82 protein-coding genes and 3 tRNA genes (1 of these 85 running past the window's edge) are annotated in these 115,343 nt (G+C 65.2%); 46 read left to right on the top strand and 39 right to left on the bottom strand.

What is annotated here, in order from left to right:
• From DYQ94_RS12430 to DYQ94_RS12470, 9 genes are all read right to left on the bottom strand, one after another.
• Window positions 1-77, bottom strand: a tRNA-Arg gene (locus DYQ94_RS12430).
• Window positions 78-117: 40 nt separating this feature from the next.
• Entirely contained in the window at window positions 118-999 is an 882-nt protein-coding gene (locus tag DYQ94_RS12435; protein WP_126965833.1) for an alpha/beta hydrolase family protein, read from the bottom strand.
• Window positions 996-1,805 carry a bifunctional hydroxymethylpyrimidine kinase/phosphomethylpyrimidine kinase gene (gene thiD / locus DYQ94_RS12440; RefSeq protein ID WP_160955168.1) on the bottom strand — a complete coding sequence of 270 codons (810 nt, stop codon included), beginning with the start codon at window positions 1,803-1,805 and terminating at the stop codon, window positions 996-998. Before thiD ends, DYQ94_RS12435 begins: the two co-directional genes overlap by 4 nt.
• Window positions 1,806-1,842: 37 nt before the next feature.
• Entirely contained in the window at window positions 1,843-2,514 is a 672-nt protein-coding gene (locus DYQ94_RS12445) for a YoaK family protein (protein WP_046342370.1), read from the bottom strand.
• A 6-nt stretch (window positions 2,515-2,520) separates the two neighbouring features.
• Window positions 2,521-3,003 carry a hypothetical protein gene (locus tag DYQ94_RS12450; protein ID WP_126965835.1) on the bottom strand — a complete coding sequence of 161 codons (483 nt, stop codon included), beginning with the start codon at window positions 3,001-3,003 and terminating at the stop codon, window positions 2,521-2,523.
• Window positions 3,003-4,400, bottom strand: a complete 1,398-nt coding sequence (locus DYQ94_RS12455; protein ID WP_016904785.1) for a PhoH family protein — start codon at window positions 4,398-4,400, stop codon at window positions 3,003-3,005. Before DYQ94_RS12455 ends, DYQ94_RS12450 begins: the two co-directional genes overlap by 1 nt.
• 82 nt (window positions 4,401-4,482) lie before the next feature.
• On the bottom strand, window positions 4,483-4,965 hold the full coding sequence (locus DYQ94_RS12460) for a peroxiredoxin (protein ID WP_102581140.1): 483 nt from the start codon (window positions 4,963-4,965) through the stop codon (window positions 4,483-4,485).
• A 37-nt stretch (window positions 4,966-5,002) separates the two neighbouring features.
• Window positions 5,003-5,353: a ribonuclease E inhibitor RraB gene (locus DYQ94_RS12465; RefSeq protein ID WP_039515997.1), complete on the bottom strand. Its 351-nt coding sequence runs from the start codon at window positions 5,351-5,353 to the stop codon at window positions 5,003-5,005.
• Window positions 5,354-5,366: 13 nt separating this feature from the next.
• On the bottom strand, window positions 5,367-5,993 hold the full coding sequence (locus tag DYQ94_RS12470; protein WP_002813792.1) for a glycine cleavage system transcriptional repressor: 627 nt from the start codon (window positions 5,991-5,993) through the stop codon (window positions 5,367-5,369).
• A gap of 92 nt (window positions 5,994-6,085) precedes the next feature.
• Between DYQ94_RS12470 and dapA the strand changes: the two genes are divergently transcribed.
• Together dapA and DYQ94_RS12480 are read left to right on the top strand one after the other, a co-directional pair.
• The gene (gene dapA / locus DYQ94_RS12475; protein WP_126965836.1) at window positions 6,086-6,994 is read left to right on the top strand and encodes a 4-hydroxy-tetrahydrodipicolinate synthase; all 909 of its coding nucleotides are present in this window, start codon (window positions 6,086-6,088) and stop codon (window positions 6,992-6,994) included.
• Between the two features lie 16 nt (window positions 6,995-7,010).
• On the top strand, window positions 7,011-7,529 hold the full coding sequence (locus DYQ94_RS12480) for a hypothetical protein (protein ID WP_024939787.1): 519 nt from the start codon (window positions 7,011-7,013) through the stop codon (window positions 7,527-7,529).
• A 118-nt stretch (window positions 7,530-7,647) separates the two neighbouring features.
• Here DYQ94_RS12480 and fdxA read toward each other — a convergent pair whose 3' ends face one another.
• The 5 genes from fdxA to DYQ94_RS12505 form a co-directional block, all read right to left on the bottom strand.
• Window positions 7,648-7,971: a ferredoxin FdxA gene (gene fdxA / locus DYQ94_RS12485; RefSeq protein ID WP_006453280.1), complete on the bottom strand. Its 324-nt coding sequence runs from the start codon at window positions 7,969-7,971 to the stop codon at window positions 7,648-7,650.
• A 117-nt stretch (window positions 7,972-8,088) separates the two neighbouring features.
• Window positions 8,089-8,967 carry a 2-dehydro-3-deoxygalactonokinase gene (locus DYQ94_RS12490; protein WP_104570437.1) on the bottom strand — a complete coding sequence of 293 codons (879 nt, stop codon included), beginning with the start codon at window positions 8,965-8,967 and terminating at the stop codon, window positions 8,089-8,091.
• On the bottom strand, window positions 8,964-9,875 hold the full coding sequence (locus DYQ94_RS12495; protein WP_104600621.1) for an SMP-30/gluconolactonase/LRE family protein: 912 nt from the start codon (window positions 9,873-9,875) through the stop codon (window positions 8,964-8,966). Before DYQ94_RS12495 ends, DYQ94_RS12490 begins: the two co-directional genes overlap by 4 nt.
• Entirely contained in the window at window positions 9,869-11,017 is a 1,149-nt protein-coding gene (gene dgoD, locus DYQ94_RS12500) for a galactonate dehydratase (RefSeq protein ID WP_102252485.1), read from the bottom strand. The genes DYQ94_RS12495 and dgoD overlap by 7 nt, the downstream gene beginning before the upstream one ends.
• Window positions 11,014-11,646: a 2-dehydro-3-deoxy-6-phosphogalactonate aldolase gene (locus DYQ94_RS12505; protein WP_039520823.1), complete on the bottom strand. Its 633-nt coding sequence runs from the start codon at window positions 11,644-11,646 to the stop codon at window positions 11,014-11,016. The genes dgoD and DYQ94_RS12505 overlap by 4 nt, the downstream gene beginning before the upstream one ends.
• 373 nt (window positions 11,647-12,019) lie before the next feature.
• Here DYQ94_RS12505 and DYQ94_RS12510 point away from each other — a divergent pair, with 373 nt between their 5' ends.
• From DYQ94_RS12510 to DYQ94_RS12565, 12 genes are all read left to right on the top strand, one after another.
• A complete protein-coding gene (locus DYQ94_RS12510) occupies window positions 12,020-12,991 on the top strand; it encodes a LysR family transcriptional regulator (protein ID WP_024939782.1) in 972 nt (323 codons plus the stop codon).
• Window positions 12,992-13,249: 258 nt separating this feature from the next.
• A complete protein-coding gene (locus DYQ94_RS12515; RefSeq protein WP_126965837.1) occupies window positions 13,250-16,180 on the top strand; it encodes a TonB-dependent receptor in 2,931 nt (976 codons plus the stop codon).
• A gap of 338 nt (window positions 16,181-16,518) precedes the next feature.
• Window positions 16,519-19,242: a TonB-dependent receptor gene (locus tag DYQ94_RS12520; protein ID WP_046342376.1), complete on the top strand. Its 2,724-nt coding sequence runs from the start codon at window positions 16,519-16,521 to the stop codon at window positions 19,240-19,242.
• A 110-nt stretch (window positions 19,243-19,352) separates the two neighbouring features.
• Window positions 19,353-21,614, top strand: a complete 2,262-nt coding sequence (locus tag DYQ94_RS12525) for a beta propeller repeat protein (protein WP_126965839.1) — start codon at window positions 19,353-19,355, stop codon at window positions 21,612-21,614.
• Window positions 21,615-21,720: 106 nt separating this feature from the next.
• Entirely contained in the window at window positions 21,721-23,637 is a 1,917-nt protein-coding gene (locus tag DYQ94_RS12530; RefSeq protein WP_184429152.1) for a sialate O-acetylesterase, read from the top strand.
• Window positions 23,638-23,720: 83 nt separating this feature from the next.
• On the top strand, window positions 23,721-25,391 hold the full coding sequence (gene galD, locus DYQ94_RS12535; protein WP_126965846.1) for a GH35 family beta-galactosidase GalD: 1,671 nt from the start codon (window positions 23,721-23,723) through the stop codon (window positions 25,389-25,391).
• 122 nt (window positions 25,392-25,513) lie between these two features.
• Complete coding sequence (locus DYQ94_RS12540) at window positions 25,514-28,417, top strand: TIM-barrel domain-containing protein (RefSeq protein ID WP_039520831.1); 2,904 nt, start codon at window positions 25,514-25,516, stop codon at window positions 28,415-28,417.
• 91 nt (window positions 28,418-28,508) lie between these two features.
• Window positions 28,509-30,890 (top strand): glycoside hydrolase family 95 protein, encoded by a 2,382-nt coding sequence (locus tag DYQ94_RS12545; RefSeq protein WP_160955165.1) that lies wholly within the window; start codon window positions 28,509-28,511, stop codon window positions 30,888-30,890.
• Window positions 30,887-32,380 carry a xylulokinase gene (gene xylB / locus DYQ94_RS12550; RefSeq protein ID WP_016903224.1) on the top strand — a complete coding sequence of 498 codons (1,494 nt, stop codon included), beginning with the start codon at window positions 30,887-30,889 and terminating at the stop codon, window positions 32,378-32,380. The genes DYQ94_RS12545 and xylB overlap by 4 nt, the downstream gene beginning before the upstream one ends.
• A gap of 47 nt (window positions 32,381-32,427) precedes the next feature.
• Window positions 32,428-33,765, top strand: coding sequence for a xylose isomerase (xylA, locus tag DYQ94_RS12555; RefSeq protein WP_104568532.1), 1,338 nt, complete (start codon window positions 32,428-32,430; stop codon window positions 33,763-33,765).
• 87 nt (window positions 33,766-33,852) lie between these two features.
• Complete coding sequence (locus tag DYQ94_RS12560) at window positions 33,853-35,280, top strand: sugar porter family MFS transporter (RefSeq protein WP_016904374.1); 1,428 nt, start codon at window positions 33,853-33,855, stop codon at window positions 35,278-35,280.
• 376 nt (window positions 35,281-35,656) lie between these two features.
• Window positions 35,657-37,195 carry an MASE1 domain-containing protein gene (locus tag DYQ94_RS12565; protein ID WP_102257073.1) on the top strand — a complete coding sequence of 513 codons (1,539 nt, stop codon included), beginning with the start codon at window positions 35,657-35,659 and terminating at the stop codon, window positions 37,193-37,195.
• Here DYQ94_RS12565 and DYQ94_RS12570 read toward each other — a convergent pair.
• Complete coding sequence (locus tag DYQ94_RS12570) at window positions 37,149-37,640, bottom strand: hypothetical protein (RefSeq protein ID WP_102581221.1); 492 nt, start codon at window positions 37,638-37,640, stop codon at window positions 37,149-37,151. The two genes, DYQ94_RS12565 and DYQ94_RS12570, sit on opposite strands and share 47 nt — an antisense overlap.
• 188 nt (window positions 37,641-37,828) lie before the next feature.
• Entirely contained in the window at window positions 37,829-38,053 is a 225-nt protein-coding gene (locus DYQ94_RS12575) for a hypothetical protein (protein ID WP_046342384.1), read from the bottom strand.
• A gap of 219 nt (window positions 38,054-38,272) precedes the next feature.
• Between DYQ94_RS12575 and DYQ94_RS12580 the strand changes: the two genes are divergently transcribed.
• Window positions 38,273-39,433 carry an N-acetylmuramoyl-L-alanine amidase gene (locus DYQ94_RS12580; protein ID WP_126966410.1) on the top strand — a complete coding sequence of 387 codons (1,161 nt, stop codon included), beginning with the start codon at window positions 38,273-38,275 and terminating at the stop codon, window positions 39,431-39,433.
• Window positions 39,434-39,468: 35 nt separating this feature from the next.
• A complete protein-coding gene (folE2, locus tag DYQ94_RS12585; protein ID WP_126966409.1) occupies window positions 39,469-40,398 on the top strand; it encodes a GTP cyclohydrolase FolE2 in 930 nt (309 codons plus the stop codon).
• A 438-nt stretch (window positions 40,399-40,836) separates the two neighbouring features.
• Here the strand turns inward: folE2 and DYQ94_RS12590 are convergent.
• Window positions 40,837-40,911: transfer RNA gene (locus DYQ94_RS12590), tRNA-Glu, on the bottom strand.
• Between the two features lie 47 nt (window positions 40,912-40,958).
• On the opposite strand from DYQ94_RS12590, the gene pcnB reads away from it, so the two are divergent.
• The 8 genes from pcnB to DYQ94_RS12630 all read left to right on the top strand — a co-directional run bounded on the left by pcnB (window position 40,959) and on the right by DYQ94_RS12630 (window position 47,702).
• The gene (gene pcnB, locus DYQ94_RS12595) at window positions 40,959-42,326 is read left to right on the top strand and encodes a polynucleotide adenylyltransferase PcnB (protein ID WP_024939771.1); all 1,368 of its coding nucleotides are present in this window, start codon (window positions 40,959-40,961) and stop codon (window positions 42,324-42,326) included.
• 3 nt (window positions 42,327-42,329) lie between these two features.
• Window positions 42,330-42,815 (top strand): 2-amino-4-hydroxy-6-hydroxymethyldihydropteridine diphosphokinase, encoded by a 486-nt coding sequence (gene folK / locus DYQ94_RS12600; protein WP_046342387.1) that lies wholly within the window; start codon window positions 42,330-42,332, stop codon window positions 42,813-42,815.
• Between the two features lie 35 nt (window positions 42,816-42,850).
• Window positions 42,851-43,666, top strand: coding sequence for a 3-methyl-2-oxobutanoate hydroxymethyltransferase (gene panB, locus DYQ94_RS12605; protein WP_053054586.1), 816 nt, complete (start codon window positions 42,851-42,853; stop codon window positions 43,664-43,666).
• The gene (gene panC, locus DYQ94_RS12610; RefSeq protein WP_053054587.1) at window positions 43,663-44,505 is read left to right on the top strand and encodes a pantoate--beta-alanine ligase; all 843 of its coding nucleotides are present in this window, start codon (window positions 43,663-43,665) and stop codon (window positions 44,503-44,505) included. Before panB ends, panC begins: the two co-directional genes overlap by 4 nt.
• A gap of 176 nt (window positions 44,506-44,681) precedes the next feature.
• Window positions 44,682-45,062, top strand: coding sequence for an aspartate 1-decarboxylase (gene panD, locus DYQ94_RS12615; protein ID WP_039527638.1), 381 nt, complete (start codon window positions 44,682-44,684; stop codon window positions 45,060-45,062).
• Window positions 45,059-46,573 (top strand): glucose-6-phosphate isomerase, encoded by a 1,515-nt coding sequence (gene pgi, locus DYQ94_RS12620; RefSeq protein ID WP_054593045.1) that lies wholly within the window; start codon window positions 45,059-45,061, stop codon window positions 46,571-46,573. Before panD ends, pgi begins: the two co-directional genes overlap by 4 nt.
• A 157-nt stretch (window positions 46,574-46,730) precedes the next feature.
• A complete protein-coding gene (locus tag DYQ94_RS12625) occupies window positions 46,731-47,075 on the top strand; it encodes a type II toxin-antitoxin system prevent-host-death family antitoxin (protein ID WP_126966407.1) in 345 nt (114 codons plus the stop codon).
• A 3-nt stretch (window positions 47,076-47,078) separates the two neighbouring features.
• Window positions 47,079-47,702 (top strand): ATPase, encoded by a 624-nt coding sequence (locus DYQ94_RS12630; RefSeq protein WP_126966406.1) that lies wholly within the window; start codon window positions 47,079-47,081, stop codon window positions 47,700-47,702.
• 602 nt (window positions 47,703-48,304) lie between these two features.
• Here DYQ94_RS12630 and DYQ94_RS12635 read toward each other — a convergent pair.
• Window positions 48,305-50,260, bottom strand: a complete 1,956-nt coding sequence (locus DYQ94_RS12635; protein ID WP_126966405.1) for a PhoX family protein — start codon at window positions 50,258-50,260, stop codon at window positions 48,305-48,307.
• Window positions 50,261-50,695: 435 nt separating this feature from the next.
• Here DYQ94_RS12635 and DYQ94_RS12640 point away from each other — a divergent pair, with 435 nt between their 5' ends.
• Window positions 50,696-53,308: a glycoside hydrolase family 3 protein gene (locus DYQ94_RS12640; RefSeq protein ID WP_104623391.1), complete on the top strand. Its 2,613-nt coding sequence runs from the start codon at window positions 50,696-50,698 to the stop codon at window positions 53,306-53,308.
• Window positions 53,309-53,565: 257 nt separating this feature from the next.
• Window positions 53,566-55,128 (top strand): sodium/sugar symporter, encoded by a 1,563-nt coding sequence (locus DYQ94_RS12645; RefSeq protein ID WP_126966404.1) that lies wholly within the window; start codon window positions 53,566-53,568, stop codon window positions 55,126-55,128.
• A 93-nt stretch (window positions 55,129-55,221) separates the two neighbouring features.
• On the opposite strand, the gene DYQ94_RS12650 is transcribed toward DYQ94_RS12645, so the two are convergent.
• Window positions 55,222-57,078, bottom strand: a complete 1,857-nt coding sequence (locus DYQ94_RS12650) for a putative bifunctional diguanylate cyclase/phosphodiesterase (RefSeq protein ID WP_160954871.1) — start codon at window positions 57,076-57,078, stop codon at window positions 55,222-55,224.
• A gap of 481 nt (window positions 57,079-57,559) precedes the next feature.
• Between DYQ94_RS12650 and DYQ94_RS12655 the strand changes: the two genes are divergently transcribed.
• Window positions 57,560-58,516: a cellulase family glycosylhydrolase gene (locus DYQ94_RS12655; protein ID WP_126966421.1), complete on the top strand. Its 957-nt coding sequence runs from the start codon at window positions 57,560-57,562 to the stop codon at window positions 58,514-58,516.
• Window positions 58,517-59,342: 826 nt separating this feature from the next.
• Here DYQ94_RS12655 and DYQ94_RS12660 read toward each other — a convergent pair.
• Together DYQ94_RS12660 and DYQ94_RS12665 are read right to left on the bottom strand one after the other, a co-directional pair.
• A complete protein-coding gene (locus DYQ94_RS12660; protein WP_016903100.1) occupies window positions 59,343-59,921 on the bottom strand; it encodes a response regulator transcription factor in 579 nt (192 codons plus the stop codon).
• Window positions 59,918-61,144, bottom strand: coding sequence for an ATP-binding protein (locus DYQ94_RS12665; protein ID WP_016903101.1), 1,227 nt, complete (start codon window positions 61,142-61,144; stop codon window positions 59,918-59,920). The genes DYQ94_RS12660 and DYQ94_RS12665 overlap by 4 nt, the downstream gene beginning before the upstream one ends.
• Before the next feature lie 120 nt (window positions 61,145-61,264).
• On the opposite strand from DYQ94_RS12665, the gene ispG reads away from it, so the two are divergent.
• Window positions 61,265-62,530 carry a flavodoxin-dependent (E)-4-hydroxy-3-methylbut-2-enyl-diphosphate synthase gene (gene ispG, locus DYQ94_RS12670; protein WP_016903102.1) on the top strand — a complete coding sequence of 422 codons (1,266 nt, stop codon included), beginning with the start codon at window positions 61,265-61,267 and terminating at the stop codon, window positions 62,528-62,530.
• Window positions 62,511-63,209 (top strand): phosphatase PAP2 family protein, encoded by a 699-nt coding sequence (locus DYQ94_RS12675; RefSeq protein WP_104568526.1) that lies wholly within the window; start codon window positions 62,511-62,513, stop codon window positions 63,207-63,209. The genes ispG and DYQ94_RS12675 overlap by 20 nt, the downstream gene beginning before the upstream one ends.
• A gap of 78 nt (window positions 63,210-63,287) precedes the next feature.
• Here DYQ94_RS12675 and DYQ94_RS12680 read toward each other — a convergent pair whose 3' ends face one another.
• From DYQ94_RS12680 to amaB, 8 genes are all read right to left on the bottom strand, one after another.
• Window positions 63,288-64,586, bottom strand: a complete 1,299-nt coding sequence (locus tag DYQ94_RS12680) for an MFS transporter (protein WP_104568525.1) — start codon at window positions 64,584-64,586, stop codon at window positions 63,288-63,290.
• Between the two features lie 165 nt (window positions 64,587-64,751).
• Window positions 64,752-65,456 (bottom strand): aspartate/glutamate racemase family protein, encoded by a 705-nt coding sequence (locus DYQ94_RS12685; protein WP_126966401.1) that lies wholly within the window; start codon window positions 65,454-65,456, stop codon window positions 64,752-64,754.
• A 141-nt stretch (window positions 65,457-65,597) separates the two neighbouring features.
• Window positions 65,598-66,506, bottom strand: a complete 909-nt coding sequence (locus DYQ94_RS12690) for a DMT family transporter (protein ID WP_126966400.1) — start codon at window positions 66,504-66,506, stop codon at window positions 65,598-65,600.
• Complete coding sequence (gene murB, locus DYQ94_RS12695; protein ID WP_126966399.1) at window positions 66,500-67,552, bottom strand: UDP-N-acetylmuramate dehydrogenase; 1,053 nt, start codon at window positions 67,550-67,552, stop codon at window positions 66,500-66,502. The genes DYQ94_RS12690 and murB overlap by 7 nt, the downstream gene beginning before the upstream one ends.
• A complete protein-coding gene (locus DYQ94_RS12700; protein WP_039521311.1) occupies window positions 67,549-68,604 on the bottom strand; it encodes a quinone-dependent dihydroorotate dehydrogenase in 1,056 nt (351 codons plus the stop codon). Before DYQ94_RS12700 ends, murB begins: the two co-directional genes overlap by 4 nt.
• 5 nt (window positions 68,605-68,609) lie before the next feature.
• Entirely contained in the window at window positions 68,610-69,377 is a 768-nt protein-coding gene (locus DYQ94_RS12705; RefSeq protein ID WP_016903109.1) for a class I SAM-dependent methyltransferase, read from the bottom strand.
• 2 nt (window positions 69,378-69,379) lie between these two features.
• Window positions 69,380-69,664: a DUF4190 domain-containing protein gene (locus DYQ94_RS12710; protein ID WP_016903110.1), complete on the bottom strand. Its 285-nt coding sequence runs from the start codon at window positions 69,662-69,664 to the stop codon at window positions 69,380-69,382.
• Window positions 69,665-70,000: 336 nt separating this feature from the next.
• Window positions 70,001-71,533, bottom strand: a complete 1,533-nt coding sequence (gene amaB / locus DYQ94_RS12715; RefSeq protein ID WP_024940134.1) for an L-piperidine-6-carboxylate dehydrogenase — start codon at window positions 71,531-71,533, stop codon at window positions 70,001-70,003.
• Between the two features lie 132 nt (window positions 71,534-71,665).
• Here amaB and DYQ94_RS12720 point away from each other — a divergent pair.
• Window positions 71,666-71,742, top strand: a tRNA-Arg gene (locus DYQ94_RS12720).
• Window positions 71,743-71,966: 224 nt separating this feature from the next.
• Here the strand turns inward: DYQ94_RS12720 and DYQ94_RS12725 are convergent.
• From DYQ94_RS12725 to DYQ94_RS12760, 8 genes are all read right to left on the bottom strand, one after another.
• The gene (locus tag DYQ94_RS12725) at window positions 71,967-72,878 is read right to left on the bottom strand and encodes an NmrA family NAD(P)-binding protein (RefSeq protein WP_065032283.1); all 912 of its coding nucleotides are present in this window, start codon (window positions 72,876-72,878) and stop codon (window positions 71,967-71,969) included.
• 327 nt (window positions 72,879-73,205) lie between these two features.
• Entirely contained in the window at window positions 73,206-73,952 is a 747-nt protein-coding gene (locus DYQ94_RS12730; protein ID WP_126966369.1) for an NADPH-dependent F420 reductase, read from the bottom strand.
• A 121-nt stretch (window positions 73,953-74,073) separates the two neighbouring features.
• On the bottom strand, window positions 74,074-74,784 hold the full coding sequence (locus tag DYQ94_RS12735) for a nitroreductase (RefSeq protein WP_126966368.1): 711 nt from the start codon (window positions 74,782-74,784) through the stop codon (window positions 74,074-74,076).
• A 135-nt stretch (window positions 74,785-74,919) separates the two neighbouring features.
• Window positions 74,920-75,276, bottom strand: a complete 357-nt coding sequence (locus tag DYQ94_RS12740) for a MarR family winged helix-turn-helix transcriptional regulator (protein ID WP_202397492.1) — start codon at window positions 75,274-75,276, stop codon at window positions 74,920-74,922.
• Between the two features lie 592 nt (window positions 75,277-75,868).
• Window positions 75,869-76,315: a poly-beta-1,6-N-acetyl-D-glucosamine biosynthesis protein PgaD gene (pgaD, locus tag DYQ94_RS12745; protein ID WP_024937760.1), complete on the bottom strand. Its 447-nt coding sequence runs from the start codon at window positions 76,313-76,315 to the stop codon at window positions 75,869-75,871.
• Window positions 76,312-77,565: a poly-beta-1,6-N-acetyl-D-glucosamine synthase gene (pgaC, locus tag DYQ94_RS12750; RefSeq protein ID WP_160954870.1), complete on the bottom strand. Its 1,254-nt coding sequence runs from the start codon at window positions 77,563-77,565 to the stop codon at window positions 76,312-76,314. Before pgaC ends, pgaD begins: the two co-directional genes overlap by 4 nt.
• Window positions 77,566-77,568: 3 nt before the next feature.
• Window positions 77,569-79,467, bottom strand: coding sequence for a poly-beta-1,6-N-acetyl-D-glucosamine N-deacetylase PgaB (gene pgaB / locus DYQ94_RS12755; protein WP_126966365.1), 1,899 nt, complete (start codon window positions 79,465-79,467; stop codon window positions 77,569-77,571).
• Complete coding sequence (locus tag DYQ94_RS12760; protein ID WP_126966364.1) at window positions 79,449-81,407, bottom strand: tetratricopeptide repeat protein; 1,959 nt, start codon at window positions 81,405-81,407, stop codon at window positions 79,449-79,451. The genes pgaB and DYQ94_RS12760 overlap by 19 nt, the downstream gene beginning before the upstream one ends.
• A gap of 748 nt (window positions 81,408-82,155) precedes the next feature.
• Between DYQ94_RS12760 and DYQ94_RS12765 the strand changes: the two genes are divergently transcribed.
• From DYQ94_RS12765 to DYQ94_RS12790, 6 genes are all read left to right on the top strand, one after another.
• The gene (locus DYQ94_RS12765; RefSeq protein WP_126966363.1) at window positions 82,156-83,856 is read left to right on the top strand and encodes a ShlB/FhaC/HecB family hemolysin secretion/activation protein; all 1,701 of its coding nucleotides are present in this window, start codon (window positions 82,156-82,158) and stop codon (window positions 83,854-83,856) included.
• Window positions 83,857-83,925: 69 nt separating this feature from the next.
• On the top strand, window positions 83,926-98,433 hold the full coding sequence (locus DYQ94_RS12770) for a hemagglutinin repeat-containing protein (protein WP_237474930.1): 14,508 nt from the start codon (window positions 83,926-83,928) through the stop codon (window positions 98,431-98,433).
• Entirely contained in the window at window positions 98,430-99,038 is a 609-nt protein-coding gene (locus DYQ94_RS12775; protein ID WP_081280598.1) for a hypothetical protein, read from the top strand. Before DYQ94_RS12770 ends, DYQ94_RS12775 begins: the two co-directional genes overlap by 4 nt.
• Before the next feature lie 379 nt (window positions 99,039-99,417).
• Window positions 99,418-99,918 carry a TspO/MBR family protein gene (locus DYQ94_RS12780; RefSeq protein WP_126966362.1) on the top strand — a complete coding sequence of 167 codons (501 nt, stop codon included), beginning with the start codon at window positions 99,418-99,420 and terminating at the stop codon, window positions 99,916-99,918.
• Window positions 99,919-100,506: 588 nt separating this feature from the next.
• Entirely contained in the window at window positions 100,507-103,014 is a 2,508-nt protein-coding gene (thrA, locus tag DYQ94_RS12785) for a bifunctional aspartate kinase/homoserine dehydrogenase I (protein ID WP_126966361.1), read from the top strand.
• 29 nt (window positions 103,015-103,043) lie between these two features.
• Window positions 103,044-103,994: a homoserine kinase gene (locus DYQ94_RS12790; protein WP_126966360.1), complete on the top strand. Its 951-nt coding sequence runs from the start codon at window positions 103,044-103,046 to the stop codon at window positions 103,992-103,994.
• A 74-nt stretch (window positions 103,995-104,068) separates the two neighbouring features.
• Here the strand turns inward: DYQ94_RS12790 and DYQ94_RS12795 are convergent, their stop codons facing one another.
• Entirely contained in the window at window positions 104,069-104,383 is a 315-nt protein-coding gene (locus DYQ94_RS12795; protein WP_065032272.1) for an EthD family reductase, read from the bottom strand.
• Window positions 104,384-104,529: 146 nt separating this feature from the next.
• Here DYQ94_RS12795 and thrC point away from each other — a divergent pair, with 146 nt between their 5' ends.
• Both thrC and DYQ94_RS12805 read left to right on the top strand, forming a co-directional pair.
• Window positions 104,530-105,837, top strand: coding sequence for a threonine synthase (gene thrC, locus DYQ94_RS12800; RefSeq protein ID WP_126966359.1), 1,308 nt, complete (start codon window positions 104,530-104,532; stop codon window positions 105,835-105,837).
• Between the two features lie 101 nt (window positions 105,838-105,938).
• Window positions 105,939-106,685 (top strand): murein L,D-transpeptidase catalytic domain family protein, encoded by a 747-nt coding sequence (locus tag DYQ94_RS12805; protein ID WP_126966358.1) that lies wholly within the window; start codon window positions 105,939-105,941, stop codon window positions 106,683-106,685.
• A 250-nt stretch (window positions 106,686-106,935) separates the two neighbouring features.
• Here DYQ94_RS12805 and DYQ94_RS12810 read toward each other — a convergent pair whose 3' ends face one another.
• Entirely contained in the window at window positions 106,936-107,559 is a 624-nt protein-coding gene (locus tag DYQ94_RS12810; RefSeq protein ID WP_054592468.1) for a Crp/Fnr family transcriptional regulator, read from the bottom strand.
• Between the two features lie 245 nt (window positions 107,560-107,804).
• Between DYQ94_RS12810 and hisS the strand changes: the two genes are divergently transcribed.
• From hisS to hisA, 8 genes are all read left to right on the top strand, one after another.
• On the top strand, window positions 107,805-109,238 hold the full coding sequence (hisS, locus tag DYQ94_RS12815) for a histidine--tRNA ligase (protein WP_104595543.1): 1,434 nt from the start codon (window positions 107,805-107,807) through the stop codon (window positions 109,236-109,238).
• A gap of 223 nt (window positions 109,239-109,461) precedes the next feature.
• Window positions 109,462-109,788: a YerC/YecD family TrpR-related protein gene (locus tag DYQ94_RS12820; RefSeq protein WP_126966357.1), complete on the top strand. Its 327-nt coding sequence runs from the start codon at window positions 109,462-109,464 to the stop codon at window positions 109,786-109,788.
• 9 nt (window positions 109,789-109,797) lie between these two features.
• Entirely contained in the window at window positions 109,798-110,712 is a 915-nt protein-coding gene (gene hisG, locus DYQ94_RS12825; protein WP_024937748.1) for an ATP phosphoribosyltransferase, read from the top strand.
• Window positions 110,709-112,004 (top strand): histidinol dehydrogenase, encoded by a 1,296-nt coding sequence (hisD, locus tag DYQ94_RS12830; protein WP_126966356.1) that lies wholly within the window; start codon window positions 110,709-110,711, stop codon window positions 112,002-112,004. The genes hisG and hisD overlap by 4 nt, the downstream gene beginning before the upstream one ends.
• Window positions 112,001-113,092, top strand: coding sequence for a histidinol-phosphate transaminase (hisC, locus tag DYQ94_RS12835; RefSeq protein WP_126966355.1), 1,092 nt, complete (start codon window positions 112,001-112,003; stop codon window positions 113,090-113,092). Before hisD ends, hisC begins: the two co-directional genes overlap by 4 nt.
• Window positions 113,089-114,216, top strand: a complete 1,128-nt coding sequence (hisB, locus tag DYQ94_RS12840; RefSeq protein ID WP_024937745.1) for a bifunctional histidinol-phosphatase/imidazoleglycerol-phosphate dehydratase HisB — start codon at window positions 113,089-113,091, stop codon at window positions 114,214-114,216. Before hisC ends, hisB begins: the two co-directional genes overlap by 4 nt.
• Window positions 114,213-114,815, top strand: coding sequence for an imidazole glycerol phosphate synthase subunit HisH (gene hisH / locus DYQ94_RS12845; RefSeq protein WP_039521347.1), 603 nt, complete (start codon window positions 114,213-114,215; stop codon window positions 114,813-114,815). The genes hisB and hisH overlap by 4 nt, the downstream gene beginning before the upstream one ends.
• A protein-coding gene (hisA, locus tag DYQ94_RS12850) for a 1-(5-phosphoribosyl)-5-[(5-phosphoribosylamino)methylideneamino]imidazole-4-carboxamide isomerase (protein ID WP_126966354.1) crosses the window boundary here: on the top strand, window positions 114,812-115,343 show its 5' portion. 203 nt of this gene lie beyond the right edge of the window; 532 of the gene's 735 nt are visible here — the first part of the coding sequence; it begins with the start codon at window positions 114,812-114,814; the stop codon falls past the right edge of the window. Before hisH ends, hisA begins: the two co-directional genes overlap by 4 nt.

Raw genomic sequence — 115,343 nt, forward strand, 5'->3', positions numbered from 1 at the left:
TGGTGCGCCCGGAGAGATTCGAACTCCCGACCGCCTGGTTCGTAGCCAGGTACTCTATCCAACTGAGCTACGGGCGCGTCGTCAGGAGCGGAATTATGCGGATGCCCGGAGTCCTCGTCAATCCCCTTGTGACATTCGATTGTCGCTACCCCCATCGCCAAGACGCCGGCGCAGCGCGGCGGCCACGGCGGCGGGCGTCTTCATCCATGCGAAGTGATCGCTGCGCGCGCCCAGTTGCGCATCGTCCAAGGCGACACGTTCGGCACGTGCCTGCGGCATTTTCTGCAGCAAGGCCTGCAAGGCGCCGGGCGGGCCGAAGCGGTCGCGTGCGAAGGTCACTGCGCTGATCGGCATGTCGAGTTGGCCCAACGCCTGCTCGAGATCCCACGACGTGCCTGCCGCACGATAGCGATTGCTGCGACCGACCTGCGCCCAATCGGCGATCAGGCTGCGCGCCTCGGTGCCGCCGAAACCGAGCGTTCGCCCGTGCAGCACGCCTTGCGTGCGTGCCAGCCATGGCAGCAGCCGGAAGATCAGCGGCAGGCCGTAGCGCATCGGCACCGGAAAATTGCGCCAGTACGGCGAGCCGCTGGCGACCAGCCACAGCTGCGCAATCCGTACCGGCTGCAACGCGGCATGGCAGCAAGCCAGTTGGCCGCCCAGGCTATGACCGCCCAGCACGCACGGCAGTTGCGGGTCATGCAGGTCGAGCAGCGCGCGGCTGGCGGGGATATCGTCGGCAAGCAGCGTGCGATAGCCCCAGTCGTGCTCGCGCGAGGGGCGCAGGGTGCTGCTGCCGTTGCCGCGCCACTCGTGCAGATAGACCGCAATGCCGGCGCTCGCCAAGGCGTGCGCGAACGGCTGGTAGTGCCGGGCGGCAACGCCCAGTGCCGGCAGCCACAGCAGGCTGGCGATCGGCCGCGCCGGTGCGTGGCGCAGCACCTGCCAGGCATGTCCATCCGCTGCGGTCACGGCGAGCGTGCTGGCCTGCACGCTCATGGGCTAGGCGCGGCGCCGAAATGGTCCAGCACCAGCACCTCGCTGTGACCGGGGCTGTGGCCAAGGCGGATGGCGCGCGCGATATAGTCGATGGCCGCTTCGCAGGCGTTGAGCAGGGAAAGGCCTTGGCACAGCTGCGCGGCAATGGCCGCCGACAGGCTGCAACCGGTGCCATGCGCATCGACCTGCAGGCGCGGATGCATGAACACGTCCTGGGTGACACCGTCATCGAAGCGGTCGATCACCCGCGTGCCTTCGTGCAGGTGACCGCCTTTGAGCAGCACCGCATTGGCGCCGAGTTCGAGCAGGGCGGCGGTGGCGTGCTCGGCGCCATCGGCATCGTCGATACGGCGGCCGGTCAGCAGCTCGGCTTCGGGCGTATTCGGTGTGATCAGCGTGGCCAGCGGCAGTAGACGCGCGCGCAGGGCCTCCAGCGCGGCGTCTTCGAGCAGGCGGGCGCCACTGGTGGACACCATCACCGGGTCGAGCACCACGAACGGTGGGCGATGGGTTTCGAGCAGATCGGCCACGCAATGGATGACCTCGGCGTTGGCGAGCATGCCGAGTTTGACTGCCTGAATTTCGAAGTCCTCAAAGCAGGCATCGACCTGCGCCCGCAGAAACGCGACCGGGGGGATATGCACGGCAGTGACGGCGCGGGTGTTCTGCGCGGTCAATGCGGCGATCGCCGACAAGCCGTGCACGCGGTGCGCGGCAAAGGTCTTGAGGTCGGCCTGGATGCCGGCACCACCGCCGGAATCGGAGCCGGCGATGGTCAGGGCGGACAGCGTGCTGGACGTGGTCATGGGTGGATTCTGCACTGCTGTCTGGCGGATGTGCGGATCAGCGCGTGCGCCAGCGACGCCACTGCAGGTAGCCAACGTAGCCGGCACCGGTCACTCCGGTCAGGCCCGCCGGCAGGTAGAGCGCGTCGTAGTGCCAGCGCTGGAATAGCCAGGTGCCGAGCATGCTGCCGCCGAGAAAGCCGCCGATGATCAGCCCGCTCAGCGTGAGCCGGCGCACCTGCAGCGGGCGCCCGCGCAGCAGATGCCCCAGGCCGATGCCCAGGTCGGTGAACATGCCGCTCAGATGGGTGGTGCGGACCGCGGCGCCGCTGAGGGTGGTGGCCATGGCGTTCTGCAGGCCGCAGGCGCCTGCGGCGACCAACGCGCCGCCGACATGGTGCAGCTTGAACAGTGGGATTGCGGCCAGCAGCAGCAACGCTTCGAGCAGCAGTGCCGCACCGTAGCGCTGTCCCAGCCGCAAGACATCGTCCTGGATGATCAGGCCGCTGAGCATGGCGCCTGCGCAGAACGCGATCAGGATGCCCCAGAGAAAGCCGATCTCCGGTGCGCTGTTCTGCACCAGGGCCACGCCGAGCAGGCTGGTGGTGCCGGTGAGGTGGCTGACCACCTGATGCTCGGAGCCCAGGTAGCCGACCACGTTGACCATGCCGGCCACGCCCGATAACGCTACCGCGCCGATCCAGACCCAGCGCGGCAGCAGCAGGCCCATCGCGGGTCAGGGCGTACCGTTGACGGCGATCTGCGAGAACGCGCCGGTTTGCGGATCGTACAACGCACCCCAGAAGGCGCTACCGCCATCGCACACCCGGATCGCTTCCTTGGCCGGTTTCACCGGCGGATCGTTCGGGAGTTTGAAGGCGTTGATGTAGATCAGCTGCTGGCCCTGGACCACCACGCCCACGTACTGGCGATCGAAATCGCGCGGCTCGGGGATGGTCGGCGTCAATGAGTCCTGCCGGGATTCGAGCTGTTCGATCTGCTGCTGGCTCGGTGTCCAGTAGCCGGTGATCTGGCCCGGATGCCGCGCCGGGCTGTCGCGCGAGCAGGTGTCCAGCACCTGCTCGGCGATGCCCTGGCGGGTTATGACCCAGGACTGCCCGTTCTTGAGGTTGGTCGGCACGCTCGCTGGCGGCGGCGTGGTCGCGCAGCCGGCCAGTGCCATCACGGCGAGTGCCGCCGCGCCGCGCAGCCTGTGCATCACAGCACCTCCGAAGCGAAGTCGGCCAGGCGCGAACGCTCGCCGCGCCGCAGTGTGATATGCGCGCTGTGCGGCCAGGCCTTGAAGCGATCCACCGCATAGGTCAGGCCGGAGGTGGTTTCGGTGAGGTAGGGCGTGTCGATCTGTTCGACGTTGCCCAGGCACACGATCTTGGTGCCGGGGCCGGCACGGGTGATCAGCGTCTTCATCTGCTTGGGCGTGAGGTTCTGCGCCTCGTCCAGGATCAGGTAGCGCGACAGGAAGGTGCGCCCGCGCATGAAGTTCATCGAGCGGATCTTGATGCGGCTGGCGAGCAGGTCGTTGGTGGCCGCACGCCCCCAGGCGCCGCCGTCCTGGTTGTGGGTGAGCACTTCCAGGTTGTCGGTCAGTGCGCCCATCCACGGCGTCATCTTTTCTTCCTCGGTGCCGGGCAGGAAGCCGATGTCTTCGCCGACGCTGACGGTGGCGCGGGTCATGATGATTTCGCGGTAACGCTGCTGATCCATCGTCTGCGCCAGGCCGGCGGCCAGGGCGAGCAGGGTCTTGCCGGTACCGGCGGTGCCGAGCAGGGTGACGAAGTCGATTTCCGGGTCCATCAAGGCATTGAGCGCGAAGTTCTGCTCGCGGTTGCGCGCCACGATGCCCCAGACCGCATGTTGGCCGCTGCGGAAATCGTCGACCAGGCACAGCGTGGCCTTGCCGCCGCCGACCTTGGCCACGCGCAGCTCCACTTCGTCCTCGCCCGGCAGGTACAGGTACTGGTTCGGATACCAGTCTTCGTCCTCGGCCAGCACGATCTCGTAATGGGTGCGGCCACGCTCGTTCCAGCTGCGCAGGTCCTGATTGTGCTTTTCCCAGAAGTTGTCCGGCAGCTCGATGGCGCCGGTGAACAGCAGGCTGAAATCGTCCAGCGCGCGATCGTTCTGGTAGTCCTCCGCGTTCAGGCCGCTGATATAGGCCTTGATGCGCAGGTTGATGTCCTTGGACACCAGAATGACCGGCACGTCCGGATGCTCTTCGCACAGCGCCAGCACCGAGGCCAGGATCTTGTTGTCCGGGATCATCGCGCCGAAGGTGCGGCCCGGGTCGATCGGATGGATCTGGAAATACAGCCGGCCGATCGCCGCCTGGCCCTTGAGCTGGATACCCTGCGGATGGCTGAGCAGGATGCCGGCCTGGATCTGCTCGGCATTCGTGTTCTCCAGCAGTTCGTCCAGGAAGCGGCTGACCTGGCGCGCATTGCGGCTGACTTCGGACGTGCCCTTCTTGGCGTTGTCGAGTTCCTCGATCACCTGCATCGGCAGGAACACATCGTGTTCCTCGAATTTGAACAGCGCGGTGGGATCGTGCATCAGCACGTTGGTGTCCAGCACGTAGATGCGCTTGCCTCGGGTCATTGGGTCTTCCAAGTGATGGAGCAGGGGCGAGCCATCACGCCTGCAGGGCAGGGTGATGGAGGACACGGGAAACCAGGGGGCGTCACTGTCTGGCGTGCGCCTTCAACGCGGCCAGCACGGCATCGGCGTGGCCGGGGACCTTGACCTTGCGCCAGGCCTGCACCACCACCCCTTCGGGCGACAGCAGGAAGGTGCTGCGCTCGATGCCGAGCACCTGCTTGCCGTACATGTTCTTTTCCTTGATCACGTCGAAGGCGCGGCACAGGGCCTCGTCGCCATCGCTGACCAGCGGGAAGGTAAATCCCTGCTTGGCGCAGAAATTGTCGTGCGACTTCACCGAGTCGCGCGAAACGCCCAGCACGACCGCGCCGGCCTGGGTGAACTGCGGCAGCAGCGCGTTGAAATCCAGGCCTTCGGTGGTGCAGCCGGGCGTGCTGTCCTTCGGGTAGAAGTACAGCACCACCCATTTGCCGGCGTAGCCGCGCAGCGTGGTGTTGGTGCCGCCGGACAGCGACAGTGGCAGGTCGAAGCTTGCAGCAGGTAGTTCGAATACAGCGTCGGTCATCGTTGCTCAGCCCTAAGTGGAGGGGCGTACGGCGCGGTCAAGCCGGGCCGACGTCCATCCCATCATAAGCAGCCACATGGAAACGTTTGGCAAGCGCATCGAACTGCGCATTGCGCTGATTCAGCGACTCGATGGTGTGCTGTTCCAGCTTGTCCACGTGCAGGAAGTACGACTCTTCGTCGTCGCCATCGTCTTCGTCGCGTTCGCCCAGGAAGATGTCGATGACCCGATAGCCGTCCCGGGTCAGTTGCTCGGCGAGGTGTTGCAGCGGTTGCTGCGCCGGGTCGGCGAAGAAATATTCCCAGCGCAACGGCCCGTCGAGATTCCAGTCGGTCTCGGAGCGGATGTGCTCGAACATCTGTTTTAGGGCGGAAAGGGCAATGGCCATCGGAACGTCTGCCTCAGAACTTCATCGGGTCCATGATCGCGTCGAGATTGAGGTGATCACAGAATTCCAGGAAATCATCGCGCAACGCGGCGATGTGCATGTTGGCCGGCACGCCGATGGTCACCTGCGCCGAGAACATCTCCGCGCCGGTCTGCATGGCGCGGTAGCGCGTGCTCTGCAGGTTCTCGATGGTGATGCCCTGGCGGTCGAAAAAATCGGCCAGCTGGAACAGGATGCCCGGCTTGTCGGCGGCGATGACTTCGACGATGTAGGGCAGCAGGTTGGACTGGGTCTGCTTGGGGCCGGTGCGGTACCACACCAGCTTCAGGCCTTCCTCGCGCTCGAGCCGGGTCAGCATCGCTTCGAGCTTGGCGACCGAATCCCAGGAGCCGGTGGCCAGGGCGGTGACCGAGACATCGCGCCCCACCGTGGCCAGGCGGGCGTCCACGAGATTGCAGCCGCTGTCGGCGATGCGGCGGGTGACGGGCAACAGGGGGGACTCCGGATGCGTCGTATAGGCGTTGATCAGGAGGTGGTTTTCGGTCGGCGAAGGCCGGGGAGTCGAGTCGGTCAAAGGGGCTTCCGGCATTGCATCAGGCTGAATGGCCGCCCGGGCAGGCGCCCTGGCGGTGACCAGCATACTTGCCCGTGGTTTCGCGCCGCAAGTAACATGCAGGCGGCCACAACCCGCGTGCGCGCGGGCCTTTCCTGTCACGTAAGAGCAGCAGAATCTTGTCCCTTTCCGGCATCATCACCGCGCTGGCGACCCCTTTCGGTCCGGACGGCGCACTCGAACTGGATGCCTGGCGGCGGTTGCTGGAACAGCAACTGCACGGCGGCGTGCAGGGAATCGTCGTCGCCGGTTCCACCGGCGAGGCCGCGGCATTGAGCGACGAGGAGTACGACACCTTGTTGCGTGCCGCCGTCGCGCAGGTGGCCGGCCGTGTGCCGGTGCTGGCCGGTACCGGCCTGTCGGGCACCGCCAAGACCATCGCGCAGACGCGCCGCGCTGCGGCGCTGGGTGCGCAGTACGCGCTGGTGGTGACGCCGCCGTACGTGCGTCCGACCCAGGCCGGGCTGCAGGCACATTTCCAGGCGGTTGCCGACAACGGCGGGCTGCCGGTGGTGCTGTACAACGTGCCCGGCCGCACCGGATGCGATCTGTTGCCGGAGACGGTTGCCGCACTGGTCGGCCATCCGAATATCGTCGGTATCAAGGAAGCGCGCAGCGAGCCGGAGCGCGTCGCCGCGCTGGTGGCGCTGCGCAGCGAGTCCTTCGTCGTGCTCAGCGGTGACGATGGCAGCGCCGCGCAGGCGATGCTGTCCGGTGCCGACGGGCTGATTTCGGTGGCGTCCAACGCGTTGCCGTCGGCGTACCGGCGGCTGTGCGATCTGGCCCGCGATGGTCAGCGCGAGGCGGCCACCACGTGGGACGCACGCCTGAGCGAGTACCACAGTTTCTGCGGGATCGAATCCAATCCCATCCCGGTCAAGGCGCTGCTGCAGCGCGCCGGGATCGGGCACGGCCTGCGCCTGCCGTTACTGCCCCTTTCTGCGGCGCACCAGCCTGCCGCCGACCGCCTTGCCGCCGACGCTGTTGCGTTGGAAGCGCTTTCCAGCCGCGAAATGCTCGCGGCCTGACCCAGGAGATTTATCGATGCGTCATTCCGTTTCCCCCGTCCGCGTGCTCTCGCTCGCGTTGCTGGCGACCGCCACCGTCGCCGCCACGAGCGGTTGCAGCTGGTTCCACAAGGGCGCACGCGGTGACTACGCGCTGGCCCCGGAAGCCCGTCCGCTGGAAGTGCCGCCGGATCTGAACCTGCCCGACACCTCCGGTGCGATGAAGGTGCCGACGCTGGCATCGAGCGCGCAGCAGAACACTTCGGCGCCACCGTCCGCCAGCGCCAACAGCGGTTTCACCGTGCCGGGCGAGCGCGACGAGGTGTTCGCCAAGGTTGGCGCGGCGCTGGCCGACATTCCCGGCCTGACCATCGCCAGCAAGGCGCAGATGCTCGGTTCCTACGACGTCAGCTACGAAGGCTCCAGCTTCCTGGTGCGCGTGGTGAAGGTCGAAGCCGGCAGCTATGTGTCGGCGGTGGATCCGCGCGGCATGCCGGCCACTGCGGCAGCGCCGGTGGCGGTCATCACGGCGTTGAAGGGCAAGCTGGGCGGCTGAGGCCGCTGCAGCAACTGCAGACAGCAGAACGGGCGCTTCGGGCGCCCGTTTTGCGTTCTGGTGCGTGGTATCGCTTTATCGCTGCGTTGTCGCCGGCTGGATGCTGCCAGGCGCCGTTTCAGCGTTGCAGCAGTGGCAGCTTGTTCGGCTTGCCGTCCCACTCGGCGGCATCGGGCAGCGGTTCCTGGCGCACGGTCAGCACCGGCCAGGCCTTGGCCAGCTCGGCGTTGAGCGCGACGAAGCCTTCCTGGCCTGCCGGGACGTCGTCTTCCGGGTAGATCGCATTGGCCGGGCATTCCGGCTCGCACAGCGTGCAGTCGATGCACTCATCCGGGTCGATGACCAGGAAATTCGGGCCGACATGGAAGCAATCCACCGGACAGACCTCGACACAGTCGGTGTATTTGCACTTGATGCAGTTTTCGGTGACAACAAAAGGCATGGCGGAATCCGGCGTTTAGCCTGTCAATTCTAAAGCAGTCCGGTGGCCGGTGTGGGGTTGGCCGGGATTTGTCGGCCTCCAGCCCTGGCCGCTCGGCGCGGTTCTGACCGTCTCCGGTCAGGCCAGCCCGCGCTGCCTGGCCAGTGCGAACAATCCCGTGGCAGCCAGATCTTCCCGATGCAGCTGCGTCCGCACGCCCAACTGCGCCAGCGCCAGCGCGTAGCGCTGCGCCAGGCCGGGGCTGCCGACCAGGTGCACGGTGGCGTGAGTGCCGCGCTGCTCGCGCAGTTCGTGGCCGATCAGCAGGCCCGAGAGGTAGGACGGCAGCGCGGTGGCGGTGAGGCGGTCGAACAGGCCCAGCGTGCGGGCGCCGAACAGGTGGTGGCTGAGGCCACCGGGCGCGGCGCTGCGGTCGACGCCTTGCGCGAAGGCATCGGTGTCCAGGTCCGCAGGGTCGTCCTGCATCAACTTGCCCAGGATGCTGTGCTGGCGCAGCACCGCATACAGCTCGCCGGTCATGACGGTGGCGAAACCGGTCAGCTGGCCGTGCGCGATCTGCGCCCATTTGCTGTGGGTGCCGGGCAGGCAGGCGACGTGTTCGCCATCGCCGAGTGCGGCGATCAGGCCAACCAGCTGGGTTTCCTCGCCACGCATGACATCGGGCACGCCGTGCTGCTCGCCGGTACTTACGCCGGGGACGAACCACAGCGTGCGTCCGGGCAGCAGGTCGGCGTAGCTGCGCATCGCCTGCGCCAGGGCGGCGGTATCGGCCGGGCAGGGCAGATAGGCCTGCTCGACCCAACCATTGCGGCTGCCGATCATGCCCGACAGCAGCAGCGGGCCGTCCCAGCCGTCGATCAGCGTGCTCAGCACCTCGGCGAAGCGGCCCTGGCAGGCCAGGATGCCGTCGCTGCCGCGGCGTTGCTCCAGCACCGTGCCGTCGGCAGCGAGCAGGTAGCCGCGCAGGCTGCTGGTGCCCCAGTCGATGGCGATCATGCGCTGGCCACCCGGCTCTCGGGCAGGCCCTTGATCGGCACGTCGCAGACGTACAGACCGCCGGCTTCCGGCGTGCGCGCCAGTTCTTCGGCGCTGTGGTCCAGGCGCGAGCTGATCACGTGCAGGCGGTCCAGCGCGGCGCCGCCGAGGGCGCTGCAGGTGGGGTGCTTGACCGGCAACTGCACGATGCGCTCGATGCTGCCGTCGGGGCGGTAACGCACCACGCGCCAGGCGCGCCATTGCGCATTCCACAGATGGCCTTCGCTGTCGATGATGGAGCCGTCCGGCTCGGCATCGTCGCGATCCAGCGTGGTGAACACGCGCACGTTGCTGGTCTGCGCAGTGTCGGCGTCGTAATCGCAGCACAGGATCTGCGGGCGCAGCGAGTCGCAGTAATACAGCGTGCGGCCGTCGGGGCTGAAGCAGATCGAGTTGGGGATCGACACGCCCGGCAGCGGCAATGCACGCAGGCCGTGGCGCAGCGAAAACTGGTACATCGCGCCGCGTGCGGCCTTGTGGTCGTGCTCGTCCATGGTGCCGAACACGAGGTTGCCGTTGCGGTCGGCGCGGCCGTCGTTGCTGCGCGTGTGCGGGTTGTCGGCTTCGATATCGGCCAGGTGCTCGAGCGGCAGCGTGTCGGCGTCGGCGTTGTCCGGGTCGGCGATGCAGACCGACTTGGCCAGCGCGATCAGCAGACGGCCGTCGTCCATCAGGCCGAGGCAACCGGGGCGGTCCGGCAGCGTCCAGTACTGCGTGCGTGCGCTGTGCGGATGATGCCGCCACAGCCGCTTCTCGCTGATGTCCACCCAGTACAGCGCTTCACGTTGCTCGCACCACAGCACGCCTTCGCCATGCGTGCAGCGGCTGTCGACCGCCAGCACGGCGGTGTGTTCGGGCGTGCTCACCATTCGGCGATGCTGCCATCGCTGTGACGCCAGACCGGGTTGCGCCAGTCCGGCGGATTTTCGTTTGCGCGCTTGAGCATGTCTTCGTCGATCTCCACACCGAGCCCGGGTTTGGGCAGCGCGGCGATACTGCCATCGACACACTGAAAATCGTCTTTATTGATGACGTAATCGAGCAGGTCGGCGCCTTCGTTGTAGTGGATGCCGATGCTCTGTTCCTGCAGCACCGCGTTGTGCGAAACGAAGTCCACGTGCAGGCAGGCGGCCAGCGCGATCGGCCCGAGCGGGCAGTGCGGGGCGAAGCCGACATCGTAGGCTTCGGCCATCGCGGCGATCTTGACGCACTCGGTGATGCCGCCGGCATGCGACAGGTCCGGCTGCACCATGCCGATACCGCCGGCGCACAGCACGTTCTTGAATTCGAAGCGCGAGAACATGCGCTCGCCGGCCGCCAGCGGAATCGAGGTGCTCGCGGCCAAGCGCGGGTAGTACTCGGCCTGCTCGGCCAGCACCGGTTCCTCGACGAACAGCGGCTTGAACGGCTCCAGCTCGCGCAGCAGCGCCTTGGCCATCGGCGCGCCGACGCGGCCGTGGAAGTCGATGCCGAAGTCGATGCTGTTGCCGAAGGTCTCGCGGATCTCGGCGACCTTGACCACCGCCGCATCGACCGCGCGCGCGCTGTCGATCAGCTTCATCTCCTCGGTGCCGTTGAACTTGAAGGTGTCAAAGCCCAATGCACGGTAGTCGGTGATCTGCTGGATGATTGCGCCCGGGCGGTCGCCGCCGACCCAGCGATAGGTCTTCATGCGGTCGCGCACCAGCCCGCCCAGCAGCTCGTACACCGGCACGCCCAGGGCCTTGCCCTTGATGTCCCACAAGGCCTGGTCGATACCGGCGATGGCGCTCATCAGGATGGCGCCGCCACGGTAGAAACCGGCGCGGTACATGGTCTGCCACAGATCGTTGATGCGCGCCGGATCCTTGCCGACGACGTAGCCGGCCAGTTCGTGCACGGCGGCTTCCACCGAGCGCGCGCGGCCTTCGATGACCGGCTCTCCCCAGCCGGTGATGCCCTCGTCGGTTTCGACCTTGAGGAACAGCCAGCGCGGTGCGGCGTGGTAGGTGGTGAGGCGGGTGATCTTCATCCTTGCAGTTCCTGGTAGGCCTGCACGAAGGCGCGTGCATGCGTCTGGGTCGTTTCGAGCGATTGCGCGGGTTTGTACAGTTCGCCACCGATGCCGGCGCCGGCGGCGCCCTGGGCAAGGAAGCCGGCCAGGGTCTGCGGGCTGACGCCGCCGACCACGTAGACCGGAATGTGCTTGGGCAGCACCGAGCGCAGCGCGCGCACATGCGCGGCGCCATAGGTGGCTGCGGGGAACAGCTTCAGGATCGTGGCGCCGGCATCGATGGCGTCGAACGCCTCGCTGGCGGTGGCGAAACCGGCCACCACGGTGAGCCCGCGCGACACCGCATGGCGGATCAGCGACGGGCGCGTATTCGGGGTGACGATGAAGCGCGCACCGATCTCGGCCAGGGTGTCGACATCGTCGTTGCGCAGCACGGTGCCGGCGCCGATCCAGGCGCGCTCGCCGTAGGTCTGCTGGGCCAGGGCGATGCTCTCGGCCCAGCGCGGCGAATTGAGCGGGATCTCGATCGCGTCGAAGCCGGCGTCGATCAGTGCACCGACATGGTCGAGCGTTTCTTCCGGCGTGATGCCACGCAGGATGGCGATCAGCGGCAGGGCGAACAGGCTGGCGGTGGTGTCTGAGGTCATCGTGTTACTCGCGATAGAGCGGAAAGCGGCCGTCGGCGTCCGGATGGGCGCCAGCGTCGGGGGAAGTTGCAGCGCTGCCTAGCAGCGCGCGGAGGGCGGCAGGCAGCCGCGACGAGTTGGCTGCGGCACTTGCGTGCGCACTCCAACGGCCTGCAATTGGCCGGCAAGTTGCCGTCATCGTCGTCCACCTCCGCAATCATGGCGTGCGTGTTGCCATCTCGTGGAAGATGGGTCACGTCTGTTCTGGCCGCGCCCGGGAGGTAGGGGCTCCTGCTGCGGCGTTCGATAGCCTCGCGCGGGGAGATATGTGCTGCAAATGAAATTTTCGGCATATTCTATTCCTCCTACGAATACAGCTGCGTGGCGATACCCCATGGCAAATTCCGGCACTCCCTGGTTCAACGCTGCCCGCCTCAAGACGCGCCAGCTCCTGCTGCTGCTGCATCTGCACGAACAACGCTCGGTGCTGCGCGCGGCCGAGGCCGCCAGCATGACCCAACCGGCCGCCTCCAAGCTGCTGGCGGAAATGGAAGACATGCTGGGGGTGAAACTGTTCGAGCGGCATGCCCGCGGGGTGGAGCCCACCTGGTACGGCCATGTGCTGATCCGGCGTGCGCGTGCGGCGATGTCGGAGATCGGCCGGGCGCAGGAGGAGATCGCCGCGCTGCGCGCCGGGAGGATGGGCCAGGCCTCGATCGGTACGGTGGTCAATCCGGGCACCAACCTGGTGCCGCAGGCGATCGCCGAGGTCAAGCGCGAGTTCCCCGACATCCTGGTGCGGGTGGAAATGGATTACAGCCGCCCGCTGGTGGCCAAGTTGCTGGATGGCCAGCTGGACATCGTGATCGGCCGCATCCTGGGGCCCGAAGGCGTGGGCGAGCTGGAGTTCGAGCCGCTGGCCGACGAGCCGCATTCGGTGATCGCGCGTGCCGGCCACCCGCTGGCCAGTCGGACCGGCCTGCAGCATGCGGATCTGGTGCGGCATGGCTGGATCCTGCCGCCGGCCGACAGCGTGCTGCGCGCGCGGCTGGATTCGATGTTCATGGAGCACGGCGTGCAGACGCCGACCAATGCGATCGAGACCTCGTCGCTGCCGGTGACCTCCACGCTGTTGCGTGGCACCGACATGCTGACCGCCTTGCCGGTGGAGTCGGTGGCGCCGCTGATCCAGGCCAAGCTGCTGACCGTGCTGCCGATCGAGCTGGGCGTCCGCATGGAGTCGTTCGGCATCATCCGGCGGCGCGATTACATCCTGCCGCCCGGGGCCGAGCGCATTCTGCAGGCGCTGCGCACCACCGCGCGGCGTTTGTACCCCGGTCTGCGCGGGCCGGAATCCACTGGTTAAGCGGGCTCTTCCATTTGTATTCCGGCACGGAATACCAGGCTGTGAATTTTTCATTGGCTGGCGCTAGACCACGCGCCTATATCTGTGAGCCAGATCGCACGCTGAAGCGCACGTGAAGTCGGGCAGGTGATCGGCGGGCAAACCGTCAGATAGAGGGAGGGGCAGGCGTCCGTGCCGGCTCCGCCGTGATCACGCGGGCCGCGTCGCGGCGCCGCGACAACCAGTCTTCAGTCGTCTTGCGTCCTGGGAGGGATTCAGATGTACAAGTTTTCAAGCCATGCCTCGGCAGGGACGGGCGTGCACGCACGTCGTACCCCGCGTTTGTGTCATTCGGCCATGGCCGTCAGCATCGGGTTGCTGCTCGCCGCCCCCGTCTATGCGCAACAGGCGCAGTCGTCGCAGGCCGCCTCCAGCGCCAATGGCGGCACCAGCGCGGTGGATCTGGACACGGTGGAAGTGCGCGGCGTGCGCGCCAGCCTGATCAAGTCGCAGGTGATCAAGCGCGATGCCAGCCAGATCGTGGATTCGGTCAGTGCCGAAGACATCGGCGCCTTGCCCGACCGCAGCGTCACCGAAACCCTGCAGCGCGTCAGCGGCGTGACCATCGATCACTTCGCCGCACGCAGCGATCCGGACCATTTCTCCGCCGAAGGCAGCGGCGTGATGATCCGCGGCCTGACCCAGGTGCGCGGCGAACTCAATGGGCGCGACATCTTCAGCGCCGCCAGCGGCCGCGGGCTGAGCTTCGAAGACGTGCCGGCCGAGTTGATGGCCGGTGTGGACGTCTACAAGAACCCCTCGGCGGAAATCATCGAAGGCGGGCTGGGCGGCACGGTCAATCTGCGTACGCGCATGCCGTTCGACAATCCGGGCCGGATCGTCGGCGGTAATGTCGATTACAACTACGGCGACATGAGCAAGAAGTACAAGCCGTCGGCCTCGTTCCTGTTCAGCGACCGCTGGAACACCGGCATCGGCGAAATGGGCTTCATGATCGATGTCGCGCATTCGGAGCTGGCCACGCGCTCGGACGGCATCCAGGTGGAGCCGTACGTGCGGCGGACCGATGAGGCCGTGCTGGCCGGAAGCGGGCGCAGCGAAGTGTTCGTGCCGGGCGGGGTGAACTGGCGTCAGCTGGATTTCGAGCGCAAGCGCGACGGGATCGCGGCGGCGTTCCAGTGGAAGCCCAGCGACGCCACCGAGATCTATGCGCAGTTCCTGCGCTCGCGCTACGAGATGAACTGGCAGGAGCGCGCCGCGTTCTTCAACGACAGCAACAACAGCATCACGCCGGCACCGGGCACCACCTTCGACTACGACGATCGCGGCGCCTTCCTGCGCGGCTCGCCGGTATCCAGCTCGTGGCGCGGGGTGCTCACCGGCGATGGTGTGCGCTTCAATACCGATAACCGCTATTCCGAACAGCGCACCACCACCACCGACATGTCGGTGGGCTTCAGCCATTTCTTCAACGACAACCTGCAGATCAAGGGCGATATGCAGTTGGTGGAGTCGGAGAACGAGCAGCTGGATTTCACCGTGTTCAGTGCGACCTATCTGCCGGGCCTGTCGTACGACGTGTCGGGCAAATATCCCAGCGTGCAGATCGCCAATCCGGGCTTTACCCAGGACCCGTCCAACTACTTCTGGGCGGCGGCGATGGATCACCTGGGCAAGAACCGCGGGCGGCAGCTGTCCACGCGTGTGGATCTGGAATACACCTTCGATGACAGCAGCTGGTTGCGCTTTGCGCGCTTCGGCATGCGCGCCACCGACCGCAACCAGATCAACAAGAATTCCGGCTACAACTGGGGCGTGATCTCCGACAACTGGGCCGCCATTCCGGGCACCAGCAACGGCCTGGCGAATATGTCCGAGTTCATGACCGACCAGTCGTCGTTGTTCACCTTCTCCGACTTCTTCCGCGGCGGGGTGAACGTGCCGACCACGCTGGTGGTGCCCAACAGCAGCCTGGTCAACAACTACCGCTCCGCCTCGCAGATGATCCAGCAGATCGTGGCGCTGCGCGGCTACGGCTGGGCGCCGGACACCTATCAGCCGCAGGACACCAACCGCCAGCACGAACGCACCCAGGCCGCCTACGCGGCGCTGTACTTCGGCAATGACGAGGCCTGGGGCGTGCCGGTGGACGGCAACATCGGCATCCGCGTGGTGCAGACCAAGACCCAGGCCGAAGGCTTTGGCCAGTTCCAGAACCTGGCCGGTCTCAATGTCTCACCGGAACTGCAGGCGCGCTATACCGGGCAGTACTTCGAGAACAACTCCCAGGGCAGCTATACCAACGTGCTGCCCAGCCTGAACCTGCGGCTGCGCTTCACCGACAGCCTGCAGTGGCGCTTTGCCGCCTCCAAGGCGATGGCGCGCCCGGACTACACCCAGCTGCAGCCGTATGTGTTGCTCAACGTGGAAACCAACGACGCCGGCCAGGCGACCGATTTTGTCGGCACCGCCGGCAACCCGAACCTCAAGCCGATGGTGGCCAACCAGTTCGACACCGCGCTGGAGTGGTATTTCGACACCAGCGACATGCTGTACGCCACGCTGTTCTACAAGAAGGTCAAGGATTACTTCTCCACCCAGACCCGCAGCGAGATCTACGACAACCGCCCCTGGCTGGTGACACGCCCGTACAACATGGACGAGGGCACCATCCGCGGCGCGGAGCTGGGCTATACCCAGTTCTTCGATCAGCTGCCGGGCTGGCTGAGCGGGTTCGGCGTCAATGCCAACTTCACCTTCGTCGACAGCCAGGGCGGCGCCAACACCGCCACCGACCCGTACACCAATACCACCGTCACCGGTGTGGAGCTACCGCTGGAAGGCCTGTCGCGGCGCAGCTACAACCTGGCTGGTATCTACGAGAAGGGCCCGTTGTCGTTGCGTCTGGCCTACAACTGGCGCTCGCGCTACCTGCTGACCACCAGCGATGCGTCCACCCGTCTGCCGACCTGGGCCGACGACTACGGCCAGCTCGACGGCTCGTTCTTCTACCGCTTCAACGAGCACCTGCAACTGGGCGTGCAGGCCAACAACCTGACCAACACGGTGACCAAGGTGCTGATGGGGCCGACCTCGTACGAAGGCGGCGAGGTGGATCCGCGTCTGTATACGCGCTCCTCGTTCGTCAACGACCGGCGCTATTCGCTGGTGCTGCGCATGAACTGGTAAGCGCGGGCCATCACGGAACTGCCGTGCGCGGGCTCGCAGACTTGAGCCCGCTTTGGCCGCTCCGGCCGTCCGGATCCGCAATGCCATACCCGGCGGGTTTGTTGGCGTTGCTATAGTTTTTACGAATAGCTTTCCAGGAATATTTCATTGGTGTGGCACGACAGCGCCGCCCTATGCTCCGGCCGCAGCCGCTAGGTAAGCCTTGTCAGGATTACCACGCATCGCACCGCCCGGCCTTCCGGTCGTGGGCGGATGCGGGCCAGCACCAACGACGGGCAGGGCGTTCGCGCACCGGCCCGCTAAAAATTAGAAGTACATGCGTCCTGGGAGGGAGCACCATGTCAGTGCAACATCGCCACATTCCGGCAGGCCGGACTGTGGGTCAGCGTTCGATCCGTGATTTCCGCCGCTCCGTGATGGCCCTCAGTGTGGCCACGCTGTTGAGCACGCAGGCCTACGCGCAGGACGCGACCACCACAGCCACCCCGGCTCAGGACGCCACCACCCAGCAGCTCGACACCGTGCAGGTCACCGGCACGCGCAGCAGCGTCACCAAGGCGCAGCTGGTCAAGCAGAATGCCGAGCAGATCGTCGATTCCATCGTTGCCGAAGACATCGGCAAGCTGCCCGACAACAACGTCGCCGAGGCGCTGCAGCGCATCTCCGGTATCCAGATCTCGCGCAACTACGGCGAAGGCAGCTCGATCGCCATCCGCGGCCTGACCCAGGTGCGCACCGAACTCAATGGCCGTGACATCTTCACCGCCAACGATGGCCGTGGCCTGAGCTTCGAGGACGTGTCGGCCGAACTGCTCGGCGGCGTCAACGTGTACAAGAATCCCTCGGCCGACATGATCGAAGGTGGCCTGGGCGGCACCGTCGACCTGCGCACGCGCCTGCCGTTCGACTACGACGGCCGCAAGATCGCCGGCAGCGTCCAGTACAACTATTACGACCTGGCCGACGACGGCAAGCCGGCGTTCTCGGGCCTGTTCAGCGATCGCTGGCAGACCGGCATCGGCGAGATCGGCCTGCTGGTGAATTACTCGCAGCAGAAGAGCCCGTTCCGCCAGGACACCATCTCGATCGAGCCGTGGTACACGCAGACCGATCTGCCGGGCTATGAAGGCCAGGGCGTGTCGGTGCCGCACGGCGCCGGCATCAACACCACCATCGGTGAGCGCGAGCGCAAGACCGGTGCGTTCGCAATGCAGTGGCGTCCGAACGATTCGGTCGAGGTCTACACGCAGGTGCTGCGTTCGGATTACGACTTCAGCTGGCACGACTATTCGTTCTTCGCCCTGACCGGCGCCAACCCGATGCAGGGCTTGCCGGGCATCCAGGTCAACGACCGCAACGAGTTCGTCAATGGCTCGTTCCAGAACGTGCCGACCGAATCCAACACCAGTCTGACCGAGCGGCATTCGGTGACCACCGATTACTCGCTGGGCGCCAAGTGGACGGTCAACGAGAAGCTGACCCTGAGCACCGACTTCCAGTACGTCGATGCCACCACCAAGGGCACGCGCTACATCGTCGCCACCGGGCAGGACACCAGCCCGCAGTTCAACGTCGACTTCCGTGGCGATCTGCCGCGCCTGTCGGTGACCGATGCCAGCGGCGCGGAAGGCTATCTGGCCGATGCCAACAACTACGACGGCTGGCGCTGGCACCTGGACAACAAGGACGACAACAAGGGCACCGAGTTCGCCTGGCGCGCCGACATGGACCTGGCCTTCGACAGCGACTTCGTGCGCAGCTTCAAGGCCGGTGTGCGTTACACCGACCGCGATGCCGAGACCAAGGGCAATATCTACCGTTTCATGTGCATCAACGATTGCTCGGGCACGCCGTTCTCGCAGTACCCGACCATCGGTCTGGTGACCAACCCGATCACCGACTTTTTCCGCGGTGAGAGCAGCACCTTCGGCCGCACGCTGACGGCTGCCGACTCGGCAGTGGCCAACTACGAGCAGACCCTGGCTACCTTCGGCGCCAGCCCGCTGGAATTTGCGCCCAACAACATCAATACGCAGAACGAGAAGACCTACGCGGCCTATGGCGTGCTGCGCTTCGGCGTGGACAGCGACTCGATTCCGTTCGACGGCAACATCGGCGTGCGCGTGGTGCGCACCGAGGTGGGCTCGCAGGGCGTGCGCACCGGAACCGACAGCGAAGGCGGCGGACTGATCCCGGTGGATGCGCAGCAGACCTATACCGACGTGCTGCCCAGCTTGAACCTGCGCTGGATGCTGAGCGATCAGCTGCAGTGGCGTTTTGCGGCCTCGCGCGGCATCTCCCGTCCCACCTTCGACCGGCTCAACCCGAACCTGAGCCTGAGCACCGGCACCTCCAATGGTGCCTCGACCTTCACCGGTACCGCGGGTAACCCGAGTCTGGAAGCGGTCAAGGCCGACCAGTTCGACACCGCGCTGGAGTGGTACTTCGGCCAGGGCTCGATGATGTACGGCACCTTGTTCTACAAGAAGGTCGAAGGCTTCATCGCCAATGCCGTCTTCAACGAGGTCTACGACGGCCAGGTCTGGCAGATCACCCGTCCGGTCAACGGCGATGCCGGCAAGATCCGCGGTGCGGAACTGGGCTATACGCAGTTCTTCGACTTCCTGCCGGGCTGGCTGAGCGGCTTCGGCCTGCAGACCAACTACACCTATGTCGACAGCGAGGCGCCGAGCCCCACCGCCACCGACACCAACGGCCAGGCGCTGACCGTGCCGCTGGAAGGCCTGTCCAAGAACAGCTACAACGCGATCCTCAGCTACGAAACCTCGCGCTTCCAGGGCCGTGTGGCCTACAACTGGCGCAGCGACTGGCTGGTGACCACCGCGGGCAACGGCACCGGCAACCTGCCTGTCTACAACAAGGGCTTCGGCCAGCTGGATGCCTCGCTGCGTTTCAATATCAATGATGTGTGGTCGATTTCGCTCGATGGCGTGAATCTGCTCGATACCCGCCGCGAAAGCTATCTGGGCACCGAGTCGCGCTACCGTGACTTCGTGATCAACGATCGTCGGTATGGCCTGACATTGCGGGCCAGCCTGTAGAACGCGCCGTAGGAAGTGCGTCTCCGGTCCGGCGAGCTGTGCAGGCAGCCCGTCGGGCCGGTGTTTTTCCTATCGACGGCAGGCCGTCGATCGCAAGAGGAGCCGGAGGAATGATCGCTGTGATCGATCCGCCTACTGTGCGCCGCGTTACCGCAGCGATGTGGCTGGTCCGTGTATGGCTGGCACTGCTGGTGCTGTTGTCGCTTTCGATCCTGCCGCTGCAGGCCGCCGACCCGGCGGTGCAGGGGCCTTACCAATGGCGCAGCGTCGCCATCGGCGGTGGCGGATTCGTCACCGGTGTGCTGTTTCATCCCGCCGAGCGCGACCTTGCGTATGCACGTACCGATGTCGGTGGTGCGTACCGCTGGGATGCGCGCGCGCAGCAGTGGGTGGCTTTGACCGACTGGCTGGGTGCCGACGACTGGAACCTGATGGGGATCGATGCGTTCGCGGTCGATCCTGCCGACCCGCAGGCGCTGTATCTGGCTGCGGGCACCTATATGCACGAGCGCGCCGGCAATGCTGCGGTGCTGCGTTCGTTTGATCGCGGCCGCAGTTTCGAGCGTGCCGAGTTGCCGTTCAAACTCGGCGGCAATCAATTGGGCCGTGCCAATGGCGAACGGCTGGCGGTGGACCCGCACGATGGCCGTGTGCTGTTGCTGGGCTCACGCGATGCAGGCCTGTGGCGCAGCGACGATCGCGGCGCGCACTGGGCGCGGGTGGATGCATTTCCCGCCGAGGCAATGGCGGGCGCGACGGCGCGCAATCATGTCGGACGCGAGCAGGCGGTGGGCATCGCCTTTGTCGTCTTCGATGCCGCCAGCGGCCGTGCCGGCCGTCCGACCCCGCGCATCTATGTCGGCGTGTCCACCGCGCAGACCAGTCTGTATGTCTCCGACGACGCCGGTCGCAGCTGGTCGGCGGTGGCCGGGCAGCCCAAGGGCCTGCGTCCCAGTCATATGGCCGGCGGCAGCGATGGGCAGTGGTATCTGAGCTACGGCGACCAGCCCGGGCCGGACCTGATGGCCGGCGGCGCGCTGTGGAAATACACCCCGGCGCAGGGGCGCTGGAGCGAGATCAGCCCGATCGCGCAGCCGGCCAGCGGCGATGGTTTCGGCTGGGGCGCGGTGGCGGTGGATCCGCAACAGCCGCAGGTGCTGCTGGCCAGCACCTTCCGCCGTCGTAGCCCGCGCGATGAGCTGTTCCGCAGCGTCGACGGCGGGCGCAGCTGGACTCCGTTGCTGGCGGGCGCGCAGTTCGATCACAGCGCAGCGCCGTGGACCGCGCAGGCCACGCCGCACTGGATGGGCGCGCTGGCGATCGATCCGTTCGACAGCAACCACGCGCTGTTCGTCACCGGCTACGGCATCTGGGCTTCGCGCAACCTGCAGGATTTCGCCAGGCAGCAGCGGCCGTTGCAGTGGTGGTTCCAGGATCGTGGGCTGGAAGAGACCGTGCCGCTGGATCTGCTCAGCCCGATGCAGGGCGCGCACCTGCTCAGTGCGCTGGGCGATATCGACGGCTTCCGGCATGACGATCTGGAGCGTGCGCAGCTGCAGTACGCCGGCCCGCGCCTGACCAATGGCGAGAGCATCGATGCCGCCGGGCAGGCCGCACAATGGGTGGTGCGCAGCGGCACCGTGCGCGATCGCCGCAACAACGAGATCCGTGCGCTGTATTCGCGCGATGGCGGTACGCAGTGGACGGCGTTCGCCAGCGAGCCGCCAGCCGGGCAGGGCGCCGGCAACATCGCCATCGCCGCCGATGCATCCCATGTGGTGTGGGCGCCCGAGAAAGGCGGCAACTGGCGCACCGCCGATTTCGGCAAGCACTGGCAGCGGGTGCAGGGGCTGCCCGAGACCGCGGTGGCGGTGGCCGATCGCGTCGATGCGCGGCGCTGGTATGCAGTGGATACCGCCAGCGGGCGCTTGTACGAGAGCCGCGATGGTGCAGTGAACTTTCGCGACACCGGTGCCCAGGCCGGCAATCCGGCGCGCGACGAACGGGCGCGCCCGCAGCTGCGCCCGGATCCGTGGCGGGCAGGGGTGGTGTATCTGGCCAGCCCCGCGCTGGGCGTGATGCGCTGGCAGGACGGGCGTTTGCAGACCTTGTCCAGGCCGGACGAGGCGCGTTCGCTGGGCATTGGCAAGGCACTGCGCGATGGCGCACCGCCGGCGCTGTATCTGGCCGGCCGCGTGGATGGAGTGGACGGCGTGTTCCGCTCCGACGATGAAGGCGCGCACTGGTTGCGCATCAACGACGACGCGCACCGGTTCGGCAAGCCCTACAGCGTCACCGGCGATCCGCGCCTCCCCGGGCGCGTGTACTTCGCCACCGGTGGGCGTGGCATCTTCTACGGCGATCCACGATGAGCGCTGCGTCCCTGCGCGCGTCATCGCGCTGTCTTACCGTGTACGGCGGCATGCGCCGTCGCATCGCTGCGCGCCGAGTGGCCGCGCCGACCCTGGAGATCACTGCATGACCGCTTCCCTCATCCGTCGTGGCTGCCTATTGGGCCTGGTCCTGGCCAGCCCTGCTGCGTTGGCGCAACCGAGCCTGCCGTTGTTGTTTGCCGATGGCGCGGTGCTGCAGCGCGACCAGGCGATGCCGGTGTGGGGCTGGGCCACGCCCCATGCCGCCATCACGGTCGGCTTCGACGGCAAGCGGGCCACCGCCAAGGCCGATGCCAAGGGTCAGTGGAAGGTCAGCCTGCCCGCACACAAGGCCGGCGGCCCCTATGTGCTGAGCGTGCAGGGCGACGGCGGCGAGTTGCAGGTGCGCGATGTGCTGGTCGGCGATGTGTGGCTGGCCAGCGGTCAATCGAACATGGAGTGGCCGCTGGCGCAGGCCAGCGATGGCCCGCAGGCGGTGGCGGCGGCCAACGACCCGCAGTTGCGGCACTTCAAGGTGCCCAAGTCGTGGTCGCTGCAGCCGGAAGCGCGCCTGACCGGCGGCGACTGGAAGCCCGCCACACCGGACAACGCCGGCGAGTTCACCGCAGTCGGTTATTTCTTCGCCAAGGAGCTGCGCGCCAGCACCGGCGTACCGATCGGCATCGTCAACAGCACCTGGGGCGGCAGCGCGATCGAGGCGTGGATGGATGCGACCTCGCTGGGCCTGGATGCCGGGCAGAACCAGGGCGCGATCGAGGCGATCAAGCAGCGCGATGCCGCTGCGCAGGCGGCCACCGGCAAGCGCATCGCGCGCTGGCCCAAGGTGGATGGCGAGATGCCGCAGTGGCGCGAAGCGACATTCGACGACAGCGACTGGGACAGCATTCCGACCACCCAGCAGTGGGAATCCAGCGGCTATGACGGCATGGACGGAATCGCCTGGTATCGCACCACGGTCACCCTGAGCGCTGCCGAAGCCAAGGCCGGCATCAGGTTGGGCGTGGGACAGATCGACGACTCGGACATCACCTACGTCAATGGCCAGCAGGTCGGCACGACCGAAAAGCAGTGGAACCTGCCGCGCGTCTACACCGTGCCGGCCTCGGTCTTGCATGCAGGGGTCAACCACATCGCGGTGCGGGTGGAAGATCTCAGCGGCGGTGGCGGCATGCATGGCCCGGACGAGCAGCGCTTCGTGCAGACCAGCGCCGGTGCCAAACGCGCGTTGGGCGGCTGGAAGTTCCGCCCCGCCGACGTGCGCGTGTCGCTGGTCGACAACAAGAATCAGCTGCCCACGCTGCTGTACAACCAGATGATCCATCCGCTGCAGCCGTTTCCGGTCAAGGGCGTGATCTGGTACCAGGGCGAAACCAATGCCAGCGACACCGGCGCCCTGAAGTACCGTGAACAGTTCGCCGCGATGATCCAGCAATGGCGCGCCGAACGCGGCGCGAAAACGCTGCCGTTCCTGTGGGTGCAGCTGGCCAACTTCAAGGCCGGCGGCGACAAGGGCGAGCTGAGTCCGTGGGCACTGTTGCGCGAGTCGCAGTCCAAGACGCTGGCGCTGCCGGCGACCGGGCAGGCGGTGATCATCGATATCGGCAACCCCACCGATATCCATCCCACCAACAAGCGCGATGTCGGCCATCGCCTTGCGCTTGCTGCACGTCATGTGGCGTACGGCCAAACGCTGGTGTACAGCGCGCCGGTGTTCAAGCAGGCGCGCTTTGTCGATGGTCAGGCAATGCTGAGTTTCGATCTGCAAGGCAGTGCGTTGCAGGTGCGTAATGGTGGCGAAGTGCAGGGTTTCCGCGTCGCCGGTGCCGACAAACACTTCCATCCGGCCACCGCGCGCATCGAGGGCGATCGCGTGATCGTGCGCAGCGACGCGGTGGCTGCACCGGTCGCGGTGCGCTACGGCTGGAGCGAAAACCCGGACGACGCCAACCTGGTCAATCGCGAACAGCTTCCCGTTTCCCCCTTCCGCACCGATACCTGGTGACACGGAGTCCTATGTCCATGCATTCCCCCGTTGCACGTCTAATCACTTCTTCCCCTGCACGCCGTTGCCTGCGTCCGCTGCTGCTGTCCGCGCTAACGCTGGCCCTGGCAGCGTGCCAATCCGGCGAGCAGGAAGAGAAAGCCAAACCGGCCGCAGTGGCACCGACTGCCGGTAGCGCAGCGACCGCGCCTGCCACGGCAGCGGCGCCGGCTGCGCAGACACCGATGCCGCAGTTCGTCAGCAAGGACGGCAAACACGCATTGATGGTCGATGGTGCGCCGTTCCTGATCCTGGGCGCGCAGGTCAACAACTCCAGCAACTATCCCGGCGTGATGGACAAGGTGTGGCCGGCGATGCAGGTGCTGGGCCCCAATACCGTGCAGGTGCCGATCGCCTGGGAGCAGGTCGAGCCGGAAGAAGGCAAGTTCGATTTCTCCTTCGTCGATACGCTGCTCACGCAGGCACGCGAGCACAAGGTGCGGCTGGTGCTGCTGTGGTTTGCGACCTGGAAGAACAACGGCCCGGCGTATGCGCCGCATTGGGTCAAGACCGACAACCAGCGCTTCCCGCGCGTGGTGACGCGCGAGGGCAAGGCGATCGGCTCGTTGTCGCCGCATGCGCAGGCCACCCTGGATGCCGACCGCAAGGCCTTCGTCGCCTTCATGCAGCACCTCAAGCAGGTCGATCCGCAGCACACCGTGATCATGATCCAGCCCGAGAACGAGCCGGGCACCTACGGCAGCGTGCGCGACTTCTCGCCGATGGCGCAGCAGCTGTTCGACGGCCCGGTGCCGGAAGAGCTGCTCAAGCGCTTGAACAAGCAGCCGGGCAGCTGGGCACAGGTGTTCGGTGCCGATGCGGACGAGATCTTCCATGCCTGGTCGATCGGTCGCTACATCGACCAGGTGGCCGAAGCCGGCAAGGCCGAATACCCGCTGCCGATGTACGTCAACGCCGCACTGCGTGGCCCGTTCAATCCCGGCCAGCCCGGCCAGTACGCCAGCGGCGGCCCCACCGACAACGTGCTGGATGTGTGGAAGGCCGCCGGCCCGCATATCGACCTGCTGGCGCCGGACATCTACATGCCCGAGTACCGTACCTACACCACGGTACTGGAGCGCTACGCCCGCCCGGACAATGCGCTGTTCGTCGCCGAAACCGGCAACCGCCCGGAATACGCGCGCTATCTGTTCCCCGCGCTGGGCCACGACGGCATCGGCTGGTCGGCGTTCGGCATGGACTACACGCGTTATTCCAACTATCCGCTGGGCGCCAAGCACGTCAACGCGGAAACCCTGGCCCCGTTCGCGCTGGGGTTCGAGCTGGTCAAGCGCGGCATGCGCCCGTTCGCCAAGGCCGCGTCCGAAGGCAAGCTGCACGGCACTGCCGAAGAACCCGGCCAGGCGGTGCAGGAGCTGCAGCTCAACGAGCGTTGGGGCGCCACCATCACCTACGGCGTGCCGCAGTTCTGGTTCAAGGGCGAGCCGCCGGGCAACCCCGAGCCGATCGGCGCGGCCTTGATTGCCGAGCTCGGCCCTGACGAATTCCTGGTCACCGGCTACCACGTGCGCGTGACCCTGCATCCGGCCAGCGAGGCGACCGCCAACATGCTCTACGACCGCGTCGAGGAAGGCGTGTACGACGGCAGCGACTGGAAGTTCGAGCGCAACTGGAACGGCGACCAGACCGATTACGGCGTCAACTTTTCCAGCGCACCGCAGCTGCTGAAGATCAAGCTGGCCACTTACAAGTAAACCTGCACGGCCACTTGCTGCGCAGCCAGATCGCTGCGCAGCACGCCGGCTTCCAGGTCGAACGCAATGAACCCATGCGTTGCCGCCCCCGCGGCAGCGTTTCGTAATCCAAGGGAGTGAACATGCAAACCATCAACCGTTCCGCCGGCCATGCGCCTGCCACCCGACGTACACCGCTTGCGCAGTGCCTGGCGTTGTCGCTGGCCTTGCTGGCCAATGCCGCGCACGCGCAGGAAGTGCGCAAGGCCGCCGATGGCGTCACCGTGGTGCCGAGCGCCAAGGGCGCCGCACCGGTGCGTCTGCAGGTGGTCGATGCCGGCATCATCCGCGTCAGTGCCGACCCGGACGGCGACTTCGCGCGCAGCCCCAGCCTGATGCGCGTACCGGTGCAGGGCGATGGCAACTTCCAGCTGGCCGAGCAGGGCGACAGCGTGCAGCTGAAGACCGGCAAGGTCACCGCCACCGTGTCCACCGTCGATGGCCATGTCAGCTTCGCCGATGCCAATGGCAAGCCGGTGTTGTCGGAGGTTGCCGGCGGGCGCAGTTTTGCGCCGCTGAAAGTGGAGGGCAAGCAGTACCTGAGCGTGCGTCAGCGCTTCCAGTCGCCCGACGACGAAGCCCTGTACGGCTTCGGCCAGCACCAGCAGGGCTGGATGAACCAGAAGGGCCGCAACATCGAGTTGCAGCAGAACAATATCGACATGGCGGTGCCGTACCTGGTGTCCAGCCGCAACTACGGCCTGCTGTGGGACAACAACTCGATCAGCCGCCTGGGCGACCCGCGCGGCCTGCAGCCGCTGCCCAAGACGCTGAAGTTGTATGACGCCAAGGGCAAGGCCGGTGCGCTGACCGCACGTTATGCGATCAACGGCAAGCAGATCGTCGAACGCCGCGAGAGCGAGGTGAACTACCAGTACCTCAGCGACCTGACCAAGTATCCGAAGAAGGCGATCACCAAGGACAAGGACAGCCGCATGCAGGTCACCTGGGAGGGCGAGATCGAAGCGCTCACCGGTGGCGAGCACACCTTCTCGCTCTATTCGAGCGAGTACGCCAAGCTGTACGTGGACGGCAAGCTGGTCGTCGATCGCTGGCGCCAGAACTGGAACCCGTGGAATCACGAGTTCAAGCTGGATCTGGAGCCGGGCACGCGCCACACCGTCAAGGTCGAGTGGGACCTGATCGACCCCAGCTACATCGCGCTGCTGCACCGCGACCCGCTGCCGGCCGCCGAAGCGAAGGACCTGTCGCTGTGGTCCGAAGCCGGCCAGATGATCGACTACTACTTCGTCTCGGCCGATTCCTACGATCAGGCCGTGGCCGGCTACCGCGAGCTCACCGGCAAGTCGGTGATGCTGCCCAAGTGGGCCTACGGCTTCTGGCAGAGCCGCGAGCGTTACAAGAGCCAGGACGAGTTGGTCGGCGCGGTGGCCGAATACCGCAAGCGCAAGTTGTCGCTGGACAACATCGTGCTCGACTGGTCGTACTGGCCCGAGAATGCCTGGGGCTCGCACGATTTCGACCCGCAGCATTTCCCCGATCCGGACGGCATGGTCAAGGCGGTGCACGACATGCATGCGCAGATCATGATTTCGATCTGGCCCAAGTTCTATCCCACCACCGCCAACTACAAGGAACTGGACGCGGCCGGTTTCATGTTCAAGCGCAACGTGGAAGTGGGTGAGCTGGACTGGATCGGCAAGGGCTACAAGAACTCGTTCTACGATCCGTATTCGGAAAAGGCGCAGGCGATCTACTGGCGCCAGGTCAACGAAAAGCTCAACAGCAAGGGCTTCGATGCGTGGTGGATGGACGCCGACGAACCGGACGTGCATTCCAACCTGGACATCGGCGAGCGCAAGGCGCGCACCACGCCCAACGCGCTGGGCTCGTCCACCGAATACTTCAACTCCTACCCGTTGCCGCACACCCATGGCGTGTACGTGGGCGACCGTGCGGCCGACGACAAGCGCGTGTTCATCCTCTCGCGCAAGGGCTACGCCGGCACCCAGCGCAATGCGGTGGCGGTGTGGAGCGGCGACATCGTCTCGCGCTGGGACGACATGCGCGACCAGATCTCCGGTGGCGTCAACATGGCGCTGTCGGGCCTGCCCAACTGGACCTTCGACATCGGCGGCTTTGCGGTGGAGAAGCGCTACGAGAACCAGGACCCGGCACACCTGCCGGAATGGCGCGAACTCAACACGCGCTGGTTCCAGTTCGGCGCATTCGTGCCGATCTTCCGCTCGCACGGCCAGTTCCCGTACCGCGAGATCTGGAACATCGCCCCGGAAGGCACGCCGTTCTACGACAGCATGGCGTACTACAACCGCCTGCGTTACGCGCTGCTGCCGTACATCTACAGCCTGGCCGGCGACACCTATCAGCGCGATGGCGTGATCATGCGCGGCATGATGATGGACTTCCCGAACGACCCCAAGGTCCGCGACATCAACGACCAGTACCTGTTCGGCCCGGCCTTCCTGGTCGCACCGGTGACCCGCTTCGGCGCCACCTCGCGTCAGGTCTATCTGCCGGCCGGCAGCAGCTGGCTGGATTTCGCCACCGGCAAGCGCTACGAAGGCGGCCAGAGCATCGAAGCGGCCGCGCCGATCGAGCGCATGCCGTTGTTCGTGCGCGCCGGTTCCATCGTGCCGACCGGCCCGGTGCAGGAATACGTGGATCAGAAGCCGGATGCGCCGCTCACCGTGGTGGTCTATACCGGTGCCGATGGTCAGTTCTCGCTGTATGAGGACGACGGCAAGGGCTACGGCTACGAGAAGGGCGAGTTCAGCCGCATTCCGCTGAGCTGGAACCAGGCCAAGGGCGAGCTGAGCATCGGCAAGCGCGAAGGCAGCTGGACCGGCATGCAGGCCAAGCGCACCGTCAACGTGCGCTTCGTCGACGGCCCGCGCGAGGACGCCGGTGCGCTGGAGCCCAGGACCGATGCCAGCATCCAGTACGACGGCAATCCGGTCAGCGTGTTGCAGCGCAAGATTGCGTCCGGCAAAGCGCGTCGTCGATGATCGCAACTCGTTGTCAGTCAGTGAGTGCGCAGATGCCGGATCGCCGCAAGGCTCGGGCGTGCAGGTCCGGTCATGCAGCACGGTGGTGCACGTGCTGACCCGCAGGGAAGTCTGCAAGGCAACCGGTGCCGCACTCGCGGCGCTGGGCGCTGCGCCGGCTGCGTCCGCCATTGCTGCGCCGGCCAAGGCTGCCGGCGAGCAATCGCTGCCTGCCGTTGCTGCGGGCGATGCTTTGCAGCTGTGGTACCGCGAACCGGCCAACGAATGGGTGCAGGCGCTGCCGGTCGGCAACGGCCGGCTGGGCGCGATGGTGTGGGGCGGCATTGCCCACGAGCGCCTGCAACTCAACGAGGACACGCTGTACGCAGGTGGCCCGTACGATGCCACCAGCCCCGAAGCACTTGCAGCCTTGCCACAGGTGCGCGCGCTCGTGTTTGCCGGGCGCTATGCCGAAGCCGAAACCCTGGCCGACGCCAAGATGCTCTCGCGTCCGCTCAAGCAGATGCCGTATCAACCGCTGGGCGATCTGTTGCTGGATTTCGATCGTGCCGACGGCATCAGCGAGTATCGCCGCCAGCTCGATCTGGATACCGGCGTAGCCACCACCACGTTCCGCTCCGGCGGTGCTGTGCACAAGCGCGAAGTGTTCGTGTCGGCGCAGTCGCAATGCATCGTGGTGCGTCTGTCCTGCGATCGGCCACGCGCGATTTCCCTGCGCGTGGGCATCGACAGCCCGCAGACCGGCGCGGTCACGGTGGAGCAGGGCGGGCTGCTGTTCAGCGGCCGCAACGGCAGCTTCGCCGGCATCGACGGCAAGCTGCGTTTTGCCTTGCGCGTGCTGCCGCAGGTCAAGGGCGGCACGCTCAGCGGGCTGCGTGACCGCCTGCGCATCGACGCCGCCGATGAAGTGGTGCTGCTGCTCACCGCCGCCACCAGCTACCAACGCTTTGATGCAGTCGATGGCGATCCGCTGGCATTGACCGCAGCAAGCATGCAGAAGGCCGGCAAGCTGGACTATGCCGCATTGCTGCGTGCGCATCTGGCCGATCACCAGCGGCTGTTCCGGCGCGTGGCAATCGATCTCGGCACCAGCGAGGCGGCAGCACTGCCCACCGACGAGCGCGTGCAGCGTTTTGCGCAGGGCAACGACCCGGCGCTGGCCGCGTTGTATCACCAGTTCGGCCGTTACCTGCTGATCTGCAGCTCGCGGCCCGGCACCCAGCCGGCCAATCTGCAGGGCATCTGGAACGACCTGATGCAGCCGCCGTGGGAAAGCAAGTACACCATCAACATCAACACCGAGATGAACTACTGGCCCAGCGAGGCCAACGCGCTGCACGAGTGCGTCGAACCGCTGGAATCCATGTTGTTCGATCTGGCCAAGACCGGCGCGCACACCGCACGTGCGATGTACGACGCACCGGGTTGGGTGGTGCACAACAACACCGATCTGTGGCGCCAGGCCGGGCCGATCGATGGCGCCAAGTGGAGCCTGTGGCCGATGGGTGGCGTCTGGCTGTTGCAGCAGCTATGGGATCGCTGGGATTACGGCCGCGACCGTGCCTATCTGGGCAGGATCTACCCCTTGTTCAAGGGCGCGGCGGAGTTCTTCGTCGCCACGCTGGTGCGCGATCCGCAGACTGGCGCGATGGTGACCAACCCGTCGATGTCGCCGGAAAACCAGCATCCGTTCAACGCCGCGCTGTGTGCCGGCCCCACCATGGATGCGCAGCTGCTGCGCGATCTGTTCGCCCAATGCATCGCGATGAGCAAGCTGCTCAAGGCCGACGACGCCTTCGCGCAACAACTGAGCACGCTGCGCGAGCAATTGCCGCCCAACCGCATCGGCAAGGCGGGACAATTGCAGGAGTGGCAACAGGACTGGGACATGCAGGCGCCGGAGATCCATCACCGCCACGTCTCGCATCTGTACGCCTTGCATCCTTCGAGCCAGATCAATCTGCGCGATACGCCCGAGCTTGCCGCCGCGGCCAAGCGCACGCTGGAAACGCGCGGCGACAACGCCACCGGCTGGGGCATCGGCTGGCGGCTGAATCTGTGGGCACGGCTGGCCGATGGCGAGCATGCCTACCGCATCCTGCAACTGCTGATCTCGCCCGAACGCACCTACCCGAATCTGTTCGACGCGCATCCGCCGTTCCAGATCGACGGCAACTTCGGCGGCACCGCCGGCATCACCGAAATGCTGCTGCAAAGCTGGGGCGGCAGCGTGTTCCTGCTGCCTGCCTTGCCCAAGGCATGGCCGCGCGGCAGTGTGCGTGGCTTGCGCGTGCGCGGCGGTGCCAGCGTGGACCTGCACTGGGAGGGCGGCCGCCTGCAGCAGGCACGCGTGCACAGCGAGCGGGGCGGGCGCTATCAACTGTCTTACGCAGGGCAGACCCTGGACCTGGAACTGGGTGCCGGCCGCACCCGGCAGGTGGGCCTCAACAACAACCGATTGGTGACGCAATGAGCTTGTACGTAGGACTGGATGTGGGCACGCAGAGCGTCAAACTGGTGGCCTACGATCCGCAGGAGCGCGCCGTGGTCGCCACGATCGCCGCGCCGATGGAACTGATCAGCCGCGACGACGGCACCCGCGAGCAACAGGCGCAGTGGTGGATCGACGGCATCGTGCATTGCTTCGCGCAGCTCGATGGCGAGCAGCGTGCGCAGGTGCGTGGCATCTCGGTCTCCGGTCAGCAGCACGGTTTCGTGCCGGTGGCCGCCGATGGCAGCGTCACCGCACCGGTGAAGCTATGGTGCGATACCAGCACCGCACTGGAATGCGAGGAAATCATGGATGCGGTGGGCGGCGCCGCAGGCAGCGTGGCCACCGCCGGCAACCCGATCATGGCCGGCTACACCGCCTCCAAGCTGCCGTGGACGCGCAAGCATCGCCCCGAGGCGTACGCGGCGATGACCACGGTGATGCTGCCGCACGACTACGTGAACTTCTGGCTCACCGGCGAGCGCTTTGCCGAAGTCGGCGATGCCTCCGGCACCGGCTGGCTGGACGTGCGCACGCGGCAGTGGTCCGAGCGCATGCTCGGCGCGGTGGATGCGCAGCGCGACCTGCGCGAGGCACTGCCGCCGCTGGTGGAGACCGGCGCGGTCTATGCCTTGTCCGACGCAGCCGCCGATGCCTTGAATCTGCCGGCCGGCGTGCGTGTCACCACCGGCGGCGGCGACAACATGATGGCCGCCATCGGCACCGGCAACGTGGTGCCGGGACGCCTGACCATGAGCCTGGGTACCTCGGGCACCTTGTTCGCCTACGCCGATCACCCGGTGGTGGACGACGAGGCACGCTGGGCCGCGTTCTGCTCGTCCAGCGGCGGCTGGCTGCCGCTGATCTGCACCATGAACTGCACCGTCGCCACCGAGGCGGTGATGCGCATGTTCTCGATCACCCGCGAGCAGACCGACGCCTTGATCGCGAGTACCACGCCGGGCGCCGATGGGCTGGTGCTGCTGCCGTTCTTCAACGGCGAGCGCACCCCGGACTTGCCGGCCGCCCGCGGCTGCCTGTTCGGCATGGACCTGCACAACACCACCCCGGCGCATTTCTATCGCGCCGCGATGGAAGGGGCGACCTATAGCCTGCGCAACGGCTTCGATGCCTTCGTTGCGGCGGGTCTGCAGTTCGACACCATCCTGCTCACCGGCGGCGGCAGCAAGAGCGCGCAATGGCGGCAGATGGTGGCCGATATCTTCAACCTGCAGGTCGTGGTGCCGACCCAGCCCGAAGGCGCTGCCTTCGGTGCCGCGCTGCAGGCCTTGTGGGCCTGCGATCGCGATGACGGCGGTACGCACGCGTTGTCGGATGTGGTGCTGGAGCATCTGCAAGTCGACGACAGCCTGTCGGCGCGCCCGGATCCGCAGCGCGTGGCCCAGTATCAGCAGCACTACCAGCACTTCCTCAAGCACCTGCATGTGGTCAGCCCGCTCTACGCCGGCTGATCGACACGCTTTCTACAACTCCCCCAGCAGCAAGGACATTCCACCCCATGAGCAACACCGTCTACATCGGCGCCAAGGAATATTTCCCCGGTATCGGCAAGATCGGCTTCGAAGGCCGCGACTCGGACAACCCGCTGGCGTTCAAGGTCTACGACGCCAACAAGCAGGTCGGCGACAAGACCATGGCCGAGCATCTGCGCTTTGCCGTGGCCTACTGGCACAGCTTCTGCGGCAACGGCGCCGATCCGTTCGGCCCGGGCACGCGCGCGTACCCGTGGGATATCGGCAACACCGCGTTGAATCGCGCCGAAGCCAAGGCCGATGCCGCGTTCGAGTTCTTCACCAAGCTCGGCGTGCCGTACTACTGCTTCCACGACGTGGATCTGTCGCCCGATGCCGACGACATCGGCGAGTACCAGAGCAACCTCAAGCACATGGTCGGCATTGCCAAGCAGCGCCAGGCCGATACCGGCATCAAGCTGTTGTGGGGCACCGCCAACCTGTTCTCGCACCCGCGTTACATGAATGGTGCGTCGACCAACCCGGACTTCAATGTCGTCGCGCGTGCGGCGGTGCAGGTCAAGGCCGCGATCGATGCCACCGTCGAGCTGGGCGGCGAGAACTACGTGTTCTGGGGCGGCCGCGAAGGCTATGCCTGCCTGCACAACACCCAGATGAAGCGCGAGCAGGACAACATGGCGCGCTTCTTGACCCTGGCACGCGACTACGGCCGCGCGATCGGCTTCACCGGCAACTTCCTGATCGAGCCCAAGCCGATGGAGCCGATGAAGCACCAGTACGACTTCGACAGCGCCACGGTGATCGGCTTCCTGCGCCAGCACGGCCTGGACCAGGACTTCAAGCTCAACATCGAAGCCAACCACGCCACGCTTTCGGGCCACAGCTTCGAGCACGACCTGCAGGTGGCATCCGATGCCGGCCTGCTCGGCAGTATCGATGCCAACCGCGGCAACCCGCAGAACGGCTGGGATACCGACCAGTTCCCGACCGACCTGTACGACACCGTCGGCGCGATGCTGGTGGTGCTGCGCCAGGGCGGGCTAGCACCGGGCGGGCTGAACTTCGATGCCAAGGTGCGCCGCGAGTCGTCGGACCCGCAGGATCTGTTCCTGGCGCATATCGGCGGCATGGACGCGTTCGCACGCGGGCTGGAAGTGGCCAATGCGCTGCTGACCTCCTCGCCGCTGGAGCAGTGGCGCGCCGAGCGCTACGCCAGCTTCGACAGCGGCGCGGGCGCGGACTTTGCCAACGGCAGCAGCACGCTGGTGGATCTGGCCAAGTACGCCGCCGGCAACGAACCCAAGCAGCTCAGCGGCCGTCAGGAAGCCTACGAGAACCTGATCAACCAGTATCTGACCCGTTGATGTCCCGTGGCCGGCGGCGCGTTGCGCGTCGCCGGCCGATGTCGGCCGCCCCCGTGGCCGCTCCCTTGCATGCTTCCAGGTGAATCCATGTCCAGTGTCTCCGTAAACGGCGCCCCCGATGCCGGTGAGAACACCCGTTTTATCGTCTTGATCAGTTGCGTAGCCACGATCGGCGGTTTTTTGTTCGGTTTCGATAGCGGTGTGATCAACGGCACTGTCGACGGCCTGAAGCAGACCTTCAATTCCAGCGCCGCCGAGACCGGGTTCGAAGTCGCCTCGATGCTGCTGGGCTGCGCCATCGGCGCCTTCTTTGCCGGCCGTCTGGCCGACCGCTGGGGCCGCCGCGCGGTCCTGATCATTTCGGCGGCACTGTTCCTGCTCTCGGCCATTGGCGCCGGTGCCTCGCACAGTTCCGGCTTCTTCATCTTCGCTCGCGTGATGGGCGGCTTTGCGGTGGGCGCCGCCAGCGTCATCTCGCCGGCCTACATCGCCGAGGTCGCCTCCGCGCGCTATCGCGGCCGGCTCGCCACGATGCAGCAGATCGCCATCATCAGCGGGCTGTTTTGCGCATTCCTGAGCAACTACCTGCTGGCCAACGCCGCCGGTGCCTCCACCGAGCCGCTATGGGCCGGGCAGGCCGCCTGGCGCTGGATGTTCTGGATGCAGGCGGTTCCCTCGCTGCTGTTCCTGTTGCTGTTGTTGGTCATCCCGGAAAGCCCGCGCTACCTGGTGGTCAAGGGCCGCCGCGAGCAGGCGCTGGTGGTGTTGAAGCGGCTATACGGCAACGCCGCCGCGCAGACCAAGCTGGCCGAGATCTCGGCCTCGATGTCGGCCGACCAGCACAAGCCCAAGTTCTCCGACCTCATCAACAAGGCCACCGGCAAGATCCGCCCGATCGTCTGGATCGGCGTGGGCCTGGCGGTGTTCCAGCAACTGGTCGGCATCAACGTGGTGTTCTATTACGGCGCGGTGCTGTGGCAGGCGGTGGGCTTCTCCGAGCAGGACGCACTGCTGATCAACGTGCTCTCCGGCGGCCTGAGTATCGGCGCCTGCCTGGTCACGGTGATGCTGGTCGACAAGATCGGCCGCAAGCCGTTGCTGTGGATCGGCTCGGCCGGCATGGCGGTCTCGCTGGCCCTGGTGACCTATGCCTTCGCCACCGCCTCGCTGGACCCCAACGGCAAGCTCGCCATGTCCGATGCCATGGGCATGCTCGCGTTGGTGGCCGCCAACGTCTACGTGGTGTTCTTCAATGCCTCGTGGGGCCCGGTGATGTGGGTGATGCTGGGCGAGATGTTCCCGAACCAGATCCGCGGCTCGGGCCTGGCCATTGCCGGCGCCGCGCAGTGGACCTCCAACTTCGCCATCACCGTCAGCTTCCCGATCTTGCTCGGCAGCATCGGCCTGGCCGGCGCCTACGGCATCTACACCGTCGCCGCCTTCATCTCGGTGTTCTTCGTGCTCAAGTATGTCTACGAGACCAAGGGCAAGGAGCTGGAGCAGATGGAGGGCTGATCTGCCCCGTTATGCTGATATCGGCATGGAAGACGAACAAGGCCGCGCACTGCGCGGCCTTGTTCGTTGACGGTCTCGCCGGGATCTTGCCGATGTCTCGCATGCCTGCGGGCGCCTCAATCGCGCTGGCTGTCATCGTTGGGCTGGATTGGGTGCGTGCGTCGTCTCGTGACTGCCGGCAGCTCTGACCTGTGCTGTGTCAGGCGGCCTGATTCCCGCGTGGCCCAACGCACCAGCAAAGTGCAATGCGCGTCTTCAATGGCGATAACCGCCTGCAAGGGCACCGGCTCTTTTTGCAAATTGTGCGCCACCGCTATACTCCACCAGGCAGTTTCCCTCCAGACTAGGGCGAATCGTGGAACCAAGGAGTGGTGGTATGGCGGTAGCTAAAGAACTTGTCAGGGGCATGCTGATCAGCGTGTGCTACTGCCTGGTGTTTCTGATGCTTTGGCGCTTGTCGATCGAACAATGGTATCTGCCGGTTGGTTTGCGCGTAGTCGCCTTGCTCTTTCGGCCTTATCGCGAGTGGCCTTTTCTGTTGGCAGGTGACGCTGCGGCGATGTTGTTCTTGCGTATTCCGCTAGGCGAGTTACAGGGCTTCAATCCGTTATGGTCATATCTGAGTCCCTTCATTCATGCGCCTTTGATTGCTGGGGCGATTGGCCTGCTTCGATATCAAGTTCCTCATATTGTTAAAAGCCAGCAATGGTTTATTCCTGCTGCTCTTGCGATAGCTCTCTGGAACGCTATATGCAGTCTGTTAATAAACGCGACCCTCGGTGGACCGCAGGCTGACCCTGCACTAGACCTGATAGTGCTCTATTGGTCAGGTAGCTATTTGGGCATGCTGGTCTTGCTTCTTCCTGCGATGTTATGGGCGAACTGGAATGACGGTCCTGTACGCCCGAGTCTCCAGCGAGATCTCGGAATCGCGGTGGCTGTTATCCTCGGTCTGTTCTTCTTATTAGGGGTCTCGCAGGAACCACTGACTCGAAGCATCTTGATGGTTGCGATGCTCGTGCCAATGGTCGTGTTGACTTTCAGGCAGGGGTGGAGAGGCAGTGCTCTAGGGTCACTATTGGCAAGCTTCGCAATTGAGTTCTCGCTTCCTCGGGTGTATCAGATCGGGTTTTTTGATCAACAAGTTTTTAGTATCCAGTTGCTCTATGCGGTCACGACGACGGCTCTTTTTGTTTTCAATGCTCGTCTGCGCAAGCCTGCCCGCGATAAGGTTTCGAGCCAGCCAAGAGATGATGCCTTCACACTAGCCCGAGCAAGCTATTCCAGTGCTGAGCGCATGTTGCGCAATCGGGTGCTCGAATACTCTGACATCAATGTTCAGATCAACAAGATGCGCAAAGATGTGGTGGCTGATTTGAGGGGCAGAGGGCAGCATTCTGCAGCAATGGAGATGACGCGGGTTGGTGTCCTTGAGTCGCAATTGCTTCAGCAGTATGTCGCCGCGCTGTATCCGTTGGAAATCGAGACGCATGGGCTGTATCAGGCTCTGCGTTCGTCAGCACTCGAACGCTTCTGCCAATCTCAGTTTCAATGCGTGTTTCGCGGTGACTGCAGGAAGCTGTCATTGGAGCTCCAATTGAGTGCTTATCGCAGTACGCTCAATTGTGTGGAGATCTTGCCGCCGGCTAGTCGGCACTTCATTCAGGCTCGTGCTTGGACAGGGAGAGGAGCTAAGGGCGTGTTGGTGCGCGTGATTGCGGATTCGTCGTCAGCTGAGGCGGCCAAGAGCGACTCGATCGATGTGGAGGCTGAACTGAAGGCGCGCTTGAAAGCGCATGGCGGCATGTTTCGCCGCCGCCATGCGTTGGTTCTCACCTTTCTGGTTGCCGAGCCAGTCTCCGTTGCAGTCAGGGGGAGACTATCCAGTGTTCCCCAGTTGCTTCCCGCCAGTTGAATACCGTGAAGTTCTTTGTTTTGTAGACAAGTCGTGCTTGATCACGCTGAGTTGAATCAAACATTGGCGGATTGTTTGAACTCGTGCCTGCCGAAATCCTGTTCGCCGCCGGCAGCACGACGCGTTCTACATCCTTGCCCATTGGCAAGGTCCAGAGTGCGTTGTCCACTCGTGCTACCACTGCGTGGACCACTCCAGTTACATCGTTGATCTGGAGATATGTCACTCCATCGCGATGGAGTTCATAAATGGCAAGCGACGGATCCATCGTTAGGTTGGCTGCCTTGGGATTGCTGTCGCCAAGTCCTGTCATTGCATGTACGCCGACGCCACCATTGGCACAGCATTGAGCCATTGCCATGCCTGACGACAGCATTCCAGCAACGACGCAAAAAGCCATAAGCCAATTTTTTGCGTTCTTCATGATTTTGCCTTCCCCCTGCATGGGGCAACTCCGCCTGCGATTCAGGCGCTTATACGTTACGTGTTGAATGGCAGATTTTGTTGATTGTTTGTCGCAGAAAATCGCTGCGGCATACCGTTGCCGATCAGCGAGGAACAGTCAACCGCATCCGCTGTTACCTGGACCTATCCGGTCAGGCGTGATGTGCAGTGCTGGAGCGCGCGCGCTATTTAGCGGCTCGGCTCGAGTTCGCCACCGGCACGTTCAAACCATCCAATCACTCGCCGGTGATGAGATTCGCCCCAACGACGCAAGAACTGCTGGGTGTGGTGGTCGCTCAGATCGCGCAGGCTTGCGATTCGTTGGGTGATGAAAGGGGCGGTCAGTGGCTGGGCGCAGTCGACTTCGATGCAGTGGCGCCAGGCGGTATAGCTGTCGGGGATGACGGGCGACATCGTTGTGCTCTTCGGTAAAAGTGAACGTGAGGGCAGTGGCGGGGCACGGCGGGCTTGATTTTGCGCAATAAGTGTTACTTTATAACACTTCATCCATCGTTCGTCCGGTCACGCCGTGTCGCGTTCCTTGCCGCAGAGTGTCGTTTGCCTGGTCACCATGCCGAACCGTCCGTGCTCGAAGTGGCGCGGTGGCCACGTCGATCCTCCGGGGTTGGCTCGATGAGGCGGCGGCAGGTGTTGCACGCCGTCGGTGCCGCCTTGGTGCTGTCGCCGCACCTGGTCCACGCGCAGCCGCAGCCGCTGCTGCGCAGTTGCAATCTGCAGCGTCAGGGCGCGGGACTGCGACTTCGGCTCGCATTGAGTACGCAGGTCGCCTACCGCAGCTTCAGCCTGTCCAATCCAGCGCGCTTGGTCATCGACCTGCCGGGCGTTTCGACGCAACCACCGCAGATCGATCCATTGCCTGACGATCTCGCGGTCGTCGCCATCCGTAGCGGCTCGCACGGCGATGGGCTGCGCGTGGTGCTCGATCTGGCGCAGCCGCTGACAGCCACGGCGCGCTGGGAGGATGGTGCACTGGTGGTCGATCTTGCTGCTGTGTCCGGCACTGCGTCGTTGTCCGCGGCCGATCCGACCGAGCCAGCCGTTGCGGCGGCTGCGCCCACGCGCTCCCGCCTGCATCCCTACGTGGTCGCCATCGACGCCGGTCACGGCGGCAAGGATCCCGGCGCGGTCAGTGCCGATGCGCGCTACGAGAAGCATGTGGCCATGGCGGTCGCGGGGCGGCTGCACCAGCGCCTGGCGGCCGATCCGCGTTACCGGCCGACCATGATCCGCAGCGATGATCGCTTCGTGGCGTTGCACGAGCGGGTGTTGATCGCCCATCGCCGCAATGCCGATCTGTTCGTGTCCATCCATGCCGATGCTGCGCCCAGCAGCCAGGCGCGCGGCGCGTCGGTGTTTGCCTTGTCGCAGAACGGCGCCAGCTCTGCATTGGCGCGCTGGATCGCCGACAGCGAAAACGCCGCCGACGACATGGGCGACAGTACGCGCCGTCTGCGGGTGCCAAGCAACCCGGTGTTGTCGCAGGTGCTGGCCGACCTGTCGCTGAGCGGCACCATCGCCAGCAGCGTGGCGTTCGGCAAGGTGATGCTCGGGCGGCTGCAGCAGGTGACGCGGCTGCATCAGGACCAGGTCGGGCAGGCCGGCTTTGCCGTGTTGAAGTCGCCGGATATTCCGTCGCTGCTGGTGGAAACCGGCTTCATGAGCAATCGCGACGATTGCCGGCGGCTGTGCGGCGATACGCATCAGGACGAACTGGCGCACATGCTGCATGCCGGTATCGACGATTACTTCCAGATGTTTCCCGGTCGCGCCTGAGGCGCGATTGCCCTCATCCCTTCTACGAGCTTTCGATGTCCGCCACGCTGCCCGATGTTGCCGTTACCGAACCTTCCCCACTGAGCGCGCCGCTGCGCTGGGTCGGCATGCAGGACATCGCCGTGCCGCTGCGGCTGGCCGATGCCGGGCCCAGTGGCAGCGTAGCCGCGCGTGCCAGCGTGCAGGTGGATCTGCCGCGCCCGGAACTCAAGGGCATCCACATGTCGCGCTTGTACCGCCTGCTGGATCGGCATCTGGAGCAGCCGGTGTCGCCGGCGATGGTGTCGCAGCTGCTGCAGGCGCTGATCGACAGTCATGCCGATTGCGGCAGCCGTGCGGCGCGGCTGGGGCTGAACTTCGAGTTGATGCTGCGGATGCCGGCGCTGCGCAGCGAAGGACTGAGCGGTTGGCGCGCCTATCCGGTGCGCATCGATGCGCAATCCAGGGCAGGCCGCACCGAGATCCAGTTGCAGGTCGATGTGCTGTACGCCTCCACCTGTCCCTGTTCGGCGGCCTTGTCGCGCCAGTTGCTGAGCGATGCGTTTTTGCAGCAGCACCAAGGGCGCGATGCGTTACCGATCGCAGAGGTTGCGCAATGGCTGCAACACAACGGTTCGTACGCCACGCCGCATAGCCAGCGCAGCGTGGCGCAGGTGCGCGTGGAGCTGAGCGCATGCGCGCAGCGCTTGGACATCCGCGAGCTGGTCGGCCTGTGCGAACAGGCACTGGCGACGCCGGTGCAGGCGGCGGTACGGCGCATCGACGAGCAGGCGTTTGCCCGCTTGAATGGCGCCAACCTGATGTATGTCGAAGATGCCGCGCGGCGGTTGCGCAAGGTGCTGGCCGAGCGCCACGCCGTCTTCCATGTGGCAGTGCGCCACCTGGAAAGTCTGCATGCACATGACGCCACCGCCGAAACCGACAGTAATACCGATGCCGATGCGTTTCATTCCTTCGCCGAGTGAGGAATTGCCATGCAGTGCAAACATCCACGTCGATCTGCCGTTGCTGCGCGCAAGTGCGAGGTCGATCGCACGCTGCGGCGATGCGGACGCGCGGTCGCGCAGGCCTATGTGTTGATCGGGCCGTACATGATTTTTTTAGTGGGGTGATCGGCAAGATCCACGCCCATGCGCCCACGCCAGGGTGCACCACGTGCAGTTGCAGGACTGAAGTGCGCGATCGACGGCAAGGTCAAACCCGCTGCGCCCGGCGCCGTAACCAGCCTCAGCCAGTCGGCGCATCTCAGCACCTTGGATCGATGGCGTTGCCATGGGAGCTGCGCTTCTCTGACCCTGGGCGGGATCGAGGCGCATCCACCCGACCAGCGGCAACCACCCATGCCCAATAACGCAAAAACCCCGCAATGCGGGGTCTTGGCGTGTTCTGCAGTCAGACGACGGTGGTGCTCCCTAGGGGACTCGAACCCCTGTTTTAGCCTTGAGAGGGCCACGTCCTAACCATTAGACGAAGGGAGCGTTTGGTGCGTCTTGTGCAGCGCGCTAGTATAGTGCGCTAAAACCCGTTGGGCAATCCTGCAACACAAGACGGAAGCGCCATCATCGAACCCTCAGTTACATCTCCGTTCACGCTGCGCGTCATCCCACGCGATCAGCACACCATCTCGCGCAAGGACATCAGCCCCAACGCGCTGCGCGTGCTGTACCGCCTGCGCGAATCGGGCTTTGGTGCCTACCTGGTCGGCGGCGCCGTCCGCGACCTGCTGGTCGGCGGCCATCCCAAGGATTTCGACGTGGCCACCAGCGCCACGCCGGAAGAAGTCAAAGCGCTATTCCGCAACTGTCGCCTGATCGGCCGCCGCTTTCGCCTGGCGCATGTGGTGTTCGGCCGCGAGATCATCGAAGTGGCCACGTTCCGCGCCAACATCGACGATGGCAGCGGCGACCGCGAACTGGATAACGGCCGGCTGGTGCGCGACAACGTCTACGGCACCATCGAAGACGATGCGATCCGTCGCGACTTCACCTGCAACGCGCTGTACTACGCGATCGAGGATTTCTCGGTGCGCGACTACTGCGGCGGCTTCGAGGACGTGCAGGCGCGCCTGATGAAGCTGATTGGCGACCCGGAACTGCGCTACCAGGAAGATCCGGTGCGCATGCTGCGCGCGGTGCGTCTGGCGGCCAAGCTGAACTTCGATATCGAAGCCGGCACCGCAGAACCCATCCCGCGCCTGGCCGGTCTGTTGTCCGAGGCCGCGCCGGCGCGCTTGTTCGAAGAGATCCTCAAGCTGTTCCTGTCCGGACACGGTGTGGCCAGTTTTGAGGGGCTGGAGCGTTACGGCCTGCTCGGTGCGCTGTTCCCGGAGAGTGCGGCCGCATTGCGCTCCAACCGCAGTGGCGCATTGCGCGCCATGGTGCTGGAAGGCCTGCGCAATACCGACGCGCGCGTGGCCAATGACGAGCCGGTGTCGCCGGCGTTCCTGTTCGCCCTGCTGCTCTGGCCGGCGTTCTGCCGCACCCTGATGGGCCTGCAGGCACAGGGCGTGCAGCCGGAAGACGCGCAGCGTCGCGCCGCCGACCGGGTCACCCTGCATCAGCTCGAGCGCGTGGCGCTGCCGCGCCGTTTCTCGCTGCCGATGCAGGAAATCTGGCTGCTGCAGACGCGCTTCTCCTCGCGTCAGCGCAAGCGCGTGTTCCGCACCTTGTCGCACCCGCGTTTCCGCGCCGCGTTCGATTTCCTGGTGTTGCGCCAGTTCGCCTCGGCCGATCACGCCGCCGATGTGGAGTTCTGGCGTGAGGCGCAGAAGTCCTCCGGCCAGGAACTGGTCGATGCGATCGAAACTGCGCAGGCCGATCACGAAGGCGAGGAAGGTGCACCGCGCAAGCGCCGCCGCCGCCGCCGTCGCACCGGCGCGCCTGCAGGCGAGTAGGGCGTGCACACCGCCTTCGTCGGCCTGGGCGCCAACCTGGGCCCGGCCGAGGCCAGCGTGCGCGCGGCCATCGCCGCACTGGGTGAGCTGCCGCAATCCACCCTGATTGCCGCCTCGCGCCTGTATCGCACGCCGGCCTGGGGCCGCGAAGACCAGCCCGATTTCATCAATGCGGTGGCGCAGCTGCGTACTGCGCTGGCGCCATTGCAACTGCTGGAGGCCTTGCTCGGCATCGAGCAGGCCTTCGGCCGGCAGCGTATCGACGGCGAGCGCTGGGGCCCGCGCACGCTGGACCTGGATCTGCTGCTGTACGCCGATCAGGTGATCGACCTGCCACGCCTGCAGGTCCCGCACCCGCATCTGCAGGTGCGCGCCTTTGCGCTGCTGCCGCTGTCCGAGCTCGCTCCGGAGGCGATCATTCCGGGCCATGGAACAGTGCGACACGCCCTGCAGGCCATCGATGTCTGCGGGCTGGAGCCGATTGGGTAGATAATGGCCGGCTTATCACCCCACGTAATGACTTCATGAGCAGCCATACCGACAGCAAGCCCTGGACCGTGCCCGCCTTGGCGCAGGCCAAGCGCGAGGGTCGAAAACTGGTCATGTTGACCGCCTACGACGCCGGCTTTGCGCGGACCTTCGATGCCAACGGCGTGGACCTGATCCTGGTCGGCGATTCGCTGGGCATGGTGGTGCAGGGGCACGATTCCACCTTGCCGGTGACCACCGCCGACATGGTCTACCACACCGCCGCAGTGGCCAGGGTGCTGGAGCGGGCGTTGCTGGTGGCCGATCTGTCGTTCCAGGCCGATGCCACGCCCGAGCGCGCACTGGACGCTGCCACCCAACTGCTGCAGGCTGGCGCGGAGATGGTCAAGATCGAGGGCGCCGGGCACAAGCTCGAGGTGATCCGCTATCTGGTCGAGCGCGAGATCCCGGTCTGCTCGCATCTGGGGCTGACCCCGCAATCGGTGCTGCGTTTCGGCGGTTACACGGTGCAGGGGCGCGGCGAAGCCGGCGAGCAGTTGCGTCGCGACGCGCAGGCCGTGGTCGATGCCGGTGCCAGCCTGGTCGTGCTGGAATGCGTGCCCACGCCGATCGCCACCCAGATCAGCGCCGCGCTCAGCGTGCCCACCATCGGCATTGGCGCCGGTCCCGGCTGCGATGGCCAGGTGCTGGTGATGCACGACATGCTGGGCCTGGACAGCGGTCACCGCCGGCCCAAGTTCGTCAAGGATTTCCTCGCCGAAGGCGGCTCGGTGGCGGGCGCGGTGCGCGCTTACGCGCAGGCCGTGCGCGACGGCAGCTTCCCCGACGCAGCGCACGCGTACGCCGCATGATCCAGACCCTGACCGATCTTTCCACCCTGCGCGCACTGGTCACCGGCTGGAAGCGCGAGGGCCTGCGCGTGGCGCTGGTGCCGACCATGGGCAACCTACACGCCGGCCACTATTCGCTGGTGATGCTGGCGCGCCAGTACGCCGACCGCGTGGTGTCGAGCGTGTTCGTCAACCCGACCCAGTTCGGCCCCAACGAAGACTTCGCACGTTACCCGCGCACGCCCGAGGCCGACCTGCGCGGCCTGGAAGACGCCGGTTGCGATGCACTGTGGCTGCCCGACGTGGACACCATGTATCCGCTCGGCACCGCACTGGCCACACCGATCCACGCGCCGGGCGTCAGCGACGTGCTGGAAGGGGTGTGCCGGCCGGGGCATTTCGACGGCGTGTGCACGGTGGTGGCGCGGCTGTTCAATCAGGTGCAGCCGGACGTGGCCGCTTTCGGCAAGAAGGACTATCAGCAGCTGGCGGTGATCCGCCAGATGGTGGCCGACCTGGCGTTTCCGATCGAGATCCTGGGCGGCAGCATCGTGCGCGAGGCCGACGGCCTGGCGATGAGCTCGCGCAACCAGTATCTGACCGACGACGAGCGCCCGCGCTCGACCCAGATCCGCAAGGTGCTGCTGCAGATGCGCGACAGCTACGCGGCCGGCACGCCGCGTGCGCAGGTCGAGGACGCCGCCACCCAGGCGCTGGAACAGGCCGGTTTCCGCGTCGATTACGCGGTGGTGCGGCTGCCCGATCTGAGCGAGCCGGGCGACAGCCATGCCGGCGCGCGCGTGGCCCTGATCGCCGCCCGTCTGGGCAGCACGCGGCTGATCGACAACCTGGAATTCTGAGCGGTCTGATGCCGCTGCAAGCGCTGCATCAGACCGTCACCGGCGACACCCGCGGTCCGGCGCACAGGCGCATTTGTCCAGTGCCGGCCTGAAGCCCTCACCACCGGTTGCGCGGCAGGCCGGTGGACACCGGCGCTTTCCGCTAAAATGCCGGCTTTCCTTTGCCGTTGCCCGTCATGCACCTGTCCCTGCTGAAAGCCAAGATCCACCGCGCCACCGTCACCCATTCCGAGCTCAATTACGAAGGCTCGATCGCCATCGACGGCCTGCTGCTGGAAGCCACCGGCATCCGTGAGTTCGAACAGGTGCATATCTGGGACGTCACCAACGGTGCGCGTTTCAGCACCTATGCCATCCGCGCCGACGAAGGCAGCGGCATCATTTCGCTCAACGGCGGCGCCGCGCGTCACGTGCAGGTCGGCGACCTGATCATCGTGGCCGCCTTCGCCAGCATGAGCGAAGCCGAAGCCGAGACCTTCAAGCCCAATCTGGTATATGTGGACGGCAACAACACGATCACCCACACCAACCACAGCATCCCCACGCAGGCCGCATGACACATACCAACGGATTCGACGCGCTTCACGCCCACGCCCAGCGCCTGCGCGGCGCTGCCATCCCCGCATTGCTTGCCGCCGAGCCGCAACGGCCGACGCAATACGCCAGGCAGGTCGGTCCGTTGTATTTCAATTTCGCGCGGCAGAAGTACGACCGCGCCGCGCTGGATGCCTTGTTCGCCATCGCGCGCGAGCGTGACCTGGCCGGCGCGTTCCAGCGCCTGTTCCGCGGCGAGCAGGTCAATGTCACCGAACAGCGCGCTGCATTGCACACCGCATTGCGCGGCGACCTGACCGATGCGCCGGTGGCCTCCGAAGCGTATGCCACCGCTGCGGAAGTCCGCCAACGCATGGGCGCGCTGATCCAGCAGCTGGAAGCCACCGACGTCACCGATATCGTCAGCGTCGGCATCGGCGGTTCGGACCTGGGGCCGCGGCTGGTGGCCGATGCCTTGCGGGCACCGTCGGGTGCGCGTTTCCGCGTGCATTTCGTCTCCAACGTCGATGGCGCGGCGATGCAGCGCACGCTGGCCACGCTGGACCCGGCACGCACCGCCGGCATCCTGATTTCCAAGACCTTCGGTACCCAGGAAACGCTGCTCAACGGCAGCATCCTGCACGCCTGGCTGGGCGGCAGCGAGCGCCTGTACGCGGTAAGTGCCAATCCCGAGCGCGCTGCCAAGGCCTTCGACATCGCACCGAGCCGCGTGCTGCCGATGTGGGACTGGGTCGGTGGGCGTTATTCGCTGTGGTCGGCGGTAGGTTTCCCGATCGCCCTGGCGATCGGCTTCGAGCGTTTCGAACAATTGCTGGAAGGCGCTGCGCAGTTCGACGCGCATGTGCTCGACACGCCACTGGAAGAAAACGTCGCCGTGCTGCACGGCCTGACCGCGGTGTGGAACCGCAACCTGCTCGGCAGCGCCACGCATGCGGTGATGACCTACGACCAGCGCCTGGCCCTGCTGCCGGCCTATCTGCAGCAGCTGGTGATGGAAAGCCTGGGCAAGCGGGTCAAGCTCGACGGTTCTGCAGTGGACAGCGACACCGTGTCGGTGTGGTGGGGCGGTGCGGGCACCGATGTGCAGCACAGCTTCTTCCAGGCGCTGCATCAGGGCACCAGCGTGGTGCCGGCCGATTTCATCGGCACAGTGCACAACGACGATCCGTATGCGGAGAACCACGTCGCGCTGATGGCCAACGTGCTGGCGCAGACCGAAGCGCTGGCCAACGGCCAGGACAGCAGCGATCCGCACCGCAGCTATCCGGGCGGCCGCCCAAGCACGGTGATCCTGCTCGATGCGCTGACCCCACAGGCGCTGGGTGCGCTGATCTCGATGTACGAGCACAGCGTCTACGTGCAGTCGGTGATGTGGGGCATCAACGCGTTCGACCAGTTCGGCGTGGAGCTGGGCAAGCAGCTGGCCAGCCAGTTGCTGCCGGCGCTGAAGGGCGAGTCGGCCGACGTGGCCGACCCGGTAACGCGCGAGCTGCTGGCCAAGTTGCGCGGCTGAGCCTGTCGCGCATCGATGGTGTCAGACGACGGGGCCTGCGGGCCCCGTTTTGTTTTTGGAGTTCCTGCGTGGCGATAAATTTGGGCCAAATAGCCAAATTTCCCAAAATGGGACGTTGGGAGTAGGCTGAAGCTACCACAGCGCGCAGGACCGTCCCATGTCTCGCCTCCAGGATCTGCCCGAGCTCGAAAAATCCCCCGCCGCCGACATCAAGGTGAAGGGCTGGCCCAGCCTGATGCGCAAGGTGCGCTCGCATGGCGCAGTGGTCATCACCAACCACAATCACCCCGAGGCGGTGGTGGTGGACGCGGAGGAATACCGCCGGCTGGTCAGCCAGGCAAGTGCAGCGACGGCCGCCTCGACGCGCGCGCAGTCGCTGCAGGCATTGCAGACCAGGTTCGATGCGCATCTTGCGGCGGTGACCGATGGCGCAGGCCTGGCCCAGGTGATCGGCAAGCCGGCACGCCGGGGCAGCAAGATCGCGCTGGGGCCGTCGCTCTAAATCGTGGGGAACATTCTGGTGCTGGCCGGCGTCAACGGCGCCGGCAAGAGTTCGCTGTTGGGCAGCCTGCTGCGGGAAGACGGCGCCACCTGGTTCAACCCGGATGCGTTCACCCGGGACCTGGTGGAGCAGGGCTGGTCACCCGAAGACGCCAATGCACAAGCCTGGCAGGAAGGCGTGCGGCGACTGCGTCAGGCCATGGACGCCGGCCATGACTATGCGTTCGAAACCACCCTGGGCGCGACCACCATCCCGCGCCTGCTGTGGCAGGCCTGCGCGACGCACACGGTGGCGGTCTGGTTCTGCGGCCTGTCGAGCGTCGAGCTGCATATCGCACGTGTGGCGGCGCGCGCGGCCGCTGGCGGGCATGCCATCCCCGAGCACAAGATCCGCGAGCGTTACGATGCCTCGCGTGCCAACCTGATCGCGCTGTTGCCGCACCTGTCGGTGCTGCATGTCTACGACAACAGCGCGCCTGCCGACGCGACCGGGCAGGTCGCGCCGCTGCTGGTGCTGGAACTGGACCGCAATGGCCTGCAATACCCGCAAACGCCCGAAGAACTGGCGCAGGTGCCCAATTGGGCCAAGCCCATCGTGATGGCGGCGCTGGAGTTGCGGCAGCCCTGACCGCGCTCAGGCACTTGCGGTCTGATCTGCTTCTCGCGCCCAGGTGTGCTCCTACCGGCCTAGCGACAGCAGCGAGAACGCCACGCTGCACGTTCGGCCTCACCCGTAGGAGCGCACCGGGGCGCGACAGGCCATACCGATAAAGCTCCTCGCGCCCAGGTGCGCTCCTACCGGCCTTGCGACAGTAGCGAGACGCCATGCTGCACGTGTCGGCCTCACCCGTAGGAGCGCACCTGGGCGCGACAGGCCATACCGGTAAAGCTCCTCGCGCCCGGGTGCGCTCCTACTGGCCTTGCGACAGTAGCGAGAACGCCACGCTGCACGTGTCGGCCTCACCCGTAGGAGCGCACCGGGGCGCGACAGGCCATACCGGGAAAGCTCCTCGCGCCCAGGTGCGCTCCTACTGGCCTTGCGACAGCAGCGAGAACGCCATGCTGCACGTGTCGGCCTCACCCGTAGGAGCGCGCCGGGGCGCGACAGGCATACCGGGAAAGCTCTTCGCGCCCAGGTGCGCTCCTACTGGCCTTGCGACAGCAGCGAGAACGCCACGTGGCACGTGTCGGCTGCAGCGTCACGCAGCGCTGTAACTGCAACGGCGGCGCTTACGCCTTGCCCAGCTTCACCGCCACCGGGTCGCCGGTGAGATAGCCCACCGCTGCACCGAAACGGTTCTTGTAGTTGGCGCGGATCAGCGGATCCAGCGTGGCCTTGACGGTGTCGTGCAGGGGGCTTTCCCAGTCGCCGGGATGCTGGAAATTGCTCATCACGTAGGTCCAGCCGTGGATCTGGTCGACCGCATGCAGGCCTGTGGATTCGGCGCCGGCCGGCACCGACAGCACCCGCGTCAGCGTGCCGCTGTCCACGTTGTAGGCCCACAGGAAATTGTTCACGTGCAGGCTGCTGTCTTCGCCGATGAACAAGGTGCGCAGCGCTTCGGAGAACTTGAGGTTGTCCGGGTTGGCCAGCCGTTCCGGGTCGGCCAGGTTGCCCAGCGCGTCGGCCTTGGCCAGATCGTGGCCGGTGAGCGCGGCCGGTGCGGCCATGTCGATCGGCACCCAGTCGCTGTGGATCGGCGCGCCGTGGTTGTCGCGCTGGCCGCCACGCAGATTCAGGGCGTACACCGCACCCGCATCCGGGCCTTCCACCTTCACGTCGCCCGAGCCGTTGCGCATGCTGGTGACGATGTAGGACATCGCCATGTAGGCGATCTTGTCGCGCGCGTTGACGGTTGTGCCTTCGAGCTTGGTGAAACCCAGGCTGCCGCCGGCCAGCGCCGCGTAGCGATGGGTTTCCAGATAGGTCGCCGCCTTCTCCATGCCCGGCTTGATGCGGATCCAGTTGAAGGTGCCGTTGAACGGGATCTTGGTAAACGAGGCATCGCTCGGGTCGCTCAGATGCACGTCGAGGATGTCGGCGGCGGTCAGGCGGTCGGCCATGGCCTGGATCTCGGCGCTGGTGGCGTGGCCGAGCTTGATCCAGCGCAACGTGGCCGCGCCCGGGCCCACGCCCGAGGTCTGCTGCCACTTGCCCACGTACAAGGTGCCGGCCGACAAGTCCGCCTTGCGGTCGGCGATGAACATGAAAAGACCGCCATTGGTGGCGTCGTCGCCCATCAGCACGGTGCGCTGGTCGGGCATCACCTGCACCAGCTCGTGCGAGATGCGGCCCAGGCAGTAGTGCTTGCGCACGCTCCCGGTGCCGTCCGGGTGCACGGTGATTTCGGGCAGGTGGCCGTAGTGGTACGGATTGGCTTTTTCCGGGTCGCCGTACAGATGCGTGCTGTAGCTGCGGAACTGGGTGTTGCCGGCCAGCGCGGTGGCGTCGGGTTCGTACTCTTCGCTGGACAGGTGGGTATTCCACGGCGACAGGCTGGCGCCGCAGGTGGTCCACAGCCCGTGCACCGGCGCGGTGTCGACGTTGTGGTATTTCACCAGCGACAGCTTGCCGGTGGCCGGGTCCTGATCCAGCGTCAGCACCGCGATCGGCGCGGGCAGGTGGCGGTTAGTGTCGTTGCCGGCCTGGTCGCGGGTGGTGTATTCGAACTGCACCACCGCAAATACATGGTTGCCCTTGACCCCGGGCACCTTGGCATCGGGCAGGGTCAGCAGCGAGGAGCCGTCCGGGCAATCGGAAAAGAACGGGCGTTCGGCACCGGGTTTGGAGCGGTCGATGATCGGCCGATGCTGGATGTCGTAATAGCCACCGGCCAGCACGGTGCCACCCTTGCCGTCGGGCACCTGGTCGCCGGTGACGAAGAACGGGTGGTACGCAAGCGCATAACGCTGGGTGCTGCCGTCGCTGCGCGCCACCGTCAGCGCCGACCCCACCGTGGTGGTGGCCATCGCCGCGGGGTTGGCCAGGCTGGGTGCGGGCATGCCATGGAAGGTGGCCGACACCAGCTGGGTCGGGTTGTCCGACGGCCGCAACGGGTGTGCGGCCAGTGCCGCGCCGCCGAGGTGTTGCAGGGCGGCGGCGCTGGCGCTGCCCAGCGGCAACAGCGGGACGGACGCCAGCAACTGCATCAGGCGGCGGCGGGCGGGATCGGGGGAGGCAGACATCGAAACTCCAGGCAAAGACGGCGATCAACGATGGCCGGTGGCGCATCGGCAAGCCGGTCACGCTAGGCCCGAGGTATGACAGTTGTTTGACGGCGAGCTCACCCGTTGGCGGGCGTTCGTACACGGTGCAACAAGCGAACCCAGCAGCGCGCGTGCAGGTGACAGGAGCTGCGCAATGGTGATCGCGGACAGTGGTGCATTGCAGCAAACTGCGCCGCCGCGAAAGACCAAGCGCCACGCCGGATTCGGCGCTTTGCCGTGGTTTGACAGGTGCTGCCGGTATTCCAAGCCTATAGCCCGGGCCAATAAGTTGGCCGGCGTTTGGCATACAAGCGCGTGTTGTTGACAGGGTAGGGGATTCACGCAAGCGTACGCCGCCTAATGGCCTGCGGCGTCACGCATCGCCGTGGGGAGAACCACCTGGAGACCTGGATCTTGGACAAGCTGCTTCGTCGTACCGCCGCGCCCGTGGCGCGTCGTGCCCTCTCTCTGGCCACCGCCGCAGCGGTGCTGATGCTGGCCGCCTGCCAAGGCAAGGACACCGCTGCCGAGGCGAGCAAGACCGCACCGGCCGCCGCACCTGCCGAGGCGTCCACCACGATCCATCCCGACCAGTGGCCGTCGCCGAAGTGGCCGTTCGCCCAGGACCAGGCCCTGGAGCAGCGCATCACCGATGTGATGGCCAAGATGAGCGTCGAAGAGAAGGTCGCGCAGACCATCCAGGGCGACATCGCCAGCATGACCCCGGACGATGTGCGCAAGTACCGCATCGGCTCGGTGCTGGCCGGCGGCAATTCCGATCCAGGCGGCAAGTACGACGCCAGCCCGGCCGAGTGGTTGAAGCTGGCCGACGCCTTCTATGAAGCGTCGATGGACACCTCCAAGGGCGGCAACGCGATTCCGATCATCTTCGGCATCGATGCGGTGCACGGCCAGAGCAACATCGTCGGCGCCACGCTGTTCCCGCACAACATCGGCCTGGGCGCCACGCGCAACCCGGAGCTGATCAAGCAGATCGGCGAAGTCACCGCCGCCGAAACCCGCGTCACCGGCATGGAGTGGACATTCGCGCCGACCGTGGCGGTGCCGCAGGACGACCGCTGGGGCCGCAGCTACGAGGGCTATTCCGAGTCGCCGGATGTGGTGGCCAGCTTCGCCGGCAAGATGGTTGAAGGCGTGCAGGGCGTGCCGGGCACCCCGCAGTTCCTCGATGGCAGCCACGTGATTTCCTCGGTGAAGCATTTCGTCGGCGACGGCGGCACCACCGACGGCAAGGACCAGGGCGACACCAAGGTGTCCGAAGCCACCATGCGCGATATCCACGCGGCCGGTTACCCGCCGGCGATCGCGGCCGGTGCGCAGACGGTGATGGCCTCGTTCAACAGCTTCAATGGCGAGAAGATGCACGGCAACAAGGTCATGCTGACCGACGTGCTCAAGGGCCGCATGAACTTCGGCGGTTTCGTGGTCGGCGACTGGAATGGCCACGGCCAGGTCAAGGGCTGCACCAACGAAAACTGCCCGGCCTCGTTCATTGCCGGCGTCGACATGGCAATGGCCTCCGACAGCTGGAAAGGTATCTACGAGACCGAACTGGCGGCAGTGAAGTCGGGCCAGATCTCGGCCGAGCGGCTGGACGATGCGGTGCGCCGGATCCTGCGCGTCAAGCTGCGCCTGGGCCTGTTCGAAGCCGGCAAGCCGTCCAAGCGCCCGCTCGGCGGCAAATACGAATTGCTGGGCGCGCCGGAACACCGCGCGATCGCCCGCCAGGCGGTGCGCGAGTCGCTGGTGCTGCTCAAGAACCAGGCCGGCATCCTGCCGCTGGATCCGAAAAAGCGCGTACTGGTGCTGGGCGACGGCGCCAACGACATGGGCAAGCAATCCGGCGGCTGGACGCTGAACTGGCAGGGCACCGGCACCAAGCGCAGCGACTATCCCAATGGCAACACCATCTGGGAAGGCCTGGACAAGCAGATCAAGGCCGCCGGCGGCAAGGCCGAGCTGGCAGTCGATGGTGCGTACAAGACCAAGCCCGACGTGGCGGTGGTGGTGTTCGGTGAGAACCCGTACGCCGAGTTCCAGGGCGACATCGCCACCCTGCTTTACAAGCCGGGCGACGAGAGCGAGCTGGCGCTGATCAAGAAGCTCAAGGCCGAAGGCATCCCGGTGGTGGCGGTGTTCCTGAGCGGGCGTCCGTTGTGGATGAACCAGTACATCAACGCCGCCGATGCCTTCGTCGCCGCCTGGTTGCCGGGTTCGGAAGGCGAGGGCATTGCCGACGTGCTGCTGCGCAAGGCCGATGGCACGGTACAGAACGACTTCAAGGGCAAGCTGAGCTTCTCCTGGCCCAAGACCGCGGTGCAGTTCGCCAACAACGTCGGGCAGAAGGATTACGACCCGCAGTTCAAGTTCGGCTTCGGCCTGACCTACGCCGACAAGGGCGACCTGGCTGCGTTGCCGGAGGAATCGGGCGTGTCCGGCGAGCAGTCGGTGGGCGGGGTGTACTTCGTGCGCGGCAAGCCGGCACTGGGCATTGCGATGCAGCTGTCCAATGCCGGCCAGGCCAACATGCCGGCCACCACGCTGCCGGTGGGTCTGTCCGATGGCAGCCTGAAGATGACCGCGGTCGACCACAAGGCGCAGGAAGATGCGCGGCGCCTGGTCTGGTCCGGTGCCAAGGCCTCCAGCGTATTGCTGGTGTCCGGCAAGCCGGTCGATGTCTCGCGTGAGAGCAACGGCGATGTGCAGTTGCAGCTGACCGTGCGCCGCGACAGCGCAGTGACTGCGCCGGTGTGGCTGGGCGTGGGCTGTGGCGACAAGTGCGGCGGCCGCGTCGATGCGCAGAAGACCCTGGCCGCGCTGCCGCAAGGCCAGTGGAAGGTGGTGGGCGTGCCGTTGAAATGCTTCGCAGTGGCCGGTGCGGATGTGACCAAGCTGACCCAGGTCGCCAGCATCGAAAGCGCTGCAGCGCTGGACCTGTCGGTGTCGAAGATCGCGCTGGGCGCGCTCAACGAAGCTGAAGTCACGCTCGACTGCCCGGTCAAGTAGGCAGCACGCCCGCAGGCGCGCTTGCGGGTATGCCCAGGTAACAACCCCATACATGCGTCGCCGGCCCCGGCGATGTGTCAAAGCGGCCACCCTCAGCGGTGGTGTCATCAGCCGCCGCGGGACGCGCGCGTCGATCGGCCGGGACGGCCTGCAGCTGCGGTTCGCCGCGCTGCTGTCACGCACGCAGTGCGGGCGGCGGCAGTCTGCAGACCTGTCCGGTCCACGACGCTCAGCCCAGAGCCAGACAGGAGAGTGCAGTGGGTTTGGCGACGTTGGATATCGTGATTGTGCTGGTCTATCTGACCGGCATCTTCGTGCTCGCGCAGTGGGTCTCGCGCGAGAAGGCAGGTCACAGCAAGAGCGCCGAGGATTACTTCCTGGCCAGCAAGTCGTTGCCGTGGTGGGCGATCGGCGCCTCGCTGATCGCCGCGAACATCTCGGCCGAACAGATCATCGGCATGGCCGGTTCCGGTTATGCGATCGGCCTGGCGATCGCCTCCTACGAGTGGATGGCGGCGCTGACGCTGCTGATCGTGGGCAAGTTCTTCCTGCCGATCTTCCTGCGCAACGGCATCTACACCATGCCGCAGTTCCTGGAACAGCGGTACGGCAAGTGGATCCGCACCCTGATGGCGGTGTTCTGGCTGCTGCTGTACGTGTTCGTCAATCTCACCTCGATCCTGTGGCTGGGGTCGATCGCGGTCAGCCAGGTCACCGGCATGGACCAGACCCTGGCCCTGGCGTTGATCGGCGTATTCGCGCTGGTCTACCAGCTGTACGGCGGTCTTAAAGCGGTGGCCTTGACCGATATCGTGCAGGTCACGCTGCTGGTGCTGGGCGGCCTGCTGGTGGCCGGGCTGACCCTGGCACGGATCGGCGACGGTGCCGGCGTGCTGGCCGGCTTCAAGCACCTGTGGACTGCGCACCCCGAGCACTTCCACATGATCCTGAGCAAGGACAACCCGTTCTACAAGGACCTGCCCGGCCTGAGCGTGCTGCTGGGCGGTCTGTGGGTGATGAACATCAGTTACTGGGGTTTCAACCAGTACATCATCCAGCGCGCGCTGGCGGCCAAGAACATCGGCGAGGCGCAGAAGGGCATGGTGTTCGCCGCGTTCCTGAAGCTGCTGATGCCGTTGGTGATCGTGGTGCCGGGCATCGCCGCGGTGGTGCTGGCGCCGGACCTGGCCAAGCCCGACCAGGCCTATCCGACCATGATGCAGCTGTTGCCGACCGGCATCCTGGGCCTGGTGTTCGCGGCGCTGGTGGCGGCGATCGTGGCCTCGCTGGCTTCAAAGATCAACTCGGTGGCGACGATCTTCACCCTGGATTTCTACGCCAAGTTCCGCCCGCAGACCGAGCAGAAGCAGCTGGTGCGCGTGGGTCGCATCGTGGCCATCGTAGCGGTGGTGATCGGCATCCTGACCGCGCGGCCGCTGCTGGGCAACTTCGATCAGGGCTTCCAGTTCATCCAGGAATTCACCGGCTTCTTCACGCCTGGCGTGGTGGTGATCTTCATGCTTGGCCTGTTCTGGAAGCGCGCCAACGAGGCCGGCGCACTGACCGCGGCGATCGGCTCGGTGGTGCTGTCGTTCGCGCTCAAGTTTGCCTGGCCGGAATTGCCGTTCATGGACCGCATCGGCGTGGTGTTCGTGGCGGCGCTGGTGCTGGCAGTGCTGGTGTCGTTGATGACCGCGCCCACCCAGGCACGCGACCTGATCCGTACCGACGATGTGGCCTACGGCACCACGCTGGGCTTCAAGGTCGGTGCGATCGGGGTGGTGGTGATCCTGGTCGCGCTGTATGCGGTGTTCTGGTAATCGCCCAGCCAGTCCGCTGAAATTGGTTGTGCGCACGCGGCGCGACACTCAGGTGTCGCGCCGCGTGCGTTTTGGCTGCTGTGCTGCTTCCGCTTACACCCGCGCCGCGGCCAGGCTTGCGGCGAGCAGATTGACCGGCGCTTCCAGCTGCTCATGCCACGGCGTCTGCAGCCAGGTTTCCAGTGCGGCCGCCGGCATCGGCTTGGCGATCCAGTAGCCCTGACCTTCGTCGCAGCCCCAGGTGCGCAGCTGCGCGTAGGCCTCCGCCGACTCGATGCCTTCGGCGACCACGCGCTGGCCCAGGCTGTGGCCGAGCTGGATCATCGCCGGCACCAGGGTGCGGTCGGTGCGGTTGTCCGGCAACGAGCGGATGAAGGACTGATCGATCTTCAACGAGCTGGCCGGCAGCTGCTTGAGATAGCTGAAATTGCTGTAGCCGGTGCCGAAGTCGTCGATGGCGATATGCACGCCCAGCGCCGCGATGGCCGCCAATTGCTCGGCCAGATGCTCGGGGTGGCGGATCATCGCGCTTTCGGTGAATTCGATCTCCAGCCGGCGCGGATCCAGGTTGTGGCGCTCCAGGCCACGCCGCAGCAGGCCAACGAATCCGGGCCGGTCCAGATCGGCGGCCGACACGTTCAGTGCCAGATTGAAATCCAGGCCCTGTTGCTGCCAGCGCGCGGCCTGGGCAATGCCGTTGTCGATGACCCAGGCGGTAATGCGGTTGATCAACGCGGTTTTTTCGGCCGTCGGCACGAAGTCGGCGGGCATCACCGGGCCGATCATCGGATGCTGCCAGCGCAGCAGCGCCTCCACTCCGACGCAGCGGTGATCGTGCAGGTCCACGCGCGGCTGGTAGTGCAGGCGCAGTTGGCTGGCGCTGTCCAGCGCGGCGGGCAGGGAAGCCAGCAGGCGGAAGGTGTTGCGCTGGGCCACGTCGTGCTTGCGCTCGTACATGCTCCACGGCACGCCACGTTCGCGCGAGATGTCCACCGAGGTGGTCAGCGAGCGGATGGTGTCGGCCGCGCCATAGCTGGTCTGCAGCGAGACCGCGCCGATCGAGGCCACTGCGGTATGCGGAATGCCCTGATGTTCCAGCGTCTCGGCAAAGGCCTTGGAGACCTTGGTGCACAGCGCGGACAGACGCTGCGTTTCGGCCTGGGCCAGAAAGCCGAAGGTGGTCGGGTCCAGCCGATACAGCGCGGTGCCGGCGGGCAGATACGCTGCCAGCCGACGCTGCGCGATCGCCACATAACCGTCGGCATAATCCCAGCCTAGCGCCTTGACCATGTCACGGAAGTAATCGCTGCCGCAGATGTCGACCGCCACCGCGGTAGTGGCCGGCGCGCTATCGCGTTGCGACAGCCAGGCATCCAGGTCTTCGGCAAAGCGCGACCGATTGGGCAGCCCGGTCGGTCCGTCGCGGTAGGTGGTGCTGCGCAGGTTTTCCACCCGCAGCACCGCCAGGTCGCGCAGGCCTTCCAGTTGGGTGATCGCTTCGGCGTCCAGGCCCGGACGCGGGCTTGTCCCGATCACGCACAAGGTGCCGATGCGGTGGCCGTCGCGCAGCGTCAGCGGCGCGCCGGCGTAGAAGCGGATGAAGGGTGGCCCCAGCACCAGCGGGTTGTCGCAAAAGCGCGGATCCAGTTGCGCGTCGGGCACTACCATCACCTCGGGGGCACGGATCGCATGCGCGCAGAACGCCTGGTCGCGCGGCGTTTCCTGCGGTTCCAGGCCGATGCGGGCCTTGAACCACTGACGATGCTCATCCACCAGCGACACCAGCGCGATTTCTGCGCCAAGGTTGCGGGCGGCCATGGCGGCGATGGTCTCGAACACCGGGTCCGGCGGCGAGTCCAGCAGGCACAGGCCACGCAGGACGGACAACCGGGTCGACTCGTCGACCACGGGCGGAAGAGGGGAATTGGCAGGAGCAAGCACGGATTGCATGTGCTTCTATCGGCCTGAAGCGTAATCCCTTGATCGACGCTGCTAGGTGGCGTTCAGTTGAGGCGGCATTGCCGCGCGATGGCTGCGCCAACGCCGCTGCAGGGACAACAGCGGTGCGATGGCATCAGGCCACAGCATGACGAGGCGGCCTACGCGCCAGGTCGACGGTCGCTCTGACTCACGCGTCATGCGTGATGTAAGCAAACGTGCGGCGTCGTGGTCGGCGCTGGCGCACGACCGCTAAACATTGCCGCCCCCTCGCCGATGACTGAGGGTGCGCCTGCCTTGTCCCCCACAACAACGTAATCGTTCAGCGCACTTGTTTCGGCGCTTGTTCGATATGTGACAGGGGTTGCATCGGCTGGCACGTCAAATTGACACAGTGTTCACGCGCACTGTGAGTTCCGCCATCGCTCGTCCTCCTCCCCTCTGTCTGGAAAAATCGATCGTGAAATCACCGTTGTCTCGTTTTGCCCACCGCATGCTGCTGGTCGTTGCAGGCCTAGCAGTGTCGTCTGCCGCGCACGCGGGGCTGTCGGTGTCCGGCACACAACTGCGTGAGTCCAATGGCAACACCGTGGTCCTGCGTGGCGTCAATCTGCCGCATGCCTGGTACGCGAGCCGCACCGACGCGGCCCTGGCAGCCATCGCTGCCACCGGCGCCAATAGCGTGCGCGTGGTGCTCAGTTCCGGTTATCGCTGGAACCGCACGCCGGAGGCCGAGGTGTCGCGCATCATCGCGCGTTGCAAGAGCCTGGGCCTGATCGCGGTGCTGGAAGTGCACGACACCACCGGCTATGGCGAAGACGGCGCTGCCGCTGGCCTCGCCCACGCTACTGCGTACTGGACCAGCATCCGCAAGGCGCTGATCGGCAACGAAGACCAGGTCATCGTCAACATCGGCAACGAGCCGTTCGGCAATCAGTTGAGCGCCAGCGAATGGGTCAACGGCCATGCAACCGCAATCGCCGCATTGCGCAAGGCCGGATTGACTCACGCCCTGATGGTGGATGCGCCGAACTGGGGCCAGGACTGGAAGTTCTACATGCGCGACAACGCTACCGCGTTGCTGGCGCGCGACAGCCGCCGCAACCTGATCTTCAGCGTGCACATGTACGAAGTGTTCGGCAGCGATGCGACGGTCAACAATTATCTGCGCGCCTTCCGCGATAAAAAGCTGGCGCTGGTGATCGGCGAGTTCGGTGGGGACCATCGCGGCGCGCATGTGGACGAGGCAGCGATCATGCGCCGTGCCCGCGACTACAACGTCGGCTATCTGGGCTGGTCGTGGTCGGGCAATGACAGCAGCACGCAATCGCTGGATATCGCAATCGGCTGGAACGCCACGCGCCTCAGCAGCTGGGGGCGCAACTTGATCCTCGGCGCCGATGGCATCACCGCGACCTCGCGCAGGGCGAGCGTGTTCGGGCCACGTTGAGAGTGAAGCCCTGAAGCCAGCGTATTTGGTTTTTCGGGATGGGTGGATAGTTAGCTGCGGAGCTGCCGATCTGCGGCTTGGCTGCCGGGCTCTTGCCCGCCCACCATCGCAGGACACGCCGCAAGTACGTCCTTGTAGGCTCTTACGCGGCATCCATGCCGCGTAAGGTCCCGCGACGATGGGCGGGCAAGGACCAGTCGAGCTGGTCGGTATGCATGGTTTTCAACAAAACAGCCGGCAACCGGTGCGGTGTCCTCGCCGTGTTCTCGACGCTGTGAATTGGCTGCACGGCCCTTGCCCGCCCACCATCGCAGGACACGCCGCAAGTACGTCCTTGTAGGCTCTTACGCGGCATCCCTGCCGCGTAAGGTCCCGCGACGGTGGGCGGACAAGGACCCGTCGAGATGGTCGGTGTGCATAGTGGAAATGACACAGGACGTGCGTTGGTCGGATCACTAAGCGTTCGATCAACCTCTGACTATTTTCGCGTCGCAAGCCGAGCAGCAAACGGGCTTTCAACACGCAAGCTGCAAACGTCGCATCTGCTGCCGCAAGCCGAGCAACACGCTTTCAAGAAAGCAGCCGGCCAACTGTCTGGCGCGGTGTCCTTGCCGGTTGCGGGACCCTTGGCGGCATGGATGCCGCCAAGGAGCCTCCATGGACGGATTCACGGCGTGTCCCGCAAGCGGCGAGGGCACCGCGCTCTCGACTCACCGAGCGTTTGAGCTATGTATCGGATCTCGCCAAAAACAGCGCCATGGTTGAATGGATCAAGCCTCGGGTAGCGCCTGAAAAACGCCACGGTTCAACGTCTCGATGCCAGGCCTCAACGCCCGGGCTCGCGTAACGGCCCCGGGCTTGGCCGCTTGGTCAGCTTGCGCTGCAGCGAGCGGCGGTGCATGCCGAGCAGGCGTGCGGCGGCGGAGACATTGCCGCCGGTTTCGTGCAGCGCCTGCTGGATGTGCTCCCACTGCAGGCGGCTGAGCGGTGTCATCATTTCCCGCGCGGTTTCTTCTTCGTCCGGCTCCGGCAGCTCGTCGTCCTCTTCGCCCAGCGCCCGCATGATGGTCGGGATATTGGCCGGCTTGGGCAGGTAGTCGTCGGCGCCGAGCTTGATCGCCTCCACCGCGGTGGCGATGCTCGCATAGCCGGTGACCAGCAGGATGCGCATGTCGGCGCGGATCTCGCGCAGCGGCTGGATCAGGCTCAGGCCGGAATCGTGGCCGAGCTTGAGATCGATCAAGGCGAAATCGGGCAAGGCGCTGCGTGCGGTCGACAGGGCACTGGCCGCGTCGGTGGCGGTCAGGGTTTCCACGCCGCGGCGGGCGAGGCTGCGCTGCAGCGTACGCAGGTACAGGGTGTCGTCGTCGACCAGCAGGCCGGTACGCAGGGGAGTGCTTGTCATGCGAGTGCCTCGTGTTCGGAGAGCGGCAGACGGAAACCGACGCGGGCGCCGCTGCCTTCGGCGGGCAGCATCCACAACTCGCCCTGCAGCCGCTCGACGGTGGCGTGCGAGAGCGCCAGCCCAACGCCCATGCCGTCGTGTTTGCCGCTATTGAACAAGGTGCCCGGCAGCATGGCCTGCGAGGTGTCGAAGCCCGGACCATAGTCGCGGACTTCGCCGCTGAGATGGTCCTGCTCCACGCGCAGGGTGAGATCGATCTGCGGCCGGCCGGCACGTTCGCCGGCATCGGCCGCATTGTTGAGCAGCACCATCAGCAGATGGCTGACGCCTGGCTGCAGCAGCAGGCGCATCGGTGCGTCGTCGTTGCGGCGCAGCTCGATGGTCGGGCGCACCAGCCGCCATTGTTCCAGCACGTCCTTGACCGCCACCTCGCGGCTGAGGTGGCCGTTGTCGGCCGGTGCGGCCAGCGCCAGCACGCGCTCGTGACACTGCACCAGCAGCTCGCGCAGGGTGTCCAGATCCTCGCGCAATTCGCCCTGGTCGCATTGATCGGCGATGTCGTCGACCAGCAGGGTCATCGTCGCCAGTGGCGTGTTGAGCTCATGCGCCACCGAGGCGGCATGCGTGGCCAGCGCGACGATGCCCTCGTTACGCGCAAAGCGCTCGCGCAGCGTGGAGATCTCGCGCTCGCGTTCGCGCATCGACAAGGCCAGCCGGGTGGCGAAGGCCAGCACCACCACCGTCGACAGCAGGAAGTTGGCGGCCATGCCCCACATGTGCAGGCTAAGCGGGTCGAAGCTACCGTAGGGCAGCGGCAGGCCGAACGCCGCACTGATCACATAGCCGGCCACACAGGACGCCGCCACCGCCATCGCCCAGCCCAGCGGCAGGGCCAGCGCGGCCAGCGCGATCAGCACCAGGAACAGCGAGCCGAACGGGTTGGCGATGCCGCCGCTCCAGCCCACCATCCAGGTCAGCACGGTGACATCGACCAGGATATGGCCGAACTCGGTGGCCGGGCTGACCGCGCCACGGTGGGCCACCCGCAATTGCGCATACAGGTTGAACACCGCCAGTGCGGCCACGCCGGCCCACAAGGGTTGCTGCGGCAGGTCCAGGCCCATCAGGCCGGTGGCGACCAGGATGGTGGCGGCCTGGCCGGCGGTAGCCAGCCAGCGCAGGCTGCACAGGGTCCGCAGGAAGGAGGCGTCTGAGGAATTCATCACGGCAATGCTATGCGCTCGGGGGCGTGGCGGCCTGCGACAAACCGTCGCATCGGCCCGGAAGACGACCCGCGCAGCGCTTCAGCTGTGAGCGGACCGATGACAGGCTAAAATACCGCGATGTATGACGCCGTGACTCGCCCAACCCCTCCCGCCGACGCCACCGCCTGGCCGCGCCGCATCACCCAGGCCGTCAAGATCGGCAGCGTGACTGTGGGCGGCGGCCACCCGGTGGTCGTCCAGTCGATGACCAATACCGATACCGCCGACATCGCCGGCAGCGTCAAGCAGGTGGCCGACCTGTGGCGCGCCGGCTCGGAAATGGTGCGCCTGACCGTCAACAATGCCGAGTCGGCCGCGGCCATTCCGCGCATCGTCGACAAGCTGCGCATGATGGGGATCGAGGTGCCGTTGATCGGCGACTTCCATTACAACGGTCACCAGTTGCTCGCCGCCGAGCCGGCCTGCGCCGAAGCGCTGGCCAAGTACCGCATCAATCCGGGCAATGTCGGCTTCGGCAAGAAGAAGGATCTGCAGTTCGCGCAGCTGATCGAGTTCGCGATCAAGTACGACAAACCGGTACGCATCGGCGCCAACTGGGGCTCGCTGGACCAGTCGCTGGCTGCGCAGCTGATGGACGAGAACTCGCAGCGCGCCACGCCCTGGGATGCCGGCCGCGTGCTGCGCGAGGCCTTGATCCGTTCGGCGGTGGATTCGGCCGAGCGCGCGGTGGAACTGGGGCTGGCGCGCGAGCGCATCATTTTGTCGGCCAAGGTATCCGGTGTGCAGGAGCTGATCGCGGTGTATCGCGACATGGCGAGCCGCTGCGACTTTGCGCTGCATCTGGGCCTGACCGAGGCCGGCATCGGCAGCAAGGGCATCGTGGCCTCCGCCGCCGCGCTGAGCGTGCTGCTGCAGGAAGGCATCGGCGACACCATCCGCATCTCGCTGACGCCGGAACCGGGCCAGTCGCGCACCCAGGAAGTGATCGTCGCGCAGGAACTGCTGCAGACCACCGGCCAGCGCGCCTTCACGCCGATGGTCACAGCCTGCCCGGGCTGCGGCCGCACCACCTCCGAGTTCTTCCAGGAACTGGCCGGCGTGGTGCAGAACCATGTGCGCGCCAAGATGCCGGAGTGGAAGATCAGCAACCCCGGCGCGGAAAACATGACCCTGGCGGTGATGGGCTGCGTGGTCAACGGGCCGGGCGAATCGCGCCACGCCAACATCGGTATTTCGTTGCCGGGCACCGGCGAGGCGCCGTCGGCACCGGTGTTCATCGATGGCGAAAAAAGCGTCACCTTGCGTGGTGAAAACATCGCCTACGAGTTCATCGATCTGATCGATCAGTACGTCGAACGCACCTATGTCCGTCGCGCCGGCTGAATCGCCGGCGGGTTTCAGGGGATGGCTGCGCAGCAATGCGTGGCGCATGGCGTTGCTGTTTGCCGGCGTGCTGCTGCCGTTGGGCTTGTTCGTCGACCTGGCCGACGAAGTCCACGAGCTGGAAAATTTCTATTTCGACGAGCCCCTGCTGTGGAGCATGCGCAGCATCGCCACGCCGGGGCTGGATGCGTTTTTCGGGGTGGTGTCCAAGATCGGCTACCAGTACGGGGTGATCCCGGCCGATGTCGCCATCGTGCTGGTGTTGCTGATGTTGCGGCGCTGGCGCGAGGGAACCTTTGCCGCACTCGGCTTCGGCGGCTCGGCCTTGTTGAACATGGGCGCCAAGCAGGTGTTCCAGCGCGACCGCCCGAGCCTGTGGGAATCGATCGCCCCGGAAAGCACCTTCAGCTTTCCCAGCGGGCATGCGATGGGCTCGATGACGCTCGCTGCGGTGGTCATCGCGCTGGCCTGGAACACGCGCTGGCGCTGGCCGGTGACCACTGCCGCCAGCCTGTTCGCGGTGCTGGTCGGCGTGTCGCGGATCTACCTGGGCGTGCATTATCCCTCCGATATCCTGGGCGGCTGGTCGGCCGCGCTGGTATGGGTGGTCGGGCTGTATCTGGTGATGTTTCGCGGCGCACGGCGGCCGCATTGGCGCCGCCATCTCACCTCGGCCTGAGGGTACGGCCGCGCGACGTCGAACTTGGTCGGCGCAGGTGTGTGACCGGGACTGGCGCAGACCGGCACGGTGTTCGACTCAGTAACGACGTACGCGCTCCCGGCGCCACAACTGCAGCCCGATCACGCTGCCGATTGCGGCCAGCAGAATCATGTAATACGCCGGGCCCATCGGGTGCTGCTTGAGCAACATCACCACCACCAGCGGGGTCAGGCCACCGAATACCGCATAGCCCAGGTTATAGGCGAACGACACGCCGGACAGACGCACCACCGGCGGAAACGCTTCGACCATGACGCGCGGAACCGCTCCCAGGACGCCGAGCGCCGCGCCCAGCAGGGCGTACAGCGGGAACAGCAACTGCGGATCACCGGCCAGGCGATAGAACAGCCAGGCGCTGGCGCCCAGGAACACGCTGCCGGCAAGCAGCACGCGTCCGTTGCCGTAGCGATCGGACAAGGCGCCGGCCACGATCGAGCCGATCGCCTGCAGCAGGACCGCGAGCAGGTTGACCTGCAAGGCGACCGCTGCCGGGTAGTGGTACGCGCTCTGCAGCAGCGTCGGCGTCATCAACGACACCACCAGCACCCCGGCTGCCACCATCCAGGTCAGCCACAACGACTGCGCCACACTGCGTGGATGATCGCGCAGCACCAGCTTGAGCGGCGTTTCGCGCGCGACGGCACGCATCGCCATCAGCTCGGCGAACACCGGTGTTTCGTGCAGCCAACGCCGCAGATATACGGAAAGCAGGCCGAAGAGGCCGCCGGCCAAGAACGGCAGGCGCCAGGCATAGTCGGCGATTTCCTGCGGCGTGAAGGCGCGATTGATCGCCCCGGCGCTGAGCGAACCGAGCAACACCCCGGCGGCCAGGCCGGCGGTCAGTGTTCCGCAGGCCAGTCCCCTGCGTTGCGCAGGCACGTGCTCTGCGACGAAGACCCATGCACTGGGGACTTCGCCGCCGATGGCTGCGCCCTGCAGCAACCGCATCGTCAGCAGCAGCAGCGGGGCGGCCAGGCCGATCTGCGCGTAGGTCGGCAGCATGCCGATGGCCAGCGTCGGCAAGGCCATCAATCCGATGCTGAGCGCGAACATGCGCTTGCGACCGAGCAGGTCGCCGAAGTGCGCCATCACGATCCCGCCCAGCGGACGGATCAGGTAGCCGGCAGCAAAGATGCCGAAAGTCTGCAACTGCCGCATCCAGTCCGGTATGCCCGGCGGAAAGAACAGCTCCCCCAGCACCGTCGCGAAGAAGATGAAGATGATGAAGTCGTAGAATTCCAGCGCGCCGCCCAGCGCGGACAGGGCCAGGGTCTTGTAATCGCCGCGTGTGAGCTGGCTTGTGGGTGCAGTGCCTGTTGCGGAAGGGGTCTTCAAGGCATGACATCCTGTGGCAGGTGCTCGCGCGCATGCGCGTGCTGGAGCAGTGAGGTATGAGTCATCCGTGCTATTGCCGCGGCAATGCCCAGCTTGCACGCTTGCCCGCCACGGCCAGGCGCATGCACTTCGGGAAAGGCGCGCTGGCTGCGACTTCGGTGCCGATCAGTCGCGCACACTTGCGTGCGCCGCCGCTTCGGCATGCAGTGCGGTGGTGTCGAACAACGGCAGCTGCGCATCGCTGCTGTCCACCAGCAGCGAAATCTCGGTACAGCCCAGGATGATCGCTTGCGCACCCTCCTGGCCGAGGTCGGCCATGACCTGGCGGAAATAGCCGCGCGACTCCGGCCGGATGATGCCCTGGCAGAGTTCGTCGTAGATCACCCGATGCAGTTGCGCGCGTGCTTCGGTCGGCGGTACCAGCACCTGCAGGCCACGCGCAGCCAGGCGCTCGCGATAGAACGGCTGTTCCATGGTGAAACGCGTGCCGAGCAGCCCGACCCGGGTGACCCCCGCGGCAATCAACGCATCGGCGGTGGCATCAGCGATATGCAGCAATGGCAGCGGCGTTGCGGAGGTGATCGCATCGGCAACGCAATGCATGGTGTTGGTGCACAGCACCAGGAGGTCGGCACCGCCGGCATGCAGCGCGCGCGCCGCTGCCGCCATTGCCTGGCCTGCGCCGTCCCAGTCGCCGGCGTGTTGCAGGCGTTCGATCTCATGGAAATTGACGCTGTACAGCAACAGCCTGGCCGAATGCAGGCCGCCGCAGGCCAGGCGCACCCGCTGGTTGATGATGCGGTAGTAGGGCAGGGTGGATTCCCAGCTCATGCCGCCGATCAGGCCGATGGTTTTGCTTGGAACCGGCATGCCGACCTCACCTTGGAACAGTCAACGAATGTGCGTGCGCATCGCCCCTTCGATGGCCGGGGAGCGCGTACCAGCGCAGTGTACGTCGGCATCGTCGCCACGCCACCGCGCGGGCCGGTCAGGCCGCGCGCAGACGCTCGATCACTCGCCCGGTTTTGCGCCTTCCAGCGGTGCGTGCGTGGCGGCGCGACGCGCCAGCACGCTTTCACGATGGGCGATGTAGACATTGGCGCAGATGATGATGGCCGCACCGATCAGGGTATGGTGTTCGATCGCCTCGCCGAACAGCCACCAGCCCAGCAGCGCCACCAGCGGCAGCTGCATGAAGCTGATTGGCTGCAGTGCGGAGACTTCGCCCAGCTTGAGCGCGCGCGTCCAGAACAGCTGGCCGGCGGTGCCGAAGATGCCGGTCGCCGCCAGCCAGAGCCAGTCGATGCCCTGCGGCCAGCTCCACTGAAACAGTGCCGGAATCAGCGACATCGGCACCCAGAACACATAGGTGTAGAACACCACGGTGTCCGAGTCGTCGCTGCGCGAGAGCTGCTTGATCTGGATCGCCACCACGGCGCTGATCACCGCTGCCAGCAGCGCAATCAGCAGACCGGGCGTAAAGGTGGACGAGCCTGGCCGCAGGATCACCAACACGCCGATGAATCCGGCCGCCACCGCCAGCCAGCGGCGCAGGCGCACCTGTTCGTGCAGCCACACCACGGCCAGCACGGTGACGAACAACGGGGTGGAATACGACAGCGAGATCGCCTGCGACAACGGCAGGTGGCCGATCGCCCAGAACCCGCACAGCATCGACGCCAGGCCGATCAGGGTGCGTGCCAGGTACTGCGGCAATTGCCGCGTGCGCGGCGCCTTGCCGGCGCGCAGGATCAGCGGCAACAGGGCTAACAGCCCGAACGCATTGCGAAAGAACGCGATCTCGGTGGTGGCGATCGTGCCCGACGCCAGCCGGATGCAGATGGCCATCAGGCCGAAGGCGAAGGTACTGGTGAGCATCCACAGCGCAGCACGTCGCGATGCCTGCTGCACTGTCACCAATGCGCTCCGATGATGCGCGGCTCCGGCTCCAGGATCACCGAGTAACGCTCGCGCACCGATTCGGCGATGCGCCGCGCAAAGTCCAGCAGCTGCGCACCGCTGGCGGTGCCGTAATTGACCAGCACCAGGGCGTGATCCGGCGACACTCCGGCATCGCCTTCGCGCCGGCCCTTCCAGCCGCACTGCTCGATCAACCAGGCCGCCGACAACTTGCCCTGGCCGGGCTGTTCGCCAGGGTAGACCGGCATATCGGCAAAGGTGGCCTGCAGCGCGGCAATCTGCTCGCTGGGCAGCAAGGGATTCTTGAAGAAGCTGCCGGCATTGCCGAGCACATCCGGGTCCGGCAGTTTGCGCCGACGGATGTTGATCACCGCCTGCGCCACATCGGCGGCACCGGCCAGGTCGGCGCCCATGCTGGCCAGCTCCTCGCGGATACCGGCGTAGTCCAGCCGCAACTCGTGCAGCAGCGGCAAATTGAATTCCACCGCGACGATCAGATAACGCTCCGGCTGCTGCTTGAACACGCTGTCGCGATAGGCAAAGGCGCACTCGGCCGCGGTCAGCCGCACGAACTGCTGGGCGTACAGATCGAAGGCATCCACCACATGGATGAAGTCGCCCACCTGCGCGCCGTATGCGCCGATGTTCTGGATCGGGCAGGCGCCGACGGTGCCGGGAATCAAGGCCAGATTCTCCAGCCCCGACAGGCCTTGCTGCAGCGAATACAGCACCAGCGCGTGCCAGTTGACGCCGGCACCAGCGCGCACGATGGCGTGGTCGGCGTGGTGCGCGATGATGGCGACGTCGCGGTTTTCGAAACACAGCACGCAGCCCGGCGGGTCGCCGGCCAGCAGCACGTTGCTGCCGCTGCCCAATACCAGCAGCGGTTGCCCGGCGATCTCCGGCGCTGCCAGCGCCTGCGGCAAGGCATCGGCTGCGTGGATGCTCAGCAACCAGCGCGCCGTGGCATCGACATGAAAGGTATTGAGCGCGCGCAGGGGCGCGTGTTCGCTCAAGCGCCAGCCGGCCTGCGTTGCATCGCTCATAGCGGCGACACCGCACCGCCGCTGGGCGCTTCGCGGCGGCGACGGATCGCGTCCACGCATTCGCCGATCAGCGGCGGCCCGCGATAGACCAGGCCGCTGTAGCACTGCACCAGCGTCGCGCCGGCCGCCATCTTGGCCACCGCATCCGCACCGGAGTTGATGCCGCCCACGCCGATCAACGGGATCGACTCGGGCAGACGCGCGCGCAGGCGGCGCAGCACCAGCGTGGATTGCCCCAGCAGCGGCGCGCCCGACAGGCCGCCGGCTTCGGCAGCCAGCGGATGGTTGGCGATCAGGGTGCGCGTCACCGTGGTGTTGGTGGCGATCACGCCATCCACCGCCAGATCGGCCAGCACGCGTGCGGCCGCATCGATGTCGCGATCGTTGAGATCCGGCGCCACCTTCACCAGCATCGGCACGCGCTTGCCGTGTTGCGCGGCCAGGGCTTCCTGGGTGTCGCGCAGATCGGCGATCAGCCGGCGCAGCGCCTGTTCTTCCTGCAGTTCGCGCAAGCCGGCGGTATTGGGCGAAGAAATATTGACGGTGATGTAGTCGGCCAGCGGGTATACGCGCTCCATGCAATAGCGGTAGTCGCTGGTGGCTTCCTCGTTGGGCGTGTCCTTGTTCTTGCCGATGTTGATACCGAGCAGGCCGCCACGACGCCGCGCGCGTTGCACGTTGGCCACCAGCACATCCACGCCCAGATTGTTGAAGCCCATGCGGTTGATCACCGCCTGGTATTCCGGCAAGCGGAACATGCGCGGCTTGGGATTGCCTTCCTGCGGCCGCGGCGTCACCGTGCCGATCTCGACGAAGCCGAAACCCAGCGCGAGCAGCGCATCGATGTGCTCGCCGTTCTTGTCCAGGCCGGCACCGAGCCCGACCGGGTTGGGAAACATCAGACCGAAGGCCGGCGTCGGCAGCGGCACCGGGCGCTTGGCCAGCAGCGGCGTGGTGCCGGTGCGGTAGGCGACATCGATGGAGCGCAATGCCAGCGCGTGGGCGCGCTCGGCATCGAGGGAAAACAGCAAGGGGCGGGCAAGCGAATACATGCGGGTCAGTTCAATCCCCCGGCGAACACCCGGGTCTGGTATTGGAAGTCGATCAGCCCGTCGCGTGCATGCGCGTCGAACAGCGTGCGTAGCGCGGCGAGCATCGGGGCATGGCGTGGGTCATGCGCGAGCGGGGCATACGACGAAGACAACAGCCGGCCGCGTAAGGCATCGAAGTCCAGCCGTTGCACATTCGGAAAGCGTGCCATCGCGCGGAAGCCTTCGCCGAACCACGCCTGCATGGTGGCATCGTCCTGATAGCGTTCGGCCACGGCCGAATAGTCGGTGCCGTAGTCCAGCAGCAATTGCTCGTAGCCGCGCAGGAAGTCGGTGGTGTCCAGCTCGCGGCTGTTCCAGTAGATCACCGCCAGCCCGCCGGGCTGCAGGATGCGCGCCCACTCGGCACGCACCGCCTGCACGTCGAACCAGTGAAAGGCCTGCGCCGCAGACACCAAGCCGACGCTGGCATCGGCCAGCCCGGTGGCCTCGGCGGTGCCGTCGACCGCGCGGAACTTGGGGAACTCCGCCAGCCACTGCTGCGCGGCTGCGCGCATGGCCGGGTTGGGTTCCACCGCCGTGACCGGGTAACCGGCCTCCAGAAACAGCCGGCTGGAGATGCCGGTGCCGGCACCGATATCGGCCACCGCGGTGGCCGGCGTCAGGCCCAGCTCTTCGTGCAGCCAGCGCAGCAGCTGCGGCGGATAGCTCGGCCGGTAGCGCACATAGGCCGCGACGCGGTCGTTGAAGCGTTGGGCGGAGGAGGGCGCGGCCATGCTCAACTGTTGGCGGCCGCAAGCCAGGCCAGGCCGCCGAAGAACAGGATGAAGATCGCCACCCCTGCCACCCAGAGCGCGACCGCCAGCCAGCCAAGAATCAGCCCGCCGATGGCCAGCCCGTCGCCGTCCAGCCCCTGCGGATTGCGGCGGATTTCGCCGCGCGCCAGGTGGCCGGTGATGATGGCGCAGAGGCTGCCGAGGAACGGGATCAGCGTCCAGCCGAGAATGCCCGAGACCAGGCTGACGATGGCCATGGCACTGGTCTGTCGAACGACGACGTTCATCATGAACTCCTGAAGTGGCGGCAGCCGACGGCTGGCGTGGGCCGATTATCCCAGAGCCGCCGCCCGAATGGCGTGCCGTCTGCGGCCAGACGCGGTGCGTGGCCGGTTTTGACCGGAATGGGCGAGGCTGCATCTCTGGCCGTGCCCGACATCGGGACTAGCGGCCGATGAAGCGTTGAGCACCGAGGTCGTGCGCAACTGCGTGACTCACTGCAAATGATCCAGGCACCCGGCCGCCGCTGATTGGCCGAGCCGTGCGCAGGCACAACGTGGCGGCCATGCTCCGGTACGCGTGCGACAGCGCGCCGGCTCGATGCCCGGCGCGCTGCACCTCGATCAAAGATCGAACTTGATGCCCTGCGCCAGCGGCAGCGAGTCGGAGTAGTTGATCGTATTGGTCTGGCGACGCATATAGACCTTCCACGCATCCGAGCCGGATTCGCGGCCACCGCCGGTCTCCTTTTCGCCGCCGAACGCGCCGCCGATCTCCGCACCCGAGGTGCCGATGTTGACGTTGGCGATGCCGCAGTCGCTGCCAGCCGCCGACAGGAACTTCTCGGCCGCCTTCAGGTTCTGGGTGAAGATCGACGACGACAGGCCCTGCGGCACGCCGTTCTGCAGCTCGATCGCCTCGTCCAGCGTGCTGTACTTCATCACGTACAGGATCGGCGCGAAGGTCTCGTGCTGCACCACCGCGTCGCTGTTCTGCAGCCCGGTGACGATGGCCGGCAGCACGAAGTTGCCGGGGCGGTCGATCGCGGTGCCGCCCACTTCGACCGTGCCGCCAGCGGCCTTGGCCTTGGCGATCGAGGCCAGGAACTGCTCCACCGCGCCCTGGCTGTTGAGCGGGCCCATCAGGTTTGCCGGGTCGGTCGGGTCGCCGATCTTGCTGTCGAGCTGCTTGTACGCCTTGACCAGCGTGGCCAGCACGTTGTCGTAGATGGATGCGTGCACGATCAGGCGGCGCGTGGTGGTGCAGCGCTGTCCGGCGGTGCCCACCGCGCCGAACACGATGCCCGGGATGGCCAGCTTCAGGTCGGCGGTCTCGTCCAGGATGATGGCGTTGTTGCCGCCCAGCTCCAGCAGGCAACGGCCCAGGCGGTGCGCGACCTTTTCCGCAACCACGCGACCGATCTGGGTCGAACCGGTGAAGCTGATCAGCGGCACGCGGCCGTCTTCGACCAGCTTCTGCGACAGCGCCGTGCCGGCATCGTTGATCAGGAAGAAGATGTCCGGGAAGCCGGCGTCCTTCAATGCCGCATTGCAGATCTTCATCGTCGCGATCGCGGTCAGCGGGGTCTTGTTGGACGGCTTCCAGATGCAGATATCGCCGCAGATCGCCGCCAGGAACGCATTCCACGCCCACACTGCCACCGGGAAGTTGAACGCGCTGATGATGCCGACCAGACCCAGCGGCTGGTACTGCTCGTACATGCGGTGGCCCGGGCGCTCCGAATGCATGGTGTAGCCGTACAGCATGCGGCTCTGGCCGACCGCGAAGTCGGCGATGTCGATCATCTCCTGCACTTCGCCATCGCCCTCGGGCTTGCTCTTGCCCATTTCCAGCGCCACCAGCGAGCCCAGCGCATCCTTGTGCGCACGCAGCGCCTCGCCACACAGGCGAACGGCTTCGCCACGGCGCGGCGCAGGCGTGGTCCGCCACACCTTGAAGGCGGCCTGCGCACGCTGGACGATCAGCTCGTAGTCTTCCGGCGTGGTGGCCTGCACCTCGGCGATCACCGCGTTGGTGGTCGGATTGAGCGGCTGCAGCACCCCGGCGCCGGTGGCCTGCGACCAGGTCGCCTCGCCAAGATAGGTACCGGAATTGGACGCGGCGAGGTCGAGCGCCTTGAGCAGGTCAGCGGACATGGGATCTCCAAAGGTCGGGACGGTCGCGTGGCGGCCAAGGCCCCGCGACACGGGTAGCCGCCGATTTTAGCAGGCTCCGCCGACCACCCGCCGGCTTGGCAATCGCAACGATCGTGCGACAATGCCCACCTTGGCCCCGTAGCTCAGCTGGATAGAGCGTCCCCCTCCTAAGGGGAAGGTCGCCCGTTCGAATCGGGCCGGGGTCACCAGAAATCAGTGGTTTAGCGCGACACGCGCGTACTGCCCATTTTGCGTGACTACTGCCAAGGGTCGTATGGCGGGCCATGTCCAACTTGCACGTGTCCTGACCCTGTGCCCTCGCGATGCCACAGGGTCGGTCACCGACATCGCAGACGTTGAGAACCCAATGACCCGGTCCACGGTTCCTGGCCGGGCAGCAGGCGCTACCTGATCAAGCACTTCTAGCCCTGCTTCACGTCGAAGGGCTATCAACGAATGCCAGGAGCTGCGTTTTGTGCATTTCCGCCCAAGCACGGACGTTGATTGCTGGCCGGCCCAGCAGATAGGGGACGTCGTCCTTGACCGTACCCATGTAGCCCATGCGTCCATCGGCGAACTGTGTCAGTAGCTCGAATGAGCTACGGGCATACCAGTCCTCGACTTCCACAGTACCTTTCTTGAAGTGCGCTTCCACATCAGAGACACCGAGCATGTTGCAGTGAATCGGACGGTCGAGCACCTCGCTAAACGCGGCGGCAAGCTCTGCGCCGGTCATGGTTTCGGTACTGAGGTAGTAGTTCTTGGACCCGTGGCGTTCCGGACCCTCGCGCAGGACCTTGGCAGTTACTGCCGCCAGATCGTGAAGCGCGACATAGCCGACTCGGTTCTCACCCCAATAAACCGAGAACGTGCCTCCGACCGGCGGCGACACACTCAGCATGTTTTCGAGAAACACGTTGGGGTGCAGGTGCGTCCAGGCAATGCCGCTGGCCTCGATGTAGGCTTCGACCAGCGCGAACCAGCAATACTTCGAATCGGTAGCGTCGTCTGCCGCGAAGACTCCCTGGTTGACGATGTGCCGGACGCCGGCCTTTTTCGCCGCGTCCACCACGGTCTTGGTCTGGTGAGTCATGGCGATGGTATAGCCGGTCAGGACGTTCATGCGATCGACACCGCAGAGCGCAGTGGCAAAGGTGCGTGGATCATCGAGGTCGAATAACACGGCATCACGGCCCTCAGCGCGCAGCCGTTCCAGATCCTCCTGCTTGCGCACGCCGATGCGAACGCGCACGTCGCCTGGGTTCTTGTCGAACTCTTGTAAAATTAGGCGGCCGGTCTGGCCAGTGGTACCCATGAGGAAGATGAGAGGAGTGCTTTGGCTCATAAACGTTTTCCAGTGGTGACTTTTGGGTTGTGCAGGGCATGCGCGATCCGGCTAGGGCAATCTGGGCGTCGTGCATGTCCCAAGGCGAAAGAGCAGGGACACTTAGCGAGGCAGCAGAGTGCCGCCATCGTGGCGGCTCACCCATAGCCGGAACGCCGCAGTGGTCCGTTCGAACCATGAGCAACGCCTCATCGACCTGTTATGCCTCGCCGGCGGTGCCCACGCCCGAAGAGGGCAGGGCGCGCTTGATTGCAAAAGACGATATGTTTCGGACCCATCAGCCGGCAGTCTGCCGCTGAGGTAGCTCCTCAAGGCACGTTGCGACGCTCACATGAAGAGCGCCCGGGTAAGGCGAACGGCATACTCCGAGTCGGGGTTGGTGGTTCCGTCGCCAACCCGCTCCATGATCGCCTCGATCGCCAGGTCGCGGCGCTTAGGCAAGCGTGCACGGTCGGTAGCCTTCAAGGCCTGGGGCAGCTCCTCGCGCGTGAGGTCAGTGCAATAGCTTGGCGATCCAGGCTGCTGGCGCCATGATTCGCTGAGCGGTCCCGAATGGACGGCGTCAAGTCCGGTATCGTCCACCAGCCTCATCGCCATGTCGCGTGCACGGTCATCGTTGGCAGCGACGGGGATGGCGATTCGCCCCTCCGCGCCGGCAGGGACACCCTTCTCCGCGAAGGACGCGGAGGTGATGGCATTCCACGCCTTGGCGATAGAGCGGCCAAGCTGTGCTGCGACCCATTCGCTCTCTGTCAGCCCAGCCTCGATCTCCGCAATCTCACCATCGCGCTTGGGGTAGTAGTTGGAAGTGTCGATCACAACGGGATTGGCAGACAGGTTGGCAAACAGTGGGGCTATCTTTGGAATGGCACCGAGGGGCGTCGATAGAATCACCACGTCCACGTCCTGTACCGCTTCCAGGGACGTGACGGCACGGGCACCATGCCCAAGGATGTCGCCCTTGATGGTGTCCGGCCCTCGCGAATTGGCCACTTTGACTTCATGACCTGCGGCACTGAGTTTCTTCACGAGCGTTTTGCCGATGTGGCCGGTTCCCAATATGCCTATTTTCATTGTTTATCCTTTGAGTGGTCGATCGCTGCCAAAGGCGCGGCAAGCCGCGCGAAGCACTCCGTTCACCGCCCCGACTCAATGGAGTGGGCGCGGTGGATAATTGAATGCGCGCTGGCGTGCGTCAGGAATGGAAGGTCGTACTCGTGTCGACGGGCACGCGATCCATATAAATCCGGTTGCCAGGCGCTGCCTCATCTACGTACCCGAAAGAGATGCCGAACAGCAGCTTCAATTCGTCGGGAATGCCAAGGAATTCGCGGATTGTTCCGGCAAAGAACGCGAGCGCGGTTTGCGGGATGCCGCCGAGTCCGCGAGCTGCAAGCGACAGAAGGATGGTCTGGCCATACATGCCCATGTCACCGGCGACGCGTACATTGTCGCCAAATGAGGGCATGAACAAGAACGCGACCTGTGGGGCATTGAAAAACGAGTAGTTCATCGCTCCTACGCGGCGCCGGCCTTCCTTGTCTTCGCGCATGACGTTCATGGCTTCGTAGTAGGCCTTGCCTAGCGCGTCGTTACGTTTGCGATACTCGCCGTAGAAGTCATTCTGATCAAACGAGAAGTCGGGAGTGAATTCTCCTGCGTCGTTCTTGGCATGCAGTAACCTGGAAAGCTGCTTGAGCTTGTCGCCGCGGACAATGTGAGTATTCCAAGGCTGCGTGTTGCAATTGGACGGCGCGTGTTGCGCATCCTCCAGAACCTCCCGGATAACACGATCCGGCACCGGCTCATCCAGAAAGCCGCGTATCGAGCGACGCACGCGAGTTGCCTCGGTGAACGAGAGCATTCCTTCGGAGGTCGTTGCTGATTGTTCTCTGGCTTTGTGCATTTTTATGAATACTCCCGGATTTGTAAGGGCGTTCAGAGAATCCTCCAAGTCCGCCGCGGAACCTCAGAAAAATCTGGTGAACTACAACATAGTGCGCTAGATAAATGGGTTGAAGAGAAGGCTCTGGCGGCGTCTTTAGCCGAGTTGAGGACGACTCAGGGCCTGCAAGGTGTCGCGTAACTCGATCAAGCCCTGTTCGTCGAGCTTGCAAGCACTCTTGATCTTCTGGCTGACGCTCAAGATCTCGTCCCGGATGCCGCCGGCACGCGCTGTCAGATCAACAAGCACGCGTCTTTCATCGCGTGGGTCGCGGGCACGGGTAACAAATCCCGCCGCTTCAAGCCGCTTCACAAGGGGGGTGATGGTGCCGGTGTCCATGTCGAGACGCTCGCCAAGCATGCCTACGGACTGCGGCGAGCCATGCAGGAGCTCAAGTATCACAAGGTACTGCGGGAACGTCAGGCCCAGTGGCTCAAGGAACGGCTTATGCATCCGAGCCATTCTGTTGGCCGCTCCATACAGAGCGAAAGACAGTTGCAAACCCACGCTTTGAGACTTCGGCATCACGTTTCTGGTGAATTAGTCTTGTGCGCTAGACAATAAATCCGGCAATTCGCTATTGCAATAGCTGTGATTGACAAAGGGAACCAGCATGGCCTTTCCATACATTTTCGAGCGGCTGTCAACAGGCTTGGTCAGCGTATGTCAGCTGAGTCCCACGGATACGCTTCGTACGTGGGGAAGCCTTGTGCGCCCGAAGGCCGTTGTTCAGTGATGTGCAGTCATGGCTCAGACATTCTTGAATTGCGCCAGCATAGCCATGGTGTAGCGAGGTCGACTGTTGTCATCTGCATCTACACGCTCGGCGCTGCCCCCCGCGAGCAACAGGGACCGAATCTTCCCTCCTCCTAGCCACAGCGAGGCCATGGATCGGCACGAAGCCCTGCAGCCCCGGAAGGTCGCCCGTTCGAATCGAGCCGGGGTCAACAGAATCGACTAGACTGACGCTTGCGCTCGGCGCATTGCTGAGCGAGGTCATCGATTGCCTGAGCGATCGGTCGTATCTATCGTTCATCAACCCGACTCACCCATGCCGCACAACCCGCACCCCCACCGGCCTTGCAAACTTATCCATCGCTACCGAGGAGATGCGGCTATGGCGTAGCAGGCTGCCGAGTTGCTCGGGGACGCCCAGGCGTTGATCGACTTCCGGTTCGAGCACGGTGCGGCGGCGTTTGCGTTGATCGGCCTTGGCGAAGCGGATGCGGTTGTACTCGGCCCAGCCGACGGTGGTGATGGCGCTCATCAGGGCGATTACCGGCAGGGCGCCCAGTGCGAACGGATCCAGCGCGTTGTGCTTGAGATACAGCTCCGTGTAGGCGCTGCGCAGGCCGAAGAACCAGGCGATCAGCGTTGCCAGGGGTGCCCACAGATAGAAGTAGACCATCCAGGCGCCAGCGGTGGCGGCGCCGTAGGCGAGGCGGCGCGAGCGGCCGAGGCGTTGCGGCAGGTTGATGATGGGCGGTGTCATTGGATTCCTCGGTCGGGGCTTTTCCAGCGGGCGCGTTTGCTGCGGCGCGCGAGCAGGGCACGGGGGAAGGCGATGACGGCAGTGAGCATGCCGATCATCCAGAAGGCGACCGGATACCAGATCACCCAGAAGAACTGGCGCGCCAGGCCTTTTTCGTAGCGGCGTTCGATCACCAGGCTGGTGGCGAACTGCATCAGGCACACCACCGCCAGCACCAGGCCATGCCAACGCGGCAGGATGGTGTCGACGTACAGCGCAGGCGGCAGCGGGATGACCTTGCCGAGCAGCCACAGCACGATGATGAAGAGCATCGTGTAGGCCCAGGCCAGGCTGAGCGCATATTCCAGCAGCACGCCCCACATGCGTCGGCTGCGCCAGGACAGCACGCGGCGGCCATGGCTCAGCAACACTTCCACACCACCGCGCGCCCAGCGCAGGCGCTGCATCCACAGGCCACGGAAGGTCTCCGGCATCAGGATCCAGCACAGCGCGTTGGGTTCGTAACGGATATCCCAGTCGTCGAGCTGCAGACGCCAGGAGATGTCGATGTCTTCGGTGACCATGTTGTCGGACCAGAAGCCGACGTGATGCAGCGCCGACCGCCGGAACGCGCAGATCACGCCCGACACGGTGAACAGCCGTCCGTAGACACGCTGCGCACGCTTGATCAATCCGACGATGGCGGAGAACTCGCCCACCTGCATGCGGCCCATCAGCGTGGTGCGGTTACGCACCCGCGGGTTGCCGGTGACGCCGCCGACGCGCGGGCCGGAGATCAGGTGGCCGACCATCCAGCGGGTGGCATTCGGGTCAAGGATGGCGTCGGCATCCACGCACACCAGATAGTCCGAGCGCGATGCCAGCGTGCCGACGCGCAGCGCGTTGGCCTTGCCGTGGTTCTGCTCCAGGTGCACCACGCGCAGGCGCGGATGCTGGTGGGTGAGATCGTCGAGCGCTTGGGCGGTGTCGTCGCTGCTGCCATCGTTGATGGCGATGATCTCGAAGTCCGGATAGTTCTGCGCACTCATCGCGACGATGGTTTCGCCGACATGCTTGGCCTCGTTGTAGCAGGGCACCAGCAACGACACGAAGGGCTCGCTGGCCAACGGTGGCGGCGACGAGGGACCTGGCGTGCCGCGTTCGCGTCGCAGGTAGTAGTACGTGCCTCCGATCATCCAGAAGAACGCCATGATGATGGGATAGAAAAACGCGAAGTTGAACAGGGCGCCCAACAGGAGGCTGGTCGTCATCGGCTACCGCTCGATATATGGGAATTGCCGAGCCGACATGGCCTCGCGCGCTTCGGGAAGAGACGGGCGGCTGCCGATGAAGTCGTCGGGGTAGTACGCCAGGTGGCGCACGCCCGCAGCCAGGAGCAACTTGCTGTGTTCGAGCAGCACGCCCTCCGGCAAGGGCTTGCCGGTGCGCCAATCCACGGTCTGCAGTTCGAAAATGGTGTTCTCGAAACCATGCGGCTGCTGGCCGACCCGCTGCGCCAGCTGCTGCAGCCACTGCTGTGGGTCGTTGGCTTGCTCCATGTACGGCATCGCCATCAGCGCGGTGTAGTCGTAGGCCGAAGCAAATGCGTCCAGGCGCTGCGCGAACCAGGCCTCGCTATGCGGCTGCAGCACTGGCTGCGCGAACAGGTTGCGCACGGTCACCAGCTTGGGGCGCCAGCGTTCGGCGGCCGCTTTCAGCTCCTGGGTGAAGCCGATCAGCTGCTGCGTGCGCGTGGCAGGATCGCCATTGCCGTAGGCAGGCACTTCGTCGTCGCGCAGATAGGCATCGTCGTGGAACAGCAGGCCTTCGAAGTAGGTGTTGGCGGCCAGGTCTTCGTAGATGTCGGCGACCAGCTGATGCGTGCGCGGATTGCCCGGATCCAGGCGCGGCACATCCTTCGGGTCCTTGCCGCGAATCTGCAGCGCCGCCTGCTGCTGCGCGTCGGGGAGACGGAAGCCCAGCACTGGCAACCAGGCAAACACGCGCACCCCTGCACGGGTGCGCAGCTGCCAGGCCACACGCCCGAACAGATCCGCGCGCATCGGCAGATGCCGGTTGGGGAAGTACAGCGCATCGGCTGCGCCATCGCCATCAGGGTCGGCGAAGGCCTGCAGGAATACATGACTGGGGCCGATGTCCTTGACGCGCTGGACCAGGATGTCGAGGTTGCGTGCCAGCTGCGCCGGGTCCGGGTCGTAGACGTAATCCAGATCGATCTGGATCGCACGCAGGCCATCGCGCGACAGGTCGCGTCGCAGTTCGCCGGCCAGGTCGCGCACATCGGGGTTGTTGAACAGCAACAGGCGGCCGAGGCTGGCCAGCGATTGCCCGTCCACGCGGTCGCGGCCCTGCTGGCCGATATCGGCTTCGTGCGAACGGCCTTCCAGGTCGAAGCTGAGCGTCATGCCCAGTTGCGCGGCAATGGCGTTGCTGGCGCGGTTGTAGGCGGCATACGGCCACACCATGGCGCGCGGCGGTTTGCCCAGGTGCGCCACGATGGCGTCGCGGCTATGGCGCAGATCGGTCTGGATGCGCTGGCGATAATCCGCTTCGCTCTCATAGCCCTTGCCCGCTTCCCAACGACGGGTGACCGCTGCCGGGGTCTGATTGCCGAATGGATTGCCGGGGATACCTTTGTGCAGATCGTCGCTGTGCGAACCGATTTCGATCAGGCCGCTGTCCTGCATTTCGCGCAGTTGCGCCCAGGTGACGAAATCATCGTGGGTGAAATCGCGATGGCCGTAGGGCACCACCTGGCCGGCCGGTAATTCAACCCAGCTGGTGACGGGGGCAACCAGCGCGGGATAACCATAGGCCTGCAATAACGGAAAGACGCGCGTGTAGACGCTGCGCAAGCCGTCGTCGAAGGTCAGTAGCACCGGCCTGGAAGGCAGGGCGCGCCTGCCGGCACGTGCATCCAGAACCTGCTGCACACTCACCGGGTGGTAGGCGTGCGAACGCAGCCAGTCCAGATGCGCGGCGAAGTTGCTGGTGGACACCGCATAACGATCGGGATCGCCCTTGGCGGCGACGTCGTCGCGAATATCGTGGTAGCTGAGCACCAGCAGGCCCGCCTGCGCCGACGACGCGAACGTCATCAGCAGCAAGGCGACCAGCAACAGCGGCAGGCGGATCAAGGCGTACCTCCCCATCGGAAATCCAGGTCGAATCCAAGTTGTTGTTCGCGCTGGCCGTCGTAGACCGGGCGCGACCAGCTCACGCCGTAGCTCAGCGCACTGCCGTCGCCCAGCGACCACAGGTGCCGATACGCCGCGCTGGGCACCCACTGGCTGCCGAAGCCGGACTGATAGGTCGGCCCGACGGTGACCTCCAGCCGCTGCCGGAAGGCGTAGTCGTAGCGACGCCAGCCGATCTGATCGATGCGCACGCCAGCGGCCACCGCAGAGTTGCGGCGCGGATTGAAGTAATTGACGGCGCGGTCGTCTTCGGCGCGTCCGGCCGAAGCGGCGAACAGGCCATCGAGCAGCACGTGCGGGCTGGCCCACAGGCGCTGGCTGCCGGACAGATCCAGCTGATCGCGCCGATTGCCGTCGCTGTAGCGCAGCTGGCGTGCCTGCAGTTCCCAACGGCTTTCGTCGTTGGGTATCCAGCGCAGGGCGGCGCCGATGCTGTCGCCAGTGATGCCGAAACGGCGTGCCTGCAATGAGGCGTCCGGATCGCGTGTGCGCCAGGCCAGGCTGCCGTACCAGGCATCGGAAAACCGCCAGCCGGCATCCAGCGCCCAGGCGGTGCCATCGCGATCGAATTCGTCGAGCGCCCGTCCGCCGTAGGCGCTGACATCCAAGCGGTCGTAGCGGTAGTGCGTGCCCAGCCAGAAGCTGCGATAACGTACGCGCGTGTCCTGGAAATCGGCCCAATCGTCGCGTGCACGCAATCCCACGCGCCAGCGCTCGCCGAGCAGCGGCGATTCGGCTTCGAGCAGCGTGCTGCCGAAGTCGTTGCCGAGCGGCGAGGTGCTGTTGGTCAGGGTGTCATTGTCGCTGCGGCCGCGCGCATGGCTGAGATGTACCTGCCAGCCGCGTTGGCGTTCCAGCGAGGCGCCAAGCCGCTGCAGGCCGGCGTCATCCGGATATTCCTTGCGCAGCGGCGCAAAGGTCGCCTCGGCCAGATCCAGGCGATCCAGATCGCGCTGCGCTTCGACCACGCCACTGCGCGCCTGTTTCTGGTGCGGATCCAGCGTCAAGGCCATCGCATTGCGTTGCAGCGCGGCGCTCGGGTGCCCGCGACGGAATTCGATCGAGGCCAGTGCCGCTTGCAGCTCCGCATTGTCGGGGCCGATGGCTACGCGTTCGCGCAACAGGGCGTCTGCGTCGCGATTGTGGTTGGCCGCCGAGCGTGCGGTGGCCAGGGCGATGTCTGCGCTGAAGCGATCCCAGTTTTCGTAGCCGCTGCTGGCGCCGTTGCGGCGCGGCCACGGCGCCTGCGTGGCCGCGAGTCTTTCAAACAGCGGCATCGCCAGGTCGAAGCGCTCCTGCTCGAGCAAGGCGTAGCCCAGCAACAGCTGCGTATTGAAGTCGTCGGGATTGTGCTGCAGGGCCTGCCGGAGCACGGCTTCGGCCTCGGCCGGGCGACGCAGGCCCATCAGCGAATCGCCGACCGTCGGCAGTACATAGGCGGGAACCTCGATACCTTCCGCCTTCAACGCCTGGTAGTTGGCCACGACGTCGCGATGGCGCTGCCGCTGGTTGAGCGCGACCAGGCTGTCGACGCGCAACCGCGTGGCTTCCCAGGTCAGCGTCGGCGGTGATTCGCGTTCGATGCGGGCGACGTTGACCAGGGCCTGGTCGGTCTCGGCATAGCGGTGTGCGGTGTCGATGGGTTCGGCGCTGGCCCACCCGATCATGCGGGCGACACGATCGTTTTCGATGCGCTCACGCTCCTGCTGCGAGAACCAGTCCGGATGCCGCCACACGGCCTCTGCGGCAAGCTGGGCGCTGCCGAGGTCGCTCAGCGTGATCGCACGCATGGCATAGGCGCCACGATCCCGCGGATTCGCACGCAGTACGCGCTCATAGATGGCCAAGGCATCCGCATGGCGTTGCTGGCCGCGCAATTGCTCAGCCTGCTGCATGGGAGTGAGGGCGGTGGAGGCGTCAGTCACCCCGTTCGGCCGCACTTCACCACTGTGCGCCTGGGGCACACATGCGGCAATCAAGGCGAGGCTGAGCAGAGGAGTGAGTGCGCCCGTGCGGTCAGGACAACCGCGACGCACGTGGTTGCAAAAGCTGGGGGAAAAGGCAGTGCATTAGCGGTCCAGGCGTATGACGACTGGCGATACTGCGTATGCCTATGTAAAGCCTACGTCATCACGAATTTAACGCGATCTTCATCGGATCAGTCTGCTTTAAGTGTGACATCAGTCACTAAAAACGCGTCGAGGCAATCTTCCCGTTCCAGTCAATCGCCTTCAAGCGGCGCCACGGGGGCCCGGAAATTGACGGGGCGGGCATCACTCGAATACGCCCCATGATTTGCCACGCTGGTCGCAGTTACATATGCATTAATCGTCATTACTGTGTTGTCTACGTTAGTCACGCGTTGCCGGATGTTTTGCGCTTAAAAGGGGCGAATCAGGTAGCAGAGCCGATACGCAGGGATATTTTTGCCCGCTTTTTAAGTGATTTGAGTCACAAAATTGGAAGGGTCGGGTTTTTCTTACAGGGTGACCCCTACACGGCGCGTTGACCAGTTCTTAACGTTCCATCACAGTTGCGCCGCGTTCGTTGTGCTGAAGGTTGCGTCGCCGTCTTGGTGGCCGGGCATGGCGGTGTGAGCGACGGGGCGCCCAAGCGCGGCCCGCCGGACAGGGGGCAGGACAAATGTGGATGCGTTCGGCGCCAATGGCGCTGGCGGCTTGCCTATGGGCTGTCGCCGGGCTGGCGGCTGCACAACAAACAGCACCGACAACGCTGGATCGCCAGGAGCAATTGCGCCAGGCCGAGGAGATTCAGCGGCGTCAGGAACAGGAGCGACAAGCACCCTTCGCCGGCCCGCGCGAGGATGCCGAGCGCGTGGATGCGCGCAGCACCGTGCTGCCAAAGGAGGAACTATGTTTCCCGATCGCCCGCGTGCGCCTGTCCGGTGCAGGGAACGACGGTGCACGCTTTGCGTGGTTGTGGACCTCGCTGCGTCGTTATGAGGGCCGCTGCATCGGTCGCGCGAGTATCGACATCATCCGCCGTCGCGCCCTGGACCAGCTGGTCGCGCGCGGCCTGGTCACCACCCGCATCGGCGTGCCCGAACAGGATCTTTCGCGCGGCGAACTGCGTTTCGAACTGATGCCCGGCCGCTTGCGTGCGGTGCGCGTAGTTTCCGACACCGGCGGCGAACATTGGAAGAGCGCGCTGCCGCTACGGCACGGCGACCTGCTGGACCTGCGTGCGATCGAGCAGGCGGTGGAGCAGTTCAAGCGACTGCCATCGCAGGACGCCAAGATCGACATCGCGCCGGGCGAGGCACCGGGCGAATCGGATCTGGTCATCACCTTGCAGCATGGTCGGCGCTGGCGCGGCGTGGCCAATGCCGACGATTCTGGCGTGGAAGCTACCGGGCGCGTGCAGAGCGGGCTGGATTTTTCGCTGGACAACCCGCTGGGGCTCAACGATCTGCTCAGCGTCGGCTACAGCCATGACCTGGCCACGCGCGACGAAGAGCGCGGCACGCGCGGCAATAGTCTCAGTTACAGCCTGCCATGGGGCTGGTGGACGTTTGCGTTGTCGGCCTCGTCGTACCGCTACCACCAGCGCGTGGACGGATTTTTGCAGACCTTCCAGTCCAGCGGCGAATCCAGCAACGCGCAGCTGGATATCCAGCGCGTATTGCATCGCAACGGCACCAGTAAGACCTCTGCCGGTGTCACGGTTGGCCGGCGGCGTGCGCGCAGTTATCTGGATGGCGTGGAGATCGGCATCCAGCGTCGCGATACCAGCAGCGCGGAGTTCTACGTCACCCATCGCCGCTATCTGGGGACGATGCAGTTGGACGTGCGCATCGCGCATCGGCGTGGCACGCCGTGGTTCAACAGCCAGTGGACCGGTTACGACCCGCAGATCGGCTTCCCGACATTCCGTTATGGCGTGACCACGCTGGACGTGAGCACCGCCATGCCGTTCAAGCTGGGACCGGTGCCGATGGCGTGGGAAAGCAGCCTGCGTGCGCAAACCGCAGGCGAGCTGTTGCTTGGCTCGGAGTTCGTCACCATCGGGGGCCGCTACAGCGTGCGTGGCTTCGATGGCGAAGCGACCTTGGGCGCGGAAAAAGGCGCGTATTGGCGCAACACCTTGAGTTTTCCGATCCAGCAGATCGGGCTGACACCGTACCTGGGCCTGGATGCCGGTCGCATCGATGGCACCAGTGCCAGCGGCCTGCGCGGCCGCAGTCTGGTGGGCGGCGCGGTGGGTCTGCGCGGGGGCTGGTTCGGTGCCAGCATCGATGCGTTTGCCGGCTGGGCGATCCATCGCCCGGATGGGTTTGGAAGTGCGCAGCCGGCGTATGGCGCGCGTGTGATCTACCAGTTCTGACATGGATCGCGCCGCCAGCCGGCAGCGCGCTGTTGATTGATGACGCCGACCAGTGGCGAGAGAGAAACGATGGACACCGAAGCGATGAGCGTACGTGCTTACCTGGCCGAACAAAGCAAGCGCGCGCTTGCGTTGCTGCTGTGCTGCACGGTCACCTGGACATCGTTTCCGGCGTGGGCACAGGTGGCACCAACGCCAAATCCCGGCGGCCAGACACCCGGTCAACAGGTCGCCGCCAATGGCGTGCCGGTGGTGGACATCGTCGCGCCCAATGCGCGCGGCATCTCGCATAACCGCTACAGCAATTTCAACGTCGGCCCGAACGGGTTGATCCTCAACAACAGCGCGCAGATCTCCAAGACCGAGCTGGGCGGCTATGTCGCCGGTAACGACAATCTGCAGCGCAGCGGTGCCGCCTCGCTGATCCTCAATGAGGTCACCTCGGCCAGCAGCCGCTTGCAGGGGTACACCGAAATCGCCGGTGCCAAGGCGCAGTTGGTGATCGCCAACCCCAACGGCATTTCCTGCGATGGCTGCGGGTTTCTCAACACTTCGCGCGTGACCTTGACCACCGGCACGCCCAACCTGGGCAGCGATGGTGCGTTGAACGGCTTCAGCATCACCGGCGGTGCGCTGAGTATCGGCAGCAACGGTCTGGATGCGTCTAACGTGGATCGCCTGGACCTGCTCTCGCGTCAGCTCAGCGTGGAGGGCTCGATCTGGACCAGGGAACTGGTCGCCGCCGCAGGTGCAGGGCGGGTCAGCTACGACGGCATGCTGCTGGACGTGATGCCGGACACCGATGGCGCCGCACCGTCGATCGGCATCGACGTGGCGCAGCTGGGCGGCATGTATGCCGACCGTATTCGTCTGATTGCGACCGAAGCCGGTGTCGGCGTGGTAAGTCGCGGCACCCTGGCGGCGCAGAGTGGCGATCTGCAGATCGACAGCGCGGGCCAGGTGAGCCTGAGCGGGACCACGGTGGCGCGCGATGGAATGGGTGTGCGTGCCGCCGGTGACCTCGGCCAGCGCGGCGTGCTCGGCTCGCAGCAAGGCGATGTGCGTCTGCGCGGCGCGCGCATGACCCTGGCAGGCGATCTGGTCGCCGCCGGTACCCTGGATGCACAAGCCAGTGGCACCTTGAGCCACAGCGGCCGCAGCAGCGCCGGCGCTATCCGTCTGTTCGGTTCGGAATTGAATGCCGATGGCAGTCTGCATACGACTGGTGCGCTGGATCTGGGCGCCGATGGCGTGTTGCGCAGCAACGGTGTGGCCTATGCGGCAACCGCTGCAACCCTGCGCGCGGGGCAGATTGGCCTGACCGGCACGCTGCAGAGCGGCGGCGCGATCGGGCTGAATGCGAACGCGATTGATGCACTGGGCACCCTGGACGCGGCCACCGCCTTGCGCGTGAATAGCAGCGGCAACGTGCGCCTGGGTGGATTGGCGCAGGCCGGGCAGGGTGCTGATGTGCAAGCCGGCGGTCGGCTGGAACTGCAGGGTCAGCTGATTGCAGCAGATGCAGTGGCGCTCAATGCGGCGGGTATCGACATCGCACAGCGCGGTTCAGTGTCTGCGGGTGGCGATCTGGAGTTGCGCAGTGCAGGTGCGTTGAACAATGCCGGTAGCGGCTACGCCGGCCGCGATCTGCGTCTCCAGGCAGCGTCTGTCGCCACGACGGGCAGTCTGGCGGCCGCACGCGATGCGCAGGCGGCGGTTGCCGGTGGTCTGGTCAATAGCGGCACGTTCGTTGCAGGCAATGCGCTGACCATCGACGCGGCGCAGCTGGACAGTCGTGGCGATATCGGCAGCCAGCGTGGGGAGACGCTGCTGCGCAGCCGCGGCGGTCTGGCGCTCAGCGGCAACACCGTGGCAGGTACTGTTCTGGGCCTGGACGCCGCAGCGGACGCGCAGGTCTCGGGCATCCTCAACGCCGGTCGCGTAAATCTTAGTAGCGGCGGGGATACCGCACTCTCCGGCACCCTGCAGACCACCGCCGGTGGGTTGGTGATCGCCGCAGGCGGTGAGCTCGTCAGCGATGCCGTGGTGGGTTCGACAGGCACGATCGATTTGCAGGCGAACGGCGCGCTGCGTCAGCGTGGTCAGCTTCGCGGCGACGGCGCGGTGCAAGTGCGCGGCGCGGCGGTAGAGCACAACGGTGTCATCGATGCAGGTGGCGACCTGCGCATCACCAGTGCTGCCGAGCTCGCGTTGGACGGCACCGTGCAGAGCGCTGGCTCAGCCACATTGCAGGCGGGCGCAGCACTGCAGAACCGCGCGAAGGTGATCGCAGCTGGTGCGCTGGATGTAGAGGCAGCCTCGTTGCGCAACGCGCAAAGTGGCGCGTTTTCGTCGGATGCCGGTGCGCGCGTGCGCACGGCCGGCACATTGGACAATGCCGGCAGCCTGTATGCGGCGAGCGATCTGCAGCTGACCGCAGGCGCGTTCACGCAAAGCGGCAGCGCCAGCTCGGGCAACACGCTTTCGGCAGCTGTGAGCGGGTCATTCGACAACGCTGGCAATGTGATTGCCAGGAACGCGCTACAGATCGATGCCGGCAGCGTGCGCAGCAGCGGTCAACTCGGCAGCGAAGCGGCAAGTGTTCGTCTGGACAGCCAGGGCGATATCGCGCTGCAAGGCGTGGTTGCCGCTGCGACCACGCTGCAGGCCAGCGCCGCTGGCGATCTGCAGCAGGCAGGCTCGCTAAGAGCGCAGTCGCTGGCATTGAGTGCCGGGCGTGATCTCACCGCTGCTGGCAACCTGCAATCAGCGTCCACGCTGGATCTGCAGGCACAACGTGCTCTGACATTTGCTGCCCAGGGCCAGGCTGGCGGTGATGCTTCGATGCGCGCTGCCACACTGACAACCAGCCAGGATGCGGTGTTGCAGAGTACGGGAGCGATTGCGCTGGACAGCGCGGCCATCGACAGCCGCGGCAAGCTGGATGCAGGGAGCGATCTGCACATCCGCAGCCAGGGCGATCTGGTGCTGGCGGGTGTGGCACAAGGAGGGCGCGACGTTGTGTTGAATGCCACCGGCGCGCTCAGCAACGCAGCGCAAGTGTTTGCAGGCCGCGATCTGTCGTTGCAGGCAGCTAGCCTCGACAACACCACGAGCGGTGTGTTGGCGGGCGAGGGCAACATCGCCCTGACCACTACGGCACTGCTGAACAACGCTGGCCGCGTGCAGGCCGGTGGCGATCTGCAGGTCAGCGCAGCAAATATGGACCAAGGCGGCAGCGCGTCTGCAGGCAGGGCGTTGCGCGCCGCCATCGCAGGCACGCTGGCCAATCGTGGCAATCTGATCGCCAAGGATGCGTTGCAGGTCGATGCGGCCACGCTGCGTAGCAGTGGGCAGCTGGGTAGTGAGCGCGCCGATGTCACGTTGAACAGCCGAGACGCGCTGCAACTCGAGGGTGTGGTTGCAGCGGCCACTGCATTGCGTGCGACTGCTGGCGGCGATTTGCAGCAGGCCGGCTCGCTCAAGGCACAGTCGATCGCGTTGCAGACAGGGCGCGACCTCACTGCAAATGGCACTCTGCAATCGGCATCCACGTTGGACCTGCAGGCGCAGCGCACGCTCGCCCTGAATGGACAGGCATCGAGTACGGGTGAGGCAACCGTCACCGGTGCAACGGTTCTGACAGGCGCTGCAGCAGTGCTGCAGAGCGGTGCCGCCATCACCCTGGATGGCGGCTCCATCGATAGCCGCGGTTCGCTCGATGCGGCGACCGATTTGAACGTGCGTAGCGCCGGTGATCTTGCACTGGCTGGCGTGGTCCAGGGCGGGCGCGATGTTGCGCTGACCGCTGCGGGCGCGTTGAACAATGGCGCTCGAGTCGTCGCAGCCCGCGATCTACACCTGCAGGCCGCCAGTGCTAACAACGCCGCAACGGCGACCCTGGGTGCACTACGCGATCTGCGCGTCGATGTCGCTGGCGTGCTGGAAAACAATGGCACCCTGCATGGCGAGCGTGGCCTTGCACTGAACACCGGCACGCTGCTGCAGCGCGGCCGTGTCTACAGCGGGGATGCGGTATCGATCTCGTCGACAGGCGTATTCGAAAACGCGGGTCAGTTGGTAGCGGGCAAGGGTCTGAGCATCGCTGCCGACAGCATCGTCAGCAGCGGGCAACTCGGCTCGGTCGACGGCGCACTGACGCTGACCAGCCAGAACGCGATCGATCTGCACGGTGTGGTGGCTGCGGCGACCACGCTGCAAGCCACCGCTGGCACCGATCTGCTGCAGGCCGGCTCGCTCAACGCGCAGGCCGTGACATTGCAGGCCGGCCGCGATCTCACTGCCGGGGGAACCCTGCAGTCCGCGTCTGCGTTGGATCTGCAGGCGCAGCGTAGCCTGACGTTGAACGGTCAGGCGCAGGCGGGCAGTGACGCTAGCCTGCGCGGCAACAGCATCGCCACCGGCCGCGACGCCGTGCTGAAAAGCGTCGGCGCGATCAGCCTGGACGGTGCGGCAATCGACAGCCGTGGCACGCTTGATGCCGGCACGGACCTGCGCCTGCGCAGCACGGGAGCACTTGCGCTTGCAGGCGTGGCACAGGCCAATCGCGATGTTGTGTTGAGCGCAACCGACACCTTGAGTAATGCGAGCCAGGTGATTGCTGGCCGTGATCTGTCGGTGCAGGCAGGCAACATCAACAACGTGGCGGCCGGCGTGTTGGCCGCCGATGGCAGCGTCACGCTGACCACTGGCGCGTTGCAGAACGCCGGCAGCCTGCAGAGCGGTGGCGATCTGCGCATCACCGCCGCCAGTATGGAGCAGGGCGGTACTGCGATTGCAGGCAAGGCACTGACCGCGAAGGTCACTGGCACGCTGGACAACCGCGGCAACCTCATTGCCAAAGAGACGCTGCAGGTGGAGGCAGGCAGCTTACGCAGCAGCGGCCAGCTCGGTAGCGAAACTGCCAACGTCAGCTTGATCAGCCAAGGCGACATGACGCTACAAGGCGTTGTCGCCGCAGCGACCACACTGCAGGCGACTGCAGTTGGCGATCTGCAGCAGGCCGGCTCGCTCAAGGCGCAATCGATCGCGCTACAGGCCGGGCGCGATCTCATCGCCGCAGGCACGCTGCAGTCGGCAACGCAACTGGATCTGCAGGCGCAGCGCGCACTAACAATGAACGGACAGGCGGTGGCGACGGGCGATGCAACCCTGCGCGGCGCGCGGATCGGCACCGGTCAGGCTGCCGTGCTGCAAAGCGGTGGCGCGATCAGCCTGGATGGCGCCGCGATCGACAGCCGTGGCGCACTCGATGCAGCCGCTGATTTGAATCTACGCAGCACCGGCGACCTGGCGGTTGCTGGTGTCGCGCAAGCCGACCGTCATGTGGCGCTGAGCGCAGCTGGCGCGTTGACCAATGCGGCGCAAGTCGTCGCTGGTCAGAGCTTGAACGTCACCGCAGCCAGCGCAAGCAATGCCGCCAGCGGCGTGCTGCTAGCGCAGGGCGACGCCACCTTCACCATCGGCGGCTTGCTCGACAATGCTGGCGCCGTGCGCGCCGGCAATCAACTCGCCTTGGGTGTCGGGTCGCTGCGCCAGTCCGGCCAGGCCTATGGCTTGCAACGCCTGGGTGTCATCGCCACTGGAGCGGTGGACAATCGCGGTGACCTGATTGGCGGCAATGGCTTGCGCGTGGAAGCGGCGCAAGTCAGCAGCAGTGGCCAGCTGGGCAGCGAGCGCGGCGATGTCGCATTGATCAGCCGCGGCAACCTGGAGCTCGGCGGCAACCTCGCATCGGCAGGCAGCTTCTCGGCGCAGGCCGATGGCGCGCTGGCACAGAGTGGCACCTTGAGCGCTGGCAGCACGCTGGAGTTACGCTCCAAGGGCGATCTGGGTGTGGCCGGTCAGCTCGGCGCTCAGCAGGTCACCTTGACCAGCGACGCCGTGTTGCGTCAGCAGGGCACCGTCAGCGGTACGACGGTAGGTCTGCAGGGGGGCCGCATCGAGAACGCCGGGCAGACCACCGCTTCGGGCAACTTGAGCCTGCGTGCGGGTGAGATCAGTATCGCCGGCACGGTGGGCGCCGGTATCAGCGCAGACGGCAGCCTCGGCAGCGGACGCACGCTGAGCCTGATCGCCGATCGCCAACTCAGCGCCTCCGGCAAGCTGTTGGCTGGCGGCAACCTCACGGCGCAGGGCAGCCAGCTGCAGCTGGCGGGTGCCAGCACACGCGCAACCGGCAATGTCGCACTGACCACCGGCGGCAACCTCGATCATCGTGGCGGTGATTTGCTTGCCGGCGGCACGCTCACCGTGCAGGCCGGCGGCAACATCGACAACGGGCGTCTCAACGCTGTTGCCGGCCAGATGCAGGCCAACCAGCTGAGTATCGACGGCGCCAGCCTGAGCAATGCCGGCGGGCGGTTGGTGCAAAGCGGCAACGGACTGACCCGCGTCAGCATCGGCGGCGCGATCGACAACACCGGTGGCACGCTGGCCAGCAATGCGCAGGATCTGACCATCACTGCAGCCAGCCTGGAAAATGCACAAGGACGCATCGAGCACGCCGGTGCCGGCGTCCTGTCGGTCACCAGCCGTAGTGCGCTGGGCAACAGCAGTGGGCGCATCCTCACGCAAGGGCAACTGCACCTGGACGCGAGTGGCGCGTTGAACAACCAGGGCGGCGCGATTGCCGCAGCGGGCGATGCAGCACTCACTGTTGCTGGCCTCAATAACATCGGTGGTTCGGTCTCAGCACGTGAATTGAAGGTGCAAAGTACCGGCGCGGCCGACAACCGCAACGGCTTGCTGCAGGCCAGCGGTGGTGCGCTGACCTTGCGTGCCGACAGCCTCAGCAATGCCGGCGGCATTGTGCAGGCGGTCGCGAACGCTGGTGCGGGTGGAAGCCTGCGCGTCGAACTCAATCGTGGCCTGGACAACGGCAACGGTACGATCGGTGCCGGCACCGACGCAGTGGTTACTGCGGAAAACATCAGCAGTAGCGGCGGCAGTCTGCAAGCAGCGCGCGACCTCAGCGTCACGGCACGCGGCCAGCTAGACAATCACCAAGGCGGCAAGCTCAGTGCTGGCCGTGATCTCAACGTTGCCGTCGCCGGCGCGTTGCTCAACAGCGGCGGCCAGCTCGATGCCGGCAATACGCTGACCGCCTCCGGCGGAAGTATCGACAATAGCCAAGGCAGTATCGTCAACAACGGCGGTGGACTGACACGCATCACCACTGGCGGTGCATTGACCAACAGCGGCGGCAATCTCGGTGGACGCGGCAGCGTGGTGATCGATGCCGCCAGCATCGCCAATAACAGCGGTCAGCTGGTCGCCGGCGGCGACCTGATCGCCAACACCAATGGCTTGAACAACCAGGGCGGCAACGTCTATGCCGGCGCGAGCTTCCTGCTGCAGCGCGCAGGCGCCACGCTAGACAATCAGAACGGCACCATCAAGGCCGAGCAGGCAGTCCGCTTGAACCTGCAGAACTTGAACAACGCGGGTGGCAAGATTGGCGCCGGCAGCATGACCGGCGGCGCCGGCGATGTGGTGATCGACACCGTCGGCTTCGACGGTGGCGGCAGCATCCTGGCGCAGAACCTGCTGGACCTGACCTTGCGTAGCGACTACACCCACCGCGCCGGTGCAGACCTGATCAGTAATGGCACTTTCAACCTGCGCGTCGGTGGGAGCCTGGTCAACGAGTCCACGCTCAAGGCTGCGCGCAGCCTGGACATTACGGCCAGCAGCATCACCAACCGCGCCGGCGCCAATATCCTGTCCAACGACACCCGCCTCAACGGCGGCAACATCATCGACAACGCCGGCAGTATCTCCGGCAATGGCTCACTGTCGCTGGAGGCGAACAGCATCAACAACACCGGCAGCATCGTCGGCGGCAACGTCTCGGTGAACACCGGCACATTGGTGAATGGCGCCGACTTCGGCGGCGCGACCGACAACGCAGCCTATGGCTCGGCCTTGCTCGGTTCCACCGGCAACATGAATCTGATCGTGCGCGATCAACTGCTCAATCGCGACGCGCGCATCTTCAGCCTGGGCAATATCGCCATCGGCGGCGCGCAGGATGGCGGCGGTACCTTGGTATCGCGTACGGGTGTGGTCAATAACCTGTCGGGCAGTATCGAGGCTGATGGGAGCATCTTGATTGCGGCCAATCAGCTGAATAATCGGCGGCGGGTTTTGACTGCCGCATTGGGTACATTGACCGACCAAGAAAAGGCAGCTGCGAATGCAACGATGCCCGAGGAGCTTATTGAGTCACGCGGAATCGTCTATCCAAGGCAGTCTTACTTCATTCGTATTCCTTACGTCGGAAAAAATCCTGGTGTTTATCGTTCCTATTCGGTCGAGCAGCAAGAGCGTCTCATCGCTGCAAGTGCGGAAGGACGAATCGCGGCTGGAGGAAATATAGCGATTTCCGGAAGCGTCACCAATAACACTTCGTCGATTGCGGCGGCTGGTGCGCTGCAAATAAATCAACGTGGTGTGGGTGGATTGAGTGATGGGCTTTTCGTTGGTGGAGAGTCGATCTTCAACGAATCGCTTGCCTTGAATAGGCAAGTCGTACAGAGAGACTACGAGTATGCAGTAACAGCGGTCATTGACGACTGTGCGCTGAACCAAGGAAATCGGCGTCCTATCTGTACATATGATGCTGAATCAAAAACCATTTCTTCTTCCACGATCAATACGAGCTATATCGCCCTGGGCGCCAGCATGACCGGTGGCCAAGGCGTCAGCATCAATGGTGCCAACATCAGCAATGGTGCCGTCGGCAGCGACGGTCGTGGTATCAGCGGCGCTTCGCTGAACGGTGTCGGCGCACAAGGTGGCTTGACCGGTCGCGCCATGCAGAGCGCCGGTGGAGTGGGCGGCCAGGCAGTGATCGGCCGTGCCAATGGCGGCGCGAACAGTATTCGTGTTGCCACCGGTACGACCGGCAGTGCAGGCACCCAGGTGGGCGCCAACACGCAGGACGCAACGCTGGCCACATCGGGTGGCATCGTCAAGATGTCGGTTGCACCTGTCGCGTCCAACGACAGTGGGCTTGTACGCAGCAGCGTCGATCAGGCAGACGTGCAGGCCACCGCGGCTGGTACCGGCGTCACTGCCGTCGCGACCGACAGCCGTACCCGCGTCGATCCGGCCACCATTCCGGTGACCAACATTGTGGGTAGCGGGCAAACCTCGCTGACGCAGATCGATCTGCCCATTGGCGGGCTGTATCGCCTATCCGGCGGCACCGGTACCGATCTTACTGCAATGGGCCGTGCCGCCAACGGGCTGGGCGGCATCAATGCCTGGCGCAGCAATGGCCCGGGCCGTCGTTACCTGATCGAGACCGATCCGCGCTTCGTCAACTACGACAACTTCATCAGCAGCGACTTCCTGCTGGACAAGCTGGGTGTTGACCCGGAGTGGACCCAGACCCGCCTGGGCGATGGCTTCTACGAGCAGCGCCTGGTGCTGGACCAGATCACCCAGCTCACTGGCCGCCGCTATCTGGGCAACTACGCAGATGGCGTGGCGCAGTACCGCGCCTTGCTGGAGTCGGGCGTGGCCGCCGCAGGCCAGCTGCAGCTGAGCATGGGCGTGGGCTTGACCGCCGCACAAGCGGCCGCACTGACGCAAGACATCGTGTGGATGGTCGAACAGGACTACCAGGGCCAGAAGGTGCTGGTGCCGGTTGTGTATCTGGCCTCCAACTCGCTGCAGTTGCGCGGCAACGGCGCATTGATTGCAGGCGGCAACGTCGAGCTCAACGCCACCAATTCCATGAGCAACCAGGGCGTCATCGCCGGTGCCGACGTCAGCGTCACCGCCGGTAACCTGCTCAACCAGGGCCGCATCAGTGGCACTGGCGCTGTATCGCTGGAAGCCCGTAACGACCTGCTCAACCAGGGCCAGATCCAGGGACGCGATGTGGCGCTGGTGGCTGGCAACAACCTGGTCAGCGAAGCATCCAAGGCCATCAACGGCGTCGGCATTCTGTCCGGCATCAGCGCCAGTAACACCCTGCAACTATTTGCCGGCAATGACATGACGCTGAGCGGTACCCGCGTGCAGGCCGATGGCAGCGCGGCGCTGATCGCAGGCGACAACCTTAGCCTCACGCCCAGCGCCTTGCGCAACGACAACGGCCTGCTGCGCGGTGGCGATGCGGTGTCGGTGACCACTGGCAAGGATCTGGTGATGTCTGCAGGCAACGACCTGCAACTGCATGGCGTGACCATCAACGCCGGCGGCAGTGCCGCACTGCAGGCAGGCAACAACCTCTCGCTGACCCCGACCATCGGCCTGGACGGCAAGGTCGCCACGCGCACCAACATCAGCACCGGCGACAGCCTGCAACTGACCGCCGGCAACGACCTGACCATCCGCCAGGCCGACGTCAAGGCCGGCGGTGATCTGATTGCTGCAGCCGGCAACAACCTCAACGTCGAATCCGTCCTCAACGAGACCGAAACCAACAGCTACAAGAGCCGCAACGGCAAGACCCGCGTCACCACCACCACGACCACCCAGAGCATCGACCAGCAGGCACTCACCGCCGGCGGCAACCTGATCCTCAGCGCCGGCAACGACGTCAATCTAGTCGCGGCCAAGCTGGACGCCGGCAAGGGGCTGGGCATCAGCGCCGGCAACGACATCAATGCCAGCACGCTGACCACGGTGGACACCAGCAACACGCTGGAAACGCGCAAGCGCTTCAAGCAGACCACCGCGACCAGCGACGAGACCGTCCACGGCACCGAGTTCAACGCTGGCGGCAACCTGGCGATGCAGGCCGGCAACGACATCAACCTCACTGCCGCCTCTGCCGCCACCAGGGAAGGCGGCATCACGCTGGCAGCCGGCAACGACGTCAACCTGCTCGCCGCCAGCGAGCAGCACGACGCTGTGCAGGACATGACCAAGAAGAAGAAGGGCACGTTCTCCAGCAAGACCACAACCACGCATGATGAGTGGCACGACAACGTGGCGGTCACCACCACGCTCAGCGGCGACACGGTGCAGATTGCGGCGGGTAACGATCTGCTCTCGCAAGGTGCGCAGATTGTCGGCACCGGCGACGTCACGCTTGCAGCAGGCAACAACCTGACCTTGGAAACTGCTCAGAACACGCATAGCGAAGAGCATGACAAAGTCACCACCAAGTCCGGTCTGTTCGGAAGTGGCGGTATTGGGGTGACGCTCGGTAAGCAAAAGGTCTCCACTGGCGCCGACATCGACCAGATCACGCATACCGGAACGACGGTCGGCAGCCTGGAGGGTGACGTCACCCTGGTGGCCGGCAACAAGTTGGCGATTACGGGCGGCGATGTCATGGCGTTGCAGGGCGACCTGACCGCGACCGGCAAGGACATCGCGATCACGGAGGTCTATAACGACAGTGATGCGGAACAGCGCAGCAAGTTTAGCCAAGGCGGTTTGTCGCTGACCCTGAGCTCGGCTGCGATCAGCCTGGCGCAGGCGGCAAATGACAGCTACAAGGCCAGCAAGGAGGTCAAGGGCGACAGTCGCATGGAAGCACTTGCGCTCGGATCGGCGGCCTATAATGCATATGGGGCAGGACAGGCGCTGGGCCAAGCTGGCAGCGCGTTGAGCAGTGGCAGCGCCGCCGGCGCAGCTCAGGGGGCCAATCTGAGCATTGCCATCAGCATTGGCGGCAGCAAGAGCGAGAGCAAGAGCACGCAGACGGCCAGTCTCGCACAAGGCTCCAAGCTACAGGCAGGTGGTGACGTCAACCTGATTGCCACCGGCGGTGGCGACCAAAGTAATTTGTTGATTCGTGGGAGCGACATCAAGGCGGGCACTGATCTGCTGCTGGCAGCCGATCACGATGTACTCATCGAAGCAGCCAAGAACACCGCCGAGCAAAAAAGTACCAGTAAGAGCAGCAGCGCGTCGCTGGGTGTCGGTATCACTTACGGCCCGGATGGTGCCGCATTTGGCGTGATGATCAGTGCAGCTGGATCGCGCGGCAAAGCCAATGGCGAAGACGTGACCTACAGTAATAGTCATCTGGTTGCCGGCAACACGGCCACGGTCATCAGTGGCAATGACACCACGCTCAAGGGCGCGCAGCTGTCGGCGGACAAGGTGATCGCCGATGTCGGTGGCAATCTGAGCATCGAGAGCCCGCAGGACACCAGCACGTACGACAGCAAGGACAAGAGTGTTGGCGCGAGTGTGACCTTTGGCGCAGGGTTCAGTGCCAGCGCCAGCTATAGCAGTAACAAGGTCAGTGGCGACTTTGCCAGCGTGACCGAACAGAGCGGTATCCAGGCCGGCGACGGCGGCTTCAACATCCGTGTCGGCGGCAATACCGATCTGAAAGGCTCGGTGATCGCCAGCACCCAGGCGGCGGTGGATGCCGGCGTCAATCGCCTGCAGACCGGCACGCTGACCTATAGCGATATTGAAAACACTAGCAGTTACGACGCCAAAGGGTTCAGTCTGTCGGGCGGATATAGCAAGGGAACAGGCGACAAGAAGCAGCAAGGAGAAACCGGTCAGGTCCAGCCGACAGTCAATAACGGCGCAAACTGGTCGTGGCAGAACTTCCAGACTGGAAGCACCGGTACAGCGGCTGGCATTGGGAGCAAGAGTGGCGATGCGACATCGACCACCACCAGCGGGATCAGTGGTGGCAGCTTGCTCATCACCGACGAGGCTGGGCAACTCGCCAAGTCTGGTAAGACCGCTGCAGATGCATTGGCGGGTCTTAAGCGCGATGTGATCAGCGGCGATGACGCAGGTGGCTTGACCAAGCAATGGGATGGTCAGGCACTGCGTGACCAAGTTGCCGCGCAAGCGCAGATCACCGCCACCGCAGGGCAGCAGGCAACGAAGTTTGTTGGCGATTACGCACAGGGAAAAGTTGACAAGGCGGCCGAGCTCTATGCGGAAGCAGATGCAACCGGTGACGACAGCAAGCGGGCTGAAGCTGATCAGTTGATGAAGGATTGGGGCAATGGCGGCACGTTGCGTGTGCTGTCACATGCGGTTGTGGGTGGTCTGACAGGTGGCACAGAAGGAGCGCTAGGCGCAGCCGCAGGCACCGTGGCGGCACCATACCTGGCAGAAGCGTTGGAGAAAGCCGGAATCAATAAAGCGGTGGCTGCCACGTTGACAGGGTTGTCAGCGAGCGCGCTAGGCGCTGCGACCGGTGGTGCTGCAGGCGGTGCCGCAGCCTTGAATGAGGTGTCCAACAATTACCTCGGCCATCAAGAGCGGATGGAATATGCCACAGCCCTGATCGCTTGTTCCAAGTCTGGCACCCAGTGTGAGCGCGCCGAGCAACTGAAGGCGCTGTCGGAAGAACGCAATCTCGCGTTGCGCGGTGCGTGTAGCGATCCAGCCAGCGGCGGATGCGCGGAGCAAAAACAGCTGGCCGCCGCAGCCATGCAAGATCAGCTCGATCACGCTGGGGAATACACCGCTTGGCTTGCGGGTCATGTGCCTGAGTTGGTTGGCCTGTTTAACTCCGACAAGGACGGTTCACTGACCAAGGACTTCGTCACCCATGTGACGACTGCAGATCTTGGCCACAAGCTTGCGTGTGCGATGGCAGGTGATTGCAGTAACCAAGCGCTGGCTTCGGCAGCATGGAACGGTAGCATCCCGCTATCGGTTGCTACCGCTGATTCTGCGCTGCGCGCGGCGCTGGGTATGGGAGCAGGTACGGTCGGTGCTACCGGCCGGGTTTGGGAAATGGTTACCGGTGTGGCAGAGCTGGCCAACGGTATGAGTCCTGCAGGCCAGGTCGGAAAATCGATTGATCAACTAGCCTACCTGTGGGGGAATGGTTACGCAGCTACTGCCGAGAAGAACTTTAACGACGCAAAGAGCGCGTTAAATGCAATAAAAACTGGTATCAGCGGCTATGCAGAGGATCTTGCATTTGCGGCCTACACGAACACGCACGGTTCTTGGGATATCTATGACATAGCCAAGGCGGGTGCAATTGGTGGCAAGGTCAGCGTTGACGTTCTCTCGCTCGTTGTTCCAGAGCTCTATGCAGGGAAGGGTGGTGTCGCTGCAAAGGCAGCCACAGGCTTGGGCGACGCGTTCAAGGCCGATGATGTAATTGATTACCTGAATTCGACGCGACCAAATCCTAACAGCTTAATTAGAGATGGGGCTGGCTCGGTCGCTGACTCTGAAGTTGTCAATTATTTCAGGGTCGAGGGCGGTGGGACGGGCACTGCTACGAGTAAAAATCGTATTACTGCGAACTCTGATGGTAGTATAAGCATTAATCCCGGCTGTTCTGGTCAGCTTTGTGTAAGTGTGGGGACCGCCGATCACGCGGTTTATTATCTTTCAAATAAGCGGCCTGACGGTTCTGTCATAGTTTTTGAGGTTGATGCTAGTCTCCATGGTGAAATTATGAATTCCGCTATACCTCAGCGCCCTATTCCGGGCATTCCTAGAGATCCTAAGGCGCCAAAAATTGTGGATCCTAATAAGCCCGGTACAGCTTTAGAGCTTCCTAAGGTGTGGGAGTCATTGCTGGAGAATGGGTCTAGAAATGCAAGGGTTTACACTCATGATGAATTTTTGAAGGAGTTTGGAAAGTGAGATTGAATAGAAGTATTTTTGATGATTTATATAGTGGCGAGAAAGCTATATGTTTTTTTGTGCACCATGGGAGGTGTTACTGGGTTTTGGATCATAAGTACAATTTTTCTCTTGATGCGGAGCGTGATTATAAGGCGCATCTTGACAAAGGGAATATAAATAAAGAGCAATACCTGTCGGCTTGTGAGAGCTTTAGGGGTGGCGTACTTAAGTTAAATTCAGAGAATTTCTTTAAATACTTGAAAGTTGATGGTGTGGTCGTAATTTCAAAAGATGATCTCGAAAGAACTTTTTTTTCCGATAGCGCCGGTGATGTTTTGTCAATTTTTAACTCTGTTGAAAAATATTATCTATCTGGGGTTGAGTTGAATGCACATGATTTCAGAGTTGCTGGAAATATTTCAACACTACTTCCTATGTTTTATATCAATTTCGATAGAATGATCTATATGCACTTGGATCATGGTAGATTTCATGAAGATCTTGTTTATCCCGGCTGGATTGCAAAAAATGTTGATTTCAATTTTCTAATACCAGAAAAAGAAAAATATTGGATTGCTAGAGGGGACTGCTGGAAAATTAGATTCATTCAGGGCGCGGTTTAGTTACGTAAAAATTTATTTAACACCTGTGAGTGGATTTTTAACTTTAATTGGGAAGATGCATCTATTTGTATTTATAAATAATAAATATTTGTACTTGTCGTAGGAATTGACCCGATGACCGAAGCTCGCGTACGGGCCGGTGTCAGTTTCCACGCCAACTGAGTACTAGCTATGAAAAAAGACAGAGGCTTAAGGTTGAAACTCAGTGTCGAACCCGTTGGGACTCGGTCAACCCAATAGTCATGTAGGCCTTGCAGTCAGCGATATGGTGGGGCTAGCACATGTTTGATTGGTTGGGTTCAGACGGTTTATTCGTGTAGTCACGGCTTGCACAGATGCTCTGCCACGCTGCGAAGCGCTTACAACACTTCAGGCAGTCATGACGCAAAGTACTTCAAGAAAGTCGCAATGGTTCGGCCTCTTCGGCTGGTTGGCGTTGTGCTATGCGGTCGCTGGGTTTGGTGCGATGGCATCCATCCAGGCGGCCGGCTTCTATGCAGAACTTGCGCGGCCGGCGTGGGCGCCGCCGGGCTGGTTGTTCGGACCGGTGTGGACAGTGTTGTACGGAATGATGGCGGTGTCGGTCTGGTTGGTGTGGCGGCGTGGCAGCCGGGCGGGGACGCGTCCGGCGCTGGGCCTGTTCGTGCTGCAGTTGACGCTCAATGGTTTGTGGAGCTGGCTGTTCTTTGCGTGGCAGTTGGGAGCCTGGGCGTTTGCCGACATCGTGGCGCTGTGGCTGGTGTTGGCCGGAACGATCGCCGTGTTCGCGAAGCGGCAGGCACTGGCGGCGTGGTTATTGGTGCCGTATCTGGCGTGGGTGAGCTTCGCGGCTGCGCTCAACTTTTCGGTCTGGCAGCTCAATCCTCAGGTGCTTGGCTGATCTTTCTGCTGCGCTTGCTGACTTGCACCGTGCGTCGCGGCGATGGCGATCATCTACCGTTGATCCGAAGTGATATGTTGCTTGGCGTAGTGACACCGGCAGCGATGTGATGCACTCGCGCACAAGCGATCCCTCAGCCGCATCGCCTTAGCCAAGTCGCACGACTGCATCAATCCATGCTCGAAACCTGCGCAGCGCCACCCACTGAAGCCGCTCCAAAAGTTTCCATAGCAATCAATTGCTTGCGAGCGCGTCGCTTAAATCCCTGAGCCGCAAGGTTTTCTGTTCTGTTTGCCGAGCACGTGCGCCTACCCATTCACACAATGCTTGACACGCCTCGGCCCTGTGATGTCTTTTGCACGCATGCCTAACGCCTCCGCCATCTCCTCGCTTACCTGTCAGCCGCAGCTGCGGCCGGGTGCGGGCGTGGCCGGCATTAGCACCACCATTACCACCGTCACCATTCGCCCGGTGCGGCCCGTCGTCTTCGCGTAACTTCCGAAAACAACGGCCCCGCACCCGGATCAGGATGCGGAGGCTTTCCTCCCTCATCTGATGCGGACGGGGCCTCCCTAACGAGGTCTGTCGATGTCATCGTCTGTCGTTTCGCTCGAACCCGCTGCTGTTGCCGCCTCTTCCGCACGCACCGTCATGCACAAATTTGGCGGCACCTCGGTGGCCGATGCCGAGCGCTACCGGCATGTGGCGCAGTTGTTGCTGGCACGCGACGAGTCGGTGCAGGTCACCGTGGTGTCGGCGATGAAGGGGGTGACTGATGCGTTGATCGCGCTGGCCGAACTGGCCGCGCAGAACCGCCCCGAATGGCGCGAGCGCTGGCATGAGACGCGGGCGCGCCATCGCGGTGCGGCGGTGGCCCTGCTGGGCGAGCATTCCGGGCCGACCGTCGAATGGCTGGACGAGCGCTTCGAGCATCTGTCGCAGATTCTCGGCGCCTTGGCGGTGATCGGCGAGCTGCCGCGCGAGGTGCTCGACCGCGTGCAAGGCCTGGGTGAGGTGTATTCGGCGCAATTGCTGGGCGACCATTTCCGTGCGCTTGGCGAGGATTGCGCGGTGCTGGATGCGCGCGATGTGCTGGTGGTCAACCGTGGCGAACTCGGTGTCGATGTGGACTGGGACACCAGCGCGCAGCGCCTTGCCACCTGGCGCCAGGCGCATCCGCAGACGCGCGTGGTGGTCACCGGGTTTGTGGCGCGCGACCGCGCCGACCGCATCACCACGTTGGGGCGCAACGGCAGCGATTATTCCGGTGCAATTTTCGCGGCCTTGTTCGATGCCGATGAGCTGCATATCTGGACCGACGTGGACGGCGTGCTGTCGGCCGATCCGCGCGTGGTGCCCGAAGCGGTGCAGCTGGAAACGCTGAGCTACGACGAGGCCTGCGAGCTGGCCTATTTCGGCGCCAAGGTGGTGCACCCGCAGACGATGTCGCCGGCGATCGAGCGCGGCTTGCCGATCATCATCCGCAACACCTTCCAGCCGGAACATCCGGGCACGCGCATCACTGCCAGCAGTGCGGTGAGCGGGCCGATCAAGGGGCTGACGCTGAGCCCGGATCTGGCCGTGCTCAACCTGGAAGGCACCGGCTTGATCGGCGTGCCGGGTACAGCCGAGCGGGTGTTCGCGGCGCTGCGCACGGCGCAGGTGTCGGTGGTGATGATCTCGCAAGGTTCTTCCGAGCATTCGATCTGCTGCGTGGTCAAGCAGCATGAATCCGAGCGCGCACGCAATGCCTTGCTGCAGGCCTTTGCGCATGAACTCACGGTCGGTCAGGTGCAGCGTGTGCAGCTGACCACCGGCATCAGTGTGCTCGCCGCAGTGGGCGATGGCATGGCCGGGCAGCCGGGTGTGGCTGCGCGGCTGTTCGAGTCATTGGGGCGTGCGCAGGTCAATATTCTGGCGATCGCACAGGGTTCGTCGGAGCGCAACATCTCGGTGGCCATCGACGCGGCGCATGCGACCAAGGCCTTGCGTGCGGCGCATGCCGGCTTCTGGCTGTCGCCGCAGACGTTCTCGGTGGGCGTGATCGGCCCGGGTAACGTGGGTGCGGCGTTGCTGGACCAGTTGCGCATTGCGCAGCCGCAGTTGCTGGGCAAGGCCAACCTGGATCTGCGCCTGCGCGCAGTGGTCTCGCGCGGCCGCATGCTGCTGGACGAGCGCGGCCTGGTCGGCAACTGGCGCGATGCCTTCGCCTCTGCAGCCACCGCGACCGATCTGGAGCGTTTCACCACGCACCTGTTGTCCGCGCATCTGCCGCATACGGTGATCATCGATTGCAGCGGCAGCGCGGAAGTGGCCGATCGCTACGCGGACTGGTTGGCTGCCGGCATCCATGTGGTGACGCCGAACAAACAGGCTGGCTCCGGTCCGTTGCAGCGGTATCAGGCGATCCGTGCGGCGGCCGATGCCAGCGGCGCGCGCTTCCGTTACGAAGCCACCGTGGGCGCCGGCTTGCCGGTGATCACCACGCTGCGCGATCTGGTCGATACCGGCGATGCGGTGACCTCGATCGAGGGCATCTTTTCCGGCACGTTGGCCTGGCTGTTCAACAAGTACGACGGCAGCGTGCCGTTCGCCGAACTGGTGACGCAGGCGCGCGGCATGGGCTATACCGAACCGGATCCGCGTGACGATCTGTCCGGCGTGGATGTGGCGCGCAAGCTGGTGATCCTGGCGCGCGAAGCCGGGCGCGCGATCAGCCTGGAAGATGTGCAGGTCGAAAGCCTGGTGCCCGAAGCACTGCGTCAGGCCAGCGTGGACGATTTCATGGCGCGCCTGCATGAGGTGGATGCGACGTTCGCGCAGCGCCTGGCCGACGCACGTGCACGCGGCAATGTGCTGCGCTATGTCGCGCAGCTGCCGCCGGATCGTGCTCCCAGCGTGGGTCTGGTCGAACTGCCGGCCGATCACGCGTTCGCCAACTTGCGCCTGACCGACAACGTGGTGCAGTTCACCACGCGTCGCTACTGCGAAAACCCGTTGGTGGTGCAAGGCCCGGGCGCTGGCCCGGAAGTCACCGCGGCCGGCGTGTTTGCCGATCTGCTGCGGGTGGCGGCGGGCGAGGGGGCACGCTTGTGAATCAGGCGGTTGCAGACCAGTCCGCGGAGATGCAACAGGTGGCGATCGCTGCGCGCGAGCTTGGCCAGGCACGCGCCTTTGCACCGGCCTCGGTGGCGAATGTGGCGGTGGGATTCGATCTGCTCGGCTATCCCATCGACGGCGTCGGCGACACCGTCACGGTGCGGCGCATCGATGCGCCTGTGGTGCGCATCGCCGCCATCCGCGGCACCACCGTGGCCTTGCCGCTGGATGCCGAACGCAACACGGCCGGTGCGGCATTGATGTCGTTGCGCGCGGCGTTGTCGCTGCCGTTCGGCTTTGAAATCGAAATCGACAAAGGCATCGCCTTGAGTTCGGGCATGGGCGGCTCGGCAGCGTCATGCGTGGCGGCGTTGGTTGCCGCCAACGCGCTGCTGGACGCGCCGCTGAGTAACGAGCAGCTGTATCAGCACGCACTCGATGGCGAGGCGGTGGCCAGCGGTAGCCGCCACGGCGACAATCTTGGCCCGTTGTTTTTGGGCGGCCTGGTGCTGTGCACGCTGGAGCGTCTGGTGCCGATCAGCGTGCCGGCGGCGTGGCACAGCCTGCTGGTGCATCCGGATGCGGTATTGGAAACGCGCCGCGCGCGCGAAGCCCTGGCCGGCGACTATCAGCTGCGCGAGTTCGTCGCGCAGAGCACCAACCTGGCCTTGGTACTGGCCGGCTGCCATGCCGGCGATGCGGGGCTGGTGCGGGCGGGCCTGCGCGATGTGCTGGTCGAACCACGCCGCGCGCCGTTGATCGCCGGCTTTGCCGCTGCCAAGCAGGCCGCGCTGGGTCACGATGCCTTGGGCGCCAGCATCTCCGGCGCCGGCCCCAGTGTGTTCGCCTGGTTCGCATCGCGCGCGGCCGCCGACGCGGCCGCCGCATCGGTCAAGGCCGCCTTCGCAGGTGTTGGCCTGGACAGCCAGCACTGGGTGTCCCCGATCGCCAGCCCGGCCGCGCGGTTGCTCGCATGAGCCATCGCGCGGATGTCGTCGTCGATCGATCGCCCGCGCACGGCAGGCATGCCGTGCAGCGCGCAAGGCACGCTTCAACCGACCACGACCTCACTGATCTGCATGACCGGCGCAAGATCGGTGTAGTTGGCGATATCGGCGAGAATCTCCTCGGCGTGCGGCCCGAAGCTAGCGCCGAAGGCCTCCACCGACTCGCAGAAGATATGGCACATGCCGATGAAGGCCGGGGGGCTGCCCGGCTCGCCGCCGCTGATGCCCTTGTCCACCGTGTAGCGCAGGCAGGCCGCGCCCATCCGCGCGCTCACCAGCGGCATGTGCGAGTCGCGGTAGTAGGCATGGTCGAAGCGGGCGCCTTCGCGGTAGGGGTACATCACGCTGACCTTGATCATCTGCCGGCTCCACTGGAAGGTGCGCGCAGCATAGCGCTGCGCCGCCCTTGCCGGGCGCCGCCGCAACGCGGCGCGGCCATGCCGCAGTGTCCGGCCTTCTCATTCACGGGCAACGCCCCGTCTTCGTCTTGTCTGGAGTCGTCACCATGAACTTTCTCTCCACCCGTGGCCGCGCGCCCGCCGCAAGCCTGAGCCAGGCGATTGCCGCCGGCCTGGCGCCCGATGGCGGCCTGTACGTGCCGCAGACCCTGCCACCGGCACGCACGCTGACGGCCGGCACCACCTTGGCCGACACCGCCGCCACGTTGCTGCAGCCGTTCTTCGACGGCGATGCGCTGGCGGCCGAGCTGCCGGCCATCTGTGCCGAAGCGTTCGACTTCCCGGCGCCGCTGGTGGCCCTGGGCACGCCCGGCGATTACGCGCTGGAGCTGTTCCATGGCCCGACCGCCGCGTTCAAGGATTTCGGCGCACGCTTTCTTGCCGCCTGCCTGACCCGCCTGCGCCGTGCCGAAGACCGCCCGCTCACCATCCTGGTTGCCACCTCCGGCGACACCGGCGCTGCGGTGGCCGCGGCATTCCACCGCCAGCCGGGTCTGCGCGTGGTGGTGCTGTATCCGGACGGGCGCGTGTCGCCGCGCCAGGCGCATCAGCTGGGCTGCTTCGGCGACAACATCCACGCCCTGCGCGTGGCCGGCTCGTTCGACGATTGCCAGGCGATGATCAAGCAGGCCTTGAACGATGCCGACCTACAGGCGCAGCTGCCGCTGAGTTCGGCCAACAGCATCAGCCTGGGCCGCTTGCTGCCGCAGATGAGCTATTACGCGCACGCCGCCCTGCAGCACCATGCCGGGGCGGGGGCGGCGCTGAATCTGGTGGTGCCCACCGGCAATCTGGGCAACGGGCTGGCGGCGATCCTGGCGCGCGCGCTCGGTGTGCCGCTGGGCCGTATCGCGTTGGCGTCCAATGCCAATCATGTGTTGCCGGATTATTTTGCCGGCGACGATTACGCGCCGCAGCCCAGCATCGCCACGCTGGCCAATGCGATGGACGTGGGTGCGCCGAGCAACTTCGAACGGCTGCGCTGGCTCTACCAGGGCGACGATGCGGCGCTGCGCGAGGCCTTCCGTGCGCTCTCGGTGGACGATGCCGCGATCCGCCACACCGTGCAGCAGCGCTTTGCACGCTATGGCGAAGTGCATTGCCCGCATACCGCCACCGCCGTGCATGTGCTGGAGCAGCTGCGCGCAGAAGGGGCCGAGGGCGGCACCGGCGAATGGGCGGTGGCGGCCACCGCACATCCGGCCAAGTTCGAGGGCGTGGTCGAGCCGCTGATCGGGCGTGAGGTGGAGGTGCCGACGGCACTGGCCGCGCTGCTGCAGCGTCCTGCGCATGCCGAAACGCTGGCGCCGGACTACGCGGCGTTCCGGCAGCGCCTGCTTGCGGATGCGGCCTGACCGAACGCGTTCAGCCTGCCGGGGTTGGAAAGTGCCGCACATGCGGCTATTTGTAGGGGGTGCGGTTCCGCCATGGCGCCGCGTCCGATGTGGGTCGTTGCATGTCTTATCGAGTGATCGCCGTTGCCGCCGCGTTGTGCGGTTGGTCAGCGGCTGGAACGGCCAGTGCGGCCGATGCCATCTCCGCCGCACCGTTGCCGGGGCTGGGCGCACCGCGTATCGGTCTGGTCGAAGCACTGGCGCGGCAGGCGCCGTCGCTGGATCGCCAGGTGCTGGCCCTGGCGGCCGAGGCGCTGCAATGCGCGCGGCAGCGCCAGCAGGTGGGCGCCGAACGCGTGCTCAGCGTCATCGACTACAGCCGGCCGTCGACCGAGCGCCGGCTGTGGGTGTTCGATCTGGAGCGGCAGCGGCTGCTGTTCCAGGAATGGGTGGCGCACGGGCGTAATACCGGCAACAACCTGGCGGCCAAGTTTTCCAACGACGACGGCAGTTTCCAGTCCAGCCTGGGCGCGTTCACCGCGCAGGAGTCGTACACCGGCCACAACGGCTATTCGTTACGGCTGAAGGGCCTGGAGCCCGGGTTCAACGACCATGCGCGCGACCGCGCGATCGTGATCCACGGCGCGCCCTATGTCAGCGAGGCGGTGATCCGCACGCAGGGCCGGCTTGGCCGCAGCCTGGGCTGCCCGGCGGTGCGTCCGGCGGTGGCCCGACAGTTGATCGATACCTTGCGTGAGGGCGCCTTCGTATTCGCCTACTACCCGGACCGGGCCTGGCTGCGGCAATCGCGGTTGCTGGGCGGCGGCTGCGGCGCGTCGGTGGCGAGCGCGAATCTGGGCGGTCGCTGAGTCGTTGTAGGCGGCGCGGGCGGTGACGATCGCGCGAGCGGCCTGGAGTGCCGGCATCGCGTTCGAATCTGCGGGTCAGTCACGCGCGGCGATGCTTGCTGTCTGCGCGACGCGCAAAGCAAAGCTTGGTCGATGGCCTGGTGCGGACGGGCGCGCAAACATCCGAAATTGTTGATGCCAACATCCGCACCACTTGCGCCTATGGGTGCGTGCGCTCGCTGGTTACATCGGTCCTGTTGGCCGTCGCGTCTCAGACGGTATCGCCCGCCAGGCTGCGCAGCGCCGCGTAATCCAGGATCTGCACCAGATGCAATTGCGGCAGCGCGATCAGCTGCTGTTGCCGCAGCTTGGTGAAGGTGCGGCTCACCGTTTCCACGGTCAGCCCGAGGTGGTCGGCGATATCGCTGCGGCTCATCGGCAGGGCGACGGTGTCGCCGCTGGCGCCGGGCTGGGTGGAGCGGGCGGCCAGTCGCAGCAGGAAGTGCGCCAGCCGTTCGCCCGGTTGCAGGCGCGCCAGCAGCAGGCCGGTGTCCTGCGCGGCGGCCAGCTCCATGCTGGCACGCTGCAGCAGCTTGCGTTCCAGCTGCGGGTAGCGCTCGCGCAACTGGCGCATCTGTGCCAGCGGCGTGCGGCAGACCCGGCTGTCGATGATGGCTTCGATATCGTGGCGGTGCTGCGGGGTTTCGGTCAGCCCCACGTAATCGCCCGGCAGCACGAAGCCGGTGACCTGGCGGCGGCCGTCGGCCAGCGTGCGCACCATGCGCAGCGCACCGGAGGTCAGCGTATAGACGTGGTGGCGGGTGTCACCGGCGCGCACCAGGGTGCTGCCGGGCGCGTACGACTGGGCGCTGGTGGCCTGGTCGAGTGCGTCCATTTCCTGCGGCGACAGCGCCGCGCAGATGGCCCGGCCGCGGACCGCACACTGTGCGCAGTCGGAGCCGCGCGCATCGGTGCGCGTGGCCGCGCCGGGCGCCGGGCAGGTCGTGCTGGGGTCTGGAAGCTGCCGGTACATGAGTCACGCACTGCTGGAATGCGTGTGAATGATACGCCATGCGGTCAGCGCGGCCGGCAGCCGGTAGAATTGCGCGTTCGCCACATTGCCCTGCAGGAGTTTCGCTCGTGATCAAGCCCCGTACGCCGCCCGGCATCATGGAATTGCTGCCGCGCGAGCAGATCGCGTTCCAGCGCATGCTGGACGTCATCCGCCGCAACTACGAGCGGTTCGGGTTCCTGCCGGTCGAAACCCCGGTGTTCGAGCTGTCCGATGTGTTGCTGACCAAGTCCGGCGGCGAGACCGAGCGCCAGGTCTACTTCGTGCAGTCCACCGGCGCGCTGGCCAATGCCGCCGCGGCGGCAGACGAGGGCGGCGAGGGCGGCCTGCCGGAGCTGGCACTGCGTTTCGACCTGACCGTGCCGCTGGCCCGCTACGTGGCCGAGCACGAGCACGACTTGAGCTTCCCGTTCCGCCGCTACCAGATGCAGCGCGTGTATCGCGGCGAGCGTGCCCAGCGCGGGCGGTTCCGCGAGTTCTACCAGTGCGACATCGACGTGATCGGCAAGGATGCGTTGAGCATCCGCTACGACGCCGAAGTGCTGGCGGTGATCCACGCGGTGTTCGCCGAGCTGGGCATCGGCGCGTTCAAGGTGCAGTTGAACAACCGCAAGCTGTTGCGCGGCTTCTTCGAAAGCCTGGGCGTGGCCGAGGGCGAGCTGCAGCTGGCGGTGTTGCGCGAGGTCGACAAGATCGACAAGCGCGGCGCCGATTACGTGCGCGACACGCTGGTGGGCGAAGGCTTCGGCATCGCCGCCGCGCAGGTCGACAAGATCCTGGCCTTCGTGGCGGTGCGCTCGAACGGGCATGCCGATGCGCTGGCACAGCTGCAGGCGCTGGAGGCCTCGGTCGCTGCGAGCGCGACGCTGGGCGAGGGCATTGCCGAGCTGCGCGAGGTGCTGGAACTGGTCAAGGCGCTGGGCGTGCCCGAGAGCGCGTACTGCCTGAACTTCTCGATCGCGCGCGGGCTGGACTACTACACCGGCACCGTCTACGAGACCACGCTGACCGACCACCCGCAGATCGGCTCGATCTGCTCGGGCGGCCGTTACGAAAGCCTGGCCAGCCACTACACCAAGTCCAAGTTGCCCGGCGTGGGCATCTCGATCGGCCTGACCCGGCTGTTCTGGCAGCTGCGCGAGGCCGGCCTGATCCAGGGCATCGCCGAGAGCAGCGTGCACGCGATGGTCGCGCTGATGGACGAGTCGCGCCTGGACGACGCGCTGGATATCGCGCGCCGGCTGCGCATCGGCGGCATCAATACCGAAGTGCAGATGGAGCCGAAGAAGATCGGCAAGCAGTTCCAGTACGCCGCACGCGCGGGCATCCGCTTCGTGGTGCTGGCCGGCGACGACGAGCTGGCGCGCGGGGTGGTGGCGGTCAAGGACCTGGTGCGCGAGCAGCAGTTCGATGTGGCCCGCGACGAGCTAGCCAGCACCTTGCTGGTGGAGCTGGAGCAGGCCAGGGCGATGCTGGTGGCTGGTAACGTCAACGGCGATTGACGCCTCCGAAAGCAGCGCGATGGCGTCGCCAGGGTGGTAAAGATGGGTAGCGGCGCTCACCCCTGCCAAAGCATGCACAGGCCCACTGGCACCTCGGTGTCGGTGGGTTTGTCGTTTCTGGTCCGCCGCCACGGTCCGGGACTTCTCTGAACGCTTCGCCCATCGGGCTTGTCTCAGGGTCTGCCTTTGCGTTAATGTGCTAACACGCTATTACATTAACGCAATGAAACAACGACCTGCCCCCCGCGAAAGTGCCGATGCCGCCGCCTCCCTCAAGATGCTGGCCGATGCGCTGGCGTGCCTGAAGGAACCCGGCGCGGTCGAGGCCTTTCTGCGCGACCTGTGCACGCCCGCCGAGCTGGAGGCCATGTCCGACCGCTGGCGGGTGGTGCCCTTGTTGATCAAGGGCGTGCCGTATCGCGAAATCCACGAGCTGACCCAGGTCAGCGTGACCACCATCGGGCGCGTTGCGCGCACCCTGGAACATGGCGCCGGCGGCTATGCCGAGGCCCTGCGCGAGCAATCGTCGCGCCCTGTCAAATCCCACTGAGAGAACAAGATGAGTGCTTCCACGGCAGCACCGGCACGTGACCGGTTGCGTATCGCCATCCAGAAGAGCGGCCGCCTGGCCGAACCGGCGCGCAGCCTGCTGGCGGCCTGCGGGCTGAGCTGGCGGCAGAGCCGCGACAAGCTGTTCTGCTACGGCGAATCGCTGCCGGTGGACCTGCTGCTGGTGCGCGATGACGACATCCCCGGCCTGATCGCCGATGGCGTCTGCGATCTGGGCATCGTCGGCCAGAACGAACTCGAAGAGCAGGCATCCGAGCGACGCCGCAACGGCCTGCCGGCCGCGTATCACGCGGTGCGCGGAGTCGGTTTCGGCCAGTGCCGGTTGATGCTCGCGGTGCCGGAAGAGTGGGACTGGCAGGGCGTGGCGCAACTGGCCGGCAAGCGCATCGCCACCAGCTACCCGTCAATCCTGGCCGACTGGCTGGAGCGCCAGGGCATCGACGCGGCGGTGGTGGAGCTGTCCGGCTCGGTGGAGATCGCCCCGCGCCTGGGCACCGCCGATCTGATTTGCGATCTGGTTTCCAGCGGCGCCACCCTGGCCGCCAACCAGCTCAAGCCGGTCGAGCTGGTGATGGAGAGCGAAGCAGTGCTGGCCGGTGCGGTGCGCGAGCCGGCCGACGCACGCGCCGCGCTGCTGGCGATGCTGTTGCGGCGCATGGACGGTGTGCTCAAGCTGCGCGACAGCAAGCTGCTGATGTTCCGCGCTGAACACGGCAACGTGGATGCGCTGCGCCGTCTGCTGCCCGATGCCGAGCCGCTGGTGCAACTGCCCGACGATGGCAACGGCGCGTTGCGCCTGCAGACCATGTGTCATGGCGCGGTGACCTGGCAACGCTTGGAAGAACTCGAACGCGCAGGTGCGCAAGGTCTGATGGTGTTGACGGTGGAGCGCTCGCTGGCATGAATATTCTCGATTGGTCGCAACTGGATGCCGCTGCGCGGACGCAGGCATTGACCCGCCCGGTGCAGACCGTGGCCACGCAGACGCGCGACGCGGTGGCTGCATTGATTGCCGATGTGCGCACACGCGGCGATGCCGCCTTGCGCGAGATCACCGCGCGTTTCGATGGCGTGGCGCTGGACAGCTTTGCCGTGAGCGAGGCCGAATTCGCTGCCGCCGAAGCGGCGGTGGCGCCGGAACTGCGTCAGGCCATGCAGGATGCGGTGGCGCGCATCGACACCTTCCACCGCGCCGGCATGAGCGACGGCTATGCGGTGGAAACCGCGCCGGGCGTGGTGTGCGAAAAGATCGTGCGGCCGATCGGCCGGGTCGGCCTGTACGTGCCGGCCGGCAGTGCGCCGTTGCCGTCGACTGCGCTGATGCTGGGCGTGCCGGCACGTCTGGCCGGATGCCGCGAGGTGGTGTTGTGCACGCCGCCACGCAAGGACGGCAGCGTGGACCCGGCGGTACTGGTCGCCGCGCAGCTGACCGGCGTGCGCCGGGTGTTCAAGCTCGGCGGTGCGCAGGCGATTGCGGCAATGGCGTATGGCAGCGAATCGGTTCCGAGTTGCGACAAGCTGTTCGGCCCGGGCAACAGCTTCGTCACCGAGGCCAAGCAGCAGGTGGCGCAGTCCGGCGCGGCGGCCATCGACATGCCGGCCGGTCCGTCCGAAGTGCTGGTGATCGCTGATGCCGGTGCGCAGCCGGCCTTCGTTGCCGCCGATCTGCTGTCGCAGGCCGAACACGGCCCGGATTCGCAGGTGCTGCTGTTGTCCGACAGCGATGCGCTGATCGCGGCGGTGCAAGTGGAACTGGACACCCAGTCGGCGCAACTGTCGCGCGCCGGGATCGCACGCCAGGCGCTGGCGCAATCGCGCCTGATCAAGGTGCAGACCCTGGACGAGGCGTTTGCGATCAGCAACCGCTATGCACCTGAGCATTTGATTCTCGCGTTGCGCGAGCCGCGTGCGTGGCTGAGCCAGGTCGAAGCGGCTGGCTCGGTGTTTCTCGGCGATTACACGCCCGAAGCGTTGGGCGATTACTGCAGCGGCACCAACCATGTGTTGCCGACCAGCGGCGCGGCGCGCGCCTACAGCGGCGTGAGCGTGGCCAGCTTCCAGAACATGGTCAGCGTGCAGGCCGCCAGCAAGGCCGGCATCGACGGCATCGGCGCATGCGCGCTGATTCTGGCGCGCGCCGAAGGCCTGGATGCGCACGCCAATGCAGTGGCATTGCGCATGGGAGTGGCAGCATGAGCACGTCTTCGATTCTGGAACTGGTGCGCGAGGACCTGCGTGCGTTCGCCGGCTATTCGTCGGCACGCACCAGCGCTTTGCAGGGCGATGTGTGGCTCAACGCCAACGAGTCGGCCTGGGGCAATCCGGCCGACCCCGGCGCAAGCACGCGGCGGTATCCGGATCCGCAACCCAAGGGCTTGCGCAGTGCACTGGCGGCGCTGTACGGCTGCACGCCCGAGCAGCTGTTGATCGGCCGCGGCAGCGACGAGGCGATCGATCTGCTGGTGCGCGGCCTGTGCGCCCCCGGGCGCGATGCGGTGGTGGTGACGCCGCCGGTGTTCGGCATGTACGCAGTGTGCGCACGCCTGCAGAACGCACCCCTGGTCGAGGTGCCGCTGGTGGACGGGCCTGCGGGTTTCCACGCGGATATCCCGGCGATCGTCGCGGCAGCGCTGGCCTCGCAGGCCAAGCTGGTGTTCCTGTGTTCGCCGTCCAACCCGGCGGGCTCGGCGATTGCCCTGGACGCGATCGAAACCGCCGTGCAGGCCCTGCAGGGCAAAGCGCTGGTGGTGGTCGACGAGGCCTACGGCGAATTCTCCGATGTGCCATCGGCTGTGAGCCTGCTTGCGCGCTACGACAATCTGGCGGTGTTGCGCACGCTGTCCAAGGCGCATGCGCTGGCAGCGGCGCGCATCGGCAGCCTGATCGCCAACGCCGAGCTGATCGCCCTGCTGCGGCGCTGCCAGGCGCCGTACCCGGTGCCGACGCCGTGCGCGGCAATGGCCGAGCAGGCCTTGTCGGCGCCTGCGCTGGAGGTCACGCGTCGGCGCATCGCCGAGGTGCGCAGCGAGCGCACGCGCGTGCACCAGGCGCTCGAGCAGCTTGCCGGTGTGCGTCAGGTGTATCCCTCGCAGGGCAACTTCCTGCTGGTGCGCTTCGACGATGCCGAGGCGGCATTCCAGGCGCTGCTGGAGGCCGGTGTGGTGGTACGCGACCAACGCGCGGTTGCGCAGCTGTCCGACGCGCTGCGCATCACCCTGGGCACGCCCGAACAGAACGAGCGCGTGCTGAGCGCGCTGCAACGCAAGCAGGAGGCCGCCGCATGACCCCGATTCTTTTCGTCGACCGCGACGGCACGCTGATCACCGAGCCGGCCGATTACCAGATCGACGCCTACGAAAAACTGCGCCTGGTCGACAACGTGATTCCGGCGATGCTCAAGTTGCGCGATGCCGGCTATCAGTTCGTCATCGTCAGCAACCAGGACGGGCTGGGCAGCGACAGCTATCCGCGCGCGTCCTTCGATGGCCCCAACAACCTGATGCTGCAGATCTTCGCCAGCCAGGGCATCGTGTTCCGCGAGGTGTTGATCGACTGCAGCTGGCCGGCCGACAACGCGCCCACACGCAAACCCGGCGTCGGCCTGATGGTGCCTTACCTGCAGGACCGCACGATCGACTGGGCACGCTCGGCAATGGTGGGCGACCGCATCACCGACATCCAGTTCGCGCAGAACCTCAATATCCGTGGCTTCCAGTTGCGCACCGACGAGTTCGGTGGCGAGTGGGACTGGCCCGGCATCGCGCACGAGCTGGCCGATGCGCCAAGGCGTGCGGTGGTTCAACGCAACACCAAGGAAACAAAGATCCGCGTCGAACTGGATCTGGACCGCGTGGCCGAGCCGAAGACCGCCACCGGCCTGCCGTTCTTCGATCACATGCTGGAACAGATCGGCAAGCACGGCGGTTTTGCGCTGGACATCCGCGCTGAAGGCGACCTGCACATCGACGAGCACCACACCATCGAAGACACCGGTCTGGCGCTGGGCCAAGCCTTGCGCGAAGCGCTGGGCGACAAGCGCGGCATCGGCCGTTACGGCTTCGATCCCGACGACAGCCCGTGGCGCGTGGCCGGTGACACCGCGCAGCATGGCTTCACGCTGCCGATGGACGAAACCATCGCCAGTGCCGCGCTGGATTTCAGTGGCCGGCCGTACTTCGTGTTCGAAGGCGAGTTCAAACGCGAACGTGTGGGCGACATGCCGACCGAACTGGTGCCGCATTTCTTCCGTTCGATCTGCGATGCCTCCGGTTTGAACCTGCACCTAAGCGTGCGCGGCGAAAACGATCACCACAAGGTCGAAGCCTGCTTCAAGGCCCTGGCACGTGCGTTGCGCCAGGCGATCCGTCGCGAAGGCACCGCGTTGCCCACCACCAAGGGTGCGCTATGACCGATGTCGCGTTGATCGATGCCGGCGGCGCCAACCTGGGCTCGGTGCGCTACGCGCTGGAGCGGCTGGGCGTGGAAGCGCGGCTGGTACGCGATGCAGCCGGGTTGCAGGGCGCGCAGCGGGTGATCCTGCCTGGCGTCGGCGCTGCGCCCGAAGCGATGTCGCGCCTGCGCGCACAGGGCCTGGTCGAGCCGTTGCGACAACTGCAGGTGCCGCTGATCGGCATCTGCTTAGGGATGCAATTGCTGTTCGAACATTCCGAAGAAGGCGATGTCGATTGCCTAGGCTTGCTGCCGGGCATCGTGCGTCACATGACGCCGGCGCTCGGCATTCGCGTACCGCATATGGGTTGGAATCAGCTGGTGCCGATGCGCGCGTCCGCGCTGCTGGACGGCCTGCCGGAGCGTGCCAGTGCGTATTTCGTGCATGGTTATGCCGCGCCGGTGACGGCCGACACCGTGGCCGCCTGCGATCACGGCGGTCTGTTCACGGCGGTGGTGCAGCAAGGCCTGCGCTGCGGCGCGCAGTTCCACCCCGAGCGTTCGGCCGAAACCGGTGCACGCATCCTGCGCAATTTTCTTGAGATGAGCTTCCCATGAGTTTCACCGTTTACCCGGCCCTGGATATCCGCAACGGTCGCGTGGTGCGCCTGCTGCAAGGCGACTACGCACGCGAAACGCAGTACGGCGACGATGTGCTGCCGCGCGCGCAGGCGTTTGCCGATGCCGGCGCGCAGTGGATGCATCTGGTCGATCTGGATGCGGCAAAGGCCGGTGGTTACACGCTGGCCACCACACTGGGCGAGATCGCACGTGCCACCGGCTTGCGGGTGCAGACCGGTGGTGGCGTGCGCTCACGCGAGGACGTGGCGCGCATCCTCGATGCCGGCGCCGCACGCGTGGTGATCGGCTCGTTGGCGGTGCGCCAGGCCGACAGCGTTATCGAATGGCTGCAGGAATTTGGCGCCGATCGGTTGACCATCGCGCTGGACACGCGCCAGGACGCCGACGGCATATGGCAGTTGCCGGTGCACGGCTGGACCGAGCCCGCCGAGGCCACGCTGGATCAGTTGGCCGTACGTTACGCGCAGGCCGGCCTGCAGCATCTGCTTTGCACCGACATCGCGC

The sequence above is a fragment of the Xanthomonas sp. LMG 8993 genome (genome assembly GCF_009835065.2).
Classification (GTDB): Bacteria; Pseudomonadota; Gammaproteobacteria; order Xanthomonadales; family Xanthomonadaceae; genus Xanthomonas; species Xanthomonas arboricola.

Bases quoted from the DNA above. Each gene is read 5' to 3' on its own strand.
- DYQ94_RS12435 (WP_126965833.1), bottom strand. From the start codon at position 999: ATGAGCGTGCAGGCCAGCACGCTCGCCGTGACCGCAGCGGATGGACAT.
- thiD (WP_160955168.1), bottom strand. From the start codon at position 1,805: ATGACCACGTCCAGCACGCTGTCCGCCCTGACCATCGCCGGCTCCGAT.
- DYQ94_RS12445 (WP_046342370.1), bottom strand. From the start codon at position 2,514: ATGGGCCTGCTGCTGCCGCGCTGGGTCTGGATCGGCGCGGTAGCGTTA.
- DYQ94_RS12450 (WP_126965835.1), bottom strand. From the start codon at position 3,003: ATGCACAGGCTGCGCGGCGCGGCGGCACTCGCCGTGATGGCACTGGCC.
- DYQ94_RS12455 (WP_016904785.1), bottom strand. From the start codon at position 4,400: ATGACCCGAGGCAAGCGCATCTACGTGCTGGACACCAACGTGCTGATG.
- DYQ94_RS12460 (WP_102581140.1), bottom strand. From the start codon at position 4,965: ATGACCGACGCTGTATTCGAACTACCTGCTGCAAGCTTCGACCTGCCA.
- DYQ94_RS12465 (WP_039515997.1), bottom strand. From the start codon at position 5,353: ATGGCCATTGCCCTTTCCGCCCTAAAACAGATGTTCGAGCACATCCGC.
- DYQ94_RS12470 (WP_002813792.1), bottom strand. From the start codon at position 5,993: ATGCTGGTCACCGCCAGGGCGCCTGCCCGGGCGGCCATTCAGCCTGAT.
- DYQ94_RS12480 (WP_024939787.1), top strand. From the start codon at position 7,011: ATGCGTCATTCCGTTTCCCCCGTCCGCGTGCTCTCGCTCGCGTTGCTG.
- fdxA (WP_006453280.1), bottom strand. From the start codon at position 7,971: ATGCCTTTTGTTGTCACCGAAAACTGCATCAAGTGCAAATACACCGAC.
- DYQ94_RS12490 (WP_104570437.1), bottom strand. From the start codon at position 8,967: ATGATCGCCATCGACTGGGGCACCAGCAGCCTGCGCGGCTACCTGCTC.
- DYQ94_RS12495 (WP_104600621.1), bottom strand. From the start codon at position 9,875: ATGGTGAGCACGCCCGAACACACCGCCGTGCTGGCGGTCGACAGCCGC.
- dgoD (WP_102252485.1), bottom strand. From the start codon at position 11,017: ATGAAGATCACCCGCCTCACCACCTACCACGCCGCACCGCGCTGGCTG.
- DYQ94_RS12505 (WP_039520823.1), bottom strand. From the start codon at position 11,646: ATGACCTCAGACACCACCGCCAGCCTGTTCGCCCTGCCGCTGATCGCC.
- DYQ94_RS12510 (WP_024939782.1), top strand. From the start codon at position 12,020: ATGGCAAATTCCGGCACTCCCTGGTTCAACGCTGCCCGCCTCAAGACG.
- DYQ94_RS12515 (WP_126965837.1), top strand. From the start codon at position 13,250: ATGTACAAGTTTTCAAGCCATGCCTCGGCAGGGACGGGCGTGCACGCA.
- DYQ94_RS12520 (WP_046342376.1), top strand. From the start codon at position 16,519: ATGTCAGTGCAACATCGCCACATTCCGGCAGGCCGGACTGTGGGTCAG.
- DYQ94_RS12525 (WP_126965839.1), top strand. From the start codon at position 19,353: ATGATCGCTGTGATCGATCCGCCTACTGTGCGCCGCGTTACCGCAGCG.
- DYQ94_RS12530 (WP_184429152.1), top strand. From the start codon at position 21,721: ATGACCGCTTCCCTCATCCGTCGTGGCTGCCTATTGGGCCTGGTCCTG.
- DYQ94_RS12540 (WP_039520831.1), top strand. From the start codon at position 25,514: ATGCAAACCATCAACCGTTCCGCCGGCCATGCGCCTGCCACCCGACGT.
- xylB (WP_016903224.1), top strand. From the start codon at position 30,887: ATGAGCTTGTACGTAGGACTGGATGTGGGCACGCAGAGCGTCAAACTG.
- xylA (WP_104568532.1), top strand. From the start codon at position 32,428: ATGAGCAACACCGTCTACATCGGCGCCAAGGAATATTTCCCCGGTATC.
- DYQ94_RS12560 (WP_016904374.1), top strand. From the start codon at position 33,853: ATGTCCAGTGTCTCCGTAAACGGCGCCCCCGATGCCGGTGAGAACACC.
- DYQ94_RS12565 (WP_102257073.1), top strand. From the start codon at position 35,657: ATGGCGGTAGCTAAAGAACTTGTCAGGGGCATGCTGATCAGCGTGTGC.
- DYQ94_RS12570 (WP_102581221.1), bottom strand. From the start codon at position 37,640: ATGCAGGGGGAAGGCAAAATCATGAAGAACGCAAAAAATTGGCTTATG.
- DYQ94_RS12575 (WP_046342384.1), bottom strand. From the start codon at position 38,053: ATGTCGCCCGTCATCCCCGACAGCTATACCGCCTGGCGCCACTGCATC.
- DYQ94_RS12580 (WP_126966410.1), top strand. From the start codon at position 38,273: ATGAGGCGGCGGCAGGTGTTGCACGCCGTCGGTGCCGCCTTGGTGCTG.
- folE2 (WP_126966409.1), top strand. From the start codon at position 39,469: ATGTCCGCCACGCTGCCCGATGTTGCCGTTACCGAACCTTCCCCACTG.
- panB (WP_053054586.1), top strand. From the start codon at position 42,851: ATGAGCAGCCATACCGACAGCAAGCCCTGGACCGTGCCCGCCTTGGCG.
- panC (WP_053054587.1), top strand. From the start codon at position 43,663: ATGATCCAGACCCTGACCGATCTTTCCACCCTGCGCGCACTGGTCACC.
- panD (WP_039527638.1), top strand. From the start codon at position 44,682: ATGCACCTGTCCCTGCTGAAAGCCAAGATCCACCGCGCCACCGTCACC.
- pgi (WP_054593045.1), top strand. From the start codon at position 45,059: ATGACACATACCAACGGATTCGACGCGCTTCACGCCCACGCCCAGCGC.
- DYQ94_RS12625 (WP_126966407.1), top strand. From the start codon at position 46,731: ATGTCTCGCCTCCAGGATCTGCCCGAGCTCGAAAAATCCCCCGCCGCC.
- DYQ94_RS12635 (WP_126966405.1), bottom strand. From the start codon at position 50,260: ATGTCTGCCTCCCCCGATCCCGCCCGCCGCCGCCTGATGCAGTTGCTG.
- DYQ94_RS12650 (WP_160954871.1), bottom strand. From the start codon at position 57,078: ATGCAATCCGTGCTTGCTCCTGCCAATTCCCCTCTTCCGCCCGTGGTC.
- DYQ94_RS12655 (WP_126966421.1), top strand. From the start codon at position 57,560: ATGCTGCTGGTCGTTGCAGGCCTAGCAGTGTCGTCTGCCGCGCACGCG.
- DYQ94_RS12660 (WP_016903100.1), bottom strand. From the start codon at position 59,921: ATGACAAGCACTCCCCTGCGTACCGGCCTGCTGGTCGACGACGACACC.
- DYQ94_RS12665 (WP_016903101.1), bottom strand. From the start codon at position 61,144: ATGAATTCCTCAGACGCCTCCTTCCTGCGGACCCTGTGCAGCCTGCGC.
- ispG (WP_016903102.1), top strand. From the start codon at position 61,265: ATGTATGACGCCGTGACTCGCCCAACCCCTCCCGCCGACGCCACCGCC.
- DYQ94_RS12675 (WP_104568526.1), top strand. From the start codon at position 62,511: ATGTCCGTCGCGCCGGCTGAATCGCCGGCGGGTTTCAGGGGATGGCTG.
- DYQ94_RS12685 (WP_126966401.1), bottom strand. From the start codon at position 65,456: ATGCCGGTTCCAAGCAAAACCATCGGCCTGATCGGCGGCATGAGCTGG.
- murB (WP_126966399.1), bottom strand. From the start codon at position 67,552: ATGAGCGATGCAACGCAGGCCGGCTGGCGCTTGAGCGAACACGCGCCC.
- DYQ94_RS12700 (WP_039521311.1), bottom strand. From the start codon at position 68,604: ATGTATTCGCTTGCCCGCCCCTTGCTGTTTTCCCTCGATGCCGAGCGC.
- DYQ94_RS12705 (WP_016903109.1), bottom strand. From the start codon at position 69,377: ATGGCCGCGCCCTCCTCCGCCCAACGCTTCAACGACCGCGTCGCGGCC.
- DYQ94_RS12710 (WP_016903110.1), bottom strand. From the start codon at position 69,664: ATGAACGTCGTCGTTCGACAGACCAGTGCCATGGCCATCGTCAGCCTG.
- amaB (WP_024940134.1), bottom strand. From the start codon at position 71,533: ATGTCCGCTGACCTGCTCAAGGCGCTCGACCTCGCCGCGTCCAATTCC.
- DYQ94_RS12725 (WP_065032283.1), bottom strand. From the start codon at position 72,878: ATGAGCCAAAGCACTCCTCTCATCTTCCTCATGGGTACCACTGGCCAG.
- DYQ94_RS12730 (WP_126966369.1), bottom strand. From the start codon at position 73,952: ATGAAAATAGGCATATTGGGAACCGGCCACATCGGCAAAACGCTCGTG.
- DYQ94_RS12735 (WP_126966368.1), bottom strand. From the start codon at position 74,784: ATGCACAAAGCCAGAGAACAATCAGCAACGACCTCCGAAGGAATGCTC.
- DYQ94_RS12740 (WP_202397492.1), bottom strand. From the start codon at position 75,276: ATGCATAAGCCGTTCCTTGAGCCACTGGGCCTGACGTTCCCGCAGTAC.
- pgaD (WP_024937760.1), bottom strand. From the start codon at position 76,315: ATGACACCGCCCATCATCAACCTGCCGCAACGCCTCGGCCGCTCGCGC.
- pgaC (WP_160954870.1), bottom strand. From the start codon at position 77,565: ATGACGACCAGCCTCCTGTTGGGCGCCCTGTTCAACTTCGCGTTTTTC.
- pgaB (WP_126966365.1), bottom strand. From the start codon at position 79,467: ATGGGGAGGTACGCCTTGATCCGCCTGCCGCTGTTGCTGGTCGCCTTG.
- DYQ94_RS12760 (WP_126966364.1), bottom strand. From the start codon at position 81,407: ATGCAGCAGGCTGAGCAATTGCGCGGCCAGCAACGCCATGCGGATGCC.
- DYQ94_RS12765 (WP_126966363.1), top strand. From the start codon at position 82,156: ATGTGGATGCGTTCGGCGCCAATGGCGCTGGCGGCTTGCCTATGGGCT.
- DYQ94_RS12770 (WP_237474930.1), top strand. From the start codon at position 83,926: ATGGACACCGAAGCGATGAGCGTACGTGCTTACCTGGCCGAACAAAGC.
- DYQ94_RS12780 (WP_126966362.1), top strand. From the start codon at position 99,418: ATGACGCAAAGTACTTCAAGAAAGTCGCAATGGTTCGGCCTCTTCGGC.
- thrA (WP_126966361.1), top strand. From the start codon at position 100,507: ATGTCATCGTCTGTCGTTTCGCTCGAACCCGCTGCTGTTGCCGCCTCT.
- DYQ94_RS12790 (WP_126966360.1), top strand. From the start codon at position 103,044: ATGCAACAGGTGGCGATCGCTGCGCGCGAGCTTGGCCAGGCACGCGCC.
- DYQ94_RS12795 (WP_065032272.1), bottom strand. From the start codon at position 104,383: ATGATCAAGGTCAGCGTGATGTACCCCTACCGCGAAGGCGCCCGCTTC.
- thrC (WP_126966359.1), top strand. From the start codon at position 104,530: ATGAACTTTCTCTCCACCCGTGGCCGCGCGCCCGCCGCAAGCCTGAGC.
- DYQ94_RS12805 (WP_126966358.1), top strand. From the start codon at position 105,939: ATGTCTTATCGAGTGATCGCCGTTGCCGCCGCGTTGTGCGGTTGGTCA.
- DYQ94_RS12810 (WP_054592468.1), bottom strand. From the start codon at position 107,559: ATGGACGCACTCGACCAGGCCACCAGCGCCCAGTCGTACGCGCCCGGC.
- DYQ94_RS12820 (WP_126966357.1), top strand. From the start codon at position 109,462: ATGAAACAACGACCTGCCCCCCGCGAAAGTGCCGATGCCGCCGCCTCC.
- hisG (WP_024937748.1), top strand. From the start codon at position 109,798: ATGAGTGCTTCCACGGCAGCACCGGCACGTGACCGGTTGCGTATCGCC.
- hisD (WP_126966356.1), top strand. From the start codon at position 110,709: ATGAATATTCTCGATTGGTCGCAACTGGATGCCGCTGCGCGGACGCAG.
- hisC (WP_126966355.1), top strand. From the start codon at position 112,001: ATGAGCACGTCTTCGATTCTGGAACTGGTGCGCGAGGACCTGCGTGCG.
- hisB (WP_024937745.1), top strand. From the start codon at position 113,089: ATGACCCCGATTCTTTTCGTCGACCGCGACGGCACGCTGATCACCGAG.
- hisH (WP_039521347.1), top strand. From the start codon at position 114,213: ATGACCGATGTCGCGTTGATCGATGCCGGCGGCGCCAACCTGGGCTCG.